The organism is Pseudomonas sp. A39, from assembly GCF_058145955.1.
Genome location: NZ_JBYVMD010000001.1, coordinates 112,088 through 225,830, shown reverse-complemented (window position 1 = coordinate 225,830; position 113,743 = coordinate 112,088). Strand labels below are relative to the sequence as shown.

The window sequence follows — 113,743 nt, the reverse complement described above, 5'->3', positions numbered from 1 at the left end:
ATCGTAGGCGGCATCATTCTGGGCGTCACGGAAACGGCAACAGGATTCTTCCTGTCGACCGGCTATAAGGACGTGCCTGGCCTGGTGCTGTTACTCATCGTGTTAATGATCAAGCCGGCCGGCATTTTCGGTAGGGCCGCCATCAAGAAGGTGTGAGTATGCGCAACGTCCAACTACTTGTTAGCTGCTTGCTTTTACTTGTAGCAGCGGTACTGCCTCTGGCATTCCCTAACCCCTATTACCTGCATCTGGTGGTGGTGATCGGTATCTATGCTGTATTGCTATTCGGCATGGACATCCTTGTTGGATATACCGGTGAAGTTTCCTTGGGGCATGCAGGGCTGTTTGCGGTCGGTGCTTATACCGCCGGTCTGATCGCCACAAAACTGGGCCTGCCTTTCTACGTTGCGGTTCCCGCAGCGATGGCCGTGACTGCAGTATTTGGTGGGATTCTGGCGTTTCCCGCATTAAGGGTCACCGGGCCCTATCTTGCGATGGTGACGCTCGCGTTCTCGACGATCATCCTGATTCTAATCAATGAAATGGCGTTCCTCACCAATGGCCCTCAAGGGTTACAGGTGCTCAAGCCCGTTTTTTTCGAGCACAGGCTGTCTTCGCAGGAGTTCTACTACGTAGTGCTGGCGGCGGTAGTATTGTCGTTCATTGCAGTGACACGCATCCTGCACTCACCTTTGGGACGTGCCTTTGAAGCCCTGAGAGGGAGTCCCGTGGCGGCCGATTGCATGGGTGTCAACGTTTACCGTTATAAGGTGATAGCGTTTGTAATCAGCGCCACCTTCGCGGGGCTTGCGGGCAGTCTGTTCAGCTATTCGGAGGAATACATCGCGCCGAATGGCTTCGGCTTCGAGCTCAATGTGTTATTCCTCCTAGCGCTGATCCTCGGAGGGAAAAAGAGTCGTGTGGGTGCGCTGATCGGCGCTTCGGTGGTGGTACTACTGCCTAACTGGTTATCTGACCTTGCCCTGTTTCATTCACTGGTCGTAGGACTTGCGGTCATCGTTGCAATAACGGTGGGCTTCGGGATATTCCAAAAGCGACTCACGCCCAGACAGATCGCTATACCGAGTCTCGCGCTCGTAGCGTTCGTAGTCTTTGCATTCAACATTGGCGATATTACCGAACAGCGACTGACAATCTTTGGCTTAATGATGCTGGCCGTCATCTACTACCTGCCCAACGGGGTTATTGGCTTTTTGAAGGCGCCTTTCTCCAGGTTCAGCAAGGATCAGGCCTCGATCGTCAGTACAAACCGGCCGCGATCAGTGAACTTGTGGGATAAAGGCGCCGACCGGACGCCGAGCAATGAGCCGATCTTCCAAGCCGAAAGCATTGTCATGCAGTTCGGCGGGCTCAAAGCCCTCAATAGCGTGTGCTTGAGTGTGGCGCGTGGAAGCATTCACGGGTTGATTGGGCCCAATGGTTCCGGCAAGAGCACGATGATGAACGTGATTACGGGCATCTATGTGCCGACGGTAGGAGTGGCCCAGTTTGAAGGTCATTCGATCGTCGGGCGCTCTCCCTCCAAGATTGCGTTGGGTGGCATTGCCCGGACATTCCAGAACGTACAGCTCTTCGGCGAGATGAGTGTGCTGGAAAACGTGCTCGTTGCTTTTAACCATACGTTCCAGCGGGGCCTACCTTCGATCCTGCTCAACCTCCCTGGTTATCAAGCCGAACAGCTGCAAGCAAGGGAGAAGGCCCTCAATATCCTTGATTTCATTGGACTCAAAGCACTTCGCAGCGAGCAGGCCAGGAACCTTCCATACGGAAAGCAACGCCTGCTCGAGATTGGCCGAGCGCTCGCTTTGCAACCCAAGTTGCTGTTACTCGATGAGCCCGCGGCCGGGTTGACCGCTGCGGATATTGCCGAGCTCGTCCAGATCATCAAAAAGATCAAGGATCACGGCGTAACCGTGGTCTTGATCGAGCACCACATGGACATGGTGATGAGCATCTGCGACACAGTGACCGTGCTGGATTTCGGCCAGAAAATTGCCGAGGGCAAGCCAGCCGATGTTCAGTCTAATCCTCGGGTGATAGAGGCCTACCTCGGAGGAAGTGCCGCAGAAGCTGTCGTCCCAGCACCACAGGTAGAACGCATTTCACCACCCGTTCTTGTGCAGAAGGGGGCGTGACCATGCTCAAAGTCGATAACCTTCATGCTGGCTACGGCAAGATTCAGGTACTTCATGGAATCAGCCTGGAAGTCCTAAAGGGGCAGGTGGTCAGCCTCATAGGGAGTAACGGCGCTGGCAAGACAACGACAATGCGAGCCTTGTCTGGAATGATCTGTCCGCAGCAGGGCACGGTCATGCTGGACGGCAAAAATATTGCTGGGCTGCCTTCCCACAAAATCGCACGCTGCGGCTTGGCCCATTCACCTGAGGGGCGGCGGGTGTTTCCGACGCTTTCGGTGATCGACAACATCACCCTGGGTGCCTTTCCTCGTTTCATGCGCAGCCGGCCGAAAGGAAATATCGCTCAGGATCTGGAGCGAGCTCTGGAGTTGTTTCCGCGTCTTCAGGAGCGTCGCAAACAGCTTGCGGGCACATTGTCGGGAGGTGAGCAGCAGATGCTCGCCATGGCACGTGCCGTGATGCTCTCTCCTGAAGTAATACTTCTCGATGAACCTTCAATGGGCCTGGCGCCGATCCTGGTTGACGAAGTTTTTCGCATCATTGAGCGGTTGAAGGCCACCGGCGTGACAATGCTTCTTGTCGAGCAATTCGCAGCGGCGGCCCTTGAGGTCAGCGACTACGCGTATGTCCTTGAGAACGGCTACATATCGATACACGGCGCTGCCAGCAAGCTGCGCAGTGATCCCGCTGTACGGGCAGCCTACCTCGGTTCAGCCCATTAATTTCACAACAATAAAAAGGTGTTGTCATGCAAAAGAAAGGTTACATCTATGCCGAACTGGTCGTGACCGATCCAGAATATTTTTACAACGAGTACATGACGCGCGTGGGGCCCGTACTCGAAAAGTGGGGTGCGATTTTCGCTATCGCAGGCGGCGAACCCGAGGTACTCGAGGGTGATCGTCGTGTCGAGCGCGTGGTACTCGTCGAATTCGAAAGCCCTGAGAAGGCTCGAGAGTTTTATCACTCCCAGGATTATCAGGATGTGATTGGCTACCGTACTCGTTCGGCGAAAACAGATCTGTACCTGCTCGAAGGTACGGCCTCGTAACAGCAGCAGGGCGCCAGTCTTCTGGTTTACAGAAGACCGGCGCCTGCCTTGAGCTGGTCTGATGAGCCCGTTTCCCCCCGTTGTAATCCCAAGCAGGTTCGCCAGCATGCATCAGTCGACAATGAGTGTGTTCGGGGCGTTGGGGTCTCGTCGATACAATCGGGACTTTGTAAGCGAGCATTCAATCAATCGGATTCCATCCGATTTGCACTGCGCATGAAGTCAACAAATGCACGAAGCTTTCCAGGCATGTGCTTGCGATGCGGATAGTACAGATTAAACGCATCATCTAGTGCGCTGTGCTCCTTCAATATGTGCCGCAGCATTCCGCTGGCTAACTCTTGCTTTGCAAAATTTTCGAAGACGAAGCCGATGCCCTGACCTTGTATGGCTGCATCCAGAACGGATCTCATCTCATCGAAAACAAAGCGCCCTTGAACGTCGACTTGGGTCATTTGGCCTTGAGCGTCGAACTTCCATTCGAACAGTCTGCCGCCAACGGAATAACGTTGACGAATGCAGTTGTGCTCTAGCAGTTCCTCAATGGTTTCTGGTTCACTCAGATCGCGGAAGTAATCCGGTGCAGCAACGACAATTCTTTTTTGTAGCGATCCCAGCTGCACGGACACCATATCGTTCTGAACGCGTTTTCCCATGCGTATGCCGATATCAAAACCGGCGTTGACGATATCACTCAGCCGATTATCCAGAGATATCTCGACATTGATAAGTGGGAATCTTTCCATGAAGGCGGTGAGGTGCGGTTCGATAAAGATACGGTATGCGACGTAGGAGGAGTTTAGGCGCACGGTACCAGATGGCTGGTCGGTCGCAAGCAAGGCCTGTGACAACGCGTCCTTGATCAGTGCCAGTGCAGGGGCTAATGCTCCGATCAGCGCTTCGCCAGCCTCAGTCAAGCTGACACTGCGAGTTGTACGATTGAACAATCGCACGTTCAGCTGCGCTTCTATGCCTTTGATGGTGCGTGATACAGCAGTAGGCGTGACGCCTAGCTCGATAGCCGCGCGGGCAAAATTCAAATGCCTGGCAGCAGCCTCAAACGTTAAAAGGCCTGGAAGATGCACGGGGGGTAGGGCGACTGCTGCTTTATGAGTATCCGTGTGCGATGCGGTTTTTATTATGACTTTATTGCTCATACGGTATCCATGCTTGTGATCATTTTATTCATTATCGCTGATGCCTATAGTGGTGCATCAAATAATTTGTTACGCCAAATCAGCGATACATAGGCATCAACTGATGCAGGAGTAGAACCATGAGCAAACCTACTTACGTACACGAATACCAAGCCATCACCGAGGTGCTGAACAAGTACATCGAGGGCTGCAAGCAAGCAAAAAGCAGCCTCATGAAGCCTGCTTTCAATGAGCAAGCGACCATGTTTAGCGTCGATGGCGACGGTAAGCTGGCCGGCGGCGCAATTCCTATCCTGTTCAAGGGGATCGATGAAGGGTTTCGTCCCTCTCCTGATGCACCGGCAGCTATCGTCCGCATTGAGATTGTCGGTACCGCGGCGAGCGCGCGCATCGACGCAAACGACATGTCCGGCATTTCGTTTACCGACTTTTTCCATCTGTTGAAAGTTGAAGGCAAGTGGACGGTCGTCAGCAAGATCTTTCACACCCACGTCGCGCCTTGAACCTCTGTCGCCCTTGAGTCTGTGGCAGTTGAGGCTTCCCTGCACTCAGGTATAAAAATGGAAACGTCATGAAAACCCTTACCTCTGCTCTTGCTCTTACGGTCGTTACGCTTGCGCCCGGTACTGCCTCCGCCGACACGTACCCGGGAGTTGAGCACAACACGGCGAAACTCTTGCAATCGCTTGAAGGTGTCCCGACGCTCGACTCCATGACGCCGGTCGATGCCCGTGCGGCGCTGGCGGGTGCCCAGGCTGCCCCCCAAGTAGTCTTGCCGGCAGCTGATGTCAGCGAGAAGACGATACGCGTGAACGGCAGCGATCTGAAATTGACCATCGTGCGCCCGGTCGGTAGCCAACAGAAGACTCTGCCCGCGTTCATGTATTTCCACGGCGGCGGCTGGGTGTTGGGCGACTTCCCGACCCACGAACGACTGGTGCGTGACCTGGTGGTAGGCTCGGGTGCGGTGGCGGTCTTCGTCAACTACAGCCTCTCGCCAGAGGCGGCATATGGCGTCGCTACGGAGCAAGCCTATGCCGCGACAAAATGGGTCGCCGAACACGGGCAAGAGATCAAGGTAGACGGCACTCGCCTCGCCGTAGCCGGCAACAGTGCTGGCGGGAACATTGCCGCCGTAGTTGCCCTGATGGCGAACGAGAAGGGTGAACCCGCACTGCGCTCGCAAGTGTTGCTGTGCCCAGTGACAGACTCCAACTTTGACACGCTGTCGTACAAGGCCTTTGCCAACGGCTATTTCCTGACGAAGGACATGATGGCGTGGTTTTGGGACAATTACGTACCCGACGCCGAGGTACGCAAACAGATTTACGCCTCTCCACTGCAGGCCACGACCGAACAGTTGAAGGGCTTGCCGCCGACGCTGATCCAGACTGCCGAATTCGATGTCCTGCGCGATGAAGCTGAAGCGTACGGCCGCAAGCTTGACGCGGCGGGTGTGCCTGTGAAGACGGTTCGCTACAACGGCATGATTCACGATTTCGGTCTGTCGAACGGCTTCAGCCATCTGCCGACGCCGCGCAGCGCGATTGCGCAGGCATCTCATGAACTCAAGATCAACCTGAGCAAGTAATTTCAAAAACAAAGAATCCGCAGGTCACGTTGAAACTGCGGGCTTCGTCATTGAAAACATATCCTCATCTCATTGCGAGGCTGCCTGCGCACAGCAGACTTTCGGAGCGTCTGCTGCGTTTGTGCGGTTGAGCATATTTCGATAATTGCACTCCTTTATGAAGAGCGACTAAATGAAATTTATATCTATTAAGCAGTTGTTTTTTGTGGCCTTGATTTCGAGCTTTGGCGCGATGGCTCAAGCAGAAAACGCACCAGGTGGCCCACAAGTTATCAGTAGTAAAACAGTCAGCAAAGCTACGTATGTAGAAGACTATCAAGCTATTACAGAGGTGCTTAACGCGTATATTGAGGGTTGCAAGCAGGCCAAGAGCAGTATCATGAAACCCGCTTTCAATGAACATGCGACGATGTACAGCGTCGGCGCCGGGGGCAAGTTGGAAGGCGGCGCGATTCCCATCCTGTTCGAGGGAATTGACAAGGGTTTCCGCCCATCTCCGGATGCAAAGGCTGCAATTACCCGCATCGAGATCGTCGGTACTGCGGCTAGCGCTCGCATCGACGCCAACGACATGTCAGGTATTTCCTTCACTGACTTTTTCCATCTGTTGAAAGTCGATGGCAAGTGGACTGTGGTTAGCAAGATTTTCAACACGAATGTAGCGCCTTAGTCATCCAGCTGCGCTGTACTAGCTCCTCATCAGGTGATGAGGGGCTTTCTCAATTTCGGTTACATGGCCTTCGGGTAAGCGTAGACAGTAGTTCGTCAGGAACGAGCTTTCGCTTGGAGTTTCCAGCAATGGCCAGGTAGCAAGCCAGTTTGAATTTAAGCGGATTATTGCGTGGGGCGACGGACGAGGCGGACGAGGCTGGAATGCGTCTGGAGCAGAAGTGTGCCATTAGTGCTTCCTACGTGTGGAAAGTTGATCGCAGCTTTCCCTGTTATGTAGCCCTCGCGTGAGGCGCGTTTGAGATCAAAATCAAAAAGCGGCTGCCTCATGGGAGTTTTTTGAGCCGGGCTAGACCCTGCTTGATGTGTCCGGCGTTCTCGCCGATTGTCTCCAGAGCACCACGGACGTTATTTCCTACATCCGCATGTCCGTGTGCTTCTACGTGGAGGGTCAACTCCATGAGAGCAGCCTCAAGGGCGAGTTGGTTTTCGTACATCCTTTCCAGCACATCTGACAATGAGTATTCCTTTGGCATTGGGGTGATCTCCTTCAGGGCCGCTCAGCATAGCGCAGTATAAGAAATGGTTAGGTGTCTTGCGGACAAATCCTGAGGCTCATCAACTTTGAACTAATCATTACGCCCGTTCCCCTAACCCTGTGCAGGTTGCTTCAAACCCAGGTTTTTCTGGGTTACTCAATCACACACGAAGGTTTGGTGAATCATGAAGAGCGAACAAGTTGAAGGCGTTGTAGAAAAGGTTGCCGGCAAAGCGCAGAGCGCAGTCGGAAAACTGTTTGGTGATTCGAAGCTGGAAGCTGAAGGTGCTGGACGTCAAGCTGCTGGTCAGCTGACCCAAACCTATGGCGATGCGCTGGACAGCGTGTCCACGTTCGTCAAAGAGAAACCGGTTGCTGCAATCGCGATTGGTGCAGTAGCGCTGCTGGTTCTAGACCGTCTCTTTCGCCGCTGAGTAAGGAAAGACGTTTCGAAAGGGACGCTCCGTTTTTTCGTTTATCGCCTCCGCCCCTGAAACTGTCAATAGTGGGCTGCGGGGGCGAGGGCTGGTATGCACAACTCACTTCGATCCAAGCGCTGCGTCTTGATTCCGCCGAGGCTATGGGCCAATGAACTCGCGGAAAGGTGACATTGGGTAAGTAACACGCGGAGCGCGCAAGGGGAGGAGGGAAGCCCACTGGGCCAAGACTCGGCAATGGCGAGGCTTGGTTCACGACAGCCATCCTCGTGGAGGCCCGCTCTACCTTGGCTCCCTAGAGCGCCTTTAGGAGACGTTCAAGCCTCTGATGCTCCCAAGTGCTGAGTAACGCAATGGGATCCGTTCCAAATCGATCCCCTGCGCCAAACGACCATCGACGACCTTCCGGACTTACGCATTCTTCGCAGTGATAGAGCGTGTCACAGTCGTTGTAGATCGATATCCGCCAACCTTCGATGCTCACTACGAAATGGCCCTCATAAATCTCATCCCAAGTCGCCTGACTCACCTTGGTCATCGTCCGTCGCTCGAAGGTAACCTCTCGCAATACTTGGCATACCTCTCTTGCTGAGAGCTCAGAGTTATCTGCACTTACTTTCCAGCCAGCGCCGTCCGGGTGCTTGGTCAGCTTGTAGCCAGAGCAGTTAGGCACTTGGTTGGTGATCTCATACTCGCGCCACTCGGCCATTGCCTGGCCATCGATTGTCTTCGGGTTGCGCTCGATCAGCCAAGCCACGGCATTGATAAATTGCCCATGTGAGAACACGGCGATGTCATGAGCAGGATGCTGTGCAAGTCGATATAAGAAAGACTGAGCTCGAGATATAAAGTCTAGGAATGACTCTGCGCCTTCACCATCCGTGAACGCTGGGTCTGAGTTGGCCCAGTATCCCTCCACCCAATCTCGTCTCTGGGCTACGGTCGTGTTGATACACCGTGCGGGCTCAAGATAGGTGAATTCGTGGATTGGCCATATTTCGAAAGGCACTGAAGGGAAAGCAGTCACTGTCTGCATAGCAGTTGCTTGAGCTCTGGAAAACGGAGATGCGACAATCAGATCTGGGGCCTGGGTGAATGACCCTGCCACTAAGCTCGCTTGCTCCACACCCTTGGTCGTAAGAGGAATGGTCGCGTGATCCAAGCTGGCTTCGCCGGCGTTCGCGGCACTTTCTCCATGGCGGATGAGTCTGGTGTGCTTCATAACTGCTTGCACTCACAGTCTAGTGTGTGTCGTGGAGCATCCATTCGCGGGCTTCTAAGAGAGGTCATGACTTGTAGCTGTTGGAAAACTGCTCCAACGATATCAGAGCGCGATGACCATCGGTGCTGCTCGCAAGTGAACAGGGGAATTTAACGCCTGTCTGCAGCAGCCCTGTGGTGATCAGCCATGTACAACCGCCTTCCTACACTAGGAGTGAGTACAATAGAGTCATATCAGACTATCAATTGGCCAATGCTCCGGGGTAACGATTCCAAATGACGCAGGCGGTTTTACGACTCCCCAAGAATGAAGTGGGCCGTGACTTCGTAGTCGGGGATATCCACTTCAAAACGATCGAACTCCATAAGGGGCTTCGCGCGCTTGGCTTTGACAGCTCGATTGATCGCGTCATCGCTGTAGGCGATCTGATCGACCGTGGGCCCGGGATGCTAGATGGACTAAAGCTGCTCGGCGAACCTTGGTTCTTTTGTGTCCAAGGCAATCACGAGCAGATGCTGATAAACGCTTACCGTGAAAACCCACAAGCACGTTACAGCTCCCACGGCGCGGGATGGTGGGCAACGATCGCCGATGAGTCGAAAGGAATGGTGATCGAGAAGCTGGAACAGCTTCCCACCGCCATAGAAATTCAGTCCGCACGTGGCCTAGTCGGTGTCGTTCACGCCGATGTGCCGGCAGGGATTTCTTGGCAAGAGTTCGTTGGGAGCCTAGACAATGCTCAGATTGAAGAGATCGCTCTGTGGGGCAGGGAACGGATCATCAAGCATTATCGTGACGGTGTTCCAGGCATCTGGAGAGTTTGCTCGGGACATACGTGGATTCCGAAACCGCTGAGATTGGGGAATTTTCTCGCGCTTGACTGCACGGGAGGAGGGGACGGCCCTTTGGCAATCTACTGTGTCCAAGAAGACGCTATCTATGTTGATGGGCGTCCTGTGTCGCTTGATAGCGCGGAGAGCATTTCAGAGCAGCTGCAAGAGCTCGAGAATGTCATCAGTCAGCTCAAGACAGAAGTGAATGGCAACAGATTGATTGAGTCACAGAGCCTTAGCCAAAAGGCTGAAGCGTTGGCCAAGCAGGCAAACTCATCGTGGATCACCATGAGAGATGAGGACGCCGAATCTGAGAAGCTCATTAACGCGTTGCACGGGCTTAGCTTACTTACTGGCGAGCGCAGAGGTGCCAAGCTTGATGAGCTGAAGGCAAGGTACAGTGGAACGCAGACGGAGCAGCTGCTTCAGCGGCTTTTCGGCGCCTGATTTACTGCTCTAGACTTCACAAAATGGTTCTTCAAGACGCTTTCGCCACACAAACCGAAAATATATTTTCCCCGCCCCCTTGAAAGTAAAATTTCAAACCGGAGACCTTATATTTGAAAACAAACAAAAAGCGACGTTCTCCAAAAGTCCCCCTTTTTTTCGGCCTGCCTTGAGCTGTGGGGCAATCGACCCGATTGCCTTGATGTTGCTCTATTGGTTTGCGCTCCTTGTGCTTTTCATCTTTTGGCTTCTGTTTTCCGGTTTCTCTGCGTTGGAATGCTTGATGGAGGGCGGCGAAGCCAGTGTTGTGTATGCTGATCGCACCTTTGCGACGTCAGTCGCGGCTACTTTTTGATTCCAAAAGACATCAATTTTTGTCGAAAAAAACCGGCCATGTGCCATCTCCAATGCGTAGGTAATGATCCCTCCGGCTTTGCAGAGCGCCCTAGTTCGCCGACGTCTCAAAAACTTTGGCCCAGTCGCGACTCACGAGTTCAGAACAAGCATTGGGTGCTCCGCCAAAGCATTGTTGGCAAACCCTCAACATTTCCACCTCAGTACGATACTGAATAGGGTTTCCGGATTCGTCGACCAAAACGCCTTTGGCACCAATCAGCAATGCGTGCCCCGCGACTACGTCATGGGCTGACACGGGATACAGAGACAGTCCACAAACGCCGTCACCAGCAGCGACTTTTGCCAATCTGTATGCAATGGATGGCATGGGGTAAAAACCTGCCGGCGCACAGAGCTCGCGATTGGTTTGCGGTTTGTTGCCAGCAGCAGCGCTCACCATCACCATGCTCTCCTTCGAAAGCACCTGTTTCGAAAGGTCGACATAGATCGGGGCTCCATTCCTAACCAAGTGATCCATACCTGCGGCCCAGCTGATGCTATCTGCCTTCCCATCCGGAGTTAATGGCGCATGCACCACACCCAAGACAGGTTGAAGGTCATGAAGTAGTCCTACCGAGACAGCCGAGCCCGACAGTCCCTTCAGAAAATCACTTGTACCGTCATTCGGGTCAACCACCCAGCAGAAGGAGTTGCCGGAAAGTACGTAGCCGGTCTCTTCACCCCACCAATCGCATTGCAAAATTTTTAGCAACTCCTCACGGAGAAATACCTCTATTTCGACGTCGATTTCAGCTTTATCACCGTAGCCCCTACGGCCTTCCGGACGGACACATTCCTCGGCCAATAACACACCCGCCCGCTCCACAACTTTGATCACCTGGGGAAGAATCTGCTGCAGTTGTGTATTGATCATGGCGACCTGACGAGCTGACGGGCGGAGGAGTGAAGGGTGATGCCTTGTCCCTAAGCAAATACACAAGGCTCCTACCATCTTACAGGAGCTGCGAACCAAGCCATCGACTAAGGCGATCAGCTTGAACGTTTTCCAGCTTGTTGATGGCTCCTTTGAGCGTTCCGACCATGGCATCTAAATCATGATCGTCCGGAAACCACTCTGACAGCTCGACGTTGCAAAACTCAGAGCGGCCGAGCACCCACTTGAGAACCATATCTCCGGTCGCGCGGAAGTGGTCGGCCATATAGATCTGGTGATCGGTCTTCCACCCCCTCCGCTCTAGTTCATCGGTGGCGTTCAAGATGCCCGTGTCACCAAAGCAAAATGCCGTGTCGGGGTAGTGGATACCAGCAAGCGACACCTTGGCCTCACCGACCTCGCTGTTCCAATATGCTAGGTAGTGCCATCCGCCCGTAGTGGCGTGAGGTCTCGGGAAGTTGATGGCTGCCTTGCCGGTGATGAAGTGCTCATAGGTAACCCTTCTCAGGTCAAGATCGAAATTACGCATAACTTGACCTCTTGGGCTTTCCAAAAGTGTGCCACAACCGCAGCCATGTCTGCCGTCTGATTACGTAGCGATGAACAGCGTCTATTCAGCGAAACAGAATTCGACTTGCTGGGACTTCGTCACTGAGCGATGACTTGTGGGCTTTGGAGAGAGACGTCGCGCAGGCAACTCATCACACGACGAAATCGCCAGGTTTTTGAGAACTCCCTCATGGCCTAGGCTAGCCAGTTCCTCTTGGGTGCGACGCAGCAAAGCGTCAACGGACTCTCCCGACTCAGCGCAAAGAGTAATGGCGACCAGGGTCATAGGACTCACTCTGAGCGGGCCGCTCAAAGCCGTTATCATCTCCAGCGTGGGGCTTGACTGGGCGCGCTCTAGTTTGGAAACGTATGTTCGACTGCTGACTTCCGCAAGATTTTTCTGGGTCAATCCTTTGCCCGCGCGCATCGCTTTTAGCACGGCAGCAAAAGCATCTTTGAGCGTCATGAACTCGTTCCTAATCAGCCAGTCTTTTTGAGCGTGGTTGCGCATTTTAGCCATGTGGAGCCAATCACGGTATGTCGATTGGAGTGACTTCGCTCACCAGACAAGGTTGGGATTTTCGCGCCGCCTCTCTAGCCTCGCGCAGTCTTTGCTCAGCGTACATCGCCGGGTCATCCTCAGGCAGCGGGTAGCCGGCCGCTGATAGCGCCTCGGCTCGCTCTTCGATCAGCACCCGCTCAGGATCTCGAGCGGATTGGTAAGCCCTCCCTTTTACCCGTTTAGTTTCATCCATTTGCGACTCCTCAAAGGCTGAGTAGAAACCAGAGCAAGTTTTACCAAGGATAGGCGAAGAGAAGTATCAAATTCTTCACGGGCTGTGACACCAAAAATCAGCTGGGACTGCGGTGGCAAGCGGAGCGCGCAGGCCCAGAGGCCGAGGCGCGAGGATGGAAGCCCATCGGGCCAAGACGCCGCCCTGGCGAGTGGCTTTGTTTACGACAGCCGTCCCCGGCAGGGGCGCGCGCCGAAAATTACTTCAGTCAATCGCCGATTCACTGCTGCATTCCGATCGTAAGACATAGCACTCCCAACGAGGCTTGATTGCAGCACCGCTACATACCAACATCAGGGTTTCAGCTTCCTAGTTTGGAGGACTTATGAGTCGTGATGACAAAGACACGGTGTACTGCAATGTTCAAATGCCGATGGCTAAGGGGAGGGAGCTTTCGCGTTTAGTAGCGGAGCTTAGAAAGTCAGGTGCTCATCCCGAGCTAGACTCAGTCTTTGAAGAAATAGAGCACGAGCTGAGCTCGTCAATCGTGTTCGTGGAAGAGCAACTGTCCGGCGCTGGCGGATTTGGCCGGCGGTCACATTGAAATAGCTCAGCCACGAAGCCCGCGACCTTAAGAAGAGGTCAGGGTGTTCGCATTAAGCAGGAGAATCTAATGTCTAGCGGTGCTGTTGATCAGAATCTGCGTGATCGAGAGAAGATCAGGAGGAAAGCTTTGTGGGCGCTATCTGATCTTCTGCCAAGCGATCCCAAGGCTACTCCAGTCGTGTCTATGCTCGACGAAATCGCACGCCAGGATGAAGCCGACAGGTTGCTGAGAGATGTGGCGAAATTAGAGGATCTTCGCGACCTTGTGGTTATCGAACCTCGCTCGAGCGGCCTCCAAATTGTTCGTGAAGAGAGCATTCCGGAACCGTGGCGGGAACGATTTCTACAAGCGAGTATCGGTTCGACTCGACTCGAAGCGGGGCCTTATCTTCACGACTTAGAGAAATTCATCAATCTTTGGACGCAGGAGAATCAGCACCTGGAGGCACACCGTTCAGGGGTCGATAAATAGGTTTTTGAGCGCATGCTGGGTGAGCTCGCAACCTCAGTCAAGTCGTTGAAAATTTACCTACATGGAGCCCTAGGTATCAGTGAATAACTCTCCTTCGGAAACCTCCGCTCTGCCTTCAGAAGTCTTAGCTACGCAGGTTGAATCTCCCAGCTGCTTGACTCTTACGCACCGCTATCTCTTCACCAGATCTTTGTACAGTTCTCGTGCCGCCAGGATCTGATCTCTGAGTTCCTCAGGGTCAATCCTCATCCCGCCGCGAGGAGTTGTATGCAAAGTTTTCAGACCGTTGGCTGCCTTGATGAAGGCTCGCTCTTCAGCCTGTATCCATTCAGGACGTTTGTCTTTCCAAAATGACCACGCCATTCGCTGAGCCTCGTTCCTTAGTGGATGAGGCTAGTATGTGGCAGTTGAAAGAAATGTCCAAGCTAGGTGTTGACCTTGGTCATTATGTAAGCGGAGCGCGCAGACCAGGAAGGTCGAAGGCATGAGGATGGAAGCCCGCAGGGCCAAGACCCGTCGATAGACGAGGCTTGGTTTACGACAGCCATCCCCAGAGGGGCATGCCCGAAAAATAAAATCTAGGTTATCGAACCGCACGCTGTTCGTTCGTACGAGAAGCTACACCCATGGAGTAAAGATCATAAGTCTTTCGCAACAACAATTCGTCATCAGACGATACATGCGCATGCATGAAGACTGTCGACAAGAAACGCTTCCGTTCGCCATTGCCAACCTCAGACCAAACCCTTGGTTGCCCTTGAGCATCTGGGACTGCCAAGCGATCAAGAAGGTACTCCTCAAGGCTATGCAACCGCTGCAAGCCGTCGATCAAAATATCGCTGCTCTCAGCCATTGCTCGCCCCGCAACCGAATCACACCACTCATTAGTGAGATAGCTTCCGAGATCCCCTCCAGTCCACACAGAAACGATGAACCGAGCCTTTTGACCCAGATTCCATACTACTGGGCGATGCCAAGACGGAACTGGAATGCCCATTACGAACCCTGCAGCCCAAGGATACTTCTCGTGAGCAACAGATGGCTCGACCAAGTGTTTTTCCCAGCGAGAAACGAGGATATCAATCGGATATTGGTTGGTGCTGGTTGCCAAAATTTGACGTGGCATTCGGAGGCTGGGATCTGAAATTTCGTCGTCCGCGTAGCGCTGAAATTTGGAAGTCATGAATGTCCTTGGAGGAGGGGAGTGCTAAAGGTGGACGAACCATTTGTGCTGATGAAATGACGCCGCCACTCATCAACGATTGAGATGATCAGTAAGTCACGCTCTATTGAGATTTCGATTTGCTCACCGTCGACCAGCGCTTGCGCATAGCCCTCAGCGAAGGCAGCAGCCCTGTCAAAGTCCGAAGGGGAGTCAGAGGACGCGATGTAGCTGACCAAGCGCTCCCACGCCCTGCGTTGACGATGACCCTGGATGGTCTCGGCAAACGGTACGGCGTCTTTCAAGGAGCGTGCAAATGCGATCGTTGGTAGGTTCAAAACCGGTTTCTCTAGATGTCATAGATATGAAAAACGGTTCGTTTTGAAAAACCTTGAGCCGTATAGGAAGTTTTTTTGTTCCGACGCAAATAGGCGCTAACCGGACGCGAACGCGTGGACGTGCTAATGGCACTCAGATATTGTCGCAAGCGTGATTACGCGCTAGCCGCGTGACGACTCATGAAAGGGATAGACGCGATGATTTACCAATGCAACGGATGCAACAGGACTACCTTCGAGATCGCATGCCCGTGGTGCATGGGCTCTCAGGTCTCGCCGTCATCAGAGCTCACGTTGCGACACCTTACGCCGCTGGATCCTTCGTTTTATCCCGACTTTCAATACAGATCCAAAGGTTTGATTCAGGACTTCTTCGGGAAGAAGAAGGAGCAAGCCCAGCTCAACGATCTTTTGAATAACGTCTTGAGAAAGTATGCAGAGCTTAAGCAGCCATACTTCACAAACTTTATTCACACAACTCGCGAAAGCGCAGGTAGCAGCGATGACGCGGGCGTACCCGGGCCACGATTGGATGGTGTGTACAGCGAAAGGGAATTGTTCAGAGAAGTCCTGATTCGCAAAGGCTTTGACGAGCTTGAAGGGCTTCCATCTCTCTTGGACAAGCTGCTGCAGACCACAGCTTTCAACTCTGACTATAGGGGGTTCTCCAGAGAGCTGACCCGCCACATTCAAACTGATCTTGCCGACACCTTACGTTCTTGGATTGAAGAGGCAGGAACGACGTTCAGGTCTGACTTGGCTTTGTTCTATTACTACCTGTGGGAAAATGACGTTGCTTTCCCCAATGTTCAATTCAATCCCCAGGCGGCTTCTACATCTGGTGTTCCACTCCTCCCGATACAGGTTTTCCGTAATGGCCTGAGCCTTTGCGAGGAGATTTATTTCGATATTCTCGTCGAGCGCCTGGGTTCTCAGCTGGAGCATTTCAATCCAAACCAGTTCATCACCATGTACCTAGTGGACGCTATGGACGGATTTCAGTTTGAAGCCTTCCTGGTTGAGATATTCCAAACCATTGGATACGACGTTAAAGAGACCAAGAAGACGGCTGACCAAGGCGCTGATCTTTTCGTCAGCCGCTTCGGCAAAAACATGGTGATCCAGGCAAAGAACTACTCGGGCTCCGTAGGCAATGCGGCTGTGCAGCAAGCCATCTCCGCAAAAGCCTTTTATGGGTGCGACGAGGCCATGGTAGTAACGAACTCCTACTACACGAAATCAGCTAAAGAGCTGGCCAGCACAGCAGGCGTCCGGCTGATCGACCGGGACGGGCTTCAGAGCTATCTGGATGACTACAACCAGAAGCTCATAGAGGTTTTCCAGGCCGAGGAAGAAAGTGCTTAAAAGTTGGCGCCCTTCGAGGCAAAAACTTTAGCCCCGCGACGTCGGTGCGGTTTCGAGATCCGTGACAATAAAAGACGATGCTCAACCGATTGAACAGCAAGCGGAGCGCGCAAGCCGATACGGCTGGAGGCGTGAGGATGGAAGCCCGGCAGGGTCGAGACTTGGCTCCGCCAGGCTCGGTTCACGACAGCCATCCCCGCAGGGGCACGCACAAAGCCAAGCCGGTAACCCTCCAATCGCTATCTCCTCAGCAACGATTTACACGGTTTCCGGCCCGTAATGATCACCCTCCATGATGAAGGTCTCACAGAGCCGATTGCACAGAGCAGAGGCGGGAACTCATCCGTCATTTCTCGAGAGGTCAGTAAGTGCTGAGGCTAGCGCCGTCGCCTGCTGAGGCGTGAACCTAAAGCGCGACTCATCGATTTTGATAGAAATTACGCCATTGGATTCTGTATCCAGGAGAACTGCGTAGCTGTTGTCATCGCTTATGACTTCACCCTCGGCAATGCCGGGCCGAGTGAAGATGGCGAGCCTAACTTCGTCCAACTCACCCTCGGGCGAACCATCCTTGAACGTGAAGAATCTGTTCGGCGGCAGTTTTGTACTCATGGTCTCGATAGTCCTCAGAAAATATGTCGCATGACTATTTAAACGGAGGCGAAATTCGAAACTTGAGTGGTGGGATTAAAAAGACATCTGCCTGAAAAGTAATTTTGCGCAGCGCTAAAGTTTTGCTCGAAAAAATCCGTTTAAGTTTGTATTTCACGGAACAGGGCTGAGTGGGCAATGTTGAAAGAGCATGATTCTGCAGAAATTATTAGATTCAGGGCCGAGCGCGCATTTCTATCTTATGACGATGACGATGACGATGAGGGTGAGGGTGAGGGTGAGGGTGAGGGTGAGGGTGAGGAAGCTAGGTGGTTCGAGGCATCTGTTGAACTCGCAAATAGCCACATAAGCCTCGTCCTAGACGGGTCTGAATATGACTTCACTGCTCAGCAATGCGGGGAGCTAGCTGATGGGCTGTCGACCCTGGTCAAAACGCTCTATCAACGGAGCGCAATCCTCACTGGTATCCCTAATCCGCTGATATTGGATTTTGGTAAACTATTTCACCAACTGATTGTGTCTCGTACTCAGTCCACACAGCAGGATTGGTTGTGCAACCACGGCTACGACTTGGACGGAATGTTCTTTGGAGCATCTGGATCGTTTCGCTATCCAGATTCGCAAAGCTATTTTCAGCTTTTTCTAGGGGTGAACGACGAGCTACTCGTACCGATTTTGGGCATCGAAGACAGGGTATTCACGTTCAGCGTGGAGGACGCTTCTTGGTTGATTGAGCAGCTTTGCTTGGGAGGATACTTGCTAGCTCGGATTGAGAGTTCGTGAGAGGAGTAGCCTACTTCTGCATGGATAACCGAGCATGGCTCATGCTCACGTTTGAAAAACCATCAACCTCTGGGTGGAGCAGAGCAGTTGCAACTGTCGGCTAAATGGGTGCAGTCAGGCTCAGCCTCCACTCGACAATACTGTGGGCTGTGGGGCAAGCGAGGCGCGCAGGTGTATCGGACGAACACCCATAGGGCCAATGTCATTCTAACGACGGTTTTCACCAGATACGTAACTAGGCTAACATGATGGCGATTTGGAATTGCCAGTTAGACCTGTGAGCATCCATACCCGTTGCTCAAGGACTAAGAACCGATGTCAAAAGGCCGTGTCACCCATTTGGGCCGTTGCGAATTCAGACTTTGCAACCTCACCCCCTTGTTGGGGACGCTCCGATTGCACTTCGAGAGCGCGCACAATCCACCGCGTAGACACTGAGAAATCAGATTCAGGCTGCAGTGGTCTCGAACGAACGATTCAGGACGAAAGTGTATGGATAAGGAAAGCATCACGGTAGTGAGAGAAAATCCCTCTCTGAAATCGAGCAGACCTGGCTCTTACCTTGGGTACTCACTGCAGTCCACCCGGATGTGCCTACATCTGTGCGAGGCGCCACGGGGCTCGTTCGTTGCGTTAGAAGTTTTAGACGACGTTGACGTTGAATATGCTGACGGCAAGAAAATGGTTGAGCAATCCAAGAGCGGTATTGCTACTAACCCCATTGCCAATTTCTCTAAAGATTTGTGGAAGACTTTTTCTAACTGGATCGATGCTATTGAGGCGGGTGTAATCGACCTTGGAAAAACTCGCTTCCGTCTCTATGTATTGCAAAGGAAAGAGGGTGCGTTCGCGCACGATCTGCATTACGCGCATACCAAGCCTCAGGTCGAGCACGTGGTACGCGAGATTCGTCAATCCTTTCAAGACGAGCAGCCAGCGGGCTGCAAGCCATATATCGAGAAATTCTTAAGCTACGATCCTGACAAGCGTGCGAATTTGGTCATGGCGTTTGAGCTCGAAACAGGGAATGACCAACTGGTTGAAGGGATCAAGGGCTACCTATCTCTAGCCGTGCCAGATGACCTTCTGGAAGATGCCTGTCATGCAGCAATCGGGTGGGTGAAAAACACCTCAGACGTACTGATTGCAGGCGGTCAGCTAGCAGTGCTCGCTCGTTCGCAGTTCAGCGATTGGATGTCGACCTACAATAGCCGTTTCTCGTTTAACCATCTTCTGAAATACACGCTGCCTCCACCGACAGCCCAGGAGATCGAAGAGGGTCGGCCGTACGCCCTTACGCTGATTCGTCAGCTTGAGCTGATTGAAATGGAACAGGACAGCGCCGATGCCATGTCGGACTACTTGCAGTCGACAACCAATAAGGTGCGGTGGGGGGAACGAGGTCTGGTCTACGAGCCGGAGTTCAACGACTTCAAAAAAAGCTTGCTGAAAAAGTGGCAGTTTTTCAGTAAGGAAATTCGTCTGCTCTCCATCTACGCTACCGCTTCGGACGTCGACAAAGGCCAGCTGCTGCACCTCAGATGCATGGTGGACAACGCCAAACTTAACGACGTCGACTCCCCGGGTTTTTTCGTTCGCGGGACTTACCACGATTTTTCAAACCGTAAAGACATTGGATGGCACCCCCAATTCAATGATTTGATCGATGACTGATTTTCGATATGTGCTGGACTGAGCCGCTTCTGTCGAACCCGCAGGCGAAGCAAATACATTGAATATGCATATGCACTTCGCGCCCCCCCTAAAGGTCGCCGTTTGCGCAGTGCGACCAACCACAATAAGTCCAACAGGTTGACCAGGATGGAGCCTACAAAACTATACGGCAAGGCGAACAATAGCCTTGATGAGGTGTACTTGGTGCAGAACCCTGCACTCGGTGCGATTCTGATGTGGGAGTTTGTTAAAGGGTTCGTCCGTCAGAGCGCCGGTCGTTTGCCGGAGCTGCCTTTACTCTTCGCTGTGTTACCGATTGTGTTTAACGAAACGCTCAGGACAGTAATGTCAGGGACAAATCCCTCTTCCGGATTGCGACTGTTCGCATCGAAATTCTCCAGGGATCAAGAGGTGCTTCTGACATTGCAACGAAGGATGCTGATGCTGCGACCCACGTCCCTGTCCAGTTTGTCTATCGCACTTGAGTGCGGTTTGCTGACACTCAACGTAACTTCCGCTTCAGTTGACTGCACGACCAAGCGATATCCCTCAAGGACTCCACTGGCTGTCAGGGAGCTTGGGAAGCACGCTGACAAGCTAGGCGGGTGGTGTGGTTCGCTAACTCTTCAGGAAGTCCAGGCTGCACTACGGATAGGTTTTTAATGAAACTCCAGATCATAAAATTGATTTTGTGGCCAAAAAACGGCCTTCAGTATCGAGAGTTGACGTTCACGCCCGGAGCAGTGAACGTGATCAGCGGTTCGTCAAAGGCAGGGAAGTCGGCGGTTATTCCGATTATCGATTACTGCTTAGCCTCGGAAAAATGTGGGATTCCTGTTGGAACTATTCGCAATACCTGCGGGTGGTTTGGTCTGCTCGTGGATACGGACGAAGGACTCAAGCTTTTCGCACGTGCTGAACCGGGCAAGCAACGATCAACGGATGATATGTTCGCCCTGGAAGGTGATCAGATTTCTATACCTGAAAGGATTGAGGGCAAAAACACAAACCGAAGCAGTGTGAAGGACATCCTGAACAGGTTGTCGGGCCTGCCGAATCTTGGTTTTGGAGACGACGTTCGCTACGGATTCAAAACCCGTCCGAGCTTCCGAGATTTGATGGCGTTCACCTTCCAGCCGCAAAACATAGTGGCTAACCCTGACGTCCTTTTCTACAAGGCTGATACCACAGGCCACCGTGAGAAGCTCAAGGACATTTTTCCGTTCATTCTGGGTGCCGTCACCTCTCAAACGCTGGTTGCATCTTGGGAAATGAAAGATCTTGAGCGTCAACAGAAGCAGCTGCAGTCAGAGCTCAAAACGCTCGCTGATGCATCTGCGCGGTTGCGCTCCGAGGCTCGCAGTTGGTATTACCAAGCTCGAGAGTACGGGCTAGTACCGAACAATGCGGTGCTCTCGGAGGATTGGACTACCGCGATTCAGCAGCTCAGTTCGATCCTGCAGAAAACCTCTCGCGATGCAGCACCCAAGTTCGAGGCGCTTCAGGCTTCGATCACGACCATAGGCGAATTGAGAAAGCGGGAAGACGTCATCGCCGCGAACCTGTTTACCGGTCGTCAAAAGCTTAACGAGCTGACCCGCATTCGGGGGGATGCCAACGCTTACCTCAAGGCGCTTGATACCATGAAAGAGCGGCTGTCGCTCTCGACGTGGCTGAAAGACTTAGTTGTCGAGCAATCGTCCCCCTGTATTCTGGGATCACAAACTTTGTCAGCGTCTAGTGAATTAGACGCATTGTGTAAGGCACTGCATGGCATAGAGACGCTCTCGGAACAAACGCCCGTAGTATCTGCTTCGGTTGAAAGTGAGCTCGTCCGGCTACGCAGCGCGGTGCGCATCGATGCTGAGGAGCTCGAAGCAATTAAAACAGAGATCAAGGCCATTGAAGCCCTCGACACTCAGGCCAAAGGTCAGGCTCTGCGCCAGTCCGACATCGATCGATATCTTGGTCGGCTCCAGGAGGCTGTTCGGAATTATGAAACGGCGCAACAGGACGAGGGCTTGGCAAAACGGCTGAATGAGGTTGAGAACAAGATAGCAGCCCTAGCACCATCGATTTCTGTTGACCAAGTGCGAGATAAAACTCGCAAGATCTTGAACACACTGAGTGATTACTGCGCCCAGATAACGCCGGTTCTTGATGCCGAGTGGAAGGATGCCCGAATCGGTCTATCGATCACTGACCTTGCGATCAAGGTGCGCCATGATGGGCGTGATGATTTTCTATGGGAGATCGGTAGTGGCGCAAACTGGCTCGCATACCATGTCGCGATGCTGCTGGCCTTGCAGAAACTGTTCTTGGCTAAGAAAACCGTTGAGCATCCAGTACCTCACTTTCTGATTTTCGACCAGCCTAGTCAGGTGTACTTTCCAGTAAAGCGCGCCGCCCAGACTGACGAGGAGCATGAGCTTGACGACGAAGACCGAATAGCCGTGCGCAAGGTTTTCAGGGCCTTGGCTACAGCAGTCAACAGCTCGGAAGGTCGCCTACAAATTATCGTTCTCGATCATGCCGATGAAGGTGTTTGGGGCGGAATTCCTAACGTGGTACTCACTGAAGAATGGCGCGATAAGAAGCTCGTACCGCCTTGGTTTGAGTTACCTAGCTCCTAAGTTGTAAGTAGCCGCAAGAATGTTGGTTTTCGCATGCATTTGAGAACCTTGAGCCCATGAAGTTGAGTCCCTTTTAGCATGTCTATTGATATCGATAAATCTCAGGCAGATCTCGTCAGACGTTTCGTCCTGAGTGTGACTATCCCCATCCTCCATGAGATAGGGCATTCCGCTGCAGTTGTGGCTACGGGAACACTTTTCAAAATTGCAAATCGCTCGTTCATCATCACAGTAAGGCACCTCTTCGACCAAGTCAGTGATCTGACTTTATTGGCTTATCCAGAGAATCCATTGAAAGGTGCACTGCGTACCTTCGGTGATATGAAATTGTATAAGCCTGACGATGACAAGATCGACGTAGCAGTCATTGAGCTGCACTCCCAGGAGACAATCGCTCGCTTGGAGGCAAGATGGCAGTTCCTGACGCTTCAGAACGTTGCCTCGCCTTCGGCCAACCCCGAAAATGGGGCGGTCTTCGTCGCGGGATATCCCGTCGCTCTTACAGGCGAAAATAATGGCTGGACTCATGGTAGCTTTCTGACTGCATACACGCAGCGGCGCCCTGACGTTCCAACTGATTTAAAGGAGCCTTACATTGAGGGATTGGACTTATTTTTCGACTATGGCCGTGAGGCCCAGGCGTTGGACGGTCAATCAGTATTTACTCCTGATTTGGAAGGTGTAAGTGGTGGCTCCGTTTGGGAGCTCGTTGAGTCTCAGTCCATTATTTGGTCGGCGGTAGACAATGTACGTGTTGTGGGAGTCCAGTCCTCTTTCCGCCACTCCGACTTCACTCGGGCTAAGAACTGGTGGGCCGTTGCAAAAGTGCTTGAGCAGATAGACGAAAGGCTGGCTAGCGAAGTCCGAGCAAGGCTTGATAGCAATCTTTCTTGACTATCGCCCTAACAACTTCGATCGATAAATGACTTCGTTGTACGCTTACCCTGGATGGAGAGCTAAGGTCGGGATGGACGATTAGTTGTAAAGTGCTGCCATGGCACGCAGGTCTTTGTAAACATATCTTCGTGCAGCAGAAACATGGAAGTTGCAGCCGGGGCAGGCGTCAGGGGTGACTCAATTGTGTTGCCCCTGGCCGCACTGCAAACCCTCCAAACGACATGCCAGCGTCAACGTACCGGAGAGCTGACTTCATATCCTTCCAGCCCACATAGCTCATCAGCCCTTTGATGTCCCACCCATTGGCGGACGCCCAGGTCGCAAAGCCTCGCCGCATTGAGTGGCTGCTATACAGTTCCGCTGGCAATCCTGCCTCTTTGAAAATGCGGCGTAGCACGGGTATCAGGCTATGCGGCTGCATAGCTTTGCCTGACACGTTGCCCCAGCGATCAATCCGCTGGAACACCGGGCCTTTAGCGATCCCGGCAACCGTTATCCAATTGATATAGGCCTCCACGGGGCAAAGCATTGTGAGCGCCGGCGTCTGGAACGTAGTTCCTTCATGCTGTCGGTCACCCTTGGTGTAGGGCAGGAAAAAGGTAATGCCTTGACCACTTATGGCATGGGTAGCCAACGATCCCTGCGCAGTTCGTGAGGAGGGGCGCTAATGTACCCAAGAGTTAGTCAAGCAGCAGACTTGCGTACCCTTATTTCCGCTTTGAAAAGAGCGCTAAAGCCCAATCACCTCGTAGGCCCCGATAGCCAACCGGTGTAACGTATTGCCAATTCGCAGCCAAGGGTCGTTCATCGAGGCCTGCGCTATCCAGTCGCGGTCTCTGCCTGCCAGCGGATGACTCTAAACAGAAGGGATTCTCATGTATCTGCGTGCTTTGAACGTTAGAGGTTTCAAGTGCTTTGGTGAACCCTTCACTATCGAACTTCACGACGGGCTGAACGTGTTGGTGGGCGAAAACGGCGCAGGCAAGACCGGTGTAATTAGCGCGGTGCGTCAGCTATTCAATGACTCGGAGTCGGGGAAACGAATCATCGGTGAGCAGGATTTCTACAAGGGTTTTGAGGCAGGTGCTTTCGCCTCGGTGGAGCTCCAGATCCAGGCCACGTTTTCCGACCTTGATGATAAGGATGCCACTGCCTTTAATGAATGGTGCGGGAACCATGACGAAGCGAAGCTCACTTTCATTGCCAAAAACCAAGAGTCACGTGGACGCTTCAAGTATCACACTTATGGTGGGCACGAATTCACCCAGCCCCTAGACCCTGAAACACTCGACTTGATTCACTGTGTTTATCTGCCGCCACTACGTGACGCAGAGAGCAAGCTCCGAGAGGGGCGCCAATCACGCTTGGCCAGACTGTTGAAGGCCCTATGTCGGAAAGAGTTGGACGCTGCCAGAAAGGCCGGTACTCAAACTGCGCTGGAGCAGCGCGTTGGCGACTTCAACCGCGAGCTTTCTCAGAGCGACGACTTTGCCATCAAACTGGCCAACCAACGCATCGGTGAAAGCCTGAAGGCCGCGCTCGGAATGCATCTGTCCCAAAGCACATTGATCCAATTCTCCGAGGTGAGCTTCTCCCGTATCGTTGAAGGTTTGAGACTGCTTTATTTCCCCGACCTCACAAATGCCGACCCCACCCAGTTCCGATCTCTAGGGGAGAACAGCCTGGGGTACAACAACTTATTGTACATTGCATCCATCCTCGCGGAGCTCGTCCTCGAGGTAGAGGAGGGGCGTGGTGAAGAGACCTACCTGCGGCTGCTGCTCATCGAGGAACCGGAGGCGCACCTACACCCGCAGCTCCAACTACGGTTGCTACGACACCTCAAAACGGAGGCAGAAGCGCGAGGTATCCAGGTCATCATCACAACCCACTCAACTGTGATTTCGGCTGCGGTGTCTGTGGAGCACCTGATTCACCTCTCCAATGAAGGCATGCCAATAGCCGTTCCTCTGAGAAAAACAGGGCTTCCTGAGCAGAGCCGGCGTTTTGTAGATCGCTGGCTCGACGTCACCAAGTCAAATCTTCTTTTCTCAAAAGGCGCGATCCTCGTCGAAGGAATTGCAGAGGCAATCGTTGTCCCCGAGCTGGCTAGGATCGTCTTGCATGCTCAAGGGAGGGGCAGGGACTCTTTGGACGATTACGGCGTGTCCGTCATCAACCTTGGCGGTATCTACTTCAAGCATTTCATGCAGCTGTTCTGCGATGTCACGGGCGCCCAGCCTGGTGGTAATGTGCCTATCAGGTGCGCCGGACTCACGGACAATGACCCTTCAAAATCTCTCTCGATCATTGACGATGGCGAAGGCGGGGAAAAACCAATTCCATTCCTTCCGCATGCCGAAGATCACCGGCTGGGAAACAATCCGGCATTGGAGCTTCAGGGGCCGATCAATCAGTCTCAATTCGCACGGTTGTTCGCCGGCAAGTACAAGACCTTCGAGTACGACATTGCGCTGGAGGGCGGCAACCTTACGACCATGCTGAATGTGGCAGCAGATCTCTGGCCCGTTCAGGATGGCAAGGTGGCCGGGAATTTGAGGGAAGATGCAAAACGGGATTTCGCCTCCATGTCCTCTGCTGACAAAGCCCCTTTTGCTGGCGCTTTGCTCGCCAGGCTCGACTCCGAAGAGATCGGCAAGGGGTTGTACGCCCAAGCGCTCGCGGACGCGCTCTTGGCGCGCCCAGCTGATTTCGTCGTGCCGGAGTACATCCGACTGGGCATCCTTTGGGCCTGTGGACTGGAAGATGGACAGGCATGATCGCTCGAGTTGCTGAAGAACCCCCACGCAGGGTGCTCCCCCAATGAACTTCACCCAGGAACAGTTGGATTATCTCGCCTCACCGCTCGATAGGCACGTTTACCTCAAGGCCTGCCCGGGCAGCGGAAAGACGGAAGTGGTTGCCGCGATGGTGGCCAAAATAGTCCAAGAATGGTCTCGGTCACCATCGGGCATCGCAGTCCTGACGTTCTCCAACAGTGCCACGGACGAACTCAGGAACAGGGTTCATAGGTACCTGGGGGAGCCGATCGGCAAACCTCATCTAATCGCTACGTTCGACAGCTTTGTGCTGAACCGGCTGGTGGCGAGCATTGCCAGTGAGATGACGGGATATACCGGCAGGGAGGGTGACTTTCGCATTCGGATTCTGGACAAAGCAGCGAACATCTATCGCACGCGAAATAGCATTTGCAATCGTTGGATCTCTGCGTGCAAATACGACTACGACCTTGGAACGACCAAGTTCGTATTTTCCACTGGCGAACGCGGCCTCGATAAGCAACTGAACGCCGAAACCCTTAATCATGATACCTGCAAAGATCTTATTGCCACTAAGAAGCGGCTGTGGCGAGGAGGTTTTGCCACTTTTGGTGACATCGACATGCTTGCCCTGAAGGCATTCAAGGATAGGAAATTCGACCCCTATTTTTCGCGGATCGCGCGCCGGTTTCCTCTGGTCATCGTGGACGAATGCCAGGATCTCTCTACAGAGCAACTGCGAATCGTGGAGCATCTCGCACGGTTCGGTATGGCGTTCCATTTCGTGGGTGATCTGAACCAGTCAATCTATGGCTTTCGCAAGTCAAACCCAGAGAATGTCACCGACCTCATGGTCAAGCTGAAATTCGACCCGTATGAGCTCAAGTCGAACTGGCGGAGTGGACAGGTCATAGTCGATCTGTGTACCAACATCCTTGGCGGCGAACGGATCATGGGCAATGCAGATATTCCTTCCCTGCAACCACGGATACTCGAATATGAAGTGTGCCCCTCTGAGCTGCTGCCTACGATTCGCACCATGACACAGGGGTACACCAAAGTGGTACTGGTGGCCCGAGGTCATACGACCCTGCAGCGTTTACGTAATGGTGAGACCTTCGAAGGCATCGAACTATTGGCAGTCGCGTGCATCAGCGCCAACACAGGTAACCTTAAGGACATCAAGCAAAGCCTGAGGACGTTTGCAAAGTGGCTGGCCGAAAAGCTCGAGCTGCAGGTCACCAAAGTCGGCCCCTATTGCCCCATTGTCATGGAGTCCAAGCTTGTTTGGCGGAAATTCCTCCATGAAAGCCTGAAATTCATGGTCGCCAATGGTGCTGGCAAGTCCGATCAGACTTGGTCTACTTGGGTGCGCACTGCAAAGCTGGCGATCCGACGGCTCCCGAATCAACCTTTCGTACCTGTGGAGTTACTGGAGGAGCTGGATGTCCTGAAAAACTTGAACCTTGTGGCTCGCAAAGGGCAGGGTGATAAGCCAGTCTCCGTGCGAGTGTTGAGCCAAGAGGTACTGGAGGGGCCACCAGACACGTTGCGCTACGAAACTATTCACCAGGTGAAGGGCGAAACTCACGATGTCACTGTGGTGGTTTCGTCCCAACAGCCCGGGCCGCACCAGTCTCATTGGCAAGACTGGTTGCGAGATCGCGGATCGGAAGCCGCAAGGTTCGCTTATGTGGCGAGTTCCAGGCCCCAGCATATGTTGATTTGGGCGGTAAAAAAGCTCAAAGAAGAGGATCGACCTGTACTGGCACAATTGGGTTTTGAAGTACCGCCCCCCCCCCGATAACCGTCCCTAAACGAGCACATTTGCGATCCCCTCGTTAAATCTAATCACCATTTAGGTCGTTCACTCATGCTGGGCGCGCTGTGCAAAACTTCTGGGGCATGCTTTCGTCAACTTGGCCTTTTGATCTAAATCAGTAGGGTGAGACGATGAGTTTTCAAATGTACATGGAGGTCTCCTGTGTATGAACCGTTCCTCGGCGCCCTCCGTGTATGCTTAAGGCCTCACGGCTAACCGGAGGCAGGGTGCATGCAGCCAGAGCAACCAACCCTGACCCAGTGGTCACGTGGCTCAGAGCATAGCCTTGATTTTTTGCGCTTAGCATCCCGCAGCCCACACTTACAATTTTTGACTAATCGATAAGGGAGCATTCATGGGTAAGCCTTTTAAAGACCGAATTCATGCCATGAATCAGATGTACAAGCTGCCGATCAACGGCACGCCCACGCTACTGACCGATCCTGCGGACAAGCTCAAGAAGTTCAAAGCCACGCTGATGGCTGAAGTTCATGAGATCGATGAAATCGTCGAAAAGATCGAAAAAGGCGATGCTGAAATCGATATAAAGGCCGCCATTGCCGACTTGTTGGGCGACGTGATTGTTTACTGCAGGTCTGAGGCGCTGAAGTACGGCTTACCGCTCGAGGAGGTGCTGGACATCATCATGGACAGCAACGAGAGCAAGCTCGGGGCGGATGGAAAGCCGATCTACGATGAAAATGGCAAGTTCCTCAAAGGCCCGAATTACTGGAAACCGGAGCCCAAGATCAAAAACTTGCTTCTTGGTGCTAACGGCAAAGCGGACGCTTGATCGGAGAAACAGGCTTGAAATCCATCAACATTGGCAAGACGCGTACGCTCAAAGACATCGAGGCGGCCATTCGCAAGATCTGCGATCGTCCGGGGGAGAAATTCCTCATTCAGGCAGACATGCTCAGCGCCCGGCGTGGCGCCATGCATGATGCCGCACGCCTCCAACTGATCGTCACCCTGGCCCGACAGCAGCTGCAGAGCGACTACCTGGATTTTAACCCGCAGGCAGATGTTAAAACGCTCTTACACAACCTCGCTAACTGTTCGCCAGGTATCGCAGCTTTACGTCTTTCCAAGGGTATCCGGCTAGGCGAACTGACATTCAATCGCCGAGAGGTCTTCCAAGAGTCGGTAGAACGAATGCAGGCCATGGATGCAGGTCGGTACGAGGACGTCGTAAATGGCCGGGCCGTCGATTTGATTTGTGTAGCGGGATCGAAGGTTCAGCACCTGCGACCGCTGTTTAGCGCTGCAGGTCAGGTAAAGCCTCCATCTGAAATGACCACCGAGATGCGCAGGCTCATTGACTTTGTCAACAAGCAGAGCGGGCGCACCAGTGTTCCAGAATCATTGATCGAAAGCTTAGGTCTGTTCTGTTCTGAGCTTGTATCCAACACACAGGAACATGCGACCTCAGATCATCTTGGCAACGCGTATTTTGCCCACGTTGAAGGCGTCATGATCGGCTGGAGGCGTCTTGAGGACGACATCTTTGCCGAAGACTTCGACGGCAGTGAGGACTTGCGCCGTTACTGGCAGAGAGAATCTTCTACCACCGACAATAACAAGACAAGCTTGCGGGCGTTGCACATCAGCTTCTTCGACTCCGGCCCAGGATTTGCCTCCAGAATGAGCGGTAAGGCGGTGCGAGAGATGTCGCTCCAGGATGAGCGGGGGTATCTGCTCAAATGCTTGCAGCCGCGTCAGTCCAGCAAGACTCTGGACGCCGCGGGGATAGGTCTGCCTGCCATCTTGAATGAGCTTCGCAAGGTGGGCGGGTTAATCCGTATTCGTTCTGGCCGGCTGTGCATCTACAACCAGTTCGAAGAAAACGATCGGCAGCGTGACCCTGACGACTTCAGGGATTGGGGCAACACCGACCTGGCACCCGTTGCTGGGGCCGTTGTCACCATTATGATTCCATTGAGGGGCATGTAATGGAGCGTTTCTATCAATGGATGTCCGCTGTCAGCGACTTTAGCGGCAGTCATGAAGCGTTGGTCATTTGCTACAACGATTCGGAGCTCTCGGTACAGCACGTCTTCACTGATATCGAAGACGCGCTGAAGGCCCAACGACATCTGCCTGACTGTGTCTACATCGTGGGAACATCTGATCAGTTGTCGGTCTACAACAGCAGTTGGGCTGACGATCAAGACCGCCTGGCCAACCTCCTGAAGCGTGGCGTAAAAAACGCGCGTGTGTGCGTCCATGAATACGTGTTCTTAGAGTGGAATGGCGCGAGCTTCAACGTTCATGTGCTGGGCGGCCAGGAACTTGTCTACCACTATGATCCGAGCACTCTCTTGCGAGATGGTTTAAGAACGCTGATCGAGAAGAACAACGTCATTCATTCTGCTCCGTCCGCGCATTCTTTCAAGCACCCATCCGGCACGCTCAACAATGTGTTTATCCAGGCCCGAGAACTGGCGAGTGATGAGGCCGAAGTTTGCGTGGTGGGGTATGCGATCGCACTCGAATACGGCGTCAGGCTGCGCCAAGCGGCCAAGGTGTACATCGACACCATGGGCATTTACGCCTTCGTGAAGAATGCGCTTGGTCGCTTGGACAGTAAGGCCGAAGTCATGAGTTTCCACTCCTATGAGCGACTCAAGACAATGTACCCTCCAGCAAGTGACTATTTCTGCGTGGTATCGGCTTCCACGTCCGGCGGCATGGCCAAGCAGATGGGGGAGCAGGGTTTCACAGGGGATTGCGTTGCCACCCTGATCGATCGCACGGCGGATGGCCGATACGGGGGTGTCCTGGTCGCCTTGGACGACATTGACTATCCACTGCCGGTCAAGGCGGAGGAAGGCTGCACGCTAATCGAGATCATAGGGGAGAACTTCTCGGCGAAATCAAAGCCTCCCAAATCGATCACAATATCCCTGAAGCATGACCCTAAACGGCTGGCCAAATTCCACAAGTATTTCGGTATGGGGGGAATCATTGGATTCAACCGGTCGAGCACGCCTCGCAAGCTGTTGACGCTCAATCCTGATCTGCTGCTAGCGGACGTTGAATTCAGGAAATGGCTGACCGCTGAAATTGACTGGTCGGTCTCTATGGCGACAAACCTAATTGTGTACGCCGACGATGACGGGTCGAAAAAACTCGGCGAGGTGACCAATGAGATGCTCAGTCAGAAATGGGGCGCTACCAAGTCAATCCGATGCGTGCCTTACAGCGAACTTGATCAAGTCGATTTTGAGACCGTCTCCGGGGTGCTTGTCGCGACAGTGGTAGCGCGCGACGGGGGCATTCTAAGGGAGATCAGTCGTGATCTGCGGGCCTACATGGACGCGTCCGTCCCACGCAGATTCCTTGCACCGATCGGGATTCCACAGAGCGCCAGAGCCTGGGCGCTCCTCAAGACTTTCCTGATGAAGAACCCCACGCCCCGGGAGTATGGCTTTTCCAACTGGCTGTGCTTACCCATTGGTGATGACGGGAAACAGAACGCCTGGAGTCGCTTGATCACGGTTGCGTCAGCCGGGCAGGTCGATGACGTCGGCTTCACGCCCAAAGTCGCGGAAAAGGTTCGTCATGAGGCTATTGATGAGGCCTCTGAGCTTGTTGAGGAGCACAAGCACCACTTCCTGCCAAAACATGATGGCAGCGCGCTCGCCTTGTCGGATGGGTTTCTGTTCTTCGACCCCTCAAGCAATGTGGGTCGGGACTGTCCAAACGTACCGCAAAGCACAGTGTTCTTCACGATTGCTGCAGTTCTGCAATTCGCTCGCGAACACGACGATCATGAGCTACGCCTTCAGCCGACGGGGTATGAGTCCGTGGTGTTATCACCGGAGTGCTTCCTTCGGTTTAACGACAACGTCCTACAGGCGTCATTCCTCCGGGCGTGTCTACCTTCAGAGCTCGACTACTCAGCAAGCCCGGAGCTGAGCAAGCTGATGAAGGAGTTCATCGCCAAGGTATTTGCCCGCTGGGAGCGGACTTACGGCGATGCCGCCCTGGAGTTTGCCGCTGCACTTGCTACCGGTACGCTAAAACTCACGCAAGAAGACGCCCGGGCACTGCTCGAGGAGGCTATCGAAAACCGTAAGGACAAGGCCTCCAGCCTGTTGGGGTTGCTGCTGCTCACCCAACGCGCGCTGTTCCCAGCCTTTGAAGGATAGAAAAGAGGTTGTAAACCAATTTTCGATGCTGTTAACCGAAGTGGTTTACTGTGCAAAAAGTTGGTTTACAGGTAGCTGTGTGGGGCGCCAGTGACCGGGGTGTTCCCTGAAAACTAACGGTTACCTTAGTTTTCGCGGACTTTGGAGCGGTTAGCTTGAGAAGCTAAGCTATCGCTTAGTTTTTTCCCTGGCTTCGCAAAGTGCTGACGCTCGTGCTCGAGAAAGCGAGGGCAGGGTAGCGGAGTGCGCGTGGCAGGCCGAATGATGTATGTAAAAACAGCGTTATTTCTAGCCTCATGAATCTGGCACCTGTGTGTTCTGATTAACCTTGTCGACCATGATGGGTGGTCGCCAGTGGAGAATGGCTACAGGCCCGTGTCACGTGGTTTAGAGGCTCATCAGGAGCCCAACACAGGGGGCGTCGGTGTACTTGAACGCTCGAGGTGTCGTATCTTTCCTATGCTGCATATAAATACAGTTAGTGTTTCTCCGCTGCGCCAAGCAACGCATTGCACAGAATGATCCGCGAACAGCGGCTTCAGGATAGCCAAGTGGGCTTATCATCGGCGCTGTTCCTGATCCTGGCAGACTCAACGCTCATGGCTTCTTGCTCGTTGCACCTCGATTCTATTTTGCGAACTGGAGGGCATTTCGAGGCGGTTGGTCTGCGAATCTCACGATTTCAAACTCTACGTGATCAGGTTTGTCCGTGGGGAGATTGGCCAGCCATACTTGAACACGGTCTTCCAACCCGGCTTCGCAGAGACGCGTATCGGGCCAAAAGTTGTGGGCTCCGTCAGCAATCAGCTGTTTGGCAAGCTCTCGCTCTCGCGCACCGATCAAGCACCAAGCCACGAAGAATCTCTCGTCCCAGTAGCAGAGCATAATAGATGTACTGGGGCGTCAGTTCCGATGCTCAGTTGATCAACTTCGCGGTCGAAACAAACATCCCGTTCAATTGATCCATCAAGGATCCTCCCGCAGGATGTCGACGGCTTTGAAAAACCAACCAATTGCTTGAAATTGACTAAGCCTTACAAGTTTCTTCTGGGCAACGGACAATTGGCGGGTGCCAAACCATGTTTTGGTTCGAGCGCGAGAGCATGAAGTGGATTTAGCGCCGGGCATTTAAATACCTCCATTATTATTAATGACGGCACCGATATAGCAACTATGGATTAGCAGTAGGCGCAATTCGATTCAAATACTAACGTATCGCCTGACGATGCCTGACGTTAAATAAGCACTCGCCAATGTTAAAGTTCGGACGTGTTCACCAATGTCCAACCAGGCGGTGCAGCAACTGTCGAACGGTAGTGAGTACAGTCGCAATTGACTGTACTCATCTGATTGAGAATGCGTATGTAGCCCGATACCGGTAGCTGCTATGGAGGCGATGGGACTTTTAACCCCTGTCGCGCATGCCCACGCCACGCACAGAGAGACTACGTTCTTGGTCGTGCGAGTGGTAATAGACGTTCTGAGTGGTGCTGAGACTGCTATGCCGCAAGTCCATCTGCAGATCCTTTGGACTACGCAGTGGCGCATCAAACGTTGCAGAAGTATGCCGCAGCCAGTGCGCAGACGCTGCACGCAGGCTATTCATCTCGTGTTCTTCGCGCTCCTCATCGCGCATTCGCGCGACAGCATTATCGAAGACTGATTGGAGGAGGGCGCGTACTTGTCGCCCGGAGAGTCCTGAGCGACCTCGAAGTGTCATCAGCAGAGGCGTCTGCTCGTTCCATTCCGGCAACGGCGAAAGGCCTACAAACCGGCGGTAGCGCTTCAGGTACTTGGAGACGTACTCATCCCTGACTGCGACCTTACCGGCCTTGTTGCCTTTCCCGATCACGTGGTACCACCAGTTGCCCTCTGGATCCTGGCGAAAATCACCCATGACCGGGTGCCAGTTCGGCCGGCCAACGATGTCGGAGACCCGGAGATACATCGCAAACAGAGTGGCGACGATGAATAGAGTGCGTTCGTGTCGCGCTGGCTCATCCTGGGCCATCCGTTCAGCGGTCTCCAGCACGTAGTCCCACTGTAAGGGCGTCAGGGCGCGATTCGAGCCTTCCTCTTGTGGCGCTCCACGGTTAAGGGTGCGCTTCTTGATCATCCGGAAAGGGTTCGCCGAAGCTGTCCCGTCTTCGATCATGTACTCAAAGAACCGGCTGCAGATCGTATAGATCTGGTTGAGGGTGCTCGGAGAAGGCTTGTAACGAGTGACGCTCGAGGCCACGCCAGGCTCTGCATCCCGGAATGTGGCGTCGGGCGTTAACTTCAGGTCATTCGAGGAGTCCTTAGATTGCTTCAGGCTAAATGGCCTCCATTTCTCGTTTGGCATGACAGGATCACCCCAAGCAGATTCGGTCTGATCGCTGGTCACGAAACGGCCGCGTACGACTGGGCCAATCCAGTCTCCTGGAGGGTTACGGCAGAACTCTAGGTAGTCTTCCGCATCTTGGCGTTTGAGCTGAGAAAAAGGCTTCTGCTTTATGATGAGCGCCCATAACAACAACCTTTCAACATGAGTTCTATAAGAAGTGAAAGTTTGGCTGTTGTCCGAAAAGGCGCGAAGAAACTCCCGAGTCGTTAGATAACCCTTGTTAGCCTCCACTGATGCGGGAAAATTTTGAATGTACTGACGAATGCAAGCCATACTAGGTTCACGCAAACTAAAGTCCATATCAATGAAAATTTCGTAGGTCTCAAAAACAGGCATGGGCTGCGTAGACATATTGGTGCACTACCGTATGATTTGTCGCTGATTAAGAACTTCCAGTAATGGGAGTAACTGGAAGTTAGGGCAGGGCGGTTGTATTTTCCATCTTCTTTAATGTGAACTGATGAGCATTGATCGATGGTAGCCCCTGAATGACTCCGTTGCAACTACCCTTGCTCAGCAGACATAGTGTTAGCATGGGCTTGACAAAAGCCTGGGATCTGCACTAAGTAGCGATTGCCCTGTTGGTTTTTCCGCTAATTACTTCGTGTAGATTTTTTGCGCCTCATGTGATGCGCGGAATTTCTTTATATTTAAATATGTATTGTCAGACCAATCTGAATTCGCCGCTTCATTATGGACTTAAACCTTTCTGGATCATTATCAAAATTATTAATCCAATATTGTCAAAGTGTGCGAACTCCATTTTTATTCTTTGGGTGTCATGAGCGTAAAACGGAGTTAAGCTCATTGGAGCGGCTTTGCTCGGCACAAGGTCAGTGGCAATTGTCGTGTAATTCATGCTTCGGGCTCTGCATTTTCGGAATAATATTCGCTTCAACGAAGCTCAGGCAGAAATCAAGAAATGAGTGGAAAAGCACGATTGGTTTTTCCATTTAAATCTTTTGATAGAAACGCACTCTGGGACATCCACTTGTTTTGTTGAATACCCGTGAGAGCCCGATTTTCGTGGGTTGCACGGACTTTAAGTCTGATCAGAACATGGCATTTCCACTTATTTTGTCAATAAATAACGGCGCCATCGAGGGAGGCTACGACCAAGCTACGTATTGTTGATCATGTCGTTCAGGAGCGGCGGCGAGCAGACAAGGATCATTGCGTGATTGCAACACGAACCATGGTGTCCATGGCACTGGCCCTTTATTACCGGGCTTTGGAGAGGTTGAAGCGGCTTTGAGAAGCTTCAGCTTAGGCCCTATGAGCATGCGGACGCTAGGCTTAAGCAGGTCTCCGGCAAGACCTTTGGCAGCGCTCGGTCGGCATGGAATGTCCACTTGTTTCGTCTCAGGAAACGGGGGGTGAGAATGTCTATTCATTTCTTCAAAAATCGCTGGAACCCCTGTCTTCCGTGGGCTTCAGGGCAGCCAAAGATGCGCACCTTCGGATCTCAGTCCATTTATTTCTCCATAGAATCGGGAGCTGTTCAATTTGAGGCTAGTCAGTAAATAATGCTATTAATCAGTACCTTACGGATTTTCAGAAAACAGATTTTTCCACTGATTTTGTTAAAAACAACTTGTCGCAATGGCTTGCTGGCTGCGTTCCAGCCCTCAGGGATCAAGGGTTTCAGGGCATTAGCATAGGGCTTTCCACTTAAACCGCGATTGGCGCACTGGCGGTCAAGCTTGACGGAGTTGGTAGAGGTCGAAATATCCAAATACACTATTTAACATAATATACATTATGCGCAATACGATGCTACGTAATCAGGGGCAGTGCCCGTCAGATTTCAACAGACAAAACCCCTATCTGACTCAAACCTGAGCAAAGCCCCCATCAACAAACATTTCACTGCCTGTCATGAAGCTGCTCTCATCCGATGCCAGGAACAACGCTGCTGCTGCAACTTCTTCAGGCTTGCCGATACGACCCAACGGAAGCTGCGCGGTCATGTCGTCGATGATTGCTTCCTTTTGTCCCGTGCCTGAAAGCGCCAGGTCAAGACCCGGTGTCGAGATCGGCCCTGGTGAAAGTACGTTGACGCGAATCCCCGTGCCTTTCAGATCCAGTGCCCAGCTCCTGGCGAAATTACGCAGCGCCGCCTTGGTGGCGCTGTATACGCTGAACGCCGGTGTGCCCATGGTGCCTGTGGTCGAACCGGTCAGGATCACTGAGCTGCCGGCGTGCATGAGTGGCAACGCCGCCTGCACGGTAAACAGCGTGCCTTTGACGTTGATGCCGAATGTACGGTCAAACGACTCCTCAGTGATCGATCCGATCGGCTGGAAATCTCCCAGGCCCGCGTTGGCGAACAGTACGTCAACTCGGCCTTTATCGGCTTTGACTTGAGTGAAAATGCGCTCGAGGTCGTCCAGTCTTGAAATGTCACCTTGTATGGCGATGGCGTCAGCGCCGATCAGGTGTAGCGCCTTGTCCAGTTCTTCCTGCCGGCGACCGACGATCACCACCTGTGCGCCTTCAGCCGCAAAGCGAATGGCGGTTGCCAGGCCGATGCCGCTGTTGCCGCCGGTAACCACTGCAATTTTGCCGTTGAGCCTGTTCATGATGAACTCCAAAGAATGTTGAGGCCCAACTGTAGATCTACGCTATTCTTTTGAATAGTATGCACCTTTTAGTAAGTACCCCCTGGAGCCTGTATCCTGATGGCCAACAACTCATTCAACTGTGGTCTCGAAGCCGCCCTGGCGATGATTGGTGGTAAATGGAAGCCACTGGTTCTGTTCAATCTGGCCCAGAACGTTCATCGATATGGCGAATTAAGACGCGCGATTGGCGGCGTGACCGATAAGGTATTGATCCAGCAACTCAAGGAGTTGGAGCGCGATGAGATCATTGCCCGCGTGGATTTCCAGGAAATACCGCCTAAAGTCGAATATTCCCTGACGCCCTTCGGGCAGTCCCTGGCCACGGCGCTGGGCGCGCTGTGCCAATGGGGCACGGAACATATGCAAACAGTTGAGCGCATCGCCGAACGACGTACGTCTGCCCTCGCCCAACCGTGAGCCCCCTGCCCCGACAGCCAACTCAACTAAATGACTATTTAGTTGAGTTAAATCAATAAGTTACAATCTAAACCGATCAACAGACTGCGACAGCTTACCTGCCAGGTTGGACAACTCGTCCGTGGTCGACGCCGTTGTGGCGATCACCCGGCTATTGTTCTGCGACATGCCCGCAATCATCTCCACCTGATGGGCAATTTCATTGCTGGCCAGGCTCTGCTCACCGATAGTGCGGGAGATATCGTTGACCATTTCCGTGGTATTCAAGGTGGCCTGGAGGATCTCGCGGATCGCCCGCTCGACCTCGGCGGTCACCGCCATGCCCTTATCCACTTGAGCAACGCCCTCCTCCATGCTGGTGACGGCTTCCCGCGTGCTTTGCTGGATGCGGCCGACCATGCTGGCAATTTCCTGGGTCGAGGCGCTGGTACGCCCGGCGAGGCTGCGTACTTCATCAGCGACCACGGCGAACCCGCGGCCCTGCTCACCGGCGCGTGCAGCTTCGATCGCGGCATTCAAGGCCAACAGGTTGGTTTGGTCGGCGATCCCTTTGATCACCTGGATAATGCTGAAGATCGCCTCGGACTCCTTGTCCAGCGTGCGGATCACCTGGGCGGATTGCTGAGCGGAGCGCGCAATGCCGTCCATGTCACTGACCACCTGATGAATCACCCGCCCGCCGTCCTTGGCCAAGGTTTCGGCCTGGTTCGCCATCTCGAGTGCGCGTCCGGCATGCCGGGTGATTTCCTCGATACTCGCCGTCATTTCACTTGCAGCGGCGGCCATGGTCGTGGCTGCTGAGCTTTGCTGCTGGCTGCTGCCGGCCACTTCATGGCAGCCGTGGCTGAGTTGCTCGCTCATGCCATTGACCCCTTGCGCGTTGCTGCGCACCACTTCGATCATGCCGCGCAGATCCCGCTGCATCGTGGCGAGGCTGCGAATCAATGCGCTGGCTTCGTCCTTGCGGCGGGGCTCGACAATCGGCTCACTCAAGTTGCCATGGGCGATGCTGTCGGCAATGCGGCTGGCCATTTGCAGCGGCCCCATGATGCTGAGCATGACCCAGCGGCCTTGGGCCAACAGCAGCAAAAGACTGGCGATCAACACCGCACCCAGGGTGAGATTGGCGTTGCTGATGGTCTGCCGGGTGCCCACACTGGTTTGCTGGGTGTTGTTTTCGATCAGCTCGCTCAGCGTCGCCATTTGATCTTCCAGGCGGGTGAACGCGGTATTGAACGTATCCAGTTCAGCACGCGCGGCTTCGGGATTGTCCAGCGCGAGGGTGACGATACGCTCACCCGCGGCGATGTAGCTTTCCAAGCTGGGTTTGATTTTTTCCAGGTTGGCCTTAAGCGTATCGTCCAGCGGCAGCTTGAGGTTGTCCGCCAACACCTGGCGAAAATGCTCGGCGTGTTCCTTGAGCGAGCTGTTGACTTCGGCCTTGGTGCTGGTGCTTTTACCCAGGCCGACCAACATGGCCGACAGCACATCGGCGCGCAGCGCATCGTGCATCATGTCGGCTTCCATATGGTTGCGCAGCACGGTCATGCTGACCTCGCTGTCCTGCACGGCGTCGCCCATCCGGTTATTTCCCAGGTAACCGGTCAAGCTCATGATCAAGGCCGTGAGCAACCCGGTCGTAATCAACAGCATCAAGCGTAGTTTGATCGTCATGCATATATCCCCATGCCTGGTCAGCCGGTTGGGATGCCAACCGTAGAAGCCCCGCTGGTCATGTTATCGGCCACGCGTGCAGCTTATTGAAGCCTAAGTTTGCGGATCTGCGCGGATCCCTTAAGCTGACCGACCCTTGCTCCACCCGGAACTGCCCATGTCTCGAAGTATCGCCCACCTCGCCCTGCTGCTGGGCTTGATCACCGCCGTCGGCCCCTTTGCCATCGACATCTACCTGCCGGCCCTGCCGACGCTGGGCGCGAGCCTGCAGGCCTCGCCGGCGTTGGTACAAATGAGCCTCACCGTGTTCTTTGTCATCATCGGTGTGTGCCAGCTGTTCTACGGGCCGATCAGTGATGTATTCGGGCGTAAACCGCCGATCTATGCCGGCCTGGTGATTTTTGCCGTAGCCAGCGTCGGATGTGCCTTGGCGCCGACCATCGAATCACTGATCGCCTTTCGTGCGCTGCAAGCGTTCGGTGCGTGCGCAGGCATGGTGATTCCCCGGGCTATCGTGCGGGACCTGTACACCGGGCATGAAGCGGCAAAATTGATGGCCTTGTTGATGCTGGTGATGAGTGTCTCGCCGATCCTTGCGCCGCTCGTCGGCAGCCTGGTGATCGCGCTGTGGAGCTGGCGTGAAGTATTTGCCGTGCTGGCGGTCGTCGCGGTGGCGTGCCTGGTGATGACCATCGTGCAATTGCCCGAAACCCACCCGGCCGAACGTCGGCTGGGCAAGACCTTGGGCAACGCCTTCAGCAGCTATGGCGCGTTGCTGCGTGATCCGGTATTCATTGGCTTGTCGGTGGTGTGCGGTTTTGGCCTGGCGACCTTCTTCGTGTTTATCGGCAGCGCGCCGTTCGTGTACATCGAGCATTACGGCCTGACACCCACTCAATTCAGCCTGGGGTTTGCCCTGAATGCCGCCTCGTTCTTCGCCATGAGCCAACTCACTGCCCGCCTCAGCGCGCGCTTTGGCCTGGCGCCGCTGATTCGTGGGTCGGTGGTAGCGGTGGCCGCGGTGATGGCCGTGCTCGCGACCACCACGCTATGGGTCGATAGCTTGGCCTTGATGATGACGATGCTGTTTATCGGCTTCGGTTTTCTCGGTTTGCTGCTGCCGGCGGCCGGGGTGTTGTCATTGGAGGATCACGGCGCAGTGGCCGGTTCTGCCTCGGCCTTGCTGGGGGCGATCCAGATGATTACCGCCGCAGTGTCCATGACCCTGGTCGGCGTGTTCGCCGATCACACACCCGCGCCGATGTTGATCGGCATCGCACTGTGTGGCATCGCGGCGATGCTCACCACACTGTGGACGCTGCGTCGTCTACCGGCTCACTTGGCGAGTGCCCCGCCCTCCTCCTGATCGCCGCCCAATTGCGCCAGGTACGCCCACGGATAAATCCCGCGCGGGTGACCATCGTTGGGCAGTGGAAATACCGTTTTTGCAAAAGCTTAAAGCTAACCACTCGTCGGGCTTCGGCGGCATCCGTTACAACTATCGACCGGCGGGTAACTACTAATCCCATAGCCCCTTTGCAAACTATGGAGATTGATATGACTGATTACCCTCGCCCACCCTTCGCCCCTCAAGCTCAAGCTGTTCCGGGTGCGCAGAAGAAAATGGACCCGTATCCCGATTGCGGCGAGAAAAGCTACAGGGGCTCCGGCCGACTCGCCAACAAGATCGCCCTGATCACCGGGGCCGACAGCGGCATCGGGCGCGCCGTGGCCATCGCCTTTGCCCGTGAAGGCGCCGACGTGGCCATCGCTTATCTGGATGAACATGAGGATGCCCAGGAAACCGCACGCTGGGTCGAAGAAGCCGGCCGCCAATGCCTGTTGCTACCCGGTGATATTGCGCAGAAAAGCGTGTGTCAGTCGTTGGTGGACAAAACAGTCGAGCAGTTCGGCCGCATCGACGTGCTGGTGAACAATGCCGCGTTCCAGATGAGCCACGAAACCCTCGAGGAAATCGAGGACGAGGAATGGGTGAAAACCTTCGATATCAACATCACGGCGATGTTTCGCATCTGCAAGGCGGCCTTGCCACATATGAAGGCCGGCAGTTCGATCATCAACACCAGCTCGGTCAACTCCGACATGCCCAAGCCGACGCTGCTGGCCTATGCCGCCACCAAAGGCGCGATTGCCAACTTCACCGGTGGCTTGGCGCAGTTGCTCGGTAGCAAAGGTATTCGGGTCAACAGTGTGGCACCGGGGCCGATCTGGACGCCGCTGATTGTGGCGACGATGCCCGATGAGGACGTGAAGAGCTTTGGCAGCGAAACCCCGCTGGGGCGTCCGGGTCAGCCGGTGGAAGTCGCGCCGATTTATGTGCTGTTGGCGTCGGATGAGGCCAGCTACATTTCGGGTTCGCGTTATGCGGTGACTGGCGGTAAGCCGATCCTCTAATGCCTCACTGTGGGGCTGGCTTGTCTGCGAAGGCGGCCTCACAGCTGACCGGGATGTTGGATTAGACGGAGTACATATCCGTTATTTAGGTAGCGGCCACTTAGGGTTCCGCCCTTACGGCGGGTCACTTTCGAAAAGCGCGAAAGTAACCAAAGCGCTCTTGCCCCAACACTCGGCACCTCGCCTAGGCTCGGTGTGCCCTCACTCCGGCTTGAATCCGTGGGCCGCCGTCATGGGCCATCCTTGGCCCAGGACGGCTAACCCGGCGTCCTGCCGGGTTACCCACGGATTCAAGCCTGCGTTCGGCCAGCGTGTTTGACGGGGCGCCTGAGATCAAGATCAAGATCAAAAGCAAGAGCACGGCGGCCTAGTAGCCGACCTAAGTGGTTGAAGCAAAAGCAGCTTCTACAGGGGATTGTCCTACAGGTCGAACCGATCAACCGCCCTCCGCCGCTCATTGTCGTCGCGCACGTCGTAGCTGGCGGTGGTCTGGATGTTGGTGTGGTGCGCCAGTTTCTGCGCAATCGACAGGTCATGCTCCTCGATAACCCGCGTGATGAACGAGCGGCGGAAGTCATGGGGCATGATCTTCACCCCTACTTGCTCGCCGCGCTGGCGGGCAATGTAGTAAATCGCATGTTTGGTGATGCGTTCACGGGTGATGTGGCTGCCACGGCGGATGCGGTTGAACAGGAAGTTGTCATCCTGCTCACCGTCCTTGAGTTGCTCACGCCGAAAGGTAAGCCACGCCTGCAGCTTGGCAAATGCCCAGTCCGGTGCGTATTTGATCAGCTCCTTGTTACCCTTGCCGATTACCCGCAGGCTGCGTTCTTCGAAATTGATCTGCGCCAGGTCAAGGTTGACCGACTCCGACTTGCGCATGCCCGAGCCGTACAGAATGCCGATCACCGCTGCATCCCGCAGGCCCTGGGGGCGTGGGTCGGCGGCGCAGACTTCCATCATTTCGCGGATCAGGCTGCGCCGCAGGTTGCGGCCCTGACCCAGGCGCGAGCCCGGCGTGGCCTTGACGGTGCGCATGCGTAACAGGTGTTCCTGGCTGATCAGGTTCAGGCGCCAGGCTTCGTTCATCACCCCGCGCACGGCATTCACGTACAACGACGAGGTATTGGGCGCATAGCCGTCTTCGCGCAAGGCGGCGACCAGGGCGATCACGTGTTCGGGTTGCAGCAGGTGCCAGTCGATGTCTTCGAGGTTGATGTCTTCGAAGCCCAGGCGGTCGGCCGCATCTTGCAGCACGTAGCGCATGGTCAGTTGGCTTGAGGGTGCCAGGCGGGTGAGGTAAAGGGTCAGCGGGTTGCGGATAGACTCAGTCAAGGTAGATCAGCCTTTGGATTAAATAACTCGAACAAGCCTTTGTTTAATCGAGCTATTTAGTGAATTGGCGAAGGCCGAGTCTAACCCAGTGACAGCCTTCGCACAAAATCATGGGGCCGTGTCGTCTTCCTCAGTAGGCTCCTGGGGCTGGACCTGGGTCTGGCTCCATTCGCTGTCCTGCTTCTGCATCAGCGCGAACCAGTGCTGGCGCATGAACGTCAGGTACGCCTCAGGCGCCTTGGCGAAGTCTTTCTCGTCGCCATAACACCCTGGCAACGGCAACTCGGTGCCTTGTTCCTTGTACTGGCTGACCAGCGCCTGCTGCCCGGCGACGCTGCAATCCTTGGGCAGCGGCATACCACGCAAGGCGCCGGCCTCTTCGTCCCACCAGGCCGCGCCGACCCGGTCGACACCGCGCAGACGGTACTTCTGCGACTTGCCGACATGCATGATCAGCTTGAACTCATTGGGGCTGACATCGCTGGTGCAGGTGCGCGAATAGCCCACCGTGGCCTGGGTGATGCCATCGCCGGTGAGGTCGGTGACCTTGGTCGCGGCCCTGTCAAAGCGCAGCGAGGCGTCGAATTCGCAATGCTGCACATCGTCGTAGAGCATCCACACGCGCTTGGGGCGGTTGCCGTCGATCAGGTACTGGGCCGCATACACGAACGCCGACTGGGTGCCGTCGTCGTCGCGCTCGCTGATTTGCTCGGCGAGCACCAGCAGGTTCTTGCCTTGTTTATCGTCCCAGGTATAAGCGGCGATCTGCTTGCCGCGTACTTCAACACCCTCCGGCACCTGGTCAATGCTGGTGAGCGCCACCCCGTCATCGGCCTGGACTGTCGTGACCCACGCCACGCTCATCAACAGCCCGATCAACGATCCTATCAAAGCAGGCCGCAACTGGCCGCGTAAAAGCTGCACGCTATTCATCCGATCACCCTGGCAAGAGACGGCTTACTTTACCGGCACTTGGGACGCATTGCAGAGAAGATTCTTCACTTAAATTTCCTGGCCGAGCGTGCGCGTCCACGTTAAACCAAACGTCCTACAAACAGTTCCCATTTCGCCAGCCAACTAAAGCCTACAGGCCCCTAGTTGTTTAGCTGAACCCTAGCTGTCTACCTGTCAAATAAACGAGTTTTTCATCTGCCTTTCATATCTGTTCCACATTTTTACGCTTAATCTTTAGCGCAGTACTTCATAGCAAACCGCGCTATATCGTCTAACCTCTTGATTACGCTTCACCTTTGGCGCCGTTTTCTTAATCTGCGGTATGGACATTCGCCCAATGATTGCTGCTGTTTTCACGCTCCAAGTTGCTCTAACCCCGAGGTCATGAATCTTTGAAACCCTACCCTATTCATTGCGTGTCGATCGTAATCCCGGTCTACAACGAACAAGAGAGCCTGCCTGAATTGCTGCGCCGTACCACCGCAGCCTGCAAGCAACTGGCCTACGAATACGAAATCATCCTGGTCGATGACGGTAGCCGCGACAATTCAGCCCAACTGCTGGAGGACGCCGCCGCTGAAGACGGCAGCAACGTGGTGGCGGTGATCCTCAACCGTAACTACGGCCAGCATGCAGCGATCATGGCCGGTTTCGAGCAATGCCGAGGCGAAGTGGTGATCACCCTCGACGCGGACCTGCAAAACCCGCCCGAAGAAATTCCGCGCCTGGTCGAACAAGCCGCCCTGGGCTATGACGTGGTCGCCACCGTGCGCAACAATCGCCAGGACTCGGCTTTTCGCCGTTGGCCGTCGCGCCTGATCAACCTGGCTGTGCAGCGCTCCACCGGCGTGGCCATGACCGACTACGGCTGCATGCTGCGCGCCTACCGCCGCACCATCGTCGACGCGATGCTCGCCTGCCGCGAACGCAGCACCTTTATCCCGATCCTGGCCAACGGCTTTGCCCGTCACACCACCGAGATCCTGGTGCACCACGCCGAGCGTGAGCACGGCGAATCCAAATACAGCGCCATGCGCCTGATCAGCCTGATGTTCGACCTGCTGACGTGCATGACCACCACCCCGCTGCGCCTGCTGTCCATCGTCGGCTTCAGCCTGGCGGCGCTGGGCATGCTGTTTGCCTTCGCGTTGATCGTCATGCGCCTGGCTTTCGGTGCCGACTGGGCCGGTGACGGCTTGTTCGTGCTGTTCGCCGTGCTGTTCGTCTTTACCGGCGGCCAGTTCATCGGCATGGGCCTGCTGGGTGAATACCTGGGCCGCATGTACAGCGACGTGCGTGCCCGCCCGCGCTTCTTTATCGAAAAAGTGCTGCGCAACCAACCGGCAGCACCGGCTCCCGTGGTCGTCGTTGACGGCCTGGTGTCCTCCCATACCTCTACTTCTGCTGATCAGGTCTAAACATGAGTTCAAAAGCTGTTGTATTCGCGTATCACGATATTGGTTGTGCAGGCATCGAAGCGCTGCTCAATACCGGTTACGACATTGCCGCTGTGTTCACCCATGCCGATGACCCGAAGGAAAACAACTTCTACGGTTCCGTCGCCCAGTTGTGCGCGCGCAATGGTATCCCGGTGCACGCTCCGGAAGACGCCAACCACCCGCTGTGGATCGAGCGCATCGCCAAGCTGAACCCGGACTACCTCTTCTCGTTCTACTACCGCAACCTGCTGAGCGAGCCGCTGCTGGCCACGGCGCGCAAAGGCGCGTTCAACCTGCACGGCTCGTTGCTGCCTAAATACCGTGGCCGCGCCCCGGCCAACTGGGTGCTGGTCAACGGTGAAACCGAAACCGGCGTGACCTTGCACCGCATGGTCAAGCGTGCCGATGCCGGCGCGATCCTGGCCCAGCAGAAAGTCATCATCGAGCGCAGCGACACCGGCCTGACCCTGCACGCCAAACTGCGCGACGCCGCCAGCAACCTGCTGCGCGACGCCCTGCCGCAACTGGCCCAAGGCAAACTGGCGGAAACCGCCCAGGATGAAAGCCAGGCCACGTACTTCGGTCGCCGCACCGCTGCCGATGGCAAGTTGGAGTGGAAAAAACCGGCTGAGGAACTGTTCAACCTGGTGCGCGCTGTGACCCAACCTTACCCAGGTGCCTTCTGCGCCGTGGGCGAGCACAAGCTGGTCGTGTGGCAGGCCGACGTGGTCAAGGGCAACGAAGGCCTGACGCCGGGCCGTGTGATCAGCGTCAACCCGCTGCGTATCGCGTGCGGTGAAGACTCCCTGGTAATCAAGTTCGGCCAGCGCAACGACAACGGCCTGTACCTGGCCGGCCCGTCCCTGGCCAACGAATTGGGCCTGGTCGACGGTTCCGTGCTGCGCGGCGCCGAGTCCGGCCGCAAACCGCGCCGTACCCGCGTGCTGATCCTGGGCGTGAACGGCTTTATCGGTAACCACCTGTCCGAGCGCCTGTTGCGTGACGACCGCTACGAAGTCTACGGCCTGGACATCGGCTCCGACGCCATCGAGCGCCTGCGCAGCCACCCGAACTTTCATTACGTCGAAGGCGACATCAGCATCCACACCGAGTGGATCGAGTACCACATCAAGAAATGCGACGTGGTCCTGCCGCTCGTGGCCATCGCCACACCCATCGAATACACCCGCAACCCGCTGCGCGTGTTCGAACTGGACTTCGAAGAAAACCTCAAGCTGGTGCGCTACTGCGTCAAGTACAACAAGCGCGTGATCTTCCCGTCGACCTCCGAAGTCTATGGCATGTGCCAGGACCAGTACTTCGACGAAGACACCTCCAACCTGGTGGTTGGCCCGGTCAACAAGCAGCGCTGGATCTACTCGGTTTCCAAGCAACTGCTGGACCGCGTGATCTGGGCCTACGGCGCCAAGGGCCTGAACTTCACCCTGTTCCGCCCCTTCAACTGGATGGGCCCGCGCCTGGACCGCCTGGACTCGGCACGCATCGGCAGCTCCCGCGCCATCACCCAGCTGATCCTCAACCTGGTGGAAGGCACGCCGATCCGCCTGTTCGACGGTGGTGAGCAGAAGCGTTGCTTCACCGATATCGCCGACGGCATCGAAGCCCTGGCGCGCATCATTGATAACGACAATGACGCGTGCAATGGCCAAATCATCAACATCGGCAACCCGGAAAACGAAGCCAGCATCCGCCAGTTGGGCGAAGAGCTGCTGCGTCAGTTCGAAGCGCACCCGCTGCGTGGCAACTTCCCGCCGTTCGCCGGTTTCCGCGATGTCGAGAGCAAAGCGTTCTACGGCACCGGTTACCAGGACGTGGCGCACCGCAAGCCAAGCATCGAAAACGCCAAGCGCCTGCTGAACTGGGAGCCGACCGTGGAGATGAGCGAAACCATCGGCAACACGCTGGACTTCTTCCTGCGTGAAGCCATGCTTGAAATCGCGGACAAAAAGTAATGGAGGCAGGTCTTCGCATCGACGTCGACACCTACCGTGGCACCCGTGAAGGTGTGCCGCGGTTGCTCGAAACCCTGGATGAAGCTGGGGTAAAAGCGACGTTCTTCTTCAGTGTCGGGCCGGACAACATGGGGCGCCACCTGTGGCGCCTGATCCGCCCGCAGTTCCTGTGGAAGATGCTGCGTTCCAACGCCGTGGGCTTGTATGGCCTGGACATTTTGCTGGCCGGCACCGCCTGGCCGGGCAAACCGATCGGCCGCGACCTGGGGCACTTGATGCGCCAGGCCAAGGCGGCCGGGCATGAAGTCGGCCTGCACGCCTGGGATCACCATGGCTGGCAAGCCAACACCGGGCGCTGGAGCGAAGCGCAGCTGGTCGAGCAGATTCGACGCGGCGTGGAGACCCTGAGCGACATCCTCGGCGAACGCATCGACTGTTCAGCGGCCGCCGGTTGGCGCGCCGATGAACGCGTCGTGCAAGCCAAGCAAGGGTTCAACTTTCGCTACAACAGCGATTGCCGGGGCACCAGCCTGTTTCGTCCAACCCTGGCCGATGGCAGCGCGGGCACCCCACAAATTCCGGTGGACCTGCCGACCTTCGACGAAGTCGTCGGGCCGGTGGTGGCTGCCAAAGACTTCAACACCTTCATCCTCGACCGCTTTGGCGCGTCGAAGCTCAACGTCTACACGATCCACGCAGAAGTAGAAGGGATTCTGATGGCCAATGATTTTCGCCAGTTGCTCGCCCAGGCAGGGCAGCGCGGCATCGACTTCAAACCCCTGGGCGACCTGTTGCCTGCCGACCTGACCTCCCTGCCCCAGCAACAGCTGGTGCGCGGCGCCTTGCCCGGCCGCGAGGGCTGGCTCGGAGTGCAGCAGGCATGATCCGCCGTTGGGCCCTGCCCCTGCTCCTGTTGGCGTTTGGCGTCTTCTACCTGCTGCCATTGGCCACCCACGGCCTGTGGATCCCGGATGAAACCCGCTACGCACAGATCAGCCAGGAAATGCTGCTGACCGGCAAGTGGGCGTCGCCGCACTTCATGGGCATCCGCTACTTCGAGAAACCGGCGGCGGGCTACTGGATGATCGCGCTGGGCCAGGCGATCTTCGGGCAGAACCTGTTCGGTGTGCGGTTTGCGTCCGCCTTGAGCACCGGCTTGAGCATCCTGCTGGTGTACCTCGTATCGCGCCGGCTGTGGAATGACCCGCAGAAAAGCCTGGTCAGCACCGTGCTCTACATGAGCTTTGTCAGTGTCGCGGCGCTGGGCGGCTACGCCAACCTCGATCCGCAGTTCACCTTCTGGGTCAACCTGACCGGCGTGGCCTTGTGGTTTTGCTTCGACAGCACCACGCGCAGCGGGCGGCTGGGGGCCTGGGCGCTGCTGGGCCTGGCCTGTGGCATGGGCTTCATGACCAAGGGTTTCCTGGCCTGGTTGCTGCCGGTGTTGATCGCCCTGCCCTACGCGATCTGGCAGAAGCGTTTTCGTGAGCTGCTGGGCTACGGCGTGGTCGCCGTGGTGGTGGCGATTGTCGTCAGCCTGCCATGGGCGCTGGCCGTTCACCTGCAAGAGCCCGACTACTGGAATTTCTTCTTCTGGCACGAGCATATCCAACGTTTTGCCGGCGACGACGCCCAGCACGCCGAGCCGTTCTGGTATTACCTGCCGCTGCTGGTTGCGTTCTGCCTGCCGTGGGTGGCGTTGTTGCCGTCCACGCTCAAACAGGCTTGGCTGGAAAAACGCAGCGCGAAAATCGGCTTTGTGTTGCTGTGGCTGTTGATGCCGCTGGCATTCTTCAGCCTGGCCAAGGGCAAGTTGCCTTCCTACATCATGCCGTGCCTGCTACCGCTGGCGTTGCTGATGGGCAACACCCTGGCCGACAAACTGGCCCAGGGTCGTTACCGTGCATTGCGTATCAACGGCTGGCTGAACCTGGTCATTGGCGTGGTGGTGCTGCTGGCGTTGAGCTGGTTCCAATTGAAAAAACCGGTGTACGAACACGGGCAGGAAACCCTCAGCCTGGTGCTGGTGTTCACCTTCCTGTTCGGCTGGATCCTGGTCAACCTGCTGCAGGCCGCCCAGCCATTGCGCCTGTGGGCGGCGCCGATTCTCGGCAGCTGGCTGATGGTCGCCCTGTTGCCGGCCGCGTTGCCGCACTCGGTGGTGTACAACAAGACCCCTGATCAATTCATCATCGACCACCTGCAGGAACTGCAACCTGCCACCGCCTTGCTGAGCAATGACCTGGGCGCGGCGTCCGCGCTGTCGTGGCGCCTGGCACGCCCGGACGTGACGCTCTACAACACCGTCGGCGAAGTCAAGTACGGCCTCGCCTACCCGGATGCCGGCCATCACAAGGTGGATGTCACCCAGGTCCAGCAGTGGATGACCGAGGCGCGCAAACAAGGTGCGGTCGGCGTGGTGATGCGCGTCAAAGGCGACGACGAAGTGGCCGAAGTGGCATTGCTGCCCACCGACGGCAAGCGCTATGAACAAGGCAATATCGTGATTCTGATCTTCCCGCAGGTGACGCCTTGATCACCCTGCTGCTGTTATTGGCTGCGTGCCTGCTGACCTGCATGGGCCAGGTATCGCAGAAGTTCGCCGTGGAAAGCTGGCGCGACCTGCCGGAGGGCTGGGCACTGAAACTGCGTTCGCCGTGGTTGTGGTCGGCGCTGGTATGCCTGGGCCTGGGCCTGCTGGTGTGGCTGCTGGTGTTGCAGCGCCTGGAAGTGGGTATTGCCTACCCGATGCTCAGCCTCAATTTTGTGCTGGTCACGCTGGTGGCGCGGTTTGTCTTTCATGAACCCATCGATGCCCGCCACTGGCTGGGTGTGGCGTTGGTGATCAGCGGTGTCGTGCTGCTGGGGCGTCACGTATGAGCCGGGTCCAAGGGTTTGCCCTGGCCCTGGGCAGCGTCGGCCTGGTCAGTGCCGCCCAGTTGGGGATGCGCTGGAGCATGACGCGCTTGCCGCTGCCCAGCGACTGGCTGGACGCGTTCACCCACAACAGCATCGACCTGGGTGCGCTCGGCATGGTGATCCTGGCGATCCTGGCCTACGCGCTGTCGATGCTCTGCTGGCTCGGCGCGCTCAAATACCTGCCGCTGGGCCGTGCCTATTCACTGTTGAGCATCAGCTACGCCCTGGTCTATCTGCTGGCGGCCAGCCTGCCGGTGTTCAACGAAGATTTTTCGGTTTCAAAAACCCTGGGGGTGGCGCTTGTCATCCTCGGTGTGTTGGTTATCAACTCTCGCCGTGCTAGCGCTACAAGTCCCAGGAATGCCCCATGAAAATCAGTGTATTTGGTAGTGGTTACGTCGGTCTGGTGCAGGCCACCGTATTAGCCGAAGTCGGTCACGATGTCATCTGCATGGACGTTGACAAAAACAAGGTCGAGTCTTTACAGAAAGGCCATGTGACGATCTTCGAGCCGGGGCTGGCGGCGATGGTCAAGGAAAACCTGGAAAGCGGGCGACTGCACTTTACCCATGACGAGAAACTCGCGGTCGAACACGGCGAAGTGCTGTTTATCGCCGTGGGCACGCCGTCGGACGAAGACGGTTCGGCGGACCTGAAGTACGTGCTGTCGGTGGGCGATGCGGTCGCCCGTCACCGCCAGGAGCCGGTGATCCTGGTGGAAAAATCCACCGTGCCCGTCGGCACCGGCGACACCCTGCGCGCACATATCGAAAAAGCCTTGCACCTGGCCGGCCGGCACTTGGACTTCGATATCGTCTCCAACCCGGAATTCCTCAAGGAAGGCTCGGCGGTTGCCGACTGCCGCCGCCCGGACCGCATCATCATCGGCTGTGAGCGCGAAGAAGTGCGCGACGTGATGCGCGACCTGTACGCACCGTTCAACCGCAACCATGACCGCATCATCTTCATGGACCTGCGCAGCGCCGAGCTGACCAAATACGCCGCCAACTGCATGCTGGCGACCAAGATCAGCTTTATCAACCAGATCGCAGAACTCGCCGAACACCTGGGGGCGGACATCGAAGCCGTGCGCCTGGGCATCGGTGCCGACTCGCGCATCGGCTACCACTTTATCTACCCCGGCTGCGGCTACGGCGGTTCGTGCTTCCCCAAGGACATGCGCGCCCTGATCCACAGCGCCAAGCAGGCCAACTGCTCCAGCGACCTGCTTGAAGCCGTGGAAGCCATCAACCAACGCCAGAAGAGCAAGCTGTTCGAGCGGATCAATGCGTTCTTCAAGGGCGACCTGCGCGGCAAGACCTTCGCCTTGTGGGGCCTAGCGTTCAAGCCCAACACCGACGACATGCGCGATGCACCCAGCCGTGTGCTGATGGAAGCGTTGTGGGCCGCCGGCGCCCATGTACGTGCGTTCGACCCGGAAGCCATGCAGGAAACCCAGCGTATCTACGGCGATGATCCACGCCTGATGCTGATGGGTACGCCGGAATCCACCTTGGGCGGCGCCGATGCGCTGATCGTCTGCACCGAATGGCAACAGTTCAAGGCGCCGGACTTCGACCTGATCCACCAGCGCCTGAAAACCCCGGTGATCTTTGACGGCCGTAACCTCTACGACGGCGAACGCCTGGCGCGCAAAGGGTTCCAGTATTACCCGATCGGCCGTGGCGACTCCTGCCAGTTGCCGATTCCCCAGCAGCAGTGGGTGGCTCAAGTGGCAAAACAGGTCGTGGAAGCCTGATACGTGAACAAAGACCGACCGCCCCTGTTAAGCCCAGCGATCCGCCGCCAATCCCTCGGTTTGGGATTGCTGGCGCTGCTGCTGTTTATCGCCGGCAGCTGGCACCAGGCGATCATTGGCTTCGACTCACGCTTCGTGCTGTTCGCCCAGGAGATGCTGCGCCATGGTCCAGGCTTTTTCCCCACCACCTATGGGCAGCCTTATGCGGATTACCTGGCCACCTCGACGCTGCTGACGTGGCTGCTGTCAGTGCCGCTGGGCCAGGTCACCAGCCTTACCGCCTGGCTGCCCACGGCGATGGCGTCGGCAGTCATCGTCATGCTGGTGTATCGCCTGACGGCGCCCTACTCCCAGCGTTGGGGCTTGCTGAGCATTGCGATGCTGTTGCTGAGCAGCAGCTTTATCAGCGAAACCCGCGCGGTTTCCCTCGACCAGATGCTGGCCGCCATCGCCCTGGCGGTGTTTTACCTGGGTTATGCCCACGATCACTTTGGGGCGGGTAAACGTCTGCACTGGATTTACCTGTTGCTGATCGTCGGTTTTGCGATCCGTGGGCCGATCGGCCTGGTGATTCCGACCGGCGTGCTGTGCAGCTATTACCTGATCAACCGGCAATGGCGGCAACTGTTCAGCTTCGGCTTATTGGCACTGGCATTGCTGGTGGCGTGCGTTGGCCTGCTGTTGCTGATGGCCAAGCTCAGCGGCGGCGAGCGCTTCATGCAGGACGTGATTCGCATGCAGTTCCTCGGCCGTATGGATGGCAGCGAAGGCTCCAGCGGCGTGCTGTATTACTTCACCAGTTCCTTGGGCAACTACGCCATGGCCTATCCCATGGCCGTGTTGGTGCTGCTGGCAATGGTGATCAGCGGGCGCCGTGCGCCGGGGCCGGCGTTGCAGTTGGTGTGGTATTGCGCGGCGGCGGCCTTGCTGGTGATGCTTGGCCTGTCGATTCCCCAGGCGAAAAAGGCGCGTTATGTGCTGCCGATGTTGCCGATGGCGGCGATCATCGCGGCGTATCCGTTCCAAGTTGCGCACGGGCGGCTCTTTGCCTGGCTGCGTGTTCTGATGCTGGGTATCTGGACGTTGCTGCCGACACTGTTGATCGCCGGCTTGCTGTTGGCGCGACCGCGCTATCCGGAGCAGTTGAGCCACCTCGGGTGGGTGTTCGGCGTGCTGGGGGCGCTGCAGGTGTTGGCGCTGTTGACGTTATTCAAGATCCGCTGGCGCCCAGTCGGGCCAGCCTTTGCAGCAGTACTGGCGGTGTGGGCCACGTATATTCTGGTGGTCGAACCGCTGGAGCGCAGTGTCTACGACACACGCACGTTTACCCTGCAGGTGCATGAACAGGTGATGCAGCAACGCGCGCCAGTGGTGTTGCACGGTCTGGGCAAAGACGCCAAGGCGATCAAATACATGGTCAACCTCGACTGCGACCAGGTGCCTTTGTTTACCCAGCAAACGGCCGACCTGAAGCCGATCCAAGGTCCCGCCTGGGTAGTGATGAGCGAAGCGGATTACGAAGGCATGACGGACCCGCGTTTTCGCTCCATCACCCCGACCTTGGCCGGTGAATTTGACCGCAACCCTTACGTGCTGCTGCACCTGGTCAAAACCCCGCAACCTTGAGCCCTGCGCCGGCGCTCCCCGGCGCAGAGAACTCCTACGTAGCTTTACGTAATGGCTGATGCCATTTCACTTTCCTGCGTCCAAAACCCGACTGTAAACTCGCCTGCGTGCGGTATTCATTTACCGCCACAGGTCATGGATTACAACAAGGACGTTGGAGGAGAGCACCGTGCCAGATAAAGTTTCGCTTGATCCCGCTGCTTCCTGGACCCGTGATGGGATGCCTTCGGGCTACCTACCCGTGCCGTCGTTGGATCGATTGATGGGTTTGCGTGATGCCCTGGTGGCGCTGAACGGGCCGCTGGCCAGTGAGCCAGGGCTACGGGAAAACCTGCAAAGACGCTTTTTGGATGAAGACTTCAATAATCGCGTGCTGGGTAAAATGTGCAGCTCGCTGATCGGATAGCCCCCTACAACTCAATATTCTTGCATTCAACCCTCATTAATATGCATTGGCGCCCTGCTTCCCAGCCCGGCACACTGCAGCTGTTCCTTCCCCCAAATGTTGGAACGTTCAAAGGGCTTCTCCGGGCGACCAGACAAGCCTTTTTTTTGCCCGCTGTTTATGGACGCCCTTTCAATGTTCGCTCGCTGGTACCCTGCTGCTATCAACACCCGTCCCACCGAATGGAGCCGTGCCGCGATCGGCATGGCGCTGGGCACCCTGTTCAGTGTCTGGCTATGCGCCCAAGTATTTGGCATGGACGTGGCCCTGCATCTGCTCGGCCCTCTCGGCGCGTCGGCCGTGTTGTTGTTCGCGGTGTCATCAGGCGCTTTGGCGCAGCCGTGGTCGATCATCGGTAGCTACCTGTGCGCGGGTGTCCTGGCGTTGCTGGTGGCTCGCGTCCTCGGGCCTTCCCTGGGCGGCGCCTGCCTGGCGGCGGGCATGACGGTGGTGCTGATGTGCTGGTTGCGCTGCCTGCATCCGCCGGCCGGGGGCCTGGCCATGACGCTGGTGCTGGCCGACCCGGCCTCCGCCGCCTTGGGCTGGTATGAGTTGGGCGCGGTATTGCTGGGCGCCGGAGCCTTGCTGACGTGTGCACTGGCTTACAACAATGCCACGCGCACGCGCTACCCCAAGGGTGCCATCGAGTCCTCGCCGGTTATCTTGAACGATCCCAAGGCCGGTCACGACCCTGCAATCACCGCTGCCGACCTGAAACTGGCGCTGGCTGAAATGGAGCAGTTCTACGATGTGGAACCTACGGCGCTGGAGCAGTTGATCCACGCGGCGGAGACCCACGCCAGGCGCCGCAGTATTGGTGAGGTGCTGGCCAGTCGGGTGCCTTGAGGCCACCATTCTTTCCCTGCATAAATGCAAAAACGACCTGCATGATTGAGGGTTGTACTGTGCAAATTTGCACTGGTACGATCACACGATGGTTCGTGCGCGAACATCTTGATAAAGAATAATAAAAGCAGGGAGTTATCGATGACTGCTCAGGTTTCAACCGAGGCAAGCCACGCAGCAATACTTCAGGACGAAGTCCTCGCCGAAGTCCGCAACCACATCGGGCACCTTACCCTCAATCGCCCCGCCGGCTTGAATGCCCTTACCCTGCAGATGGTCCGCAGCCTGACGTCCCAGTTGCAGGCATGGGCGGATGATCCACAGGTGTATGCCGTGGTCCTGCGCGGCGCCGGCGAAAAAGCCTTTTGTGCCGGCGGCGATATTCGTTCGCTGTACGACAGCTTCAAGAATGGCGACACCCTGCACCAGGACTTCTTCGTCGAGGAATACGCGTTGGACCTGGCCATCCACCACTACCGTAAACCGGTGCTGGCGCTGATGGACGGTTTTGTCCTGGGCGGCGGCATGGGCCTGGTGCAAGGCGCCGATTTACGCGTGGTCACCGAGCGCAGTCGCCTGGCGATGCCGGAAGTAGCCATCGGTTACTTCCCCGACGTAGGCGGCAGCTACTTCCTGCCGCGTATTCCCGGCGAGCTGGGGATTTACTTGGGCGTGACCGGGGTGCAGATCCGCGCGGCCGATGCGCTCTATTGCGGGCTGGCTGACTGGTACCTGGACAGCCACAAACTGGCCGACCTTGACCAGAAGCTCGACAACCTGAGATGGCACGACTCGCCGCTCAAGGACCTGCAAGGCGCGCTTGCCAGGCTGGCGGTGCAGCAATTGCCAGATGCGCCCCTGGCCGCTTTGCGCCCCGCCATCGACCACTTCTTCGCGCTGCCGGATGTGCCGAGCATCGTCGAGCAATTGCAGCAAGTCACCGTTGCCGACAGCCACGAATGGGCACTCAACACCGTCAGCCTGATGCAGACGCGCTCGCCCCTGGCCATGGCCGTTACCCTGGAGATGCTGCGCCGTGGCCGGCGCCTGTCGCTGGAGCAGTGTTTTGCCCTGGAACTGCACCTGGACCGCCAATGGTTCGAACGCGGCGACCTGATCGAAGGCGTACGCGCGTTGATTATCGACAAAGACAAAAGCCCACGCTGGAACCCGCCCACCCTGCATGGGCTGGCGCTCAGCCATGTAGAGAGCTTCTTCCATCACTTCGAGAAGGTTGTGAAATAAGCCATGCAAGACCTTGAATATACAGAAGAACAAGTGATGATCCGCGACATGGCACGCGACTTTGCCCGTGGTGAAATCGCCCCCTACGCCCAAGCCTGGGAAAAAGCTGGCTGGATCGACGACGCCCTCGTGGCGAAGATGGGGGAGCTGGGCCTGCTGGGCATGGTGGTGCCGGAAGAATGGGGGGGTACCTACGTCGATTACGTTGCCTACGCCCTCGCCGTCGAAGAGATTTCTGCCGGTGACGGTGCTACGGGCGCACTGATGAGTATCCATAATTCAGTGGGTTGCGGGCCAATCCTCAACTACGGCTCAGATGCACAAAAGCAAACCTGGCTGGCAGACCTCGCCAGCGGCCAGGCGATTGGCTGCTTCTGCCTGACCGAGCCCCAGGCCGGTTCAGAAGCCCACAACCTGCGCACCCGCGCCGAGCTGCGTGACGGCCAGTGGGTGATCAATGGCGCCAAACAGTTCGTCAGCAACGGCAAGCGTGCCAAGCTGGCCATTGTGTTTGCCGTGACCGACCCTGATCTGGGCAAGAAAGGGATATCGGCGTTCCTGGTGCCTACGCACACTCCGGGGTTCGTGGTGGACCGCACCGAACACAAGATGGGCATCCGCGCCTCCGACACCTGCGCCGTCACGTTGAACCAGTGCACGGTGCCCGAGGCCAACCTGCTGGGTGAGCGTGGCAAGGGCCTCGCGATTGCCCTGTCCAACCTGGAAGGCGGGCGCATTGGCATTGCCGCCCAGGCGCTGGGGATCGCCCGTGCAGCGTTTGAGGCCGCCTTGGCGTATGCGCGTGATCGCGTGCAGTTCAACAAGGCGATCATCGAGCACCAGAGCGTGGCCAATCTGCTGGCAGACATGCAAACCCAACTGAATGCCGCACGCTTGCTGATCCTGCACGCCGCACGCCTGCGCAGCGCCGGCAAGCCATGCCTGTCGGAAGCCTCCCAGGCCAAGCTGTTTGCCTCGGAAATGGCCGAGAAGGTCTGCTCCTCCGCGATGCAGATTCACGGTGGGTACGGGTATTTGGAAGATTATCCGGTGGAGCGTTACTACCGGGACGCGCGGATCACGCAGATTTACGAAGGGACCAGCGAGATTCAGCGGATGGTCATTGCGCGGGAACTGAAGAATTACTCATAAAAAACGGGTTACTCTAACTGTCACATCGCATAAACCCTGTGGGAGGGGGCTTGCCCCTCCCACATTTGACATCCAGTGTTTGTCAGGCCGGGTTACTTATCCTTGAACTCGGGTGCACGCTTGGCCACAAACGCCGCCATGCCTTCCTTCTGATCCTGCGTCGCAAACGCTGCATGGAACACCCGGCGCTCAAAACGCACGCCTTCGGACAGGCTCACTTCAAACGCGCGGTTCACGCTTTCCTTGACCATCATGCTGATCGGCACCGACTTGCCGGCAATCAGCGTGGCAACTTTCAAGGCTTCCTCCAGCAGCTCATCGGCCGGCACGATGCGCGCGACAATCCCGCAGCGCTCCGCTTCCACCGCGTCGATAAAACGCCCGGTCAGGCACATTTCCATGGCCTTGGCCTTGCCCACCGCGCGGGTCAGCCGTTGGGTGCCGCCCATGCCGGGCAGGACGCCGAGGTTGATTTCCGGCTGGCCGAACTTGGCGCCGTCACCGGCCAGGATGAAGTCGCACATCAACGCCAGTTCGCAGCCGCCGCCCAGGGCGAAGCCGTTCACCGCCGCGATAATCGGTTTGCGGCGATTGGCCACGCGGTCGCTGTCGCTGAACAGGTCATCGAGGTAGATCTGCGGGTAGGTCAGCTCGGCCATTTCCTTGATGTCGGCGCCGGCGGCAAAGGCTTTTTTCGAGCCGGTCAACACGATGCAGCCGATGTCAGGGTTGGCTTCCAGGCCGTCCAATGCCTGGTTCAATTCGCTGACCAGTTGCGCATTCAGGGCGTTCAAGGCGTTTGGACGATTGAGGGTAATCAGCCCGACGCGGCCTTGGACGTCGAGCAAAATGGTTTCGTAACTCATGTATCGGCTCCTTAGAGATTGCGTGAGATGACCATGCGTTGGATGTCGCTGGTGCCTTCGTAAATCTGGCAGACCCGCACGTCGCGGTAGATCCGCTCCAACGGGAAGTCGCTCAGGTAACCGTAACCGCCCAGGGTTTGCAAGGCGGCCGAACAGACTTTCTCGGCCATTTCCGAGGCAAACAGCTTGGCCATGGAGGCTTCCACCAGCGCCGGCTTTCCGCTGTCGCGCAGGGCGGCGGCATAATGCACCATCTGCCGGGCGACCGCGATTTGCGTGGCCATGTCCGCCAGGCGGAAGGCCACGGCCTGGTGCTCAATGATGGGCTTGCCAAAGCTTTCGCGCTCGCGGGCATAGTCACGGGCCGCCTCAAAGGCGGCGCGGGCCATGCCGACCGATTGCGAGGCGATGCCCACGCGGCCGCCTTCGAGGTTGGCCAGGGCAATCTTGTAGCCTTCGCCCTCCTCCCCAAGCCGATTGGCCACCGGCACTTTCACGTCTTCAAACAGGATCTGGCACGTATCGGACGCATGCTGGCCGAGCTTGTCTTCGACGCGGGCCACGGTGTAGCCCGGCGAGTCGGTCGGTACGATAAAAGCGCTGATTCCGCGCTTGCCCGCCGCAGGATCAGTCACGGCAAACACAATCACGACCCCGGCGTTCTGCCCGGAGGTGATGAACTGTTTGCAGCCGTTCAGCACGTAGTGGTCGCCTTCCAGGCGCGCACGGGTTTTCAGGCTGCTGGCGTCGGAACCGGCCTGGGGCTCAGTGAGCGCAAAGGCGCCCAGCATGGCACCACTGGCCAGTGGCTTGAGGAAGTGCTCTTTCTGTTGGTCGTTACCGAATGTGAGAATCGGCACGCAACCGACCGAGTTGTGCACGCTCATGATGGTGGAGCAAGCGCCATCACCCGCCGCGATTTCTTCCAGGGCCATGGCGTAGGCCAGGTAACCGGTGTCGCAACCGCCCCACTGTTCCGGCACCAACATGCCGAAAAAGCCCAGTTCGGCCATCTCACCGATGGCTTCCTTGGGGAAACGGTGCTCGCGGTCCCATTCGGCGGCAAAGGGTTTCAGGCGTTCCTGGGCAAAGTGCCGGGCCGCGTCGCTGATCTGCAGTTGTTCGTCATTGGGCAGCATCTGGGCTCCTTAATACAGGCATTCGACGGCCATGGCCGTGGCTTCACCACCACCGATGCAAATCGCGGCGACGCCGCGCTTGAGGCCTCTCTGGCGCAGGGCCGAGAGCAGGGTCACCAGGATCCGCGCACCCGATGCGCCGATCGGATGGCCCAGGGCGCAGGCGCCACCATGGACATTGACCTTGGCGTGGGGGATTTCCAGCTTGCTCATGGTCACGAGGCTGACCACGGCAAAGGCTTCGTTGATCTCGAACAGATCAACCTCATCTAGGTTCCAGCCAGTCTTGGTCATCAGTTTGCGAATTGCCCCGACCGGCGCCACCGGGAACAGACCCGGCTCATCGGCAAACGCGGCATGCCCGTGGATCACCGCCAAGGGCTTGAGGCCACGTTGCTGCGCCTCGGACTGGCGCATCAGCACCAACGCCGCCGCGCCATCGGAAATCGAGCTGGAGTTGGCCGCTGTCACGGTGCCGCCTTCGCGGAAGGCCGGTTTCAGGCTGCCGATCTTGTCCAGTTTGGCCTTGGGCGGCTGCTCATCATGCTGGATGGTTTTCTGTTCTTTGCCCACGGTGACCTGAACCGGGACAATCTCGGCGGCGAAGCTGCCATGGGTAATGGCCTCTTGTGCACGGGTCAACGAAGCAATGGCGAACGCGTCCTGGGCTTCACGGCTGAAACCGTTGTGCAGGGCGCAGTCTTCGGCAAAGGTGCCCATCAGGCGGCCTTTGTCATAGGCGTCTTCCAGGCCGTCGAGGAACATATGGTCCAGCACCTTGCCGTGACCCATGCGGTAGCCGCTGCGCGCACGGTCCAGCAGGTAGGGTGCGTTGGACATGCTTTCCATGCCCCCGGCAATCACCACGTCGACACTGCCGGCCAGCAGTGAATCGTGAGCCAGGATCGCCGCCTCCATGCCCGAGCCGCACATTTTGTTGAGGGTGGTGCAGCGCGTGGCCTTGTCCAGCCCGGCGCCCAGGGCAGCCTGGCGCGCCGGTGCCTGGCCGAGGCCGGCGGGCAGTACGCAGCCGAACAGCACTTCATCCACGGCATCGGTGGCGATACCGGCGCGCTCGACGGCGGCACGAATCGCGGCGGACCCCAGCTGCGGCGCAGTCAGGCTCTTGAGATCGCCCTGGAACCCGCCCATGGGCGTGCGCACGGCGCTGACAATAACGATAGGATCAGTCATGCGGGTTGCTCCTTACTTCGCAGCCATGCGCAGGGCGCCGTCGAGACGGATCACCTCACCATTGAGCATGCTGTTTTCGATGATGTGCCGCACCAGCGCGGCGTATTCGTCCGGTTTGCCCAGGCGTGGTGGGAACGGTACGCCCGCCGCCAGGGAGTCGCGGACTTCCGGGGTCATGCCAGCCATCATCGGCGTTTCGAAGATGCCGGGGGCGATGGTCATCACGCGAATGCCAAAGCGCGCCAGCTCACGTGCGGCAGGCAGGGTAAGGCTGGCGATGGCGCCCTTGGACGCGGCATACGCCGCCTGGCCGATCTGCCCGTCAAACGCCGCCACCGAGGCGGTGTTGATGATCACGCCGCGCTCGCCGTCGGTATTCGCCTCGGTTTCAGCGATAACGGCGGCCGCCAGGCGCAACAGGTTGAAGCTGCCGATCAGGTTGACGTTGATCACCTGGGCAAAGCTCGCCAGGCCGTGGGGGCCGTTCTTGCCGAGGATTTTCTCGCCACGCACCACGCCGGCACAGTTGACCAGCCCATGCAGGCCGCCAAAGGCTGCGACGGTGGCCTGCACGGCGGCTTCGGCCGCCGCTTCCTGGCTGATGTCCGCGACGCAGCTGCGGGCATTGTCGCCCAGCTGCTTGGCCTTGGCGGCCACGGCATCGGTATTCAGGTCTACCAGCATCACCTTGGCACCCGCAGCGATCAGCATCTCGGCAGTCGCCGCACCGAGGCCCGAAGCACCGCCGCTGACCAGGAAGATCTTGTTTTCAATCTGCATTGTTGTTTCCTTGAACGGTCCGAATCGTCGAAATAGTCGCCCCGCAGCGCTGTAGCGGCAATGGTCAAAGCCCTCAACCTGGCTGACTGTTTTGGCCAGTCATCGAGCTCGCTGATCAACCGGTCGGCCCAAGCGATTGGACGGCTGGGGTGCTTGCTTCTAACCTGATGGCCTGCGCCACTCACGAAGCCCGCCCCTGAATGATAGTCCGCCCCAAACCCAACCTGCTGGGCATCCTGTTTTCCCTCAAGGGCTCGATCGCCAAGCGCATCGCCCTGCGCAGCCTGCTGGTCACCTTGCTGGCCTCGGTGATCGTGCTGGTGGAAACCCTGCACCCGGCGTATTTCTCCAAGGTCAATGCCACGCCGTTCACGTTGCTGGGGTTGTCGCTGTCGATCTTCATGAGCTTTCGCAACAACGCCTGCTATGACCGCTGGTGGGAGGGTCGCAAGCAACTGGGGCAGATGATCATCGATGTGCGCTCGTTGATTCGCGAAACCCAGGTGCTCAGTGACCCGGCCGAACGTGCGGGGTTGCTGCGCAGCCTGTGTGGCTTCGCGCATGGCCTGATCGCGCGGTTGCGCCACGAGGATGAAGCCCAGGCAATACAGCCTTGGAGCACGTTCCAGCCGCACCACCCCAACCTCCCCGACAATGTCCTGCAACAGGTGGGGGCCCGGTTTCCCGCGTTGGCCGCGCAAGGTGCGATCAGTGAATGGCGCTACACCCAGCTGGAAGCGCGACTGGTCAGCCTCAGTCAGGTGCAGGCATCCTGCGAGCGGATCAAAAGCACGCCACTGCCCTTCCCCTACACCCTGCTGCTGCATCGCACCATCTACCTGTTCTGCATCCTGCTGCCATTCGCCATGGCTGAGCCGCTGGGCTGGTTGACGCCAGTGTTCACCGCCATCGTCAGCTACACGTTTTTCGGGCTGGATGAAATCGGCGATGACCTTGAGGACCCGTTCGGCTTTGATGAGAACGACCTGCCCTGCAATGCCATCCTGCGCACCCTTGAGCGCGAAGTACTCGCGGCCCTCGGTGAAACCGCGCTGCCGCCGACGCTGGAACCGGTGGAATACGTGCTCACCTGAGAGAGGTTTGACACTCGCCGTGGTCTGACCGAAGCTGGTGGCTTTGTATTAGCTGCCTTAGCTTTCGGACGCCTGCATGTCAAAGTCACGCCGTTACTCCATCATCGGCCTGTGCGCCCTGTTGTTGATTGTGCTGTTCACTTGGTATTTCTCTCGGTCCACCCCAGTGGCCGTGCCTCCCGCCATTGCCCACGGTTACGCCAAAGCCTTGAAACAGGCGCATAACGGTGAGCCTGGGGCGGCGCGCGTGTTGTATCAGCAGTTAGGCCGCCCAGACCTGACGCCCGAGCGCCGGGTGGCGCTGCATGCCGAGCTGCCCAACTACCCCAGCCCCCAAGCCTTGAAGCTGGCCGACAAAGACTTGAGCAGCGATTCACCCCAGGTACGCGAGGCCGCCATCCACAGTATTGTCGGCCTGGTGCCGACCGGTCAGCGCACACTGTTGCTCGGCCCGGTGCTGGATGATCCTGAACAGGAAGTACGGTTTGCCGCCGCCAATGCGTTGCTGGGCTTGTCGCCCGACACCTTGGGCCTGTATTTCGGGCCCTTGCAGCAAGTGCTGGATGAGTTTGTGAAAAAGCTCAAGGCCCAGCCCGAAACCGCCGAAGGCTGGATTCAGCTGGCGCGTCTCTACATCCACAGCGCCCTGTTGCCGGACGCGCAACATGCGCTTGAGCAGGCCATGCGCTTGCAACCGGACAACCTGCAAGCCGTGGTAGCGCAGATCGAACTCCTCGACAAACAGGGCAAGTCCGAAGAGTCCCGCCAATTGCTGGCGCGCCAACTGGCGGCGCACCCTGAATCAGCCTACCTGCAACACGCCCTTGGCCTGTGGCTGTTGCACCATGGCGAACGCCCTTACGCACTGCTGGGCCTGTCGAAAGCGGTGGAGCTGGAGCCGGACAATCAGGACTACCGCTACGACCTGGCCACCACCCTGCACGCCCAGCAGGAATTGGAAGCGGCCCAGCGCCAGTTGGAAGAAATCATCCAGCGCCACCCGGCCAATCGCAAGGCGCGGGTGCTGCTGGTCAATTACTGGAAGGAAAGCGGCCAGTTGCAAAATGTCCAAGTGTTGCTCGCGCAACTTGAGCAACAGAACCCGGACGACCCGGCATTGCAGCAGGGCTTATAGCGTGGCCACCATTTTTGTAAAACGTGGCCTCGCGCTCATTTCCCCAGTAAAAGGTTGAACCGCCGCAAAGCACTACGGTCAAGAGAATATGGCGCGTCCACATGGCCGCGCATCCTCTACTCGTATGTGACCTGAGGGCACTTCTTGTCTACATCCAAAGCGCAACTATCCGAAAAAGCGGCCATTGGCATTGAAGGTCTTGATGACATTCTTGCCGGTGGACTCTCGCGCAGCCACCTGTTCCTGCTGGAAGGTGAGCCCGGTACCGGTAAAACCACGGTCGCCCTGCATTTCCTGCAGGCGGGGGCGAAAAGCGGCGAGCGATCGCTGTACATCACCCTATCGGAAACCGAGCGCGAGTTGCGTCAAGGTGCCACGTCTCACGGTTGGGACCTGGATGACAACATTCATATCTTCGAACTGACGCCGCCGGAAAGCCTGCTCAACGCCGACCACCAGCAAAGCCTGCTGTATTCCTCCGACCTGGAACTGGGCGAGGCCACCCGGCAGATCTTCGAGGTGGTGGAACGGGTGAAGCCGACCCGCGTGGTCATCGACAGCCTTTCGGAAATCCGCCTGCTGGCGCAAAGCTCCCTGCGCTATCGCCGGCAGATCCTGGCGATCAAGCACTACTTTGTGCGTTACGACGCCACCGTCCTGTTGCTGGACGACCTCACCACCGAATCCCTCGACAAGACCGTGCACAGCGTTGCGCATGGCGTCATCCGCCTGGAAGAGCTGACCCCCAACTATGGCGCCGAGCGCCGCCGGGTGCGGGTGGTGAAGTACCGCGGCCAGAAATACCGGGGCGGCTTTCATGACTTCACCATCATGCAGGATGGCGTCCATGTGTTCCCACGCTTGGTGGCCGCCGAGCATCGCGGGGGCTATAAACGCGAGACCTTGAGCAGCGGCATTGCCGCGCTGGATGCGTTGATGGGCGGCGGGGTCGAGACCGGCTCCAGCAGCCTGATTCTCGGCCCGGCCGGTACCGGCAAGTCGCTGATCTCGATGATCTTCGCCGCCGCTGCCGTGGAGCGCGGCGAAAAAGCCGCACTGTTTATTTTCGATGAAGAGCTGGGGTTGTTGTTCGAACGCATGAAAAACATGGGTATCGACCTCACCGCCCTGCAGGAAACCGGCAACTTGCTGATCGAACAGGTCGATGCCGCTGAGTTGTCGCCGGGCGAGTTCTCGCACCGGGTGCGGCGTTGCGTCGACGAACGCGGAATCAAAACCGTGGTCATCGACAGCATCAACGGCTACCAGGCGGCAATGCCCGAAGAAAACGCGCTGATCCTGCATATGCACGAACTGCTGCTGTACCTCAATCGCCGGGGCGCGGCGACCTTTATGACGGTCGCGCAACACGGGCTGGTCGGTGATATGCAGGCCCCCGTCGACATCACCTATCTGGCGGACACGGTGATCCTGCTGCGCTACTTCGAAGCCTTGGGCAAGGTGCGTCGAGCCATCTCGATCATCAAGAAACGCACAGGCACCCATGAAGCCACCATTCGCGAATACCGAATTGGCAGCCAGGGCATGACCGTTGGCGAGCCCCTTGATAACTTCCAAGGCGTGTTGCGCGGCATACCGACCTACATGGGCGCAGGCTCCCCTTTGCTCAAGGATGAGGGGGTGTGACGGCGCTCTCTCCCGTCTCCGAGCGTGCGATCGTCCTTGCGCCAATGGGCCGTGACGGGTCGCTGGCGTTGATGATGCTCAACGAGGCTGGCTACGCTGGCGTCACTGTCGGCAGCCTGGTGCAAGTGTGCGAAGCGCTGGAGCAAGGTGCAGGCTTACTGATCATTGCGGCTGAAGCGTTGCGCGGGGTTGATCTGGAACCCTTGCTGGAGTACTTGCATCAGCAGCCGGCCTGGTCGGATTTGCCCATTGTGCTGATGACCCATCACGGCGGCAGCGAACAGAATGGCTCATCCCACTTGAGCGGTTTGTTGGGCAACGTGACGTTTCTGGAGCGACCGTTCCACCCTGTGACGTTGATCAGCCTGGTGAGTACCGCCCTGCGCGGTCGGCGCCGTCAATACGAAGCACGTGACCGCCTGATTGACTTGAGCGAGAGTGAACTGCGCTTGCAGCGCACGCTGGAGACCCTCGAGCAGCAAGTCGAAGAACGTACGGCGCAATTGCGCAGCAATGAAGAAGCCTTGCGCCAATCGCAGAAAATGGAAGCCGTCGGCCAATTGACCGGCGGCATCGCCCACGACTTCAACAACATGCTCACCGGCATCATCGGCAGCCTGGAATTGCTGCGCAGGCGTGTATCCCGGGGCAAGTTGGACGATCTGGACAGTCTTATCGACCTCGGTGTGACCTCGGCCAACCGAGCGGCGGGCCTCACCCATCGACTCCTGGCGTTTTCCCGTCGCCAATCACTGGATTCAAAACCCGTGGGGATCAACCAACTGGTGTTTTCCATGGGCGAGTTGCTGCAGCGCAGCATCAACGAGAGCATTACGCTGGACATGCGCCTGAACGACCAGCTCTGGACCGCCGAAGCCGACCCGAACCAGTTGGAAAGCGCCCTGCTCAACCTGGTTATCAACGCGCGAGACGCGATGCCCGGTGGCGGCAAGCTCACGGTCGAAACCGCCAATCGCCATCTCGACAATGTGTTCACGGCGGCCTATGGCACCCTGAAACCCGGTGACTACGTGGAATTGAGCGTCAGCGATAACGGCTGCGGCATTCCGGAAAGCGTGATGGGCCGCGTGTTCGATCCGTTTTTCACCACCAAACCGATTGGCCAGGGCACGGGCCTGGGGTTGTCGATGATCTACGGGTTTGCGCGCCAATCCCATGGCCATGTGACGATCCACAGTGAAGTGGGAAAAGGCACCACGGTCAGCCTGTTTTTGCCACGGTTTGTCGGTGAAATGGCAACGCACGAAGCGGTCAACCCGACGTTATTGCCATTCGCCAACGCGGGTGAAACGGTGCTCATCGTCGAAGATGACCCCGCCGTGCGTGTATTGGTCAGTGCGGTACTCAAAGAACTGGGCTACGCCTTTGTCGAGGCTGGCGATGCCGATACGGCGCTGCCGATCATCGAGTCCGAGCAGCGTATCGACTTGATGATCAGCGACGTGGGCTTGCCCGGCATGAACGGCCGACAGCTGGCAGAAATCGGCCGGCAGATTCGGCCGGAACTCAAGGTGCTGTTCATTACCGGGTATGCCGAGCACGCCGCCGTACGGGGAGGTTTTCTGGACCCGGGCATGCAATTGATCACCAAGCCGTTTACCTTTGACCTGTTGACGGCGAAGGTCAGGGAGATGATTCAGGCGTGAGGTAGGTTGTGTGACGTCAACCACCAGGCGGGCAATTTTCGAGCGTGACCTGAAGCAGGTAAAAGACAGAAACAAAAATACGGTTCAGTACTGGAATCATAGGGGCGCTTGAGGCACGTAAAGTTACCGCTGGGAGTTAGAATTTTTCCCGGCAGACTTTAATCCTGACGATTGAGCCGCCGCCCTATGAGCATTTCCAGCAGTTCTGTACGTGCATTCCCTTCCCCCGTTCGCCTCGAAGCCCCCGCCACCGAGGTTTCGGCCATAGTAGGCGTGGTATCGGAACCTGCCGGCCCCCCATTACCCAGCGCTACTGATTCCCTACGCACCAAGAGCGACGCTGAACTGGCGCAAAACTACGCTAAAGCGTTGTTGGGGTTTACGGGGGCTAAGGTCAACGACAACGCCATCATGGTTGATGTCCCTCCGGGCTCGACGTTCGGCCAATGGTGGACTCAGTTGGGCAATGCTGCTCAATCTCGGGATTTTGTTGAATGGCGGCGATATGTCAGAGCCCTTCCAGGATCAATTGAAATTCTGCCGAAAACTGGTCAGATCAGCTACAAGGTAGCGCCGGATGTCTCGCTCACGGCGTCTATGCAGAAGCGCGGTAGCGAGGACCCGCGATGGTCTGCTGCCAGGGCGCCGTTAGTGGATGCAGGTCTGGTCATATCCGACAAAAACATGCCTTTCCCGCTGCCATCGCCTGATTCCCCCGACCGTGCGCCAGCTTGGCTGGTTGGGCGCTTCTACTTTGAGCAACAACAAAACACAGCCTTGGAATTTCAACAACGTTCAGCTGAACTTGAACAGGAAAAGACTTTTGGTTTACTGGACCCGGCTCATTTCCCTGGCGTTCAGGAGCAACGTAGCGAGGATGCTTTAGACAATCAGAAAGTTGCACTTGGCAACATCAACAACCGGCACGACGTGGCGGTGTCGCTCAAGCACCTGGTTTCAGTTTTGGAGACTGGCAACCTGGAGGTTTCGGCGATTCCCAAGTATTTGCGTGATACCACCTTCACTGTTCATCCCGACTCGTCATATGAACGGGACAGGGGGCTGCCGGAAGGGGAAGCCGTCAGCCTGCAGGACTTTCTTGAGTACCACGGCTTTGATAGTCCAGTCACCGCAGAGGATGCGCAGAACCTCAGGTCGTTGCTCCTCGCGCCGGCACCCCGCAGCCCGATATACGGCAACTACGGAGGTGCAACGTCCTGGCCTCGACCGCTTGACGAGGAGGCGCAACGGCAACTGTCTGCGTTTTTGCTTTACGGTGATGTCGGCAACCTGAACCTCGCGTCCACTCGCTGTGTGCTGGAGTCGTTGATGCGGGGCATTGCGTTTGAACCGTCCGAGCTGCGTAACCCGCAGCAAGTGCTCGACCGAATCATCCAATCGCCGAAGGGGCAAGCGTTGGGCGAGGCGATCAAAGCCAGGTTTGACGCGCTGTCGGTCTCCGGCAGCGCCAATGACTGGTTGATGGCCGCCTTGAACCTGCAGTTGCATGACGCGCCCGAAGCCGCCCGCTCAGCACTGCCGGCAAAGCATGTCGACGGCTTTGACTTGGCCGGGCAGCAGCTCAAAGGCCAACCGTTATCCAAAACCGCCCAGAGCGTGGCCGATTACCTTTATTTCCAAACGCGCCGAGCCTCAACCCCCGAAAAAGCATTGATCCAGGCCCACTTGCTGTTGGCCTCAAGGGCGCCGGAGTTACTGGTGAAGGATATTCCTCCGACGGTCACCCATGGCTCCATCGCCCACGTCAACTTCAGTATTGCGGTGGCGCGCATTGAGGCTGAGGCGCCTGGTCGCGCCGCGACGATGACATACGGGGAGATCATGTTGAATGCGCAGATCCAGCCAGTCTCGGCGGCTCAACGCCAGATCGAATACATCGCGCATCATGAAGCGCTCAAGGAATGGGGTATTACCAATAGCATCGTCCCCCAGGTGACCTCGCCGGAAGACATGAACACAGTGGCTCAGGCCTACAACGAGCAACTCATCGAATTGAGACACGCATCCGAGGCGCAAAGCGCGCCTGTGCCGGCTTCCCGCAGGTAAATCGCCTTGGCGGAGTTGCGCAAGGTTTTGGGCGATGATGTGCGCCTGGAGCTCAAATGCATAGTGCTCGCCACTTACGATAAAGATCGGCCGGGGCCCTACTCGATACTGGACCTATATATCGAAGGCATGCTGCAAAACCCTCCGATGCGGCCCTATCATCCTCGTCTCCCCGACAGATCCAAAACGCCTAACAGCTGGGTGCTTGAGCCTTATACGCCCCCAAGCAGAAGCCCAGGCCGCTCTGAAGCAAACACACCCAATTTCACGATTGACGGTGTATTGAGCAAGACTCAATCGCTGAGGGATGTCAATCAACAGTTCCATGTTGAATTTGCACAATTCGGCCAGGCCCTTGATAAAAGCGTCGCCACGCAAGTCAAGAACCTGATATCGCAGTTGCCCCTGGAAGACCGCAAAAATATTGAATACGGGAGTCTATCGCTCTTCCGGGAATTTAAAGGCACGACGCGTGTTGGCCAGGGTCAGATGATCTTCCGGGCGATGTCGGCAGGCAACCCTGTCCTGTTGAAAGTGGTGCGTGACGGGGTTTCGCACACCTACGAAGTGAACGTGCAAAAGAACACGCTCGAAAAGCGCCGGGACCTGGGTGACTTCCAACCGGGTTATCAACCTGGGCTGGGTATTGAAGGGGGCGAGCGGCGAAACATCAACACGCCCTACACGGACATGGTACCGGTCACGCTTTCCATCCGCGATGAAAGCAAGCCCAATCAGCGAGAGCAGCTCGCACACGCGAAAACGGATACGGGCGGCCCGCTGAATAGCTTTTCCAGCCCCAGAACGTCAGCCATCGGTGCCACGGTGGCCAAGGTCACCAGCTTCTGGCAAGCGCTGGAAACCGAGGCGCGAGGGGTTACCACCGTTGAATCCGAAGTGCCCTTTTACAAGAAATTCAATGAATTCGTTCTTAACCTGATTCCGCTCAGATCAGCCATCAAAAACTTTACCGATGGCAATATCGGTGAAGGCATCGTCGACTTGTCGCTCGACATATTCGGCATTCTGACGGCAGGTGCAAACGTCGTTGGTAAAGCCGCGAAAGTTGCAAATGGCACCCTGTCAGCCGGTGGTAAGGCGCTGCGCATTACAAAGACCCTGGGGCGTGGAACGCTCAGCTTGATCAACCCCTTGGACGGCGCAACCGACTTACTGCGAGGCGCTGGGCGCGGCGCGCGAAACGTGGCGAGGCACATCATTGCTGACGTGGGCCAGGATATCCGGCAGTTACGAGGCGCGAGGACGAGCTATGACATGGTGAGCGCGAGTAAACAGTTCGATCGCGCTTCAATCGGCACATTCAAACTTGACAGCGATTTTGCAGAGGGGGCCGCGGTCTTTAAAAATAACAACTGGTACGCCTACAACCCCATTACCCGGCAACCCTATGGTCCCGCGTTAAACGATTTCCTGCCTTCAGCACGCTTAGAGGCGGGTTCTTTCGCAACGTGGGCGACCGCGAGCGATGGTCGCCGGAAGATTGAGGACTCCCTGATTGAAAACTGGGGGAAAAAAGTGGCGAAACATCGCAATGGTCCAGAAAGCGCTGATTTTGATGAAGGCTATAACACTGGAACATTACAGAGTGTGAAAGGTTTATCCAGCGCTAAAAGTATCAAGGATCTGATGGAACTGGCCAACAAACAAACGTTGACGGCAAAGCAGCTGGGGACTCTGGTCAGGAAATACGATGATATTGCCTATGCGTTCGGCCGAAAAGCGTCGGCGCGTTTCATCAGCGTTATAGAACCTGGCTTCGGCAAGGTCGTCCCTATCCCACAAGTTATCTACCTTTCCCAAACCGCTCAACTGTCTGACGGACAGTGCGCCGCTCTTTCACGGGCCATGGCGAGCGCTATCGAGCAAGGGAAGGAAAAAGTGCTGATAAGAAATATGTACACCGCTGCCGCTTTCCCCAAAGCTCCCGCCTCCAGGCAGTTTATGAAAACGCTGAATAAGCTTCAAATCCAAGTGGGCCCGAAGACTGCTTTCCATGCGGGGAAATCTACCCGGCAGCTCTCCTATCAAGACATGGTAAATGAACTCGCCAACTCTACCGTTTCAAAATCAATCATGATTGATTCTCCCCGCCATGCAATGGCCGCCGGTATCAAAATAGAGGGCACGGAGAAGTCATTTTATTTTTATGACCCCAACTTGGGTATCGCGACCTTTTCGAGTGCCGATGCCATGGAGGCAGGCCTGAAAAAACTCTTTCACGATAAAAAGTTGGGGGCGACCTATAGAACCCACAGCAATGATCGTAACAAGCTGGAATTTAAGGTCTTCGATCATGATGACGAATGGCAGGTGAAAAACAGTGTCTTCAGTCCAGAGCTCAAAAAACTGTATGACGCCCCTATCACATCGTCCTAAGCATCACGGACGCTTTGGAACACGGCGCTGGAAGGAAATCCGGACAGTCTGAACCCACTCGGTTCCCGAGAAATGAGCGGAGCCCTGGTTGGCTCCGCCATGTTTAAGACAACAATCGCTGGATATGCTCTTGCAGCGTATCCAGATCAAACGGCTTGGCCAGGATAGGCGCATTGCGCGTGATCGGGCTGTTACAGTCGAGGATTTCCTGCGGGTAGCCGCTGATGAAGATCACTTTCAGTTCAGGCCGTAACATGATCGCAGGCTCGGCGATCTGCACCCCGGAAATCCCACCCGGCAGGCGGTAGTCGGTGACCATCAAGTCCAGGTGCGGCTTGGTCGCCAGGATTTCGAAGGCCTGCTCCCCATCAATCGCCTTCAACACCCGATAGCCCAGGCCGGCCAGGTACTCACCCAGCACAAACATAATGGATTCGTCGTCCTCGACGATCAGAACGACATCTTGCGCATCTTCACTCATGGGAAGCCTTTGTTCGGTCAATTGCTGCAATTACGACCATGGGGTCACGCAGAAGGTTGCGTCGAAATGACGATTGATTTCATGCCGACGGTTCAAGGGGCAGGCACACCCGAAACAGGGCGCCCTCGCCTATCTGGCTTTCGACCTCGATGGTGCCGCCATGGGCTGCAACGATCTGCTCGGAAATAAACAGTCCCAGGCCCAGGCCTGCGGCCACCTGACTGGCGGACACACGCTCGAACTGTTGGAAAATACGTTTCTGGTTGTCTTCGCTGATGCCGATCCCGTGGTCGCGCACTTCCACGCGAGCTTCGCCATGTTCGCTGTACACGCGCACCTCCACCGGGCTCTTGGCCCCGTAGCGCAGGGCGTTGGTCAGCAGGTTCGTGACCACCTGCTCAATGCGGAACTCGTCCCAGTTACCTTCCACAGGGCCGTCCACAATCAGCTGCATGGACGATTCCGCAGCCGCCACTTGCGGCGCAAAGTTCTCTACCAAGTTGCTCACCAACTGCGCCAGGTCGAAGCGCGCCGGGCGAATGGACAGCTTGCCGGTGCGAATGCGCGACACATCCAGCATGTCTTCGATCAGGCGGATCAGGCTCTGGATCTGCCGCTCATCGCGGTCGACCATCGCGTGCATCTTGTCGAGGGCGAACGCCGCGGCGTTGTCCCGCGCCAGGTGCATCTTGCGCAGTTGGGTCTCGAGAATCAGGCCATTCAGGGGCGTACGCACTTCGTGGGCAACGATTGACATGAAGTCGTCGCGCATACGTACCGCCTGTTCCAACTCGGCCTGGGTGGCCTGCAGGCGCGTGAGCAGCAGTTCCTGTTCGCGACGGCTGCGCTCCAAGGCTTCGACTTGTTGCTTCATCGCCTTGCTCTGGCGATACAGGTCGACGAACACGTTGACCTTGCTCTTCACCGCATGGATATCCAGCGGTTTATGCAGGAAGTCGACGGCGCCGCTTTCGTAGCCTTTGAAGGCGTAATTGAGTTCGCGGCCGGCGGCGCTGACGAACACAATCGGGATGTTCTTGGTTTTCTCGGTACCGCGCATCAATTCGGCCAGCTCGAACCCGTTCATGCCGGGCATCTGCACGTCGAGGATCGCCATGGCGAACTCGTGCTCCAGCAACAGGGACAAGGCCTCGTCGGCGCTCAATGCCTTGAACACCTGGCGGTCCTCGCGCTTGATCAGCGCTTCGAGGGCCAGCAGGTTTTCCGGCAGATCGTCGACGATCAGCAGTTTGGCCTGGACAGTACTTAACATGGGGAATATTCCAGGGAAGCCAGCAATGAGCCAATGCGGCTCAACGTCAGAATGTGGTCGGGTGTGTGCAGCGCCAGCGCAGCCCGGGGCATGACGTCGACACGTGCTTCAGTGGGGTCTTGCACCACGGTGGTTCCACCCTGTCGCTTGACGTAGGCCAGGCCCCGGGCGCCATCGTGGTTGGCGCCGGTCAACAGGATGGCCATCAGGCCTTTGCCGTAGGCTTCAGCGGCGGACTCGAACAGGAAATCAATGGCCGGTCGCGAATGGTGCACGCGGTCTTCCTGGCTCAGCGACAAGCTGCGATCCTGCTCCACCGACAGGTGATAGCCGGGACCGGCAAAGTACAGGGTGCCCGGCTTGAGCGTTTCCTTGTCGCGCGCCTCCACCACCGGTATGGCGACGCGCCGGTCAAACACCTCGGCTAATTGACTACGGCGCTCGTCCGGCAGGTGCAATACGGCGACGATAGGCAAGCCGAAATCTGCCGGCAATTGGCCAAATACTATCAGCAACGCCTCTACGCCACCGGCGGAGGCGCCGATGACGATAGCCTCTATACCCCGGACCTTTGCCGGGCTGGCAGCCGCTTGATTCATAGTTTTCGGTAGATCCGTTCCTGTTTGACCAAGGGTTCGAACTGCTTGCCGTACGCGGAGAAGTCCAGGGTTTCCTTGCTGCCCAGCACCAGGAAGCCGCGATGACACAGCGACTCATGAAACAAACCAAATGCGCGATCTTGCAATTTTTTATTAAAGTAAATCAATACGTTACGGCATGAAATTAATTGAGTTTCTGAGAATACGCTATCGGTCGCCAAGCTGTGGTCGGCGAAGGTGACATTCTCGCGCAACGTTTTATCGAAGATCGCGTAATCGTAGGCCGCTGTGTAGTAGTCGGCAAATGAACGTTGGCCGCCGGCCTGCTGATAGTTGGCGGTGTAGGCGCGGACGTTCTCCAGGGAAAAGATGCCCTGCTTGGCCTTGTCCAGCGACGCCGGGTTGATATCGGTGGCGTAGATGATCGTACGCTCCAGCAACCCCTCTTCGCGCAACAGGATGGCCATGGAGTACACCTCCTCGCCCGTGCTGCAGCCGGCGATCCAGATCTTGATCGACGGATAGGTCTTGAGCAGCGGCACCACCTCCTGGCGGATCGCAAGGAAGTGCGACGGGTCGCGAAACATCTCGCTCACCGGAATCGTCAAGAACTGCAGCAACTGCATGAACGCCGCCGGGTCGTGCAGCACGCGCTCCTGCAAGGCGGAAATCGTCGCGCAATCGAACTGGCGCAACGCATGAGCCACACGGCGCTTGACCGACGCCCCGGAGTAATCCCGGAAGTCATAGCTGTACTTGAGGTAAATCGCCTCGATCAACAGGCGCAGCTCAATGTCGCTGCTTTTTTCCAAAAAACTTCGCTCCACTTAAATGCGTTCCATCTTCGGTAGCCATACGCGAATGAGTGAGAACAGACGATCCAGATCAATCGGCTTGGCCAGGTAATCGTTGGAACCGGCCGCCAGGCAACGTTCCTGGTCGTCCTTCATGGCCTTGGCCGTCACCGCGATGATCGGCAGCTTTTTCCAGCGCGGGTCCTGGCGGATCAAGGCGGTGGCCTCGTAACCGTCCATTTCCGGCATCATCACGTCCATCAGCACCAAGTCGATATCGTCGACTTCATTGAGTTTGTCGATGGCTTCACGGCCGTTACGGCCGATCACCACCACCGCGCCCTTGTGCTCCAGGGCGCTGGTCAGGGCAAAGATGTTGCGCACATCATCGTCCACCAGCAGGATTTTTCGCCCCTCGAACACCTTGTCGCGGCTGCGGGCGGTCTTGAGCATCTTCTGGCGGTCATGGGACAGCTGGGATTCGACTTTGTGCAGAAAGAGTGTGACTTCGTCCAACAGGCGCTCCGGCGAGCGGGCACCCTTGATGATGATCGAGCGCGAATACTTGCGCAGTTCGGCCTCTTCATCGCGAGTCAGGTTGCGCCCGGTGTAGACGATCACGGGCGGGAACGAACAGATGTCCTCGGTGGCCATGCGCTTGAGCAGCTCGTTGCCGAGCATGTCCGGCAACTTGAGGTCGATGATCATGCAGTCGTAGGCATTGGTACGCAGCAGGTCTAGGGCTTCCTGGGCAAAACCGACGGCGGTGATCTCGATGTCATCGTCGCCGATCAGGCGGGCAATACTGTCGCGCTGCAGGTCATCGTCTTCCACCAGCAGCACGCGCTTGACCTTCTGGGTCAGCTTGGCCTCCAGGCGCGCAAACACGTCCTTGAGCTCTTCGCGGGTGGTGGGCTTGACCGCATAGCCAATCGCGCCCATGTGCATGGCGGCTTCGACGCGGTCTTCCACGGAAATCACATGCACCGGGATATGGCGGGTGTTGGCGTGCTCTTTCAGGCGCTGCAGAACAGTGAGCCCGGAATGGTCCGGCAAGCGCATGTCCAACAGGATGGCGTCGGGAATGTATTCCTCGGCCAGGCTGTAGCCTTCGTCCGCGCCGTGGGCCACCAGGCAGTGGTAGCCCAGTTCATGGGCCAGGTCGAAGAGGATACGGGCGAAATTCGGCTCGTCTTCCACAACCAGAATGCAGCGCGTGGTAAACGGGGTCTTGTCGCGGTCGTCGGCGAAGCGCGGAATCAGCTTGGCGTCGGCCACCGGCAACGGTGACACCTTGACGGGGACCGGTGCGGGTGCCATCACCACTTGGCGTGGCGGTTCGACAGGGGCGGCGTCTGCCTCGCGCTCGACATACTGCTCCGGCAACACCAAGGTAAAGATACTGCCCTTGCCTGGCTCGCTGGCCACACTGATGTAGCCGCCCAACAGCGCCGCCAGGTCGCGGGAAATCGACAGGCCCAGGCCGGTGCCGCCATAACGGCGATTGGTGGTGCCGTCGGCCTGGCGGAAGGCTTCGAAGATGCTTTCCTGCTGGTCCGGGGCAATGCCGATGCCGGAGTCGCGAACCGTGAAGGCAATGCCCTCCCCCGGTGCACGCGACACAGAGAGGCTTACGTCGCCCTGCTCGGTGAACTTGATCGCGTTGGACAGCAGGTTCTTGAGGATCTGTTCCAAGCGCTGGCGGTCGGTAAACAGCATGGTCGGCGAACCTTCCTGCACGTCCACTTGGAAGCCCAGCTTGCGATCGGCCGCCAGCGGTTCGAACATGCCGCGCAGGCCGTCTACCAGACGCGCCACACTGGAGTTTTCCGGGCGTACTTCGAGCTTGCCGGCTTCCACCTTGGAAATGTCCAGGATGTCGTTGATCAGGTTGAGCAAGTCATTGCCGGCGGAATAGATCGATTCGGCAAACTTGACCTGCTCAGCGCTGAGATTTTCCTGCGGGTTCTCGGCCAGCAACTTGGCCAGGATCAACGAACTGTTCAGTGGCGTGCGCAGCTCGTGGGACATGTTGGCGAGGAATTCGGATTTGTACTTGCTGGAGCGCTGCAACTCTTCGGCACGGTCTTCCAGCTCGAGCTGGGCCTGGTTGAGTTCGACGTTCTTGCGGTCCATGGCGTCGCGCTGCTCGGCCAGGGTCTGCGTCTGTTCGGCGAGTTGCTCGTTGGTCTGCTCAAGCTCCGCTTGCTGGGTTTCCAGGTGAGCCTGGGACTCCTTGAGGATGCGCGACTGTTCCTCCAGCTCTTCGTTGGCGGTCTTGAGCTCTTCCTGCTGCACTTGCAGCTCTTCGTTGAGCTGCTGGGTCTCGGCCAGCACTTCCTGCAGGCGCTGGCGATAACGGGCGGCCTCGATGGAGGTGCCGATATTGCCGGCGATCAGTTCCAGCAGCTCCTCGTCGCGTTCTTGCAGCGGCCGCAGGAAACCCAGCTCGAGCACGCCATTGACGCGATCATCATCGCTGGTGGGCATGACCAGCACACTGCGTGCAGCCCCCTCACCCAGGCCGGAGCTGACCTTGAAGTAGTCCACCGGCACATCGTCCAGGCGAATCAGGCGATCCAGCTGGGCCGCTTGGCCAACGATGCCTTCATCACTGTAGATCGCTTGCTCACGCTGTTCCTGCTCGCGGGAGAAACCGTAGGTGGCCACGCGCTTGAGGCCGCCGTGCTCTTCGCGCACATACAGCGCGGCGACGACCGAGCCCATGTATTGGGCAAAGAATTGCAGGATATTGCGGCCCAGCATGTTCAGGGTCAGCTGGCCGAGCACCTGTTCAGCCAATTCAGTCTGGCCATTGCGCAACCAAGCCTGTTGCTCCAGCCGCCGCGCGATCTTCTGTTGGGACGCGAGGTTTGCGCTGTAACTATCTGATAAAGAAACTAAATTCTTACGACCAATGTAAGCCAGAAAGCCACTCAAACCGAGTACAAAGGCCAGGTACAGGGTGACGCTGATCACGGTGGTGCGGGTGACTTCTTCATTGCGGGCGATGCGGAACTGCTGTTCCATCGCCACCGCATCGTCATATTCCTTGCGGATCTCATCGGTCAGGCGCTTGCCGCGGCCGGCCTTGACCGCACTGCGGTAGTCGCCACTGCTGCGCTGCATATCAATCATCGACTGGGCGTAGTTGTTCCACTCGGCCTGCATGGCCTCCAGGCGTTTGAGACGGTCCACTTGCTGCGGGTTGTCCGCCACCAGTTCCTGCAAATTGCGCAGGTCGGCAATGATTCGCGGCTTGGCCACTTCGTAAGGGTCGAGGAAATGCTCGTCACCGGTGATCAGGAAGCCGCGCATGCCGGTTTCCAGGTCCACCGTCAGCTTGGACGACTCATTGAGGTTATTGATAACCCGGTCGGTGTGTTCCACCCACTGGATGACCGACAGCAGGTAGGTGATCAATACGACGAAAAATACAGCACTGAGCACGCCCACACCCAGGGGCAACGCCACGTTTCGGCTCAGTAGTGTACGGAAGCTCTTTTCATCGACGGACGAAGCGGGAGTCATGGGCATGCCTTGGCCAAAGGTGGAAAAACCGGGAGTTTGCCCCAAACGGGCGGGCAAGACTATTTTTCTAGAACGGGTTTGTACAGATTCCTACATGGGAACAGGCTATTCTCTATGGTCTTTTCTAACGCATTGTTTTTACGGCCTGCGGGAACTTGTCACGAGTGCGCGCTTACTCAAGGAAGAGGCCTGTCAGAACGGCCGCGTGTAAACCCTCGCCTTTTTTGGGAATTTCATATTATGTCCGCAGTCACTTCCACCATCCTTGTCGTTGAAGACGATGCCATCGTGCGCATGCTCATCGTCGATGTTCTGGAGGAGTTGGCGTTCAGTGTGCTGGAGGCTGCCGACGCGGCAGAAGCGCTGGCAATCGTGGAAAACACCGAACATGTCATCGACCTGATGATGACCGACGTCGGCCTGCCGGACATGGACGGCAAGCAGCTGGCCACCAAGGTGCGTGAACTGCGCCCTACCCTGCCTATCCTGTTCGCCAGCGGCTATGCGGAGAATATCGACGTGCCCGCCGGCATGCAGGTGATCGCCAAACCGTTTTCCATTGATCAATTGCGCGACAAGGTCAAATCGATGCTGCCCGCCGCCTGAGACCCCCTCTTGGCGTGTGCGCCGTCCCGCCAGGGCAACGATTTGCGCACAGATGGCGCTTGTTTGCAGGGATTAACGTGACGTTCGGCCAATAAACCGGTTAACTCGGCGGTTTAATCCCATGCCCTCAAAAAAGATCTCTGGAAGGACGCAACAACATGATTGGAAAACCGACGCGCCTGCTGTTGGCGAGCCTCTCGATATTCATGAGTACCGGCGCCTGGGCCGACTTCACCGCAACGCCCAGCGAAGCGCGGGCCATTGCCAAGGAAGCCTACCTGTATGGCTTCCCGGTGGTGGAGATGTACAAGACGCTCTACACCCAAGCCGTTGACAAGGGCGGTGCCAATTTCAAGGCGCCGATCAACCGTATCGGCCACTCCGCCCAGGTATTTACGCCCAAGGACACCGGGGTCGTCACACCGAACCCGGACACGCCCTACTCCTTCGTGTGGATGGACCTGCGCAGCGAACCGCTCGTACTGACCCTGCCCAAAATCGAAGACGACCGTTACTACTCGGTGCAGTTGATCGACCTTTACACGCAGAACTTTGCCTACCTGGGCACTCGCAGTACCGGTAATAACGGCGGCCACTACATGATCGCCGGCCCGGACTGGAAGGGCCAGCAACCGGTGGATGTGGACCGCGTGATCTACAGCGAAAGCAATATCGCCTACGCCCTGTACCGCACGCAGCTGTTTGATGAAAAAGACCTGAACAAGGTCAAGCAGATCCAGAGTGGCTACAAAGTGCAGTCGCTGAGCAGCTATGTGAAGCTCGCCGCACCGGCCAAGGCGCCGAAAATCGAATGGCCGAAGCCGACGGCAACCATGAGCGACAGCCCACAATTGTTCCGCTACCTGAACTTCATGCTGGCGTTCGCCGCGCCCCAGGACAGTGAAAAAGACCTGCTGGCACGCTTTGCCAAGATCGGTGTCGCGCCAGGTGCACCGTTCAAGGTCAACCAGCTGACCGCCGAACAGCGTAAGGCCCTCGAAGACGGCATCGCTGATGGCAAGGCCGAGTTTGCCGCGTTCAAGAAAGACAAACTGGACACGCAACAAATCCCCAGCGGGGAGCTGTTCGGTAGCCGCGACCACCTTAAAAACAACTACCTGTACCGCTATGCGGGTGCCGACACGGAGCTTTTCGGCAACTCCACCGACGAGGCGGCCTACTTGAGCTACGTCGTCGACAGCGAGGGCAAACCGGCCAACGGCGCACGCCATAGCTACACCGTGCACTTCGCCAAAGACCAGTTACCGCCAGCCGACGCGTTCTGGTCGCTGACCATGTATGACGCCAAGACCAAGCTGCTGGTGCCCAACCACAAGAAACGCTACCTGATCAACTCGCGGATGCTCTCCAGCCTCAAGCGCGACGCGGATGGCGGCCTGACCCTGGCGCTGCAGCACCACGAGCCGCCAAAAGCGGAACAGAGCAACTGGTTGCCGGCCCCGCCGGGCCCGTTCTATGCGGTGCTGCGCATTTACCTGCCCAAGCCTGAGGTCGGTAGCGGTCAATGGAAGCTGCCTCCCCTGACCCCGCTCAAGTAACACCCATGCGTGGCGAGGGAGCTTGCTCCCGCTGGGTCGCGAAGCGGCCCCAGCTCTTTGTTTTAAAAGACGGGGACTGCTGCGCAGTCCAGCGGGAGCAAGCTCCCTCGCCACGGGTTACTTTTCGCTCTTGCTGCTTCTTAACTGACTGGCATTAGGGCATGTCCCTGCGATACAAAGCCAATCCCTGCGGATTTAGAGGCGTTTGAGCTTGAGGTACGACTGATGCAAGTCGGACGCCCAACCATCAATCACGCCTTTTACATCGTCAGCTTTCATCACCTGCGAGTCATTGGACAATGGCTTGCCGGTGCCTTTGCGCACCACTTGGGCAAGTACCTTGCCACTTGAGCCGTCGAGAAACTGCGCCTCGGTGCCCAGGGTGGTTTCCTGATCACGGATGCCGGTGCCGGTACTCACCGCCGCAGCAACCAGAGCCACGGGGATGAATTCATAGGGCTTGAGGCCTTCGGTCTTGCTGCTGACGGCGGTGATCGCCGCACGTACCACCATCACACCGGGGCCAGGACCATTGGCCAGGGGCAGGGATTTTTCCAGCTCCCGCCTAAGCGCCTGGCTGTAGTAGGCGTTGATACCGTTGAGGGTACTGTCGGGGATTTTCGCGGTCGCCTGCGGTTTGGGATAGAACTGGGTCGGTTCGATGTACACCGCGGTGTAGCGGCTCAGGTCCAGTTTGGGGTCGACCCAGCGCATCACTTCGGCACCCGAAGGGGATTTGGCTTCCTTGAGCTGGCTGTAGTCCGAGAGGAAGCCGGAATACTCATCCGGTTGAGTGACCTTGCTGGCACAGCCTGCCATCGCGATTGACGCAACGCACAGCGTGCTGATCAGTAGCCTTAGTTTCATCATTGAACTCCCTGGCAGTCATCATCGAAATGTTGAGCTGTAGGTATAGCCAATCCTGAAAAATTAGCGTTATTGCACGAGTCGGTTTGACCGGCCGGCGATGCTCCAGCAGCCCAGCGGTCGTGGCGACCCCGCGCTGACACTCAGCCGCGTTCGCGTGGAATCAGGCTTTGCAACTGCGAGGCCAGGAAGTTGGCGTCGAAGCCAAAGGTGTCGGGGTCTTTCAGGCCATTGGTTTTCTTCCATAGCCAGTCGTTCTTGTCCGCGGGCAGCACCAAGGAAACGCTGCCGTGCCGCGCAGCGGTCAAGCCCATGACGGACACGGAGATCAAGCCACCCACTCCCATCACATCGGGCACGAACTCGACCGGCTTGCCGGTGATCTGTACGGTCAGTTTTTCGGTCTTGAAGGTCGATGTCTCCACCGGCACGCTCGGGCCGCTGGCAACGTAGGCCTCGCGATGCACCTCCAGCAGTCCCACGGTCTTTACCGGTTCCAGCCACTGCTCGATCTGCCCGAACAGCTCTGCGAGCTTTTGCGCCCAGCGGGCCGATTGCACATCGAATTGCTGTTTCTTGTGCGCTTCGCTATCGGCGTAGTGACGAAGCATCTCGCCCAGTTGCTGTACATCGTCCATTGCGGATTTCCTTGGGTGGGCCAGGTAACTAGCGTCGATCATGGCAGATGCAGCCACTGGCCGTACGATTAACGGCTTTTTGGTAATGAGCCCGGCGGCTCCAAGCAAGCTGATCCGCCGTAATGAGGTATTTCTGAGTCTGTTTTGTTTTGCCCACACTTCCTAAAGTGCCGCCACTTGGAACCGTGGGAGGACAAGCATGAGCACCGCAACCATCGGGCAGGCCTATAACTATAAAGTCGTGCGTCAATTTGTAATCGCCACCCTCGTCTGGGGCGTGGTCGGCATGGCGATGGGCGTGTGGATCGCCTCGCAACTGGTCTGGCCGGAAATGAACCTGGATCTGCCCTGGACCACCTTTGGCCGGTTACGGCCCTTGCACACCAGCCTGGTGATCTTCGGCTTTGCCGGCAGCGCACAGTTTGCCGCCAGCTATTACGCGGTGCAGCGCACCTGCCAGGTTCGGCTATTTTCCGACCGCCTCGCTGCGTTTACGTTTTGGGGCTGGCAGTCGGTGATCGTGATCATGCTGATCAGCTTGCCGCTGGGCTATACCACCACCAAGGAATACGCCGAGATCGAATTCTCCGGCGCGGTGTGGATGGCGGTGGTGTGGGTGGCCTATGCGGTGGTGTTCTTTACCACGGTGGTGCGGCGCAAAACCCAGCACATCTACGTGGGCAACTGGTTTTTCGGCGCGTTTATCCTGGTGATCGCCATGCTGCACGTGGTCAACCACCTGGCAATCCCGGTGGACTGGTTCAAGTCGTACCCGGTGTATTCCGGGGCCACCGATGCCATGGTGCAGTGGTGGTATGGGCATAACGCGGTAGGGTTTTTCCTGACGACCGGCTTTCTGGGGATGATGTATTACTTCGTGCCCAAACAAGTCGGCCGACCGGTGTATTCGTATCGCTTGTCCATTGTGCATTTCTGGGCGTTGATCACCCTGTATATCTGGGCCGGCCCGCACCATTTGCACTACACCGCGCTGCCGGACTGGGCGCAGTCACTGGGCATGGCAATGTCGCTGATCCTGCTGGCGCCGAGCTGGGGCGGGATGATCAACGGCATGATGACGTTGTCCGGAGGCTGGCATCAGTTGCGCACCGATCCGATCCTGCGTTTTCTGGTGCTGTCGCTGGCGTTCTACGGTATGTCGACATTTGAAGGCCCGATGATGGCGATCAAGACCGTCAACGCCCTCTCCCACTACACCGACTGGACCATTGGCCACGTCCACGCCGGGGCGTTGGGCTGGGTGGCGATGATCACCTTTGGCTCGCTGTACCACATGATCCCCAAGGTATTCGGGCGCGAGCAGATGCACAGCGTGCCGCTGATCAACCTGCACTTTTGGCTGGCGACCATCGGCACCGTGCTGTACATCGCCTCGATGTGGGTCAACGGCATAACCCAGGGCCTGATGTGGCGGGCAGTCAACGATGACGGCACCCTCACCTACTCGTTTGTCGAAGCCTTGCAGGCCAGTCATCCGGGGTTCGTGGTGCGTTTTGCCGGGGGCGTGTTCTTTCTGACCGGGATGGTGCTGATGGCCTACAACACGTGGCGCACGGTGCGTGTCGCCGACCTGAGCATGGCTCAACTTGACGCGCGGATTGCCTGATATGGGCGGCTTACTGATGGTGGTGTGCCTGTATGGCGCGGTGGAATACTGCTTGCGCGGTCAGTCTGAGCAGAGCCTGGACGACGCCAGCCTGATACCTTTTGCCGATGACCCGCAAGTGGCGCGGCGCGTAGAGCGGGCGACCGGCAAGCAGATCAACGCCGTGGCACCGGAAGAGGCCAAGCCGGGCTGGATCAACCTCGACCTGTAGAACTGCACCGGTCATTTCGCCGGCAACTGCGTATGACTAATCCGCGGCTGATGCGTAAGGTGAAGCGACTTTCCTTGCCAGGAGCACCGCATGCGCACCATCGGCCTTATCGGCGGCATGAGCTGGGAGTCCAGCGCCGAGTACTACCGCATCATCAACCAACGCGTGCGCGACCAACTCGGCCCGCTGCGTTCGGCGCAACTGCTGATGTACAGCGTAGATTTCGGCCCAGTGGAGCAGGCTCAACACGCCGGCCGCTGGGACGATACCGCGCTGATCCTCGAAGATGCCGCGCGCCGCCTGCAGGCCGGCGGTGCGGAGTGCGTGGTGCTGTGTACCAACACCATGCACCTCGTGGCGCCGCGTATTGAAGCGGCCGTCTCGATTCCGTTCCTGCATATCGCCGACGCAGCCGGCGCGGCGGCCGTGGACGCCGGCACGCTCACAGTCGGCCTGCTCGGCACCGCGTTCACCATGGAGCAGGATTTCCTCATATCCCGCCTGGCGGCCCAAGGCCTGACCGTGCTGGTGCCCGAGGCGGACGCACGCCAGGCGGTGCACCGGATCATCTATGAAGAATTGTGCGTCGGGGTGATCAGCGACACATCACGCCAGGTCTACCAACGGGTGATCGAGTCCCTGGCCGCACGCGGTGCCCAGGCGATCATCCTCGGCTGCACGGAAATCAGCCTGCTGATCAAACCCGAACACAGCCGCCTGCCGCTGCTGGATACCACCGAGCTGCATGCGCAGGCTGCGGTGGCGTTCGCCTTGCAGGATTAAGCCGACGTGCGCAGGCGCGCCATGCTCACGGTGTCGACAAACCGACCGTCACGCAGGGCGTAATCGCGCAACACGCCTTCAACTTCAAAGCCGAATTTGCGGTACAGCGCCTGCGCCGCTTCGTTGTCGGCGTACACCGTGAGTTCCACCCGGCGCAGGTTCATCCAGTTGTCGGCCACGTCCAGCGCTGCCGTCAACAACCGCGAGCCGACGCCCTTGCCCTGCCACGCCGTCGCCACGCCCATGCCGAACGAGCCGACGTGGGCCTGGCGCACACGCAGGTACTGCTCCAGGCCAAGCTGGCCAATTACCTCGCCGCCGTGCACCGCCACCAGTTGTAGCCGCCGCTCGTTGTCCATCACCAAGCGCTTGCGCCACGCCTCGACCGACTGGAAAGGCATCTGCAGCACCTGACGGCACACGGCCGGTTCGTTATAGAGCGCGGCGACCCCCTCAAGGTGGGCCTCGGTAAAGCGCTGGATCACGATATGAGGTTCAGGCGTGTGCATTGTGTTTCATCCTTTGAAAGACAAGTGACCGGCCAGTGTAGGGGGAAAACCGGAAGGGGGAAAAGCGCCGTGGCACCTCCCGAAAGATCCCACACACCCATCGGCCGCATCCTGCATCTGAACGATAGCGATCGTACTCGGCTGCACCGATACTTGGCCCAGGCCCTGCCACGTCATTTCACCGTACCGGCCTTCACCCTGTGACCAGAACAATAAAAAGTCGCACAGAGGAACACTCATGAGCCGTCCTGACCCTTCGGGCCTGTTGCAGGCCTTCAGCACCCTGATCCTGGATCTGCAGCGATTGGCCCAACACCAGGACATCGAGCACTTCCAGCACCACGCGTTGGCGCGCGTCAGTCAGTTGTTGCACTTCGACAGTGCCTGGTGGGGCCGCGCGGCGCTGATCGGGGATTTGCCGGAAGAACACAGCAGCTGCCTGTACCACTTGCCGCCGGCTTACTTGACCGACTGGCAGTCCGTCCGTCATCTGGATGTGACCGTCGGGCGCGTGCATGCTCAGCCCGGCGAGGCGGTGATCATCGATATGTCGGACCCGGCGAGCGGCACTGGCTTGAACTGGCTGGCCGACCGGTACGGCATCGGCGAACTGTTGTGTGTCATCCACATTGACCCGCAAACCAGCCTCAGCGATCACCTGACCCTGTATCGAAAGCCCGGAGCGCAACGGTTCGCCGAACAAGACTGCCAGCTGCTCAACCACCTGATGCTGCACTTGGTGGCAGCGGTCTCGGCCAACCAGATCCGCACGCTGGTGGCCACCCGCGAAACCCTGATCAGCCCGCGCAACCTGGCCTTGGCGGTGTGCGGCCCGCACGGCGTGTTGCAGTGCGCCGAACGCGGCTTTATAGACGTGCTGCTCAGCGAATGGCCGCAATGGAGTGGTCCAACCTTGCCGGTGCCACTGGATGAGCGTGGCCATGAGGGCAAGCACATCCATATCCAGGTGTCCGCGGTGGGCGACCAGTTCCTGTTGGCCGCGCGCGTCAACCGAGCCCTGCCCCAGCTCAGCCCACGGGAGAATGCTGTAGCCCAAGGCTTCGGCGAGGGCAAGACCTACAAGGAAGTCGCCCGCGACCTGGGGCTCTCGCCCAATACCGTGCGCCATCACTTGCGCACGATCTACAGCAAGCTCGGGGTCAGAGACAAAGCACGCATTGCGCACTTGGTGCACGCCCCACCTGAATAATCCCGCGTTTTTTTAGTTTCTTTGCGCTGCCCGTTTTGGCGGCCACGGGCGGCTTTTGCCCAACTTTCAGTCCCTGCCCTCACCCATAAGAGACACCTTGCCATGACTCAACCCACCCTGCGCACCTTGCCTTTACTGCTCGGCGGCACCTTACTGTGCCTCGACAGCCAGGCTGCCGACCTCAATGCCCGGGATTTCTTCAGTGCACCGCCCGGCACCCAACTCGGTGTGCTGTACCTGCCGGCCACCCGCGCCGGGGACTTTCACGGCCCGGCCGACACCACCGGCAAGGCCGAACTCAAGGTCAATGCCGTCGCTTACCGGCAGGTGTTTTTCACCGATGCCTGCGGCACGCTCTGTACCCCGCAGTTCATTGTGCCGTTTGCCGATATCGATGCTCGCCTGCCGGGCGCGACCCGGCACACCGGAGAAAGCGGGTTCGGCGATCCACAGGTCGGCGGCACGCTGTTTTTCATCAATGACCCGGCGTCCCGCACCTACAGCGGCCTGCTGAGCCTGATCACCGTGCCGGTGGGCGAATACCACCGCAACAACCCCGACGTCTCGCCCGGCGGCAATCGCTGGGGCGCGACCTTTGTCTACAACTACACCCAGGGCATCGGCGAAAAATGGGTGCTGGAAGCCAACCTCGAAACCCAGCTGTACGCCACCAATGACGACTACTTTGGCAGCGAACTCAAGCAAGACCCGCTGTATCGCCTGCAAGCGTTTGCCTCCTACGACTTCAGCCCTGCCACCTACGGCGCATTTCGCCTGATCCAGGCCGAGGGTGGCGCGCTGCGCATCAACCGTCAGCGAATCGACGACACCCGCAAGCGCTACACCCAGCTGGGGTTCGAGGTCGGGCATTGGCTGGATCAGCAGAACCAAGTGACGTTCAGCCTTTCGCAAAACGTCGCGGCATCCAACGGCTATGCCGGCACCGAGGCCTTGCTGCGCCTGGTCCACGTGTTCTGAACCCCCTTTCCGGAGCCTGACCATGCACACTCATTCCCACGCAACACAGGATCGGCCTCGCCCAGCGTCCGTTTCCTGGAACCTGCTCGCGGCCATCGTGCTGTTTGCCGCGATCACCCCGACCATCCTGATGACCGCGCCCGCCGTGGCCGCGCAGTTGGGCGCCCAGTGGCAACTGAGCCCCTCGCAGATCGGCGACTTGTTTTCGGTGGAGCTGGGCGCAATGAGCCTGGCGACCCTGCCCGCCCTGTGGTGGCTAAGGCGCGTGAACTGGCGGTTGGCGGCCCTGGCCGCTGCCGGGTTGTTTATCGCCGCCAACCTGCTGTCGATGCTCGCCGACAGCTACACCCACCTGCTGACCCTGCGCTTCGCCAGTGCCTTGGCGGGCGGCTCATTGATGATTATCTGCCTGGCCAGTGCGGCCACCACCGCCAACCCCAGCCGCGTCTACGGGTTGTGGGTGATGGGGCAACTGGTCGTGGGCGCCATCGGCCTGGCGGTATTGCCCGGTTTGTTCGAGCGCTATGGATTGGGTGCCTGCTACCTGATCCTCGCCGGCCTGATGACCCTGTTGTTACCCCTTGCGCGCAGTTTTCCCAACGCCGCCCCGGCGCCACAAACAGCCGAAACCGCGCGGGTGCCCGGCTCGCGATGGCACGCCGCGCTGGGCGTCGGTGCGGTGCTGGCCTTTTACATCAGCCTTGGCGGGGTCTGGACGTTTATCGGCGCCCTGGGCGCCCGTGTCGGGATATCGCCGCAAGACAGCGGTGAGTTGCTGGCCGTTGCGACGGTCATGGGGATCGCCGGCGCCGCCTGTGCGTCGCTGATCGGCCCACGCCTGTCGCGCCTGCGATTGTTGCTGGTGGGCTATGCCCTGATGGCCGCCGCCGTGTTGCTTCTGCTGGGCCAACCGACGCTGATGCGCTTCGCCCTGGCGGCGCTGCTGTTCAAGTTCACCTGGACCTTCATCCTGCCGCTGATCCTCGCGTGCCTCGCCGACCTCGATCACAGCGGCAAGCTGATGAATGCCTCGAACCTGGTGATCGGCGGCGGCCTGGCCATCGGCCCGGCGATCGCCGGCCGGCTGATCGAGGTCAGCGGCAGCTTTACGGCGCTGTTGATCGGCGGCGCCGTGATCACCTTGTTGTCGCTGGCGATGATCCTCGCCAGCCGTCCTAAACCCGTCGTTGAAATGGAGCCTGTATGAACCGAACCACCGCGTTTTTCTTTGATGAAATGAGCCTTTGGCACAGCGCCAGCGCCCATGCATTGACCTTGCCCGTGGGTGGCTGGGTGCAGCCACCGGCCGGCAGCGGGCATGCCGAGTCCCCCGAAACCAAACGGCGCATGAAAAGCCTGCTGGATGTGTCTGGGTTAAGCCATCACCTGGACATCCACAACGCTGCGGTCGCCAGCGAAACCGACTTGTTGCGCGTCCATGGCCGCGAATACCTGCAGCGCTTCAAGGCGCTGAGTGATGCCGGTGGTGGCGAGCTTGGGCCGCAGGCGCCGATAGGCCCGGGCAGCTACGAGATTGCCCGGCTCTCCGCCGGCCTGACCATGGCCGCCGTCGACACCGTGCTCAAGGGCCTCGCGGATAACGCTTATTCGCTGTCTCGCCCACCTGGCCATCACTGCCTGGCGGACAGCGCCATGGGCTTCTGTTTCCTGGCCAACATCGCCATCGCCATCGAAGCCGCCAAGGCCCGCAGCGGACTGGGCAAGGTCGCCGTGATCGATTGGGACGTACACCATGGCAACGGCACGCAAGCGATTTTTGAGGCGCGGGCGGATGTCTTGACGATCTCGTTGCATCAGGACGGTTGTTATCCGCCGGGCTACAGCGGTGAACAGGATCGTGGTCGCGGCGCCGGGCGGGGAGCGAACATCAATATTCCCTTGCCGCCGGGATGCGGCCACGACGCTTACTTGCATGCGATGACGCGCATCGTGGTACCGGCGCTGGAGCGCTTCCAGCCGGAACTGATCATCGTCGCCTGCGGCTTTGACGCCAACGCCGTCGACCCACTCGCGCGGATGTTGCTGCACAGCGAGTCGTTTCGCCTGATGACCCGTTGCGTGCGCCAGGCTGCCGAACGCCTGTGCCAGGGGCGCCTGGTGCTGGTGCATGAAGGCGGCTACAGCGAAGCCTATGTGCCGTTTTGCGGCTTGGCGACACTGGAGGAATTGTCCGGTGTGCGCACAGCCGTGGAAGACCCGATGCTGGCACTGGTCGAGCTGCAGCAGCCCAAGGCGGCGCTGCTGGAGTTTCAGAAGCGGTGGGTTGATCAGTTGGCAGCGGGCTTGATTGATTAGCGGGTGCGCACCGCCAATCGCCACACCCGCGCAATATCCGACGCCCGCTCACGCAGCAGGCGCGGCGCCTCGCTGCACGCTTGCTCAAGGCTCATCGGCCCCGAAGGCAAGGCGAAAGCGGCATCCACGCCATGGGCATACATCTGCTCATAGCCCTCGCCCAGCGTGCCGGCAATCACAATGACCGGCACGTTGTGCTGCCGGGCGATACGTGCCACGCCGAACGGGGTTTTGCCGCGCAGGGTCTGGGCGTCGAAACGGCCTTCGCCGGTGATCACCAGGTCGGCGCCACGCACAGCTTCATCCAGGCCGACCAATTCGGCGACCACGTCTACACCGGCACGAAACTGCGCGCCCAGGAACGCCTTGGCGGCAAAGCCCAAGCCGCCGGCGGCGCCGCTGCCGGGTTCGTCGCGCACGTCGTTGGGCAGCACGCGGGCGCAGTGATCGGCAAAGTGACCAAGGGCGGCGTCCAACTGTTGCACTTGCTCGGGATTGGCGCCCTTCTGCGGGCCGAAAATCGCCGACGCGCCGTGGGGCCCGCACAGCGGATTGTTGACGTCCGCAGCGATTTCGAAGCGGACCTGCGCCAGGCGCGGGTCCAGCTGTTCAAGGCTGATATGCGCCAGGCGCGACAGGGCCAGGCCGCCGGGTGGCAGCCGTTGCGCCTGTGCATCGAACAGTTGCACGCCCAGCGCCTGCATCGCGCCCGCGCCACCGTCGTTGGTGGCACTGCCGCCAATCGCCAGGATGATGCGTTGGGCGCCGGCATCCAGGGCTGCGCGGATCAGTTCGCCGGTGCCGTAAGTGGTGGTGACACAGGCATCGCGCTGTTCCGGAGGCAGCAGTTGCAGGCCGCTGGCCTCGGCCATTTCGATGATGGCGGTGTGGCTGTCAGCCAACCAGCCCCAACGTGCTTGAACCGCTGCGCCGAGCGGGCCGCGCACGCTGTGGTGACGTAACTGGCCGTGACACGCCGCCAGCACCGAATCCACCGTGCCTTCACCGCCATCCGCCATTGGACACTGGACCAACTGTGCATCCGGCCAGACCTGCGCCAGCCCGTCAGCAATGGCCTGGGCGACGCCTTCAGCACTCAGGCTGTCCTTGAACGAGTCGGGGGCGATGATGATTTTCATGGGCTTTCTCCGGTTTTTATAACGCCCATGCTGCCAGTTGGCACGGCCGCTGACGCCGGTCCGGTGCACAAGTGCGGATGCGCTTTGTTGTTCATTCCGACAAAGCCTGGGGCAGCAACTGCACGCCGAGGTACAGCGCAAGCATGCCGTCCAGGGTCAACGGGTCGACACCGCTGAGTTCGGCAATGCGCTCCATGCGGTAACGCAGGCTGTTGCGGTGAATGCCCAGCGCATCGGCGCAGGCCTGGCTTTGCCCGTCGTGTTCGCACCAACTGCGCAACGTGGCCTGCAGTTGGCCATTGCTGTCTTTGGCCAGCACTTTACGCAGGGGGTTGAGCAGTTCGTCGAGGGCATCGTCGTTGCGATGGCGCCAGAGCATCACGGGCAGGCGATAGCGGTTGAGGGTCAGCAGCCGTGACTGCGGCAGCACATCGCGGCCATAGGCAAGCAAATCACCGACGCGTCGATAGCAACGGCGCAGACCCGCCAACCCATCCGCCTGCCCGCCAACGGCGACGCGCAGGATATGCCAGCCGAGGCCTTCAAGCTTTTCCAGCAGCCGTGGGTTGTCGACCTGTATCGCGGCCGGACGGCACCACAACAATGAATATTGCGCCGAGCTGACGCACCAGCTGTCCGGGTAACGCGAGGTCAACCAGGCACTCAAGGCTTCCGCCGATTGCCCCGCGCCCAGTTCGAACAGGTACGGTGTACGCGCCATCTGCGGCTTGAGCCCCAGTTGTTGAGCTTCGTCCACCAGGCGCGGTGAGTCGCCGGTATCGGCCAGCAGCAAGGCCAGCAGATCGTCACAGCGTTGGCGCCGCCATTGTTGCTCGGCCTGCTGGTGGCGATGGCTCACCAGCATTTCGGCGGTCATGCGCACCAGCTCGGCGTAGGTGCGCAGGCCTTCCGGCTCACCGGTGATGCCGAGCACGCCGATCAGGCGGCCGTCATGCAGCAGCGGCAGGTTGATGCCCGGTTGCACGCCTTTGAGGTGCTTGGCGGTCTGGCCGTCGATTTCCACCACGCGGCCATTGGCGAGCACCAGTTGTGCGCCTTCATGGCGAGTGTTGATACGTTCGGGCTCGCCGCTGCCGAGGATCAGGCCCTGGCTGTCCATGACGTTGACGTTATGGGGCAGGATCGCCATGGTTCGATCGACGATATCCTGTGCCAGGTCATGATCCAGCTCGAACATGGGGCTAATTTCCTAGAAAACGATGGTTGTTCATAGGCACAACGCAATAGCGGCTTCACTGTGCGCACGCACAAAGACAGCGGCCTGCCAGGTGGCCGAGACTCAGTGGGCGATCAACGTTAACCTCGCATCGCAAAAAATCATAATAAAGAGAGACTCCCATGTCACAGAGCGCCGCCGTCACACTGGCCACCGATGACGATAAAAACGCCATCTACAAGCGCGTTACCCTGCGCTTGATCCCCTTCATTTTCATCTGCTATCTGTTCAATTACCTCGACCGGGTAAACGTTGGCTTTGCCAAATTGCAGATGCTCGATGCGTTGAAATTCAGCGAAACCGTGTACGGCCTCGGCGCCGGGATCTTCTTTATCGGCTACGTGTTGTGCGGTGTGCCGAGCAACCTGGCGCTGACCAAGTTCGGTCCACGGCGCTGGATTGCATTGATGATGATCGTCTGGGGCACGCTGTCGACCTGCCTGCTGTTCGTCACCACACCGACCCACTTCTACACCCTGCGCCTGTTTACCGGTGCCGCCGAAGCCGGCTTCTTCCCTGGCGTGGTGCTGTACCTCTCGCAGTGGTTCCCGACCTTCCGCCGTGGGCGGATCATGGCGCTGTTCATGTCGGCCATTCCGGTTTCCGGCCTGCTGGGCAGCCCGTTCTCCGGCTGGATCCTCAACCACTTCGCGGCGGGCCAAGGCGGCCTGGCCGGTTGGCAGTGGATGTTCCTGCTGCAAGGTATCCCGACCGTGATTTTGGGCGCCCTCGCCTACTTCCTGCTCAGCGACAGCTTTGCCCACGCCAAATGGCTCAAGCCGCACGAGCGCGCAGTGCTGGAAGCCGACCAGGCGACCGACCTGGCCAACAAGCCGAAAACCACGACCGATTCGCTGGCCGAAGTGTTCAAGAACCCAGCGATCTGGGCGTTCGGCCTGATCTACTTCTGCATCCAGAGCGGCGTGTACGCGATCAACTTCTGGCTGCCGTCGATCATCAAGAACCTGGGCTTCAGCGATAACCTGGTGATCGGCTGGCTCAGTGCGATCCCTTACCTGCTGGCGGCGGTGTTCATGTTGCTGGTGGGTCGCTCCGCGGACTTGCGCAAGGAGCGTCGCTGGCACTTGGTGGTGCCGATGTTGATGGGCGCCATTGGCTTGGTGATCGCGGTGAACTTCGCGACGACGCCGGCCATTGCGATCCTCGGCCTGACCATCGCCACCATGGGTGCGCTGACCGGCCTGCCGATGTTCTGGCCGGTGCCCACCGCGATGCTCAGTGCCGGCGCGGCGGCGGGTGGCCTGGCGCTGATCAACTCCATGGGCCAGATGGCCGGCTTCCTCAGCCCGTACATCGTGGGCTTTGTGAAAGATGCCACCGGATCAACGGATGTGGCGCTGTACCTGCTCGCGGCGGTGATCGTGGCGGGTAGTGTGCTGGCGTTGCGGATGACGCGTACCCTGAAGGTCTAACGCAGTCAACTGTGGGGAGTGGTGTGACCGCCCCCCCGCAGTGTATGTTCGGTGTTTACAGCAGGCCGCCGCCGTCGATGTCGATCACGGCGCCGGTCATGAAGCCATTCTCCATGGCCAGCACATACCCCGCCGCGACCTCCTCCGCCTGCCCCACGCGCCCGACCGGCAACGCACCGCCGGCCTTGGCAAACATCGCCAGGCGCTGTTCTTCAGCCAACCCCGCATACGCCGGTGTGTCAATCACGCCTGGACTGATCACGTTGACCCGGCGCGGTGCCAGCTCCTTGGCCAGTTGCTTGCCCAGTGCTTCAGTCGCGGCGTTAATGCCGGTCTTGATGAACTGGCCCGGTGCCAATTTACGTCCCAGTTGCCCCGAGGTCAGGCTGATGCTGCCGTGTTCGTCAAGAAAAGGCAGTGCCCGCTGAATCGCTCGCAGCGAACCCAGAGTTTTACGTTGAAATTTTCCTGGGCCTCGGCCAGGTCGGTCTCAAGCAAGGTCTTGGCGCGTACCGTCGGCCCCGAGGTGTAGACCAGGTGGTCAAAACGTCCCACGGTCTCGAAAAGGCGTTGCAGGGAGGCTGCATCGGTGACGTCCACCGGTTCGCTGCGCAGGCCGTTTTCGTTGCCGGAGACCAAGCGCCGACCGGCCAATACCACGTGTGCACCCCGCGCAGCGGCAGCCTGGGCCACGGCGGCGCCGATGCCGCTGCTGCCGCCGATCACGATGACGGTTTTGCCGTTGAGGGAAGAAGTCATGGGGAAAATTCCTGCTTGAAAAAATGAGCGTTCATCTTCCCAGCTTGGCAATCAGCGAAAAATCCCGGTAAAACGACAAGATCTTTAAAGGATTTTTACAAATGAGCTCAACCCTCGACCTTGAAGTCTTCGTGCGCACCGCCGACACCGGCAGCTTGTCCGCCGCCGCGCGCGGGCTTGGCTTGACCCCGGCCGCCGCCAGCATCGCCCTCAAACGCCTGGAAATGCGCCTGGGCATCCGCCTGTTGGCGCGCTCCACGCGCAGCATGCGCCTCACCGAGGAAGGTCGGCGCTACCTCGAAAGCGTGCGGGTAGCGCTGGAGGCGCTCTCGGAAGGCGAACAGGCGATCAAGCAGCAGGGCCAGAGTCTCAGTGGTTTACTGCAACTGGCGGCGCCTTCGGATTTCGGGCGCAATGTGCTGCTGGGCTGGCTGGACGAGTTCAAGCTCGAACACCCCAACATCCGTCTGCAATTGCTGCTCAACGACAGCAATGCCGACCTGTTCCGCGACACCGTCGACATTGCCCTGCGCTTTGGTGTGCCCAGGGACTCCAGCCTGGTAGCACTGCCGGTGGTGCCTGGGCACCACCGCATCCCCTGCGCCAGCCCGGACTACCTGGCGCGCCATGGCACGCCCCGAACACCTGCCGATCTGGCGCAACACAACGCACTGCGCTACATGCGTCAGGGCCGGGCCAACAGCACGTGGTATTTTCGCCAGGGCACGGCGCTGCAGGAGGTTGAGGTGACGGGCGATTACTTGAGCGATGACGGCGAAATCGTGCGGCGCTGGGCGCTGGCCGGCCACGGCATCGCCTACAAAGCCAACCTGGATATTGCCCGTGACATCCAGGCCGGTCGGCTGGTGCCCTTGCTACCTGATTGGCAGGGCGAACCGACGCCGTTCAACCTGATGTGCCCCCACCGCCTGCAAGTATCGGAACGGGTGAAAGTGTTGCATCGCTTTTTACAGGGGCGCTGTCAGGCGTTGCTGAGCGCGTGAAGAAACGCGTGCGGGGCTTGTCCCAGAGCCTTGGAGTCTGGTATTGCATGGCGTACGTTTCGGCCAAGAGGAGCTATCCATGATCTACCGCACATTGGGCCAGTCCGGGTTGAAGGTCAGTGCCTTGACCCTGGGCACCATGATGTTTGGCAAACAGACCAGCACCGAGGACTCGCTGCGCATCATCGACAAGGCCTGGGACCAGGGCATCAATTTTATCGACACGGCGGACGTCTACACCGGCGGCCGCTCCGAGGAAATCGTCGGCGAAGCGATCGCCCGTCACCGCGAGGATTGGGTGGTGGCGTCCAAGGTTGCCATCGGCCCCACCGACGGGTTGCCCAACCGTAGCGGCCTGAGCCGCAAGCGTATCTTCAATGCGTTGGAAGCCAGCCTGAGCCGCCTCGACACAGACTACCTCGACATTTACTACCTGCACCGTGAAGACCACACGACCCCGCTGGAGGTGACGGTGTCGGCAATCGGCGACCTGATCCGCCAGGGCAAGATCCGCTACTGGGGCCTGTCCAACTATCGCGGCTGGCGCATTGCCGAAGTGATCCGCGTGGCCGAGCGCCTGGGCGTGGACAAACCGGTGATCAGCCAGCCGCTGTACAACATCGTCAACCGTCAGGCTGAGGTCGAGCAGATCACCGCCGCAGTCGCCTACGGCTTGGGTGTAGTGCCTTACAGCCCATTGGCGCGTGGCGTGCTCAGCGGTAAATACGCCCCGGATGTAGCGCCCGAAGCCGGCAGCCGTGCGGCGCGCCAGGACAAACGCATCCTGGAAACCGAATGGCGCGTGGAATCGCTGCGCATCGCCCAGCAGATCCAGCAATACACCCAAGGCCGTGGCGTGGGGATTGTGGAGTTTGCCATTGCTTGGGTGTTGAACAGTTCGGCGGTCAGTTCGGCGATTGTCGGGCCGCGCACCGAGGAGCAGTGGGACGCCTACCTTGGCGCGTTGGACGTGAAGATCACGGCGCAGGATGAAGCGTTCATCGACTCGCTGGTGACGCCGGGGCATTCCTCCACGCCCGGGTTCAATGATGTGGAGCACTTCGTCTCGGGCCGCGTGGCGCGCGGTTAATCTGCAAGCCCCCTGTGGCTCACAGGCCACAGGGCGGATCCCAACGAATCCACGGCGAGAAATTTTCCTGAAAAACGCCCCAAAACAGCGCAACCCTCTCACGCTAAAAGCACCATAATCCCCTCCTGCAATCCCCCTCTTTTTTGTACCCATGGTTTTTCGCGAGGACAGTGTGTCTAAAGGTGTTGTGTTATCGGTCTCGGCCTCGGCGTTGTTCGCTGTGATGTATTACTTCACATCATTGCTCACCCCCTTGAGCGGCCTGGAAATTTTCGGCTGGCGCATGCTGCTCACCGTGCCGTGCATGACGGTCTTCATGATCGTCAGCGGCGAATGGCGGCGGGTGTGGGAGCTGGTACGGATGTTAGCCGGCAAGCCCCGTCTGATCGCGGGTGTGCTGCTGTCTTCAGCGTTGCTCGGCGTGCAGCTGTGGCTGTTTATGTGGGCGCCGCTGAATGGGCGCAGCCTGGATGTGTCGGTGGGGTACTTCCTGTTACCGCTGACCATGGTGCTGACTGGGCGCCTGGTATGGGGCGAGCAGCTGTCGTATTTACAGCGGGTCGCGGTGTTTTTTGCAGGCCTCGGCGTGCTCAACGAGCTGTACCAGGCCGGCGGTTTCTCCTGGGCAACACTGGTGGTGATCATCGGTTACCCGCTCTATTTCATCGTGCGCAAATACCTCAAGACCGACCACTTGGGCGGTCTCTGGCTGGATATGGCGCTCATGCTGCCAGTGGCCTGGTGGTTTGTGCAGAGCGGCGAGCAAGGCTTTGCGGTGATGGATACGCACCCGAAGCTGTATGCGTTGATTCCTATGCTGGGCCTGATCAGTGCGTCGGCGCTGGTGAGCTATATCATTGCCAGCCGTTTGCTGGCATTCAGCCTGTTCGGGCTGCTCAGCTATGTGGAGCCGGTGCTGTTGCTGGGCGTCGCACTGATCTTGGGTGAAGGGATCAAGGGCGGCGAGTGGTTGACCTACATCCCGATCTGGCTGGCGGTGATGGTGCTGGTGTTTGAAGGGTTCAAGCATTTGGTGCGTCAGCGTAGAGCCTGATGCACAGGCAATAAAAAGCCCGGCCGAGACATCTCTCGGCCGGGCTTTTTTACGCTTGCTTAGTCGGTGGCCAATACACCACGACGCACCTGGTCGCGCTCGATGGACTCGAACAGCGCCTTGAAGTTGCCTTCGCCAAAGCCATCGTCGCCTTTGCGCTGGATGAACTCGAAGAACACCGGGCCCATCAGGGTTTCCGAGAAGATCTGCAGCAGCAGGCGCTTGTCGCCCGCAACGGACGAGCCATCCAGCAGGATGCCGCGCGCTTGCAGTTGATCCACCGGCTCGCCGTGGTTCGGTAAGCGGCCTTCAAGCATTTCGTAGTAGGTGTCCGGCGGGGCTGTCATGAAGCGCATGCCGATCTTCTTCAACGCGTCCCAGGTCTTGACCAGGTCGTCAGAGAGGAAGGCCACGTGCTGGATACCTTCACCGTTGAACTGCATCAGGAACTCTTCGATCTGCCCGGCGCCCTTGGACGACTCTTCGTTCAGCGGGATGCGGATCATGCCGTCCGGCGCACTCATGGCCTTGGAGGTCAGGCCGGTGTACTCGCCCTTGATATCGAAATAGCGCGCTTCACGGAAGTTGAACAGCTTCTCGTAGAAGTTGGCCCAGTAGGCCATGCGCCCGCGATAGACGTTGTGGGTCAGGTGGTCGATGACCTTCAGGCCTGCGCCTTGCGGGTTGCGCTCCACGCCTTCGAGGTAGACGAAGTCGATGTCGTAGATCGAGCTGCCTTCGCCGAAACGGTCGATCAAGTACAGCGGCGCACCACCGATGCCCTTGATCGCCGGCAGGTTCAGTTCCATCGGGCCGGTTTCGATGTGGATCGGTTGGGCGCCAAGCTCGAGGGCACGGTTGTAGGCTTTTTGCGAATCCTTGACGCGGAAGGCCATGCCGCACACCGACGGGCCGTGCTCGGCCGCAAAGTAGGAGGCGATGCTGTTGGGCTCGTTGTTAAGGATCAGGTTGATCTCGCCCTGGCGGTACAGGTGCACATTCTTGGAGCGGTGGGTCGCGACCTTGGAGAAGCCCATGATCTCGAAGATCGGCTCCAGGGTGCCCGGCGTCGGCGACGCGAATTCGATAAATTCAAAGCCCATCAGGCCCATTGGGTTTTCGTATAGATCTGCCATGATTTGGCGCCTCATCATTCTTGTAGTGACGGATTCAATTGCCAGCAAGGATGAGGTGCACAGGCGGCGCACAGGAGAGGCCTCGCACGCTGCGGGCGAGGAAGTCACCAAAGATGAGGGGGGAGCCGAGTAGCTTCATGGTGTCATCGGTCTCTGACGGCTTAGGCTTGCGTGAGCGCAAGTCCATATTCTTGTATGCGTAAATCGATTCTACACAGCGTAACAGTGTTTGTCCGTACTCTTATCAAATCCCCATTGCCTTGGCCTGCGCAAGGGGTTTGTTGCACAGGTAGATGCCCAGCAGGATCAACGCACCGCCGATCAGCATTGGCGCGGTCAACTGTTCGCCCAGCAGCAAGGCGCCAAAGATCACGGCCGTGAGTGGGTTAAGCGCGATGAATACCCCGGAGCGGGTCGCGCCGATACGTCGGATGCCATCGTAGTAGCCGATATAGGCCAGCGCCGACCCCAGCACACCCAGGTACAACAGGCTCATGACCTGCGAAAAATGCAGTTGGCCAATGGCCTCGACGCTAAAACGGCCCGTGATCAGCGAGGTCACGGTGAGCATCAGGGTGCCCAACAGGATTGACCAGGTGACCGTCTGCAGCGGCCCGAGGCTCTGGTTCAGTTCGCGGGAAAACAACGAGTAGATGCCCCACCCCACCACGCAACCAAAGATCAGCAGATCGCCCCGCCAGTTGCCGGCCCCTTCGCCCAGCAACTGCGGGTTGCGGCTGATGATGACCACGGCGGCGCCCGCCAGGCATAAGGCAATGCCCATGACCTTGATGCCGTTCAGGCGCTCCTTGAATAACCACCAGGACGCCAAGCCAATCACCGCCGGGTTCAGGGCCACGATCAATGAGGCGCGTGACGCGTTGGTGTACTGCAACCCGTAGAAGAAACACAGGTTGTAGAAAAAGATGCCGAAAAAACCCAGCACCAGCAGTTGTGCGGCCTGCCGCGGGTTTGGGCGTGCCAAGGGAATACGTGCGCCCCCCATGAACACCAACAATGCCAGGCTGGCCAGGCAAAAGCGCAGGCTAGCGGCCAGCAGAGGGTCAACTGCCTCACTCAGGTAGCGACCGGCGACGAAGGTACCGCCCCAGATCATGGTGACAGCGGCCAACTTGAAGTAAGTGATGCGATCCGAGGTTGAATACACGGGCGGTGGCTCTAATGGCTTGAGGGTTAGCCCATTGTTCTGGTAATACAGAGTCATCGTAAAATGAGCTTTCACTCATGACCCTGACTCAACTTGAAATATTCTCCCTGGTGGCCGAGCTGCAAGGTTTTACCAGCGCCGCCCACCGCCTGGGCATCAGCCAATCGGCGGTGTCCCATGCGATCAAGGGGCTGGAGGAGGAACTGGGCGTGGCCTTGTTCAGGCGGCACCAGGCCCAGGTGGAACTCAGTGATATCGGCGCGCAGTTGCTGGGACGCGCCCGCGCGATGCTGGGGTTGGCCAATACACTGCAACAAGAGGCCGCGGACGCTCGGGGCATGAAACGCGGGACGTTGCGCATCGGCTCCTTCGGACCGACGTCCTCGACCTACCTGCTGCCGAAGATCCTCAACCGGTTTCGCCTGGAGTATCCCGGCATCGAAGTGCATGTGGACGAAGGGCCGGACAGGCAAGTCATGCAATGGCTCGACGAACGCCGGATTGATATCGGCTTTGTGGTACTGGAACAGGAACGTTTCGACACCTTCGCGCTGTTCGAGGACCAGATGGTAGCGCTGCTGCCGGCCGACCATAAGCTGGCGGCCCTCGAGCAGGTCAGCCTAAAGGAATTGTGCAACGACCCCTTTGCGCTGACTGAGGCCGGCTCGTCTGAATTGGTGCTGCGGCTGTTCAACGAGGCGCGGCTGACCCCTAACGTGCGTTTTCGCTGCTCGCAGTTGCTAAGCACCCTGGAAACCGTGGGTCGCGGGGATGCCGTGAGCGTGGTGGCACAGTCATCGTTGCCGATTTGGCGCGATCAACGCTATGTACAGCGCGCGCTGTCACCGCGTGTGCCGCGCCGGGTGGGCCTGGCCGTGCTGGACCGGCGGCACGCCTCCCCTGCAGCCCTCGCCTTCATTCGCATTGCCCAAGCTTTGGCGTGGTAGTGGCAGCTACTGGCTAAACGCTAGGTACCGCGAGCTTATTTTGGCCTGGACCTCTATCATCAATTGAATCTGATCCTGCAACAGGCCGTTCACTTCATGCCCCTCACCGTCAACGGCCCGCGAAAACGCGCCACTCGCAACGTGATTACCGCGCTCAGTGCGCTGCTGCCGATTGCACTCGGGGTGGTCATTCTGCATTGGCAAGCCGAACGCACCCTGCAACAAAGCACCGCCCAGACGGCGCAGGAAGCCGTGCGCCAATTCGACCTGATGCTCGACAACACCGCCCTCGCCGCCCAGGCCTTGCTGCCATTGGCGGGACGACCCTGTGATGAGGGTGCGCAGTTGGCGCTGCGCGAACAGGTCACGCGCCGGCCGTTCGTGCGGGCGACCACTTTGTCCTGGCAAAAAAATATCTACTGCAGTTCGCTGTTCGGCGGCACCTATGCGTCGCCGGTCAACCCGGATGACTATGTGGATGGCCGCTTATGGCTGATGAATGGCAACCCGGTGACGCCGGACACGGCACTGCTGGTCTACCGGCTGGTCGACGGGGACAAGGCCGCATTTGCTTCGATTGATGGTTACCACCTGACCAACGCGCTGCGCCTGATCAGCCGTTACGCCGACCTGGTGCTGCAGGTTGGCCCGAATTGGCTGGGGGCGGATGGAAAGGTGCACGACACGCAGGTGCCCGTATTCGCCGTGGCCCATCATCGCCTGGCGTCCGAGCGGTTTCACTACAGTGTCGACGCGGGCATGCCGGCCGGCGAAGTTTGGCGGTATATGCAGGCCCGATACCCGGCACTGTTCAGCCTGGTGGTGTTCTTTGGCGGGCTGGCGGGCGTGTTGGCCCATTGGCTGCAAAAGCGCTCTTCGGCGCCGACCCATGAACTGCAACGGGCGTTGGGTGCCGATGAATTCATTCCGTATTTCCAACCGGTTGTACGCGGTGATACCCGTGAGTGGGCCGGTTGCGAAGTATTGATGCGCTGGCAACACCCTAAAGAAGGCCTGGTACGCCCCGACCTGTTTATCCCCCTGGCCGAACATTCGGGCCTGATCGTCCCCATGACTCGCGCCCTATTGCGTCAGACCGCCGCACAACTGGCGCCCCACGCGGCGCGGTTCCGCCCTGGATTCCATATCGGCGTGAACATCACCGCGCGCCACTGCCAGGACTTGGCACTGGTGGATGACTGTCGTGAGTTCCTCGCCGCGTTTCCTGTAGGCCAGGTGACACTGGTGCTGGAGTTGACCGAACGCGAGCTGATCGAACCCACCGACATCACCCGTCGCTTGTTCGATGCGTTGCATCAACTGGGCGTGATGATTGCCATTGATGACTTCGGCACCGGGCATTCCAGCCTCGGTTACTTGCGTAATTTCAATGTGGACTATTTGAAGATCGACCAGAGTTTTGTCGCCATGATCGGCGCAGATGCACTATCAGGGCATATTCTTGACAGCATCATAGAACTGTCCGGGAAGCTCGACTTGGGTATCGTCGCCGAAGGTGTGGAAACCGCTGAACAGTGTGAATACCTGGCGGCCCAGGGCGTGGATTTCCTGCAGGGCTACCTGTTCGGGAAGCCATTACCCTGCAATGAATTTATTAAATCCCTGGTCGGCCATTGAATAGCCATGCACTACCGGTGTTGAAATAATCTTATTTAGACAAAAGACATGATTTACTCGTAGCGGATTAACTACTACAATTTTTCCTGCCTGTGCAGAACTCGCGGGACGACTTCTTTCTTGAGTCGCCTTAAAGCGCTTGGCTTATAGCTTTGTCTGCAGTTGATATCAGCCAAATACACTATTGGAGTACAGATTTTGTCCAGACTCGCCGAATTTCGCGCAGCAGAAAAAGCCCTTCAAGAACAGCTTGCCCAGCTGGAATCCCTGAAGAACGACGCCGGCCTGAAGAAAGAAATCGAATTCGAAGAAAAGCTTCAAGCCCTGATGAAGACCTATGGCAAAGGCCTGCGCGACATCATTTCCATCCTTGATCCAAACCCGGGCAAGTCCAGTGCTGCTGCCGTTGCCGCACCAAAACAGCGCCGCGCTCGCGTGGTCAAGGTTTACCAGAACCCGCACACTGGTGAACTGATCGAAACCAAAGGTGGCAACCATCGCGGCCTCAAGGCCTGGAAAGAACAGTACGGCGCCGCCACTGTAGACTCCTGGCTTCGCGGCTGATTGCACTGCACTAACAAAGAGCCCCGCCTAGGCGGGGCTTTTTCATTTCTTTTTCATTTCAATGGTTCGAAACCGAACTTAAATAACGTTTCATCATGTTCAGAACCCACGGGCATTACATACTTAAAGTTTCAGGCTATCGCGCACCGAACTGACTTCGTCCTTGCTGGCGTCGTACGCTTGCGCCTGCCCGGCGTATGAAAAAACATAGGCGTTATCGGTATCGACCGCACCCACCAATGTTTGTGAAAGCACGTGACGGCCGTTTTCGGTAATCACACAAGTAGTTTCCAGTGCTTCAAGGCGACTCAAGGTTGTAGGGTGCATCTTGCTGCACACACTTTGATAACCCCCCTGGGCAAAATCTTTCTGGATGGACTTGCGCATCTCCAGCAATACACCTGGGAGATTAACCTTATGGCCCGGCTCAATGGGCGTGCCGGTCAATTCGATGACCATCAAGGTCGCGCCATTTTCATCATTCTTGATCGCGCGCTGCCGGGACACGGGCCGTGGTGTGGCCGGCGCCTCTCCATCCGCCACGACTTCTTCGACTTGCCAGCCGCTGGGCCAATGAATTTCAGGGTCGGCGGCCATGACGAAGGGGCTGGCCAACAGCAAACACACAGCACTCAACAGCGGTTTACGAGGTTCGATCATGACAAAAAACACCCAAGGTTCAAGCGCCAAAGTTTGAGCCCCAGGCCCATGGGTCGCAAGGCCTGCGTGGGCTTTTTCATTTGGCGCCGGGCGCGCGCCTTGCGTATCATGGCCCGGCTGCACGGATGCCAGCCGCAAGCCAAGGAACCGCTCACGTCTTAGAGCCGCGTTTGCCCCATTTTTTCTGGAGGGCCCATGAGCCTGCACGAACTGAACACTTTCCCGGGCGTCACTGCCCAACCTGACACCGCCACCGCCAACTTCGTGTTCAACCACACCATGCTGCGGGTCAAGGACATCACTAAGTCGCTGGACTTCTACACGCGCGTCCTGGGCTTTTCCCTGGTTGAAAAGCGTGACTTCCCGGAAGCCGAATTCAGCCTGTATTTCCTGGCCCTGGTGGACAAATCCCAGATCCCGGCCGACGCCGCCGAGCGCACCCAGTGGATGAAGTCGATCCCGGGCATCCTGGAACTGACCCACAACCACGGCACCGAAAACGACGCCGACTTCGCCTACCACAACGGTAATACCGACCCACGTGGCTTTGGCCATATCTGCATCTCGGTGCCGGATATTGTCGCGGCCTGTGAACGTTTCGAAGCCCTGGGCTGCGATTTCCAGAAGCGCCTGAGCGATGGCCGCATGAAGAGCCTGGCGTTCATCAAGGACCCGGATGCCTACTGGGTCGAGATTATCCAGCCCGCACCGCTGTAACGAAAAAACCCCATGATCGCTCATGGGGTTTTTCATTTCCGAGCTCGGTATTACGCCGGAGCGGAGGTGCGGATCAAATGGTCGAACGCACTCAAGGAAGCCTTGGCGCCCTCGCCCACCGCAATCACGATCTGCTTGTACGGCACCGTTGTTACGTCACCGGCAGCGAACACACCGGGCAGTGACGTTTCGCCACGCGCATCGACAATGATCTCGCCGCGAGGAGTCAGTTCCACGGTGCCTTTGAGCCAGTCGGTGTTGGGCAGCAAACCGATCTGCACAAAGATCCCTTCCAGGTCGATGGTCTTGAACTCGCCGCTGTCGCGATCCTTGTAGGCCAGGCCGGTAACTTTCTGGCCATCACCTTTGACTTCACTGGTCAGCGCGCTGGTGATCACGTCAACGTTCGGCAGGCTGCAGAGCTTGCGCTGCAACACGGCGTCGGCGCGCAATTTACTGTCGAACTCAAGCAAGGTGACGTGGCTGACGATACCGGCCAGGTCGATGGCCGCTTCAACGCCGGAGTTACCGCCGCCGATCACCGCCACACGCTTGCCCTTGAACAACGGACCGTCGCAGTGCGGGCAGAAGCACACGCCCTTGGCTTTGTATTCCTGCTCACCCGGCACCCCCATTTCGCGCCAGCGGGCACCGGTGGCGAGGATCACGGTTTTGGACTTGAGGGTCGCACCGCTTTCGAAACGAATTTCGTGCAGGTCACCGGCGTTTTTCGCCGGGATCAGGCTACTGGCGCGCTGCAGGTTCATGATGTCCACGTCGTACTGGCGTACGTGGGCTTCCAGGGCGCTGGCCAGTTTCGGGCCTTCGGTTTCCTGTACCGAGATGAAGTTCTCGATGGACATGGTGTCCAGCACTTGACCACCAAAGCGCTCGGCAGCGACGCCGGTACGAATACCTTTACGTGCGGCGTAGATCGCCGCTGCCGAACCGGCTGGGCCACCGCCGACGACGAGTACATCAAAGGCGTCTTTGGCGCTGATTTTTTCGGCGGCTTTTTCAATGCCGCTGGTGTCGAGCTTGGCGAGGATTTCTTCCAGGCCCATGCGGCCCTGGCCGAAGTTCACACCGTTCAGGTAAACGCTGGGCACTGCCATGATCTGGCGTTCATCGACTTCTGCCTGGAACAGCGCGCCGTCGATGGCGACGTGGCGGATGTTCGGGTTGAGCACGGCCATCAGGTTCAGCGCCTGGACCACGTCCGGGCAGTTCTGGCAGGACAGCGAGAAGTACGTCTCGAAGCTGAACTCGCCTTTAAGGGCGCGGATCTGTTCAATCACTTCGACACTGGCCTTCGACGGGTGGCCACCGACTTGCAGCAGGGCCAACACCAGCGAAGTGAATTCATGGCCCATGGGGATGCCGGCAAAACGCAGGCTGATATCGGCACCCGGGCGGTTGATGGAGAACGAAGGCTTGCGCGCATCATCACCATCGGTTTTCAGGGTAATCAGCGTAGTGAGGCTGACAACATCCTGCAAAAGGGCAAGCATTTCCTGGGATTTCGCGCCGTCGTCGAGGGAGGCGACGATCTCGATCGGCTGGGTGACCCGTTCCAGGTATGACTTCAACTGAGCTTTAAGATTGGCGTCCAACATACGGGCGATTTCCTGTTCATTCGGTTTATTGCAGACAAAAAAACGCCCGAGCGAATCTCGCCCGGGCGTTTTGAGGGCGGATGCAGCTTACTTAAGTGCGGATTCCCGCCCTTGAGACTTCACAGACTTAGATCTTGCCGACCAGGTCCAGGGACGGAGCCAGGGTGGCTTCGCCTTCTTTCCACTTGGCTGGGCACACTTCGCCTGGGTGGGCAGCGACGTACTGGGCAGCCTTGATTTTGCGCAGCAGCTCGGAAGCGTCACGGCCAACACCGCCGTCGTTCAGCTCAACGATCTTGATCTGACCTTCTGGGTTGATCACGAAAGTGCCGCGATCTGCCAGGCCAGCTTCTTCGATCAGTACGTCGAAGTTGCGGGAGATGGTCAGGGTTGGGTCGCCGATCATGGTGTACTGGATTTTGCCGATGGCTGGCGAAGTGTTGTGCCAGGCAGCGTGGGCAAAGTGAGTGTCGGTGGACACGCTGTAGATTTCGACGCCCAGCTTCTGGAATTCGGCGTAGTTGTCAGCCAGGTCTTCCAGTTCGGTTGGGCAAACGAAGGTGAAGTCGGCTGGGTAGAAGAACACAACGGACCACTTGCCTTTCAGGTCGGCGTCGGACACATCTACGAAGTTGCCGTTTTTGTAGGCGGTCGCTTTGAACGGTTTTACTTGGCTGTTGATGATAGGCATCGTTGACTCTCCGTCAGGTTTGTAAAAGGGGTGAAGAAGTTGATGAAGTGAATCCTACCCACTCTCTCGGCGGATGGCTCATTGGCAAACCTGATGCTGACGATTGGTTTTCCCTATCAGGTGACTGTATTAATAGAAGAAATCTCAAAGCAGCGGCTGGGTCGCCAAGGTCATGCCAATAAAGGGCGTGGATTCAACATAGCGCATGGCGGATTTCATGTCGCTCCAGCCGACGTAACTCATCAACGACTTCAAATCCCAGCCACTGCGATGCGCCCAAGTCGCAAAGCCACGGCGCAATGAGTGGCTGGTGTATTGCTCGGCAGGGATGCCGGCGCGCTCCAGCGCCTGGCGCAGCAGCGGGATCACACTGTTGGGGTGCAAGCCCTCCTCCCCCAGGTTGCCCCAGCGATCGATGCCGCGAAACACCGGGCCGCGTACCAGGGCCGAGGCGCTGAGCCATTCGCTGTAGGCCTGCACCGGACACAACCGCAACAGTGCCGGGGTGTGGTAGGTCTTGCCGAGGTTGTCGCGGTCGCTTTTGCTGCGCGGCAGATACAGGCTGATCCCGGCGCCGGGCGTCGCCTGCACATGTTCGATGTCGAGGCGGCACAGCTCATCGCTACGGAAGCCGCGCCAGAACCCCAGCAGGATCAGCGCCGTGTCGCGCTTGGCGCGCAGCAATCGGGGCTGATCCTGCGCCTGCGTTGCCGCTGTCGCCTCAACCTCAAGAGACGCCACCACCTGCTCCAGATGCTTGAGCTGCAAAGGCTCGGCTTGCTTCTCCTGCGCCGGGTGGACGGCGCGGATGCCCTTTAAGACCTTGCGCACCACCGGCGCTTTAGTCGGGTCGGGAAAGCCCTGGCTTGTATGCCACTGCGCCAGGGCCGAGAGCCGCAACTTTAAGGTATTCACCGCCAATACCCCCGCATGAGCGACCAGATAGCGCGCCACGCTATCGCTGGTCGCCGGCAGGAACCCGCCCCAACTCACTTCGAAGTGCTCGATGGCCGCGCGATAACTGCGGCGGGTGTTATCGCGGGTGGCGGCGTTGAGGTAACGATCCAGATCGCTCATGGGAGGCCTTTGTGTACTGCTGGCAGGTGTATGTGCCGGTTAAATGCGTATAACACGGGATAATACGCCAATATCCCATCTGTTAATTGATGAATTTCAACGGCTTTTTATCCGTGATATAGTACGTATATACATACCATGTACCACACTACGAAATCGACGGAGACCCCATGGCTCGCGGCGGCATTAATAAAGCAGTAGTTCAAACGGCACGCCTGGCGATCCTCGCCCGCGGCGAGAACCCCAGCATCGACGCTGTACGCATCGAGATGGGCAACACGGGCTCGAAAACCACGATTCATCGCTATTTGAAGGAGTTGGATGAGAGCGAAACCCGCGTCACCATCACCGAAGCACCGATCGACGACGAGCTTGGCGAGCTGGTGGCGCGACTGGCTCAACGCCTGAAAGAGAAAGCCCAGGAGCCAATCGACTTGGCCTTGGCACAGTTCGAGCAACAAAAGACCGCCCTGCTCGCCCAAGTAGAGGCGCTGGAAGCCGCCCAAAGCCAACTCCAGCAACAACTCGATATCCAGGCCGCAGCCCTGGCAGAAGAAAGCGCCGCCCTGCAAACCGCCACTACCAGCCTGCAGACCGAACAAACCCGTAACGCCGGGCTTAACCAGGCGTGCAGTGATTACGAGTTACGGATCAACGACAAGGACGAACAGATTCGTTCGCTGGAAGAAAAGCACCTGCATGCGCGCGACGCCCTGGAGCATTACCGCAATGCGATCAAGGAACAGCGCGAACAGGAACAGCGCCGCCACGAAGGCCAATTGCAGCAGGTACAGGCCGAGCTGCGCCAGGCACAGCAGAGCGCCATGGTGCGTCAGGATGAAATCACCCAACTGCATCGCGACAATGAGCGACTGCTGATCGAGCATCGGGTGACGGCGAAGGAATTGACGGCGCTGCAGGAGCAATCCCGCAAGGATCAGGCCCAACAGCTCAAGCTAAGTGAACAGGTCAGCCTGATTGATAACGAACGCACCCTGCTTCAGGAACGCCTGCGGGTGGCAGTGCTGGAGAGCCAGTCACGCCAGGAAGCGCTGACCGAACACCAGCACACCAACAAGACCTTGGAGCTTGAGCTGATCAAGGCCCAGGCAAGTATCGAGGCGTTGCGCCTGGCAGCCACCGTTGCGGCGGCGCCAGAGGCAACCCCCAACGCCTGATCAGCCCGCCACAGGCGTGCGCAGGGTGACGAACTCTTCCGCCGCCGTAGGGTGCACGCCGATGGTTTCATCGAAATGCCGCTTGGTCGCGCCTGCCTTGAGCGCGATCGCCAGGCCTTGCACGATCTCACCCGCGTCCGGGCCGACCATGTGGCAACCCAGCACTTTGTCGGTGTCGGCGTCGACGACCAGCTTCATCAGGGTCTTTTCCTGGCACTCGGTCAGGGTCAGCTTCATTGGCCGGAAACGGCTTTCAAAGATCTGTACCTTATGGCCCTGCTCTTTCGCTTCTTCTTCGGTCAGGCCTACGGTGCCGATGTTCGGCAGGCTGAACACCGCCGTCGGAATCATCGCGTAATCCACCGGGCGATACTGCTCAGGCTTGAACAGACGACGCGCCACAGCCATGCCTTCGGCCAGGGCAACCGGTGTCAGTTGCACACGACCGATCACGTCGCCAATGGCCAGGATCGATGCCTCGGCGGTCTGGTATTGGTCATCCACCTCAACGAAGCCGCGCTTGTCGAGTTTGACGCCAGTGTTCTCCAGCCCCAGGTTGTCCAGCATCGGGCGACGCCCGGTGGCGTAGAACACACAGTCGGCTTCCAGCACGCGGCCGTCTTTCAACGTCGCCTTGAGGCTGCCGTCGGCCTGCTTGTCGATGCGTTCGATATCGGCATTGAACTGCAGGTCCAGGCCGCGCTTGGTCAACTCTTCCTTCAGGTGCGTGCGCACCGCACCGTCGAAGCCGCGCAGGAACAGGTCGCCGCGATACAGCAGGGTTGTCTGGGCACCCAGGCCATGGAAGATCCCCGCGAACTCGACGGCAATGTAACCCCCACCGACGACCAGCACGCGCTTGGGCAACGCCTTGAGGAAGAACGCTTCATTGGAGCCAATGGCGTGTTCACGTCCCGGAATCTCCGGAATCTGCGGCCAGCCGCCGGTAGCGATCAGAATGTGCTCGGCGGTGAAACGTTCGCCGTTGATCTCGACCTGGTGCGGATCAACCAGGCGCGCATGCCCTTCATGCAGGGTTACGCCGCTGTTCACCAGCAGGTTGCGGTAGATGCCATTGAGACGGTTGATCTCACGATCCTTGTTGGCGATCAGGGTCGCCCAATCAAAGTTCGCTTCGCCCAGAGACCAGCCAAACCCGCTGGCCTGTTCGAAATCTTCGGCAAAATGTGCGCCGTACACCAGCAGCTTTTTCGGCACGCAGCCGACGTTCACGCAGGTGCCACCCAGGTAGCGGCTTTCCGCCACTGCCACTTTGGCGCCAAAGCCTGCGGCAAAGCGCGCCGCGCGAACACCGCCGGAACCGGCGCCAATTACATACAGGTCAAAATCGTAGGCCATTTCACTCTCCTCGGCAGGACATCAGCATACCGACTTAGATGGGGCTGAAAAACGAAAAAGCCACCCGAAGGTGGCTTTTTCAGAGCAGGCGACGTTTACCGTGAATCAGTAAGCCTTGCCAGTCTTGTAGAAGTGCTCGTAGCAGAAGTTGGTCGCTTCGATGTAGCCTTCAGCGCCGCCGCAGTCGAAACGCTGGCCCTTGAACTTGTAGGCAATCACGCAACCGTCTTTGGCTTGCTTGAGCAGGGCGTCGGTGATCTGGATCTCGCCGCCTTTGCCTGGCTCGGTTTCTTCGATCAGTTTGAAGATATCCGGGGTCAGGATGTAACGACCGATGATCGCCAGGTTCGAAGGCGCGTCTTCCGGTGCTGGTTTTTCAACCATGTCACGTACGCGGATCAGGCCATCGCCAATGTCGTCACCGGCGATAACGCCGTACTTGTTGGTTTCGGTCGGGTTCACTTCCATCACTGCAACGATGGTGCAACGGTATTTCTGGTAGAGCTTGACCATCTGGGTCAGCACACCGTCGCCTTCCAGGTTCACACACAGGTCGTCCGCCAGTACCACGGCGAACGGCTCGTCGCCGATCAGTGGACGGCCGGTGAGGATGGCGTGGCCAAGGCCTTTCATCTGAGTCTGACGGGTGTAGGAGAACGAGCACTCGTCGAGCAGTTTGCGGATACCGACCAGGTATTTTTCCTTGTCGGTGCCCTTGATCTGGTTTTCCAGCTCGTAGCTGATGTCAAAGTGGTCTTCCAGTGCGCGCTTACCACGACCGGTCACGATGGAGATTTCGTTCAGGCCGGCATCCAGTGCCTCTTCGACGCCGTACTGAATCAGTGGCTTGTTCACCACCGGCAGCATCTCTTTGGGCATGGCCTTGGTCGCTGGCAAGAAGCGAGTGCCGTAACCGGCTGCTGGGAACAAGCATTTCTTGATCATATGAGTCCTTACAAAGGGCTGTGCGTACGGAATTCGGCGCAGTCTAATCAGGCCGCAGTCACCTTACAATGGGTCCTGCTGGCGTTGCGATGTCATCATAGAGAAAAAATGTCGGCGTAAGTTCCGCTCACGTTGTTGAGGGAATGTTCACCGGCACGGCAAAAAATGCCTGCACCTCCTGTTTTCAGAGGGCTGCAACCTTTTTAGCATGCTTTCAGGCTCAGAACACTGACCGAGAATAACTTGCGCGGCCCCGCGACATTTGGCGCTATCATTACGCCCTTGAACCAGACCACGAGATACTTGATAGATGTCAGAACCAAAAGGCGTGAACGGCTACCTGATCACCAAGCGAGCGGACGGCTGGCACCTGATCAACTTCCACGGCGACAGCGTCGCTGGCGCATTCGCGAGCGAAAGCCAGGCTATTGCCGTAGCCGAAGTGTTTGTGGATGAAGCGGGCCACGCATCGAGCAAACGGCCCAAGGGCAAGTAAGCGTCAACGCCCTGCGCAAAAAGCCCCGATGAACGGGGCTTTTTTGTGTTTGTCTGTACGTAGATGGCAGTTCGCTATAATCTCGCCGGAACGCCCCACGACAGTGTCAGCGCCCCTCCAACACCCTCGATGATGAACCTATATGAACAAGATTCTGGCACTGACCGCGGTACTGACCCTGGCCGGGTGCACCACCACTTCCGACGTCTTCCTGAAAAACGGCGAACAAGGCCTGACCATCGACTGCTCGGGCGAAGCCAATTCCTGGGCCAGTTGCTACGAAAAGGCTGACGCTTCGTGTGCGGGCACCGGCTACCGTATCGTCGGCACCGAAGGCACACCCTCGCTCAAGGAAAGTGAAAAGACCCTCGGCCAGGACGTGGGCAACTTCAAAAGCCGCAGCGTGGTGGTGGTCTGCAAGTAAGCGTTACGCCTACAGCTGAATATCGGCAAACTTGATTCCCAGGCCACGGATAGTCTCCACCAGCTCATCCAGACGCGGGAAAGACTCGACTTCATCCTGATCGTCCACCAGGAAAAAACTGCGGCCACCGCTTTTCTTGAAAAAAACGATCCACTCCCCCAGGTCGGCTGGGTTCTGGATGATGTGAGTGGCCGATATCTGGCCTTCGGCCTGGCGCGCCCTGACGTGTTCACGCTTCATGAAAGACTTCCCTAAAAAGACAAATGCCGCACAAACCGAGAGTTTGCGCGGCATTTTTGCATTGATTGACCGAGAGTTTAACGGATGCCCTGCCCAATCAGCACGCCTTCTACGGTTTGGCCGTAAAGATTGATCCCGTCATTGGCATGGAATTTAACCCTGGTTTTCTCCACGGAACCCTCCACCAGTCGCGGATCCTGCGGCCGTTCGCGGCTGTTGATGTAGGCGGCCACGTCCCAGGCTTGCTGATCACTCAGGCTGCCACCCTTGCCCAGCGGCATGTTGTGTTTGATGAAAGACGCCGCCGTATTGATACGGTGCATCCCCGCGCCCCAATTGTAGGAATCCTTACCCCAGAGCGGTGGCATCACGTAGCTGTCACCCACTTTCTGGCCCTGCCCCTCGGCACCGTGGCAGACGGCGCATTGCTCTTTGTACACCTGCCCACCTTGGGACAGGTCATAACCCTTGGCCGGCTGGACCACGTCCGGGTAACCACGGCCCGGTAACTCCACGCCCAAAGGTGCCTTGCTCGCCAGCCAGTAGGCATACACGGAGAGTGCGGTAATTTCGGGGCTATCAGCAGCCGGCGGGGTGCCACCGTTCATGCTGAACTGGAAACAGCCCTGCAACCGCTCGGCGAAGGTATTGACCTTGTCATTCTTCTTTCGATAGGCCGGGTACATCGGGTAGGCCGCCCACAGTGGCGCCGAATGGGCCAACCGGCCCTGATCCAGATGGCAATTGCTGCAATTGAGTCCGTTACCGACAAATGTCGGCGCCAGGCGCTTGGTATCCACGAACAGCGCGTAGCCTTGCTTGACCAGCTTGCCGTAGGCGTTGTCAGGCAGCTCGCGCTCTTGAGGCGGTTGGAATTGAGCGACCGCCGCGTGGCTGGCGGATGGCGGCAACTGCGACTGATCTTCCATGGCAATCGTGGCGGCATACGCTGACGACAGACCGAACGCCGCCAGCGCCAAGCCATGCATAAACGGGCTCATGGCTTGGCCTCCTGTTTAAGCGACGCGAAATACTCGGCCACGGCCTGTACTTCCTCCGGTGTGAGGGATTTGGCGATGTGGCCCATCAAGTCATTCGGGTCATTGTGACGAGTTCCGTTTTGCCACGCCGTCAACTGGGCGGCCAGGTAGGCTGCGGGCTGGCCCACCAGCGGTGGAAACGCGTCGCCTACCCCCGTACCGGCGGGGCCATGGCAACTGGCGCATGGCGGAATCTGTCGCTCCCACGCGCCCTGCTGTGCAAGCTTTTGCGCAGCACCGAGGGGCATCTCGCTGCGCTGGATCGGTTCGGGGACAAAGGCCGGCATCGCCGCCAGCGCCTCGCTGACGGCTTCGACTTCAGCGTCGGTGAGGGCGTTCGCCAGCGGCTGCATCACCGGATTGACGCGACTGCCGCGCTTGAAGTCCTCCAGTTGTTTACGCACATACGCCGCCGGCAGCCCCGCCAGCCTGGGGAAACCCGCTGCGGAAATACCCGCGCCATCGGCACCATGGCAGGCGACGCAGGGCATGGCGCCCGGTTGCGAGCCGCCCTCGGCAAAGATCTTCTTCCCCTCCAGCGCGTGAGCGTTGCCCAACAGCAACATCAGCGCACTGCCCATCAGCACTCGTCCCAGAGACATCATCACCCCTCCATTTTATAGTTATAAGCTTAGGCGTTTATGGTATAAGCCTACAAATGGTAGGGGAATGAGCCCGTCGCGACAACACTCAAAACGTGTCATAAAAAAAGCCCGGCCCCACGCGTGCGGGGCCAGGCTCTTTTATCGGATTCGAGTCGCGGGTGAAGCGCGCTGTATCAGCCGGAAATGCACTCTTCGCCAGCCTTTTTCACGTCACCCGGACGGATCGGCACATTGGACATGCTCTCGTAGAGCTTGATGCTGCTACCGCTGGAACGTTCATCAATTTCAAAAATCGCCGATGGGTCGGCTGAAAACTTTTGCGGCACGATCACCTGCACGCCACCGTCCTTATGCGGTTCGATCTGCGGCGGCC

The 113,743-nt window shown here is 58.0% G+C and carries 103 protein-coding genes and 4 pseudogenes (2 of these 107 cut by a window edge); 63 read left to right on the top strand and 44 right to left on the bottom strand.

Annotated features, from left to right (window positions below):
• The 4 genes in view from AC3ZU9_RS01085 to AC3ZU9_RS01070 are tightly spaced (at most 26 nt apart) and all read left to right on the top strand, a layout consistent with a single transcriptional unit that may run on beyond the window.
• Positions 1–156, top strand: partial view of a branched-chain amino acid ABC transporter permease gene (locus tag AC3ZU9_RS01085; protein ID WP_064053033.1) — the 3' end only. Its footprint begins 720 nt before the window's first position; 156 of the gene's 876 nt are visible here — the last part of the coding sequence; its start codon lies off the left edge, out of view; it ends in the stop codon at positions 154–156.
• Positions 157–158: 2 nt separating this feature from the next.
• Positions 159–2,156 (top strand): branched-chain amino acid ABC transporter ATP-binding protein/permease, encoded by a 1,998-nt coding sequence (locus AC3ZU9_RS01080; RefSeq protein ID WP_490090164.1) that lies wholly within the window; start codon positions 159–161, stop codon positions 2,154–2,156.
• A gap of 2 nt (positions 2,157–2,158) precedes the next feature.
• Positions 2,159–2,881: an ABC transporter ATP-binding protein gene (locus tag AC3ZU9_RS01075; RefSeq protein WP_064053031.1), complete on the top strand. Its 723-nt coding sequence runs from the start codon at positions 2,159–2,161 to the stop codon at positions 2,879–2,881.
• Between the two features lie 26 nt (positions 2,882–2,907).
• Positions 2,908–3,210 carry a DUF1330 domain-containing protein gene (locus AC3ZU9_RS01070; protein ID WP_064053030.1) on the top strand — a complete coding sequence of 101 codons (303 nt, stop codon included), beginning with the start codon at positions 2,908–2,910 and terminating at the stop codon, positions 3,208–3,210.
• A 185-nt stretch (positions 3,211–3,395) separates the two neighbouring features.
• On the opposite strand, the gene AC3ZU9_RS01065 is transcribed toward AC3ZU9_RS01070, so the two are convergent.
• Entirely contained in the window at positions 3,396–4,367 is a 972-nt protein-coding gene (locus tag AC3ZU9_RS01065; RefSeq protein WP_064053029.1) for a LysR family transcriptional regulator, read from the bottom strand.
• A gap of 119 nt (positions 4,368–4,486) precedes the next feature.
• Between AC3ZU9_RS01065 and AC3ZU9_RS01060 the strand changes: the two genes are divergently transcribed.
• From AC3ZU9_RS01060 to AC3ZU9_RS01050, 3 genes are all read left to right on the top strand, one after another.
• A complete protein-coding gene (locus AC3ZU9_RS01060) occupies positions 4,487–4,870 on the top strand; it encodes a nuclear transport factor 2 family protein (RefSeq protein ID WP_490090163.1) in 384 nt (127 codons plus the stop codon).
• A 68-nt stretch (positions 4,871–4,938) separates the two neighbouring features.
• Positions 4,939–5,958: an alpha/beta hydrolase gene (locus AC3ZU9_RS01055; protein ID WP_490090162.1), complete on the top strand. Its 1,020-nt coding sequence runs from the start codon at positions 4,939–4,941 to the stop codon at positions 5,956–5,958.
• A gap of 232 nt (positions 5,959–6,190) precedes the next feature.
• On the top strand, positions 6,191–6,628 hold the full coding sequence (locus AC3ZU9_RS01050; RefSeq protein ID WP_490090221.1) for a nuclear transport factor 2 family protein: 438 nt from the start codon (positions 6,191–6,193) through the stop codon (positions 6,626–6,628).
• Between the two features lie 325 nt (positions 6,629–6,953).
• Here AC3ZU9_RS01050 and AC3ZU9_RS01045 read toward each other — a convergent pair whose 3' ends face one another.
• Positions 6,954–7,163, bottom strand: a complete 210-nt coding sequence (locus tag AC3ZU9_RS01045) for a hypothetical protein (RefSeq protein WP_159936687.1) — start codon at positions 7,161–7,163, stop codon at positions 6,954–6,956.
• Between the two features lie 187 nt (positions 7,164–7,350).
• Between AC3ZU9_RS01045 and AC3ZU9_RS01040 the strand changes: the two genes are divergently transcribed.
• Positions 7,351–7,599, top strand: a complete 249-nt coding sequence (locus AC3ZU9_RS01040; protein ID WP_082340961.1) for a CsbD family protein — start codon at positions 7,351–7,353, stop codon at positions 7,597–7,599.
• A 298-nt stretch (positions 7,600–7,897) separates the two neighbouring features.
• On the opposite strand, the pseudogene AC3ZU9_RS01035 reads toward AC3ZU9_RS01040, so the two are convergent.
• Together AC3ZU9_RS01035 and AC3ZU9_RS01030 are read right to left on the bottom strand one after the other, a co-directional pair.
• A pseudogene (locus tag AC3ZU9_RS01035) lies at positions 7,898–8,185 on the bottom strand (DUF7693 family protein); the annotation flags it as partial.
• Positions 8,186–8,215: 30 nt separating this feature from the next.
• A pseudogene (locus tag AC3ZU9_RS01030) lies at positions 8,216–8,824 on the bottom strand (histidine phosphatase family protein); the annotation flags it as partial.
• A 275-nt stretch (positions 8,825–9,099) separates the two neighbouring features.
• Here AC3ZU9_RS01030 and AC3ZU9_RS01025 point away from each other — a divergent pair.
• Entirely contained in the window at positions 9,100–10,104 is a 1,005-nt protein-coding gene (locus tag AC3ZU9_RS01025) for a metallophosphoesterase (protein WP_490090161.1), read from the top strand.
• A 445-nt stretch (positions 10,105–10,549) separates the two neighbouring features.
• Here AC3ZU9_RS01025 and AC3ZU9_RS01020 read toward each other — a convergent pair whose 3' ends face one another.
• The 4 genes from AC3ZU9_RS01020 to AC3ZU9_RS01005 all read right to left on the bottom strand — a co-directional run bounded on the left by AC3ZU9_RS01020 (position 10,550) and on the right by AC3ZU9_RS01005 (position 12,699).
• Complete coding sequence (locus AC3ZU9_RS01020; RefSeq protein ID WP_490090160.1) at positions 10,550–11,374, bottom strand: inositol monophosphatase family protein; 825 nt, start codon at positions 11,372–11,374, stop codon at positions 10,550–10,552.
• A 79-nt stretch (positions 11,375–11,453) separates the two neighbouring features.
• Positions 11,454–11,924, bottom strand: coding sequence for a hypothetical protein (locus AC3ZU9_RS01015; protein ID WP_490090159.1), 471 nt, complete (start codon positions 11,922–11,924; stop codon positions 11,454–11,456).
• Between the two features lie 81 nt (positions 11,925–12,005).
• A complete protein-coding gene (locus tag AC3ZU9_RS01010; protein WP_339473592.1) occupies positions 12,006–12,410 on the bottom strand; it encodes a helix-turn-helix domain-containing protein in 405 nt (134 codons plus the stop codon).
• A 64-nt stretch (positions 12,411–12,474) separates the two neighbouring features.
• Positions 12,475–12,699, bottom strand: a complete 225-nt coding sequence (locus AC3ZU9_RS01005; protein ID WP_490090158.1) for a hypothetical protein — start codon at positions 12,697–12,699, stop codon at positions 12,475–12,477.
• Between the two features lie 364 nt (positions 12,700–13,063).
• On the opposite strand from AC3ZU9_RS01005, the gene AC3ZU9_RS01000 reads away from it, so the two are divergent.
• Both AC3ZU9_RS01000 and AC3ZU9_RS00995 read left to right on the top strand, forming a co-directional pair.
• Entirely contained in the window at positions 13,064–13,282 is a 219-nt protein-coding gene (locus tag AC3ZU9_RS01000) for a glutathione S-transferase family protein (RefSeq protein ID WP_490090157.1), read from the top strand.
• A gap of 69 nt (positions 13,283–13,351) precedes the next feature.
• Positions 13,352–13,756, top strand: coding sequence for a hypothetical protein (locus AC3ZU9_RS00995; RefSeq protein WP_490090156.1), 405 nt, complete (start codon positions 13,352–13,354; stop codon positions 13,754–13,756).
• A 583-nt stretch (positions 13,757–14,339) separates the two neighbouring features.
• On the opposite strand, the gene AC3ZU9_RS00990 is transcribed toward AC3ZU9_RS00995, so the two are convergent.
• Positions 14,340–14,939, bottom strand: a complete 600-nt coding sequence (locus tag AC3ZU9_RS00990) for a hypothetical protein (RefSeq protein WP_490090155.1) — start codon at positions 14,937–14,939, stop codon at positions 14,340–14,342.
• A gap of 515 nt (positions 14,940–15,454) precedes the next feature.
• Here AC3ZU9_RS00990 and AC3ZU9_RS00985 point away from each other — a divergent pair.
• Entirely contained in the window at positions 15,455–16,621 is a 1,167-nt protein-coding gene (locus AC3ZU9_RS00985; protein WP_490090220.1) for a restriction endonuclease, read from the top strand.
• 339 nt (positions 16,622–16,960) lie between these two features.
• On the opposite strand, the gene AC3ZU9_RS00980 is transcribed toward AC3ZU9_RS00985, so the two are convergent.
• Positions 16,961–17,233, bottom strand: coding sequence for a hypothetical protein (locus tag AC3ZU9_RS00980; RefSeq protein WP_490090154.1), 273 nt, complete (start codon positions 17,231–17,233; stop codon positions 16,961–16,963).
• Between the two features lie 177 nt (positions 17,234–17,410).
• On the opposite strand from AC3ZU9_RS00980, the gene AC3ZU9_RS00975 reads away from it, so the two are divergent.
• The 5 genes from AC3ZU9_RS00975 (at position 17,411) to AC3ZU9_RS00955 (ending at position 23,217) form a co-directional block, all read left to right on the top strand.
• Positions 17,411–18,016 carry a hypothetical protein gene (locus AC3ZU9_RS00975; RefSeq protein ID WP_490090153.1) on the top strand — a complete coding sequence of 202 codons (606 nt, stop codon included), beginning with the start codon at positions 17,411–17,413 and terminating at the stop codon, positions 18,014–18,016.
• Between the two features lie 492 nt (positions 18,017–18,508).
• Positions 18,509–19,690: an ABC-three component system protein gene (locus AC3ZU9_RS00970; protein ID WP_490090152.1), complete on the top strand. Its 1,182-nt coding sequence runs from the start codon at positions 18,509–18,511 to the stop codon at positions 19,688–19,690.
• A gap of 147 nt (positions 19,691–19,837) precedes the next feature.
• Positions 19,838–20,353 carry a three component ABC system middle component gene (locus AC3ZU9_RS00965; protein WP_446730747.1) on the top strand — a complete coding sequence of 172 codons (516 nt, stop codon included), beginning with the start codon at positions 19,838–19,840 and terminating at the stop codon, positions 20,351–20,353.
• Positions 20,353–22,323, top strand: coding sequence for a DUF3732 domain-containing protein (locus AC3ZU9_RS00960; protein ID WP_137212328.1), 1,971 nt, complete (start codon positions 20,353–20,355; stop codon positions 22,321–22,323). The genes AC3ZU9_RS00965 and AC3ZU9_RS00960 overlap by 1 nt, the downstream gene beginning before the upstream one ends.
• 78 nt (positions 22,324–22,401) lie before the next feature.
• Positions 22,402–23,217 (top strand): hypothetical protein, encoded by an 816-nt coding sequence (locus AC3ZU9_RS00955; protein WP_137212327.1) that lies wholly within the window; start codon positions 22,402–22,404, stop codon positions 23,215–23,217.
• 169 nt (positions 23,218–23,386) lie between these two features.
• Here the strand turns inward: AC3ZU9_RS00955 and AC3ZU9_RS00950 are convergent, their stop codons facing one another.
• On the bottom strand, positions 23,387–23,641 hold the full coding sequence (locus tag AC3ZU9_RS00950) for a tyrosine-type recombinase/integrase (protein ID WP_191951213.1): 255 nt from the start codon (positions 23,639–23,641) through the stop codon (positions 23,387–23,389).
• 454 nt (positions 23,642–24,095) lie between these two features.
• Here AC3ZU9_RS00950 and AC3ZU9_RS00945 point away from each other — a divergent pair, with 454 nt between their 5' ends.
• The 5 genes from AC3ZU9_RS00945 (at position 24,096) to AC3ZU9_RS00925 (ending at position 31,976) form a co-directional block, all read left to right on the top strand.
• Complete coding sequence (locus AC3ZU9_RS00945; protein ID WP_137212326.1) at positions 24,096–26,000, top strand: ATP-dependent nuclease; 1,905 nt, start codon at positions 24,096–24,098, stop codon at positions 25,998–26,000.
• 43 nt (positions 26,001–26,043) lie between these two features.
• A complete protein-coding gene (locus tag AC3ZU9_RS00940) occupies positions 26,044–27,807 on the top strand; it encodes a UvrD-helicase domain-containing protein (RefSeq protein ID WP_490090151.1) in 1,764 nt (587 codons plus the stop codon).
• Positions 27,808–28,177: 370 nt separating this feature from the next.
• Entirely contained in the window at positions 28,178–28,615 is a 438-nt protein-coding gene (locus AC3ZU9_RS00935) for a MazG nucleotide pyrophosphohydrolase domain-containing protein (protein WP_137212325.1), read from the top strand.
• Positions 28,612–29,775 (top strand): hypothetical protein, encoded by a 1,164-nt coding sequence (locus tag AC3ZU9_RS00930; protein ID WP_137212324.1) that lies wholly within the window; start codon positions 28,612–28,614, stop codon positions 29,773–29,775. Before AC3ZU9_RS00935 ends, AC3ZU9_RS00930 begins: the two co-directional genes overlap by 4 nt.
• Positions 29,775–31,976: a hypothetical protein gene (locus AC3ZU9_RS00925; protein ID WP_490090150.1), complete on the top strand. Its 2,202-nt coding sequence runs from the start codon at positions 29,775–29,777 to the stop codon at positions 31,974–31,976. Before AC3ZU9_RS00930 ends, AC3ZU9_RS00925 begins: the two co-directional genes overlap by 1 nt.
• Before the next feature lie 1,405 nt (positions 31,977–33,381).
• Here AC3ZU9_RS00925 and AC3ZU9_RS00920 read toward each other — a convergent pair.
• Together AC3ZU9_RS00920 and AC3ZU9_RS00915 are read right to left on the bottom strand one after the other, a co-directional pair.
• Entirely contained in the window at positions 33,382–34,713 is a 1,332-nt protein-coding gene (locus AC3ZU9_RS00920) for a tyrosine-type recombinase/integrase (RefSeq protein ID WP_137212322.1), read from the bottom strand.
• Positions 34,714–36,194: 1,481 nt separating this feature from the next.
• Positions 36,195–36,944: an SDR family NAD(P)-dependent oxidoreductase gene (locus AC3ZU9_RS00915; protein WP_012724229.1), complete on the bottom strand. Its 750-nt coding sequence runs from the start codon at positions 36,942–36,944 to the stop codon at positions 36,195–36,197.
• A gap of 99 nt (positions 36,945–37,043) precedes the next feature.
• Here AC3ZU9_RS00915 and AC3ZU9_RS00910 point away from each other — a divergent pair, with 99 nt between their 5' ends.
• Positions 37,044–37,403 carry a winged helix-turn-helix transcriptional regulator gene (locus AC3ZU9_RS00910; protein WP_012724228.1) on the top strand — a complete coding sequence of 120 codons (360 nt, stop codon included), beginning with the start codon at positions 37,044–37,046 and terminating at the stop codon, positions 37,401–37,403.
• Positions 37,404–37,463: 60 nt separating this feature from the next.
• Here AC3ZU9_RS00910 and AC3ZU9_RS00905 read toward each other — a convergent pair whose 3' ends face one another.
• Together AC3ZU9_RS00905 and AC3ZU9_RS00900 are read right to left on the bottom strand one after the other, a co-directional pair.
• Positions 37,464–38,189: a methyl-accepting chemotaxis protein gene (locus tag AC3ZU9_RS00905; RefSeq protein ID WP_370636041.1), complete on the bottom strand. Its 726-nt coding sequence runs from the start codon at positions 38,187–38,189 to the stop codon at positions 37,464–37,466.
• 132 nt (positions 38,190–38,321) lie between these two features.
• Positions 38,322–39,077: pseudogene (locus AC3ZU9_RS00900) on the bottom strand (MCP four helix bundle domain-containing protein); the annotation flags it as partial.
• A gap of 157 nt (positions 39,078–39,234) precedes the next feature.
• Here AC3ZU9_RS00900 and AC3ZU9_RS00895 point away from each other — a divergent pair.
• Both AC3ZU9_RS00895 and AC3ZU9_RS00890 read left to right on the top strand, forming a co-directional pair.
• Complete coding sequence (locus AC3ZU9_RS00895; RefSeq protein ID WP_490090149.1) at positions 39,235–40,443, top strand: multidrug effflux MFS transporter; 1,209 nt, start codon at positions 39,235–39,237, stop codon at positions 40,441–40,443.
• Between the two features lie 191 nt (positions 40,444–40,634).
• Positions 40,635–41,492 carry a glucose 1-dehydrogenase gene (locus AC3ZU9_RS00890; protein ID WP_012724225.1) on the top strand — a complete coding sequence of 286 codons (858 nt, stop codon included), beginning with the start codon at positions 40,635–40,637 and terminating at the stop codon, positions 41,490–41,492.
• A 420-nt stretch (positions 41,493–41,912) separates the two neighbouring features.
• Here AC3ZU9_RS00890 and AC3ZU9_RS00885 read toward each other — a convergent pair whose 3' ends face one another.
• Positions 41,913–42,827, bottom strand: a complete 915-nt coding sequence (locus tag AC3ZU9_RS00885) for a site-specific integrase (protein ID WP_012724224.1) — start codon at positions 42,825–42,827, stop codon at positions 41,913–41,915.
• A gap of 108 nt (positions 42,828–42,935) precedes the next feature.
• Entirely contained in the window at positions 42,936–43,760 is an 825-nt protein-coding gene (locus AC3ZU9_RS00880; RefSeq protein ID WP_102060500.1) for a M949_RS01915 family surface polysaccharide biosynthesis protein, read from the bottom strand.
• Positions 43,761–44,173: 413 nt separating this feature from the next.
• On the opposite strand from AC3ZU9_RS00880, the gene arnC reads away from it, so the two are divergent.
• From arnC to AC3ZU9_RS00820, 12 genes are all read left to right on the top strand, one after another.
• On the top strand, positions 44,174–45,199 hold the full coding sequence (gene arnC / locus AC3ZU9_RS00875) for an undecaprenyl-phosphate 4-deoxy-4-formamido-L-arabinose transferase (RefSeq protein WP_093544486.1): 1,026 nt from the start codon (positions 44,174–44,176) through the stop codon (positions 45,197–45,199).
• 2 nt (positions 45,200–45,201) lie between these two features.
• Positions 45,202–47,193, top strand: a complete 1,992-nt coding sequence (gene arnA, locus AC3ZU9_RS00870; protein ID WP_490090148.1) for a bifunctional UDP-4-amino-4-deoxy-L-arabinose formyltransferase/UDP-glucuronic acid oxidase ArnA — start codon at positions 45,202–45,204, stop codon at positions 47,191–47,193.
• Positions 47,193–48,077 (top strand): 4-deoxy-4-formamido-L-arabinose-phosphoundecaprenol deformylase, encoded by an 885-nt coding sequence (gene arnD, locus AC3ZU9_RS00865; RefSeq protein ID WP_012724220.1) that lies wholly within the window; start codon positions 47,193–47,195, stop codon positions 48,075–48,077. The genes arnA and arnD overlap by 1 nt, the downstream gene beginning before the upstream one ends.
• On the top strand, positions 48,074–49,729 hold the full coding sequence (arnT, locus tag AC3ZU9_RS00860; RefSeq protein ID WP_012724219.1) for a lipid IV(A) 4-amino-4-deoxy-L-arabinosyltransferase: 1,656 nt from the start codon (positions 48,074–48,076) through the stop codon (positions 49,727–49,729). Before arnD ends, arnT begins: the two co-directional genes overlap by 4 nt.
• Positions 49,726–50,073, top strand: a complete 348-nt coding sequence (arnE, locus tag AC3ZU9_RS00855; protein WP_012724218.1) for a 4-amino-4-deoxy-L-arabinose-phosphoundecaprenol flippase subunit ArnE — start codon at positions 49,726–49,728, stop codon at positions 50,071–50,073. Before arnT ends, arnE begins: the two co-directional genes overlap by 4 nt.
• Entirely contained in the window at positions 50,070–50,483 is a 414-nt protein-coding gene (gene arnF / locus AC3ZU9_RS00850; RefSeq protein WP_046034160.1) for a 4-amino-4-deoxy-L-arabinose-phosphoundecaprenol flippase subunit ArnF, read from the top strand. Before arnE ends, arnF begins: the two co-directional genes overlap by 4 nt.
• Positions 50,480–51,871 (top strand): UDP-glucose dehydrogenase family protein, encoded by a 1,392-nt coding sequence (locus AC3ZU9_RS00845; protein WP_046034161.1) that lies wholly within the window; start codon positions 50,480–50,482, stop codon positions 51,869–51,871. The genes arnF and AC3ZU9_RS00845 overlap by 4 nt, the downstream gene beginning before the upstream one ends.
• A gap of 3 nt (positions 51,872–51,874) precedes the next feature.
• Positions 51,875–53,497: an ArnT family glycosyltransferase gene (locus AC3ZU9_RS00840; RefSeq protein ID WP_093544498.1), complete on the top strand. Its 1,623-nt coding sequence runs from the start codon at positions 51,875–51,877 to the stop codon at positions 53,495–53,497.
• 169 nt (positions 53,498–53,666) lie between these two features.
• A complete protein-coding gene (locus AC3ZU9_RS00835) occupies positions 53,667–53,903 on the top strand; it encodes a type VI secretion system contractile sheath small subunit (RefSeq protein WP_139237994.1) in 237 nt (78 codons plus the stop codon).
• Between the two features lie 174 nt (positions 53,904–54,077).
• Positions 54,078–54,788, top strand: coding sequence for an HPP family protein (locus AC3ZU9_RS00830; protein WP_122811484.1), 711 nt, complete (start codon positions 54,078–54,080; stop codon positions 54,786–54,788).
• A 141-nt stretch (positions 54,789–54,929) separates the two neighbouring features.
• Positions 54,930–56,033: an enoyl-CoA hydratase/isomerase family protein gene (locus AC3ZU9_RS00825; RefSeq protein ID WP_102060494.1), complete on the top strand. Its 1,104-nt coding sequence runs from the start codon at positions 54,930–54,932 to the stop codon at positions 56,031–56,033.
• 3 nt (positions 56,034–56,036) lie between these two features.
• Positions 56,037–57,185, top strand: a complete 1,149-nt coding sequence (locus tag AC3ZU9_RS00820) for an acyl-CoA dehydrogenase family protein (RefSeq protein ID WP_012724211.1) — start codon at positions 56,037–56,039, stop codon at positions 57,183–57,185.
• A gap of 92 nt (positions 57,186–57,277) precedes the next feature.
• Here the strand turns inward: AC3ZU9_RS00820 and AC3ZU9_RS00815 are convergent, their stop codons facing one another.
• From AC3ZU9_RS00815 to AC3ZU9_RS00800, 4 genes are read right to left on the bottom strand one after another with little or no spacing between them, the layout of a single operon-like run.
• Complete coding sequence (locus AC3ZU9_RS00815) at positions 57,278–58,051, bottom strand: enoyl-CoA hydratase (RefSeq protein WP_012724210.1); 774 nt, start codon at positions 58,049–58,051, stop codon at positions 57,278–57,280.
• 11 nt (positions 58,052–58,062) lie between these two features.
• Positions 58,063–59,190, bottom strand: a complete 1,128-nt coding sequence (locus tag AC3ZU9_RS00810) for an acyl-CoA dehydrogenase (protein ID WP_093544507.1) — start codon at positions 59,188–59,190, stop codon at positions 58,063–58,065.
• Positions 59,191–59,199: 9 nt separating this feature from the next.
• Complete coding sequence (locus AC3ZU9_RS00805; RefSeq protein ID WP_093544509.1) at positions 59,200–60,384, bottom strand: acetyl-CoA C-acyltransferase; 1,185 nt, start codon at positions 60,382–60,384, stop codon at positions 59,200–59,202.
• Positions 60,385–60,396: 12 nt separating this feature from the next.
• A complete protein-coding gene (locus AC3ZU9_RS00800; RefSeq protein WP_490090147.1) occupies positions 60,397–61,164 on the bottom strand; it encodes an SDR family NAD(P)-dependent oxidoreductase in 768 nt (255 codons plus the stop codon).
• 200 nt (positions 61,165–61,364) lie between these two features.
• Here AC3ZU9_RS00800 and AC3ZU9_RS00795 point away from each other — a divergent pair, with 200 nt between their 5' ends.
• The 6 genes from AC3ZU9_RS00795 to AC3ZU9_RS00770 all read left to right on the top strand — a co-directional run bounded on the left by AC3ZU9_RS00795 (position 61,365) and on the right by AC3ZU9_RS00770 (position 71,171).
• Positions 61,365–62,258 carry a bestrophin family protein gene (locus tag AC3ZU9_RS00795; protein ID WP_490090146.1) on the top strand — a complete coding sequence of 298 codons (894 nt, stop codon included), beginning with the start codon at positions 61,365–61,367 and terminating at the stop codon, positions 62,256–62,258.
• A gap of 76 nt (positions 62,259–62,334) precedes the next feature.
• On the top strand, positions 62,335–63,393 hold the full coding sequence (locus AC3ZU9_RS00790; protein ID WP_012724205.1) for a tetratricopeptide repeat protein: 1,059 nt from the start codon (positions 62,335–62,337) through the stop codon (positions 63,391–63,393).
• Positions 63,394–63,537: 144 nt separating this feature from the next.
• Positions 63,538–65,040, top strand: a complete 1,503-nt coding sequence (locus AC3ZU9_RS00785; RefSeq protein ID WP_102060488.1) for an ATPase domain-containing protein — start codon at positions 63,538–63,540, stop codon at positions 65,038–65,040.
• Entirely contained in the window at positions 65,037–66,707 is a 1,671-nt protein-coding gene (locus AC3ZU9_RS00780; protein WP_490090145.1) for an ATP-binding protein, read from the top strand. The genes AC3ZU9_RS00785 and AC3ZU9_RS00780 overlap by 4 nt, the downstream gene beginning before the upstream one ends.
• 186 nt (positions 66,708–66,893) lie before the next feature.
• Positions 66,894–68,774, top strand: coding sequence for a hypothetical protein (locus tag AC3ZU9_RS00775; RefSeq protein WP_490090144.1), 1,881 nt, complete (start codon positions 66,894–66,896; stop codon positions 68,772–68,774).
• Between the two features lie 6 nt (positions 68,775–68,780).
• Positions 68,781–71,171, top strand: coding sequence for a hypothetical protein (locus tag AC3ZU9_RS00770; protein WP_490090143.1), 2,391 nt, complete (start codon positions 68,781–68,783; stop codon positions 71,169–71,171).
• 103 nt (positions 71,172–71,274) lie between these two features.
• Here AC3ZU9_RS00770 and AC3ZU9_RS00765 read toward each other — a convergent pair whose 3' ends face one another.
• From AC3ZU9_RS00765 to AC3ZU9_RS00745, 5 genes are all read right to left on the bottom strand, one after another.
• Entirely contained in the window at positions 71,275–71,652 is a 378-nt protein-coding gene (locus AC3ZU9_RS00765) for a response regulator (protein ID WP_012724201.1), read from the bottom strand.
• A 79-nt stretch (positions 71,653–71,731) separates the two neighbouring features.
• The gene (locus AC3ZU9_RS00760) at positions 71,732–72,925 is read right to left on the bottom strand and encodes a hybrid sensor histidine kinase/response regulator (protein WP_093544526.1); all 1,194 of its coding nucleotides are present in this window, start codon (positions 72,923–72,925) and stop codon (positions 71,732–71,734) included.
• Positions 72,919–73,524 (bottom strand): chemotaxis protein CheB, encoded by a 606-nt coding sequence (locus AC3ZU9_RS00755; protein ID WP_012724199.1) that lies wholly within the window; start codon positions 73,522–73,524, stop codon positions 72,919–72,921. Before AC3ZU9_RS00755 ends, AC3ZU9_RS00760 begins: the two co-directional genes overlap by 7 nt.
• A complete protein-coding gene (locus tag AC3ZU9_RS00750; protein ID WP_012724198.1) occupies positions 73,521–74,351 on the bottom strand; it encodes a CheR family methyltransferase in 831 nt (276 codons plus the stop codon). Before AC3ZU9_RS00750 ends, AC3ZU9_RS00755 begins: the two co-directional genes overlap by 4 nt.
• On the bottom strand, positions 74,352–77,849 hold the full coding sequence (locus tag AC3ZU9_RS00745) for a response regulator (RefSeq protein ID WP_043205341.1): 3,498 nt from the start codon (positions 77,847–77,849) through the stop codon (positions 74,352–74,354).
• Between the two features lie 240 nt (positions 77,850–78,089).
• Between AC3ZU9_RS00745 and AC3ZU9_RS00740 the strand changes: the two genes are divergently transcribed.
• Both AC3ZU9_RS00740 and AC3ZU9_RS00735 read left to right on the top strand, forming a co-directional pair.
• On the top strand, positions 78,090–78,455 hold the full coding sequence (locus AC3ZU9_RS00740; RefSeq protein WP_046034176.1) for a response regulator: 366 nt from the start codon (positions 78,090–78,092) through the stop codon (positions 78,453–78,455).
• Between the two features lie 158 nt (positions 78,456–78,613).
• A complete protein-coding gene (locus AC3ZU9_RS00735; RefSeq protein WP_046034178.1) occupies positions 78,614–80,014 on the top strand; it encodes a DUF1254 domain-containing protein in 1,401 nt (466 codons plus the stop codon).
• A 195-nt stretch (positions 80,015–80,209) separates the two neighbouring features.
• On the opposite strand, the gene AC3ZU9_RS00730 is transcribed toward AC3ZU9_RS00735, so the two are convergent.
• A complete protein-coding gene (locus AC3ZU9_RS00730; RefSeq protein ID WP_490090142.1) occupies positions 80,210–80,881 on the bottom strand; it encodes a DUF3313 domain-containing protein in 672 nt (223 codons plus the stop codon).
• Between the two features lie 143 nt (positions 80,882–81,024).
• Positions 81,025–81,519: a hypothetical protein gene (locus tag AC3ZU9_RS00725; RefSeq protein WP_043205339.1), complete on the bottom strand. Its 495-nt coding sequence runs from the start codon at positions 81,517–81,519 to the stop codon at positions 81,025–81,027.
• A 199-nt stretch (positions 81,520–81,718) separates the two neighbouring features.
• On the opposite strand from AC3ZU9_RS00725, the gene ccoN reads away from it, so the two are divergent.
• The 3 genes from ccoN (at position 81,719) to AC3ZU9_RS00710 (ending at position 84,140) form a co-directional block, all read left to right on the top strand.
• Entirely contained in the window at positions 81,719–83,146 is a 1,428-nt protein-coding gene (ccoN, locus tag AC3ZU9_RS00720; protein ID WP_490090141.1) for a cytochrome-c oxidase, cbb3-type subunit I, read from the top strand.
• Between the two features lies 1 nt (position 83,147).
• On the top strand, positions 83,148–83,357 hold the full coding sequence (locus tag AC3ZU9_RS00715; protein ID WP_012724191.1) for a cbb3-type cytochrome c oxidase subunit 3: 210 nt from the start codon (positions 83,148–83,150) through the stop codon (positions 83,355–83,357).
• Between the two features lie 90 nt (positions 83,358–83,447).
• A complete protein-coding gene (locus AC3ZU9_RS00710; protein WP_012724190.1) occupies positions 83,448–84,140 on the top strand; it encodes an aspartate/glutamate racemase family protein in 693 nt (230 codons plus the stop codon).
• Here the strand turns inward: AC3ZU9_RS00710 and AC3ZU9_RS00705 are convergent.
• The gene (locus tag AC3ZU9_RS00705; RefSeq protein WP_046034181.1) at positions 84,137–84,649 is read right to left on the bottom strand and encodes a GNAT family N-acetyltransferase; all 513 of its coding nucleotides are present in this window, start codon (positions 84,647–84,649) and stop codon (positions 84,137–84,139) included. The genes AC3ZU9_RS00710 and AC3ZU9_RS00705 overlap by 4 nt on opposite strands.
• 238 nt (positions 84,650–84,887) lie before the next feature.
• Here AC3ZU9_RS00705 and AC3ZU9_RS00700 point away from each other — a divergent pair, with 238 nt between their 5' ends.
• From AC3ZU9_RS00700 to AC3ZU9_RS00685, 4 genes are all read left to right on the top strand, one after another.
• On the top strand, positions 84,888–85,859 hold the full coding sequence (locus tag AC3ZU9_RS00700) for a helix-turn-helix transcriptional regulator (protein ID WP_102060481.1): 972 nt from the start codon (positions 84,888–84,890) through the stop codon (positions 85,857–85,859).
• A gap of 102 nt (positions 85,860–85,961) precedes the next feature.
• Positions 85,962–86,837: a transporter gene (locus AC3ZU9_RS00695; RefSeq protein WP_490090140.1), complete on the top strand. Its 876-nt coding sequence runs from the start codon at positions 85,962–85,964 to the stop codon at positions 86,835–86,837.
• A 22-nt stretch (positions 86,838–86,859) separates the two neighbouring features.
• Positions 86,860–88,044 carry an MFS transporter gene (locus AC3ZU9_RS00690; protein ID WP_191628123.1) on the top strand — a complete coding sequence of 395 codons (1,185 nt, stop codon included), beginning with the start codon at positions 86,860–86,862 and terminating at the stop codon, positions 88,042–88,044.
• Positions 88,041–89,153 (top strand): class II histone deacetylase, encoded by a 1,113-nt coding sequence (locus tag AC3ZU9_RS00685; RefSeq protein ID WP_093544535.1) that lies wholly within the window; start codon positions 88,041–88,043, stop codon positions 89,151–89,153. The genes AC3ZU9_RS00690 and AC3ZU9_RS00685 overlap by 4 nt, the downstream gene beginning before the upstream one ends.
• On the opposite strand, the gene AC3ZU9_RS00680 is transcribed toward AC3ZU9_RS00685, so the two are convergent.
• Both AC3ZU9_RS00680 and AC3ZU9_RS00675 read right to left on the bottom strand, forming a co-directional pair.
• On the bottom strand, positions 89,150–90,292 hold the full coding sequence (locus tag AC3ZU9_RS00680) for a glycerate kinase (protein ID WP_490090139.1): 1,143 nt from the start codon (positions 90,290–90,292) through the stop codon (positions 89,150–89,152). The genes AC3ZU9_RS00685 and AC3ZU9_RS00680 overlap by 4 nt on opposite strands.
• Before the next feature lie 91 nt (positions 90,293–90,383).
• Positions 90,384–91,490: a sugar diacid recognition domain-containing protein gene (locus AC3ZU9_RS00675; protein ID WP_046034186.1), complete on the bottom strand. Its 1,107-nt coding sequence runs from the start codon at positions 91,488–91,490 to the stop codon at positions 90,384–90,386.
• A 161-nt stretch (positions 91,491–91,651) separates the two neighbouring features.
• On the opposite strand from AC3ZU9_RS00675, the gene AC3ZU9_RS00670 reads away from it, so the two are divergent.
• Positions 91,652–92,962, top strand: coding sequence for an MFS transporter (locus AC3ZU9_RS00670; RefSeq protein WP_012724182.1), 1,311 nt, complete (start codon positions 91,652–91,654; stop codon positions 92,960–92,962).
• Between the two features lie 55 nt (positions 92,963–93,017).
• Here the strand turns inward: AC3ZU9_RS00670 and AC3ZU9_RS00665 are convergent.
• A pseudogene (locus tag AC3ZU9_RS00665) lies at positions 93,018–93,721 on the bottom strand (SDR family oxidoreductase).
• Between the two features lie 101 nt (positions 93,722–93,822).
• Between AC3ZU9_RS00665 and AC3ZU9_RS00660 the strand changes: the two are divergent.
• The 3 genes from AC3ZU9_RS00660 (at position 93,823) to rarD (ending at position 96,869) form a co-directional block, all read left to right on the top strand.
• Entirely contained in the window at positions 93,823–94,725 is a 903-nt protein-coding gene (locus tag AC3ZU9_RS00660; RefSeq protein ID WP_490090138.1) for a LysR family transcriptional regulator, read from the top strand.
• A 79-nt stretch (positions 94,726–94,804) separates the two neighbouring features.
• On the top strand, positions 94,805–95,815 hold the full coding sequence (locus tag AC3ZU9_RS00655; protein WP_012724179.1) for an aldo/keto reductase: 1,011 nt from the start codon (positions 94,805–94,807) through the stop codon (positions 95,813–95,815).
• Between the two features lie 172 nt (positions 95,816–95,987).
• Entirely contained in the window at positions 95,988–96,869 is an 882-nt protein-coding gene (rarD, locus tag AC3ZU9_RS00650; RefSeq protein ID WP_093544667.1) for an EamA family transporter RarD, read from the top strand.
• Between the two features lie 59 nt (positions 96,870–96,928).
• On the opposite strand, the gene hppD is transcribed toward rarD, so the two are convergent.
• Both hppD and AC3ZU9_RS00640 read right to left on the bottom strand, forming a co-directional pair.
• Complete coding sequence (hppD, locus tag AC3ZU9_RS00645) at positions 96,929–98,005, bottom strand: 4-hydroxyphenylpyruvate dioxygenase (RefSeq protein WP_012724177.1); 1,077 nt, start codon at positions 98,003–98,005, stop codon at positions 96,929–96,931.
• A gap of 244 nt (positions 98,006–98,249) precedes the next feature.
• Positions 98,250–99,173: a DMT family transporter gene (locus AC3ZU9_RS00640; RefSeq protein WP_122811495.1), complete on the bottom strand. Its 924-nt coding sequence runs from the start codon at positions 99,171–99,173 to the stop codon at positions 98,250–98,252.
• A gap of 77 nt (positions 99,174–99,250) precedes the next feature.
• On the opposite strand from AC3ZU9_RS00640, the gene AC3ZU9_RS00635 reads away from it, so the two are divergent.
• The 3 genes from AC3ZU9_RS00635 (at position 99,251) to AC3ZU9_RS00625 (ending at position 102,322) form a co-directional block, all read left to right on the top strand.
• Complete coding sequence (locus tag AC3ZU9_RS00635; RefSeq protein WP_490090137.1) at positions 99,251–100,120, top strand: LysR family transcriptional regulator; 870 nt, start codon at positions 99,251–99,253, stop codon at positions 100,118–100,120.
• Between the two features lie 96 nt (positions 100,121–100,216).
• Positions 100,217–101,758: an EAL domain-containing protein gene (locus tag AC3ZU9_RS00630; protein ID WP_490090219.1), complete on the top strand. Its 1,542-nt coding sequence runs from the start codon at positions 100,217–100,219 to the stop codon at positions 101,756–101,758.
• Positions 101,759–101,956: 198 nt separating this feature from the next.
• Complete coding sequence (locus AC3ZU9_RS00625) at positions 101,957–102,322, top strand: histone-like nucleoid-structuring protein, MvaT/MvaU family (protein WP_012724173.1); 366 nt, start codon at positions 101,957–101,959, stop codon at positions 102,320–102,322.
• A gap of 123 nt (positions 102,323–102,445) precedes the next feature.
• Here AC3ZU9_RS00625 and AC3ZU9_RS00620 read toward each other — a convergent pair whose 3' ends face one another.
• Complete coding sequence (locus AC3ZU9_RS00620) at positions 102,446–102,982, bottom strand: DUF4946 domain-containing protein (protein ID WP_460953594.1); 537 nt, start codon at positions 102,980–102,982, stop codon at positions 102,446–102,448.
• Between the two features lie 195 nt (positions 102,983–103,177).
• Here AC3ZU9_RS00620 and gloA point away from each other — a divergent pair, with 195 nt between their 5' ends.
• A complete protein-coding gene (gloA, locus tag AC3ZU9_RS00615; protein ID WP_012724171.1) occupies positions 103,178–103,699 on the top strand; it encodes a lactoylglutathione lyase in 522 nt (173 codons plus the stop codon).
• Between the two features lie 50 nt (positions 103,700–103,749).
• Here gloA and ahpF read toward each other — a convergent pair whose 3' ends face one another.
• The 3 genes from ahpF to AC3ZU9_RS00600 form a co-directional block, all read right to left on the bottom strand.
• Positions 103,750–105,315, bottom strand: a complete 1,566-nt coding sequence (gene ahpF, locus AC3ZU9_RS00610) for an alkyl hydroperoxide reductase subunit F (protein ID WP_490090136.1) — start codon at positions 105,313–105,315, stop codon at positions 103,750–103,752.
• Between the two features lie 127 nt (positions 105,316–105,442).
• Positions 105,443–106,006 (bottom strand): alkyl hydroperoxide reductase subunit C, encoded by a 564-nt coding sequence (gene ahpC / locus AC3ZU9_RS00605; RefSeq protein WP_010210361.1) that lies wholly within the window; start codon positions 106,004–106,006, stop codon positions 105,443–105,445.
• A 144-nt stretch (positions 106,007–106,150) separates the two neighbouring features.
• Positions 106,151–107,083, bottom strand: a complete 933-nt coding sequence (locus AC3ZU9_RS00600; protein WP_012724169.1) for a site-specific integrase — start codon at positions 107,081–107,083, stop codon at positions 106,151–106,153.
• A gap of 170 nt (positions 107,084–107,253) precedes the next feature.
• On the opposite strand from AC3ZU9_RS00600, the gene AC3ZU9_RS00595 reads away from it, so the two are divergent.
• Positions 107,254–108,261 carry a DNA-binding protein gene (locus AC3ZU9_RS00595; protein WP_093544550.1) on the top strand — a complete coding sequence of 336 codons (1,008 nt, stop codon included), beginning with the start codon at positions 107,254–107,256 and terminating at the stop codon, positions 108,259–108,261.
• On the opposite strand, the gene gorA is transcribed toward AC3ZU9_RS00595, so the two are convergent.
• Positions 108,262–109,620 (bottom strand): glutathione-disulfide reductase, encoded by a 1,359-nt coding sequence (gene gorA / locus AC3ZU9_RS00590; RefSeq protein WP_122811497.1) that lies wholly within the window; start codon positions 109,618–109,620, stop codon positions 108,262–108,264.
• A gap of 105 nt (positions 109,621–109,725) precedes the next feature.
• On the bottom strand, positions 109,726–110,565 hold the full coding sequence (galU, locus tag AC3ZU9_RS00585; RefSeq protein WP_003173830.1) for a UTP--glucose-1-phosphate uridylyltransferase GalU: 840 nt from the start codon (positions 110,563–110,565) through the stop codon (positions 109,726–109,728).
• A gap of 310 nt (positions 110,566–110,875) precedes the next feature.
• On the opposite strand from galU, the gene AC3ZU9_RS00580 reads away from it, so the two are divergent.
• Both AC3ZU9_RS00580 and AC3ZU9_RS00575 read left to right on the top strand, forming a co-directional pair.
• Entirely contained in the window at positions 110,876–111,061 is a 186-nt protein-coding gene (locus AC3ZU9_RS00580) for a hypothetical protein (RefSeq protein WP_012724166.1), read from the top strand.
• A 142-nt stretch (positions 111,062–111,203) separates the two neighbouring features.
• Positions 111,204–111,485, top strand: a complete 282-nt coding sequence (locus tag AC3ZU9_RS00575; RefSeq protein ID WP_012724165.1) for a YgdI/YgdR family lipoprotein — start codon at positions 111,204–111,206, stop codon at positions 111,483–111,485.
• A 9-nt stretch (positions 111,486–111,494) separates the two neighbouring features.
• Here AC3ZU9_RS00575 and AC3ZU9_RS00570 read toward each other — a convergent pair whose 3' ends face one another.
• From AC3ZU9_RS00570 to AC3ZU9_RS00555, 4 genes are all read right to left on the bottom strand, one after another.
• A complete protein-coding gene (locus AC3ZU9_RS00570) occupies positions 111,495–111,725 on the bottom strand; it encodes a hypothetical protein (RefSeq protein WP_012724164.1) in 231 nt (76 codons plus the stop codon).
• Between the two features lie 77 nt (positions 111,726–111,802).
• Positions 111,803–112,726 (bottom strand): c-type cytochrome, encoded by a 924-nt coding sequence (locus tag AC3ZU9_RS00565; RefSeq protein ID WP_490090135.1) that lies wholly within the window; start codon positions 112,724–112,726, stop codon positions 111,803–111,805.
• Positions 112,723–113,370 (bottom strand): c-type cytochrome, encoded by a 648-nt coding sequence (locus tag AC3ZU9_RS00560; RefSeq protein WP_490090134.1) that lies wholly within the window; start codon positions 113,368–113,370, stop codon positions 112,723–112,725. The genes AC3ZU9_RS00565 and AC3ZU9_RS00560 overlap by 4 nt, the downstream gene beginning before the upstream one ends.
• 173 nt (positions 113,371–113,543) lie before the next feature.
• A protein-coding gene (locus AC3ZU9_RS00555; RefSeq protein ID WP_012724161.1) for a hypothetical protein crosses the window boundary here: on the bottom strand, positions 113,544–113,743 show its 3' portion. 154 nt of this gene lie beyond the right edge of the window; only the last 200 of its 354 coding nucleotides appear in the window; its start codon lies beyond the right edge, outside the window; the stop codon is at positions 113,544–113,546.

Bases quoted from the DNA above. Each gene is read 5' to 3' on its own strand.
- AC3ZU9_RS01080 (WP_490090164.1), top strand. From the start codon at position 159: ATGCGCAACGTCCAACTACTTGTTAGCTGCTTGCTTTTACTTGTAGCA.
- AC3ZU9_RS01075 (WP_064053031.1), top strand. From the start codon at position 2,159: ATGCTCAAAGTCGATAACCTTCATGCTGGCTACGGCAAGATTCAGGTA.
- AC3ZU9_RS01070 (WP_064053030.1), top strand. From the start codon at position 2,908: ATGCAAAAGAAAGGTTACATCTATGCCGAACTGGTCGTGACCGATCCA.
- AC3ZU9_RS01065 (WP_064053029.1), bottom strand. From the start codon at position 4,367: ATGAGCAATAAAGTCATAATAAAAACCGCATCGCACACGGATACTCAT.
- AC3ZU9_RS01060 (WP_490090163.1), top strand. From the start codon at position 4,487: ATGAGCAAACCTACTTACGTACACGAATACCAAGCCATCACCGAGGTG.
- AC3ZU9_RS01055 (WP_490090162.1), top strand. From the start codon at position 4,939: ATGAAAACCCTTACCTCTGCTCTTGCTCTTACGGTCGTTACGCTTGCG.
- AC3ZU9_RS01050 (WP_490090221.1), top strand. From the start codon at position 6,191: ATGGCTCAAGCAGAAAACGCACCAGGTGGCCCACAAGTTATCAGTAGT.
- AC3ZU9_RS01045 (WP_159936687.1), bottom strand. From the start codon at position 7,163: ATGCCAAAGGAATACTCATTGTCAGATGTGCTGGAAAGGATGTACGAA.
- AC3ZU9_RS01040 (WP_082340961.1), top strand. From the start codon at position 7,351: ATGAAGAGCGAACAAGTTGAAGGCGTTGTAGAAAAGGTTGCCGGCAAA.
- AC3ZU9_RS01025 (WP_490090161.1), top strand. From the start codon at position 9,100: ATGACGCAGGCGGTTTTACGACTCCCCAAGAATGAAGTGGGCCGTGAC.
- AC3ZU9_RS01020 (WP_490090160.1), bottom strand. From the start codon at position 11,374: ATGATCAATACACAACTGCAGCAGATTCTTCCCCAGGTGATCAAAGTT.
- AC3ZU9_RS01015 (WP_490090159.1), bottom strand. From the start codon at position 11,924: ATGCGTAATTTCGATCTTGACCTGAGAAGGGTTACCTATGAGCACTTC.
- AC3ZU9_RS01010 (WP_339473592.1), bottom strand. From the start codon at position 12,410: ATGACGCTCAAAGATGCTTTTGCTGCCGTGCTAAAAGCGATGCGCGCG.
- AC3ZU9_RS01005 (WP_490090158.1), bottom strand. From the start codon at position 12,699: ATGGATGAAACTAAACGGGTAAAAGGGAGGGCTTACCAATCCGCTCGA.
- AC3ZU9_RS01000 (WP_490090157.1), top strand. From the start codon at position 13,064: ATGAGTCGTGATGACAAAGACACGGTGTACTGCAATGTTCAAATGCCG.
- AC3ZU9_RS00995 (WP_490090156.1), top strand. From the start codon at position 13,352: ATGTCTAGCGGTGCTGTTGATCAGAATCTGCGTGATCGAGAGAAGATC.
- AC3ZU9_RS00990 (WP_490090155.1), bottom strand. From the start codon at position 14,939: ATGACTTCCAAATTTCAGCGCTACGCGGACGACGAAATTTCAGATCCC.
- AC3ZU9_RS00985 (WP_490090220.1), top strand. From the start codon at position 15,455: ATGATTTACCAATGCAACGGATGCAACAGGACTACCTTCGAGATCGCA.
- AC3ZU9_RS00980 (WP_490090154.1), bottom strand. From the start codon at position 17,233: ATGAGTACAAAACTGCCGCCGAACAGATTCTTCACGTTCAAGGATGGT.
- AC3ZU9_RS00975 (WP_490090153.1), top strand. From the start codon at position 17,411: ATGTTGAAAGAGCATGATTCTGCAGAAATTATTAGATTCAGGGCCGAG.
- AC3ZU9_RS00970 (WP_490090152.1), top strand. From the start codon at position 18,509: ATGGATAAGGAAAGCATCACGGTAGTGAGAGAAAATCCCTCTCTGAAA.
- AC3ZU9_RS00965 (WP_446730747.1), top strand. From the start codon at position 19,838: ATGGAGCCTACAAAACTATACGGCAAGGCGAACAATAGCCTTGATGAG.
- AC3ZU9_RS00960 (WP_137212328.1), top strand. From the start codon at position 20,353: ATGAAACTCCAGATCATAAAATTGATTTTGTGGCCAAAAAACGGCCTT.
- AC3ZU9_RS00955 (WP_137212327.1), top strand. From the start codon at position 22,402: ATGTCTATTGATATCGATAAATCTCAGGCAGATCTCGTCAGACGTTTC.
- AC3ZU9_RS00950 (WP_191951213.1), bottom strand. From the start codon at position 23,641: ATGCAGCCGCATAGCCTGATACCCGTGCTACGCCGCATTTTCAAAGAG.
- AC3ZU9_RS00945 (WP_137212326.1), top strand. From the start codon at position 24,096: ATGTATCTGCGTGCTTTGAACGTTAGAGGTTTCAAGTGCTTTGGTGAA.
- AC3ZU9_RS00940 (WP_490090151.1), top strand. From the start codon at position 26,044: ATGAACTTCACCCAGGAACAGTTGGATTATCTCGCCTCACCGCTCGAT.
- AC3ZU9_RS00935 (WP_137212325.1), top strand. From the start codon at position 28,178: ATGGGTAAGCCTTTTAAAGACCGAATTCATGCCATGAATCAGATGTAC.
- AC3ZU9_RS00925 (WP_490090150.1), top strand. From the start codon at position 29,775: ATGGAGCGTTTCTATCAATGGATGTCCGCTGTCAGCGACTTTAGCGGC.
- AC3ZU9_RS00920 (WP_137212322.1), bottom strand. From the start codon at position 34,713: ATGTCTACGCAGCCCATGCCTGTTTTTGAGACCTACGAAATTTTCATT.
- AC3ZU9_RS00915 (WP_012724229.1), bottom strand. From the start codon at position 36,944: ATGAACAGGCTCAACGGCAAAATTGCAGTGGTTACCGGCGGCAACAGC.
- AC3ZU9_RS00910 (WP_012724228.1), top strand. From the start codon at position 37,044: ATGGCCAACAACTCATTCAACTGTGGTCTCGAAGCCGCCCTGGCGATG.
- AC3ZU9_RS00905 (WP_370636041.1), bottom strand. From the start codon at position 38,189: ATGGCCGCCGCTGCAAGTGAAATGACGGCGAGTATCGAGGAAATCACC.
- AC3ZU9_RS00895 (WP_490090149.1), top strand. From the start codon at position 39,235: ATGTCTCGAAGTATCGCCCACCTCGCCCTGCTGCTGGGCTTGATCACC.
- AC3ZU9_RS00890 (WP_012724225.1), top strand. From the start codon at position 40,635: ATGACTGATTACCCTCGCCCACCCTTCGCCCCTCAAGCTCAAGCTGTT.
- AC3ZU9_RS00880 (WP_102060500.1), bottom strand. From the start codon at position 43,760: ATGAATAGCGTGCAGCTTTTACGCGGCCAGTTGCGGCCTGCTTTGATA.
- arnA (WP_490090148.1), top strand. From the start codon at position 45,202: ATGAGTTCAAAAGCTGTTGTATTCGCGTATCACGATATTGGTTGTGCA.
- arnD (WP_012724220.1), top strand. From the start codon at position 47,193: ATGGAGGCAGGTCTTCGCATCGACGTCGACACCTACCGTGGCACCCGT.
- arnT (WP_012724219.1), top strand. From the start codon at position 48,074: ATGATCCGCCGTTGGGCCCTGCCCCTGCTCCTGTTGGCGTTTGGCGTC.
- arnF (WP_046034160.1), top strand. From the start codon at position 50,070: ATGAGCCGGGTCCAAGGGTTTGCCCTGGCCCTGGGCAGCGTCGGCCTG.
- AC3ZU9_RS00845 (WP_046034161.1), top strand. From the start codon at position 50,480: ATGAAAATCAGTGTATTTGGTAGTGGTTACGTCGGTCTGGTGCAGGCC.
- AC3ZU9_RS00830 (WP_122811484.1), top strand. From the start codon at position 54,078: ATGTTCGCTCGCTGGTACCCTGCTGCTATCAACACCCGTCCCACCGAA.
- AC3ZU9_RS00825 (WP_102060494.1), top strand. From the start codon at position 54,930: ATGACTGCTCAGGTTTCAACCGAGGCAAGCCACGCAGCAATACTTCAG.
- AC3ZU9_RS00820 (WP_012724211.1), top strand. From the start codon at position 56,037: ATGCAAGACCTTGAATATACAGAAGAACAAGTGATGATCCGCGACATG.
- AC3ZU9_RS00815 (WP_012724210.1), bottom strand. From the start codon at position 58,051: ATGAGTTACGAAACCATTTTGCTCGACGTCCAAGGCCGCGTCGGGCTG.
- AC3ZU9_RS00810 (WP_093544507.1), bottom strand. From the start codon at position 59,190: ATGCTGCCCAATGACGAACAACTGCAGATCAGCGACGCGGCCCGGCAC.
- AC3ZU9_RS00805 (WP_093544509.1), bottom strand. From the start codon at position 60,384: ATGACTGATCCTATCGTTATTGTCAGCGCCGTGCGCACGCCCATGGGC.
- AC3ZU9_RS00800 (WP_490090147.1), bottom strand. From the start codon at position 61,164: ATGCAGATTGAAAACAAGATCTTCCTGGTCAGCGGCGGTGCTTCGGGC.
- AC3ZU9_RS00795 (WP_490090146.1), top strand. From the start codon at position 61,365: ATGATAGTCCGCCCCAAACCCAACCTGCTGGGCATCCTGTTTTCCCTC.
- AC3ZU9_RS00790 (WP_012724205.1), top strand. From the start codon at position 62,335: ATGTCAAAGTCACGCCGTTACTCCATCATCGGCCTGTGCGCCCTGTTG.
- AC3ZU9_RS00775 (WP_490090144.1), top strand. From the start codon at position 66,894: ATGAGCATTTCCAGCAGTTCTGTACGTGCATTCCCTTCCCCCGTTCGC.
- AC3ZU9_RS00765 (WP_012724201.1), bottom strand. From the start codon at position 71,652: ATGAGTGAAGATGCGCAAGATGTCGTTCTGATCGTCGAGGACGACGAA.
- AC3ZU9_RS00760 (WP_093544526.1), bottom strand. From the start codon at position 72,925: ATGTTAAGTACTGTCCAGGCCAAACTGCTGATCGTCGACGATCTGCCG.
- AC3ZU9_RS00755 (WP_012724199.1), bottom strand. From the start codon at position 73,524: ATGAATCAAGCGGCTGCCAGCCCGGCAAAGGTCCGGGGTATAGAGGCT.
- AC3ZU9_RS00745 (WP_043205341.1), bottom strand. From the start codon at position 77,849: ATGACTCCCGCTTCGTCCGTCGATGAAAAGAGCTTCCGTACACTACTG.
- AC3ZU9_RS00740 (WP_046034176.1), top strand. From the start codon at position 78,090: ATGTCCGCAGTCACTTCCACCATCCTTGTCGTTGAAGACGATGCCATC.
- AC3ZU9_RS00735 (WP_046034178.1), top strand. From the start codon at position 78,614: ATGATTGGAAAACCGACGCGCCTGCTGTTGGCGAGCCTCTCGATATTC.
- AC3ZU9_RS00730 (WP_490090142.1), bottom strand. From the start codon at position 80,881: ATGAAACTAAGGCTACTGATCAGCACGCTGTGCGTTGCGTCAATCGCG.
- AC3ZU9_RS00725 (WP_043205339.1), bottom strand. From the start codon at position 81,519: ATGGACGATGTACAGCAACTGGGCGAGATGCTTCGTCACTACGCCGAT.
- ccoN (WP_490090141.1), top strand. From the start codon at position 81,719: ATGAGCACCGCAACCATCGGGCAGGCCTATAACTATAAAGTCGTGCGT.
- AC3ZU9_RS00715 (WP_012724191.1), top strand. From the start codon at position 83,148: ATGGGCGGCTTACTGATGGTGGTGTGCCTGTATGGCGCGGTGGAATAC.
- AC3ZU9_RS00710 (WP_012724190.1), top strand. From the start codon at position 83,448: ATGCGCACCATCGGCCTTATCGGCGGCATGAGCTGGGAGTCCAGCGCC.
- AC3ZU9_RS00705 (WP_046034181.1), bottom strand. From the start codon at position 84,649: ATGCACACGCCTGAACCTCATATCGTGATCCAGCGCTTTACCGAGGCC.
- AC3ZU9_RS00700 (WP_102060481.1), top strand. From the start codon at position 84,888: ATGAGCCGTCCTGACCCTTCGGGCCTGTTGCAGGCCTTCAGCACCCTG.
- AC3ZU9_RS00695 (WP_490090140.1), top strand. From the start codon at position 85,962: ATGACTCAACCCACCCTGCGCACCTTGCCTTTACTGCTCGGCGGCACC.
- AC3ZU9_RS00690 (WP_191628123.1), top strand. From the start codon at position 86,860: ATGCACACTCATTCCCACGCAACACAGGATCGGCCTCGCCCAGCGTCC.
- AC3ZU9_RS00685 (WP_093544535.1), top strand. From the start codon at position 88,041: ATGAACCGAACCACCGCGTTTTTCTTTGATGAAATGAGCCTTTGGCAC.
- AC3ZU9_RS00680 (WP_490090139.1), bottom strand. From the start codon at position 90,292: ATGAAAATCATCATCGCCCCCGACTCGTTCAAGGACAGCCTGAGTGCT.
- AC3ZU9_RS00675 (WP_046034186.1), bottom strand. From the start codon at position 91,490: ATGTTCGAGCTGGATCATGACCTGGCACAGGATATCGTCGATCGAACC.
- AC3ZU9_RS00670 (WP_012724182.1), top strand. From the start codon at position 91,652: ATGTCACAGAGCGCCGCCGTCACACTGGCCACCGATGACGATAAAAAC.
- AC3ZU9_RS00660 (WP_490090138.1), top strand. From the start codon at position 93,823: ATGAGCTCAACCCTCGACCTTGAAGTCTTCGTGCGCACCGCCGACACC.
- AC3ZU9_RS00655 (WP_012724179.1), top strand. From the start codon at position 94,805: ATGATCTACCGCACATTGGGCCAGTCCGGGTTGAAGGTCAGTGCCTTG.
- hppD (WP_012724177.1), bottom strand. From the start codon at position 98,005: ATGGCAGATCTATACGAAAACCCAATGGGCCTGATGGGCTTTGAATTT.
- AC3ZU9_RS00635 (WP_490090137.1), top strand. From the start codon at position 99,251: ATGACCCTGACTCAACTTGAAATATTCTCCCTGGTGGCCGAGCTGCAA.
- AC3ZU9_RS00630 (WP_490090219.1), top strand. From the start codon at position 100,217: ATGCCCCTCACCGTCAACGGCCCGCGAAAACGCGCCACTCGCAACGTG.
- AC3ZU9_RS00620 (WP_460953594.1), bottom strand. From the start codon at position 102,982: ATGATCGAACCTCGTAAACCGCTGTTGAGTGCTGTGTGTTTGCTGTTG.
- gloA (WP_012724171.1), top strand. From the start codon at position 103,178: ATGAGCCTGCACGAACTGAACACTTTCCCGGGCGTCACTGCCCAACCT.
- ahpF (WP_490090136.1), bottom strand. From the start codon at position 105,315: ATGTTGGACGCCAATCTTAAAGCTCAGTTGAAGTCATACCTGGAACGG.
- ahpC (WP_010210361.1), bottom strand. From the start codon at position 106,006: ATGCCTATCATCAACAGCCAAGTAAAACCGTTCAAAGCGACCGCCTAC.
- AC3ZU9_RS00600 (WP_012724169.1), bottom strand. From the start codon at position 107,083: ATGAGCGATCTGGATCGTTACCTCAACGCCGCCACCCGCGATAACACC.
- AC3ZU9_RS00595 (WP_093544550.1), top strand. From the start codon at position 107,254: ATGGCTCGCGGCGGCATTAATAAAGCAGTAGTTCAAACGGCACGCCTG.
- gorA (WP_122811497.1), bottom strand. From the start codon at position 109,620: ATGGCCTACGATTTTGACCTGTATGTAATTGGCGCCGGTTCCGGCGGT.
- galU (WP_003173830.1), bottom strand. From the start codon at position 110,565: ATGATCAAGAAATGCTTGTTCCCAGCAGCCGGTTACGGCACTCGCTTC.
- AC3ZU9_RS00580 (WP_012724166.1), top strand. From the start codon at position 110,876: ATGTCAGAACCAAAAGGCGTGAACGGCTACCTGATCACCAAGCGAGCG.
- AC3ZU9_RS00575 (WP_012724165.1), top strand. From the start codon at position 111,204: ATGAACAAGATTCTGGCACTGACCGCGGTACTGACCCTGGCCGGGTGC.
- AC3ZU9_RS00570 (WP_012724164.1), bottom strand. From the start codon at position 111,725: ATGAAGCGTGAACACGTCAGGGCGCGCCAGGCCGAAGGCCAGATATCG.
- AC3ZU9_RS00565 (WP_490090135.1), bottom strand. From the start codon at position 112,726: ATGAGCCCGTTTATGCATGGCTTGGCGCTGGCGGCGTTCGGTCTGTCG.
- AC3ZU9_RS00560 (WP_490090134.1), bottom strand. From the start codon at position 113,370: ATGATGTCTCTGGGACGAGTGCTGATGGGCAGTGCGCTGATGTTGCTG.